The sequence below is a fragment of the Streptomyces sp. NPDC045956 genome (assembly GCF_056430705.1).
Genome location: NZ_JBWKKZ010000008.1, coordinates 322,026 through 427,431, shown reverse-complemented (window position 1 = coordinate 427,431; position 105,406 = coordinate 322,026). Strand labels below are relative to the sequence as shown.

The window sequence follows — 105,406 nt, the reverse complement described above, 5'->3', positions numbered from 1 at the left end:
CAACCTCATCGGAGATCCGATCAGGTCGGGGTATCAACATATCTGGCGTTGACTTTTGGCACGCTGTTGAGTTCTCAAGGAACGGACGCTTCCTTCGTACTCACCCGAAATGCTTCGTTCGGGTTTTCCTCCGGGCGCTTCCCTTTCGGTGTTCCCAACTCTACCAGCGTTTCCCGGTGCTTCTGACCACCGTCCTGCGAGCATGCAGAAGGCGATCCAGCGATAGGATCTGAAGAGTTGGGTACTGCCGGGGCGAGGACGCGCTTGCATCGCTCAACCTCAAGCAGGAGTAACGACTGTACACGGAGTCGCGGAACGGGTGCAAATCCGTGGGGACTGTGGTCTAGACCTCTAATCGGAACACTCATGCGGAACCGGTACTTCCTATGACATACCCTGCTGCACAGTGCGCCGTCCGGGACAGGTAGTGACGGCCCGTATACATCTCCGCCCCTGGGAGGCTTCCCATGACCACCGTCTCGTCCCCGCTCGCAGGACGTGCCATCGGACTGGCCGCAGTGCCGGACCCCGTCTTCTCCGGGGCCATGGTCGGCCCGGGTACCGCCATCGACCCCGTTCGGGAGCCCTCCGAGGCCGTCGCTCCCGTTGACGGGGTCATCGTCTCTCTGCACCCGCACGCCTTCGTAGTCGTCGACGACAGCGGACACGGTGTGCTCACCCACCTCGGCATCGACACGGTGCAGCTCAACGGCGAGGGTTTCGAGCTGCTGGTGAACAAGGGCGACACGGTCGTGCGCGGTCAGAGCGTGGTGCGCTGGGACCCGGCCGCCGTCGAGGCCGCGGGCAAGTCCCCGATCTGTCCGATCGTGGCCCTGGAGGCGACGGCCGAGGCTCTCACCGAGCTGCGTGAGGACGGGGAAGTGAAGGCCGGCGAGAGCCTCTTCCTCTGGAAGTGACGGCAGCGCCGTCGCAGACGGCCGCTGGGACAACCACCGCGGCGGCGGGACCCGCCGCACTATCGGGACGGGTGAGATGGAGACAACGCTGCGAGGCGTCGGCGTGAGCCACGGGGTGGCGATCGGCGAGGTTCGGCACATGGGAACGGCGGTGCTCGAACCGCCGGCCAAGCAGATTCCGGCCGAGGACGCGGAGCGCGAGCAGGGGCGCGCCCGCAAGGCGGTGGAGGCTGTGGCGGCCGACCTGATGGCGCGCGGCAACCTGGCGGGGGGCGAGGCCCAGGCGGTGCTCGAGGCCCAGGCCATGATGGCGCAGGACCCCGAGCTGATGGCCGACGTCGAGCGGCGGATCGCCGTCGGCAGCACGGCCGAGCGTGCCGTGTACGACGCCTTCGCCGCCTACCGCGCCCTGCTGGCCGGTGCCGGTGAGTACCTGGCCGGGCGGGTGGCCGATCTCGACGACGTGCGGAATCGTATCGTCGCCCGTCTGCTCGGGGTGCCGATGCCCGGTGTCCCCGACAGCGACGAGCCGTACGTCCTCATCGCGCGGGACCTGGCACCCGCGGACACGGCGCTGCTGGACCCCACTCTCGTCCTCGGCTTCGTCACCGAGGAGGGCGGGCCGACCAGCCACAGCGCGATCCTCGCTCGAGCGCTCGGTGTGCCGGCCGTGGTGGCCCTCCCCGGTGCCGGGGAGCTTCCCGAGGGCACGGTCGTCGCCGTGGACGGGAGCACCGGCGAGATCTTCGTGAACCCGAGCGAGGAGAACAGGGCGAGGCTGACGGCGGAGGCCGCCGAGCGCAAGGCCGCCCTGGCCGCGTCGACCGGGCCGGGGGCGACCTCGGACGGCCACAAGGTGCCGCTGCTCGCGAACATCGGCGGCCCCGCGGACGTGCCCGCGGCGGTCGAGGCGGGGGCCGAGGGTGTCGGCCTCTTCCGTACCGAGTTCCTCTTCCTCGACGACAGCAAGAACGCGCCGTCGGAGGAGAAGCAGGTCACCGCCTACCGGCAGGTGCTGGAGGCGTTCCCCGAGGGCCGGGTCGTGGTGCGGGTGCTGGACGCCGGGGCGGACAAGCCGCTGGACTTCCTGACCCCGGGCGACGAGCCGAACCCCGCGTTGGGCGTGCGCGGGTTGCGGACGCTGCTCGACCACCCGGACGTGCTGCGCACGCAGCTGACCGCGCTGGCGAAGGCGGCCGAGGGCCTGCCCGTGTACCTCGAGGTCATGGCCCCGATGGTGGCGGACCGTGCCGACGCCAAGGCGTTCGCGGACGCGTGCCGCGAGGCAGGGCTGCGGGCCAAGTTCGGCGCCATGGTGGAGATCCCGTCGGCCGCTCTGCGGGCACGCTCGGTGCTCCAGGAGGTCGAGTTCCTGTCGCTGGGCACGAACGACCTCGCTCAGTACACCTTCGCCGCCGACCGGCAGGTGGGCGCGGTGTCCCGGTTGCAGGACCCCTGGCAGCCGGCGCTGCTCGACCTGGTCGCGCTGTCCGCCGAGGCGGCGAAGGCCGAGGGCAAGAGCTGCGGTGTCTGCGGTGAGGCGGCGTCCGATCCGCTGCTGGCGTGTGTGCTGACCGGCCTGGGCGTCACCTCCCTCTCGATGGGCGCCGCGTCGCTTCCGTACGTGCGGGCGACGCTGGCGAAGTTCACGCTGGCGCAGTGCGAGCGTGCCGCGGCCGCCGCCCGGGCGGCGGACAGTGCCGAGGAGGCGCGCGGCGCCGCTCAGGCGGTGCTGTCCGGCGAGTAGCAGCCGGACGAGCCGCCGTCGTGGCCGGAGTGCGGGGCGTTCCACCTTCAGGTGGGGCGCCCCGCTGCCGTCAGTGGTGGTGTCCCGGTGGCAGGTCGTCGTCTCCGAGGTCGGGCGGCGCGCAGTAGTCGACGTTGGACTCCGGGGAGATGAGGTCGCCCGATTCGACGTCGGTGCAGTAGGCGTCGAAGACCTCGCCCGCGGTGAGCGGTTCGAGTCCGTATCCGCGCAGGCGCCAGCCGTGGATGCGGTCGGGTTTGCCGGCGGTGCTGACGCGCATGACCAGGCCGCCGGGGCTGTGCGTGGCGAGGCCCAGGGCGAGGACGCCGGTGAATTCGAGGGCCTCGGCCTCGTCGACGTGCGGAGTGCCGTCGAGGTCCTCGTCGGCGTGGAGGACCGAGGTCAGTGTCTCCGGGGCGCCGGAGACGCTGCAGACGAGATGCCGGTCGCCCGGTGGGGCCGTCTCGAGGACGCGGCGCAGGAGGCGTGAGGCCCGGGCGAAGGCGGCGCGGCCGAGGTATTCGCCGCAGGTGGCGCAGCTGCCGAGGCGGGCGAGGAGGGTGGACGCGTACTCCCAGGTGGCCTGGCGGACGGCTGCCTCGACGAGGGCCGGGAGGAGGTCCGCGAGGGGCTGGCCCTCGTACGCGACGGTGGGGCCGTCGGCGGCCAGCTCGGCGGTGAAGCGGGTGCGGCTGGCGGGTGCGTCGGGGTCCAGGTCGGACACCGCGCAGAAGTCGGCGTACTCCTCCGGGTCGAAGAGGGCGACCGTGGTGTGGGTGCCCTGTGCGGCGCGTGCCCTGAGCAGGGCTTCCACCTGCCGCAGGTAGGTCGGGTGGTCGTCGAAGGTGAAGCTGCGGTAGCGCCGCATGGCGCGGAAGTCGTGCTCGTCGGCGAGCAGGCCGATGGTGCCGGCGATCTCCCGCCGCAGGACGCGTCGTGTGGTCTGGTCGGTGTGCGCCATTTTCTCCCCCTGTGCGCAGCGATCAATGCTCACTCACAGTAATCGGAGGCACTGACAGTGACGTCGGGGCGGAGCGGTGAGCCGGCCGCCGTTCGGGGCGACCGGCTTGTCCGTGACGTGGTTTGGCCTGGTCAGGGGCGTTTGCGGGCGAGGTCCTCGTAGAAGTGGAGCAGGTCGAGGTTGTCGATCGAGCCGGGGTTGACGGCCTTGTCGAGCGGGGTGCCCTGGAGGAGGCGCTTGACGGGGACCTCGATGCGTTTGCCGGTCAGGGTGTGCGGGACGCCGGGCACCTCGATGACCTCGTCGGGCACGTGGCGCGGGGAGAGCTGTTCGCGGATGGTCCGCTTGATGCGGTCGAGCAGGGCCTCGTCGAGGACGGCGCCGGGGGCGAGGTGGACGAAGAGCGGCATCCAGTAGCCGCCGTCGGGCTGCTCGACGCCGATGACGAGGGATTCCCTGATCTCGGGCAGGCGCTCGACGGCCTCGTAGATGTCGGCCGAGCCCATGCGGACGCCCTGCCGGTTGAGGGTGGAGTCGGAGCGGCCGTGGATGACGACGGACCCGCGGCCGGTGAGGGTGATCCAGTCGCCGTGCCGCCAGACGCCGGGGTAGGTGTCGAAGTAGCTGTCGTGGTAGCGGCTGCCGTCGGGGTCGTTCCAGAAGCGGATCGGCATCGAGGGCATGGGGTTGGTGACGACGAGCTCGCCGACCTCGTCGGTCAGGGGGTTGCCGTCCGGGTCCCAGGACTGCAGGTCGGTGCCGAGGCCGGGGGCCTGGAGCTCGCCGATGTGCACCGGGAGGGTGGGGACGGCGCCCGCGAAGCAGGAGCACACGTCGGTGCCGCCGCTGACGGAGGCGATCCACAGGTCCGCCCCGCTCTCGGCGAACTCGTCGTGCAGCCAGCGGAAGCCGTCGGGCGGGAGCGGGGAGCCGGTGGTGGCGACGCACTGGATGCGGGAGAGGTCGTGGTCGCGGGCAGGGTGGACGCCGGCCTTGCGGCAGGCCATGACGTAGGCGGCGGAGGTGCCGAAGAGCGTGGCCCCGGTGCGTTCGGCGATGCGCCACTGGGCTCCCGTGTCGGGGTGGCCGGGGCTGCCGTCGTAGAGGACGATCGTGGTGCCGGTGAGCAGGCCGGAGACGAGGAAGTTCCACATCATCCAGCCGGTCGACGTGTACCAGAAGAACCGGTCCTCGGGGCCGAGGTCGCAGTGCAGGCCGAGCTGCTTGAGGTGCTCGACGAGGATGCCGCCCTGCGACTGGACGATGGCCTTGGGCAGACCGGTGGTGCCGGAGGAGTAGAGCACCCACAGGGGGTGGTCGAAGGGCACCTGCTCAAAGACGGGTTCCGTGTCCGCGGCCGTCAGGGTCTCCCAGTCGAGAGCGCCTTCCGGGGCCTTGCTGCCGAGGAGCGGGATGTGGACGACGGCGCGCAGGGTGGGCAGCTCGCGGCGGAGTTCGGCCACGGTGTCGCGGCGGTCGTGTTCCTTGCCGCCGTAGCGGTAGCCGTCCACGGTGAACAGGACGACGGGTTCGACCTGCTGGAAGCGGTCGAGGACGCTGCGGGCGCCGAAGTCGGGGGCGCAGGAGGTCCAGACTCCCCCGACCGCGGCGGTGGCGAGGAGGGCGACGACGGCCTGCGGGATGTTCGGGAGATAGCCGCTGACGCGGTCGCCCGGGCGTACGCCGAGGGTGCGCAGTTCGGCGGCGAGGGAGCCGACCTGGCGGCGCAGCTCGGTCCAGGAGACGGGACTGGGTTCCTGGGTCTCGTCGACGTGGAGGAGTGCCGGTTCGTCCGCTCGGGTGGCGGCCGCGCGCAGGGCGTGCTCGGCGTAGTTGAGCGTGGCGCCGGGGAACCACCGGGCGCCGGGCATGGAGCGGTCGTCCAGCACGCGCGCGTAGGGGCTCGTGAAGCGGACGTCGAACCACTCCGTGACGGCTTTCCAGAAGGTGTCCAGTTCCTCGACGGACCAGCGGTGCAGGGCGGTGTAGCCGCCTTCCGCGGGCCCGCCGTGGTGTTCGGCGGCCCAGGTCTGGAAGCGGGTGATCCGTGCCTGGGCGATGCGCTGGGGATCTGGCTGCCAGAGCGGCTGCGGGTTCACGGTCGACATGGGGCGGCTCCCGGACTCTGCGCGTCGTGTGCGTCCTTCCGCGCACGGGCTGGGGTGTGCGCGTGACGCGGCTGACACGGACGATGCCATGTGATCGACTTCCACACCAGGGCGTGCCCCACATAGTCGGCGTCATGAAGATGTGGTGCGGTCACGGGTGAACGGCAGTTGAACGACACCCGCGCGGGCGCTGATCGGTGGCAGGGTGAGCAGCATGGACGGTCGTGACCTGGTGCGTTCGATGAAAGCGGTCGGTTCTGCGGGGGCGGCGCAGGGGTTGCGTACCGTTCGGGCGGCCTGGCGCAGACGTCGTGCCGACGCGGTGGGGCTGCCGCCCCGGGGTGCGGAGCGTGCGCGGGTGCCCGGGCCGGTGCGCGAGGTGGAGCCGGGTCCCGGCGGCGGAGTCCTCTGGTTCGGTCGCTCGGAGCTGCAGGTCCGCGTCGCGGTGAACGGTGCCGTGTTCTGGGGCTGGGACGGCGCCGGGCCGGAGCCGTCGTACGCGTTGACGGGTCACTGTCCGGAGCCGGATCCGCGGGCGGTGCTGGAGCCGGACAAGGACGGCGGCTGGCGGGTGGTGGCCGAGCGGGCGACGGTGGTCGTGTCCCGGCACGGCGCGGTCGAGGTCCGTACGCCCGGAGGGGTCGTGCTCCGCCGTGAGCTGCCGCCTCGCTGGTGGGAGCCGGCCGGGGGCGGTCCGGCGCGTTGGGCGCAGCGGTCGGAGGTGGCGGCGGACGCCCGGTTCTTCGGGCTCGGCGGCCGGGCTGTGGGGCCGCGGCTGCGGGAGGGCACGTACCGGCTGTGGAACACCGCTCCCGGCCGGCCTCTCGCACCGTGCGACGGCCCGTCGTCCCTCACGATGCCGGTGCAGTTGGTGGTGGCCGACGCGGGCACGCATCTGGTGTTCCACGACAGTTCGTGGGACGGCACCGTGACGCTGCGGGAGGGGCAGGAGGGGGCCGGGTCGGGGCACGACCGGCCCGGGCGGAGCGTGCTGCGCATGGACGGGGGGCCGCTGCGGTGCTGGGTGGTGGTGGGGACCCCCGCGCGCGTGCTGCTGGCCTGGGCCTCGCTGACCGGGGCGCCGGCGCTGCCGCCGGCGTGGGCGCTCGGTCACCATCACGCGCGGTCGGGTGCCGGTGACGAGCAGGAGGTACGGCGTGCCGTCATCGATCACCAGGAGCGTGATCTGCCGCTCGACGCGGTGCATCTGGGCATCGGTCACCTCGCTGCCCACGAGCCGTTCACCGTGGACGAGGAGCGGTACCCGAAACTGCCCGTTCTCGCCGAGGAACTGCGCCGGGACGGCGTCCGGCTGGTGTCGGCCGTCGTTCCCTCGGTGCCGGTCGCGCCCGGCGGCGCGGTGTACGAGAGGGGGACGGCCGCGGACTTCTTCGTGCGGAGCGCCGCGGGGCCGGTGACACGGGGTGTGGCGCGCGAGGGTGACGTGGTCTTTCCGGACTTCACGCACGCGGGTGCGCGTGCCTGGTGGGGCGGACTCCACGAGGAGCGGCTCGGGCAGGGGTTCGGAGGGTTCTGGCACGACCTCGACGAGCCCACCTCGTCGGCCGATTGCGGCGGGTCGGCGCTGCCGCTTTCGGCGCTGCACGCGCTGGAGGGCCGGGGCGGCGACCACCGCGAGGGTCACAACGTGTACGCGCTGTGCATGGCTCGGGCCGCCTTCGAGGGGGTGCGGGCCCTGGCCCCCGAGGAGCGTCCGTTCGTCTTCTCGCGCTCCGGGTGGGCGGGCATGCAGCGTTACGGCGGAGCGTGGTCGGGGGCGGTGGCCACGGGGTGGCCGGGGTTGCGCGCCTCGCTGTCGCTGGTGATGGGGCTCGGGCTGTGCGGGGTGCCGTACGCGGGGACGGACGTGGGCGGGGTGGGCGGGAGGCCGTCGCCGGAGTTGTATCTGCGGTGGCTCCAGTTGGCGGCGTACCTGCCGCTGTTCCGGACCTACGGAGGGTCGCGGGCGGGGGGCGGGCAGGTGTGGGAGTTCGGTCCCGAGGTGCTGGAGCACGCGCGCGTGGCGCTCGTCGAGCGGCGGCGGCTGCTGCCGTACTTCGTGACCCTGGCGCATCTGGCCCGTCGGACGGGTGCGCCGTACGTACGACCGCTGTGGTGGTCGTCGCCGGAGGAGCGGGCGCTGCGGGACTGCGAGGACGCCTTCCTGCTGGGCGACTGTCTGCTGGTGGCCCCGGTGCTGGAGCCGGGGGCGGACCGGCGGGCGGTGCGGTTGCCGCGGGGGCGGTGGTACGACGTGGCGACGGAGCGGGCGTACGAGGGGCCCGGGCAGGTTGTCCTGGAGGCTCCGCCGGAGCGGATTCCGGTGCTGGCGCGCGCGGGAGCGGTGATTCCGGTGCGCGGTGAGGACGGCGGGCCGGCGTTGGAGGTGTGGGCGCCCGAGCGGGGGCGGACCGGAGGCGGGCTGGTGGTGCCGGACGCGGGCGACGGCTGGGTGGAACCGGAGATCGAGCGGTACGTCTCGCGTGGGGACGGGCCGCGGGTGGTCGTGGAGCGGGAGACGGGGGGCGGCGTGGCCGAGCCGTCCTGCCCGGTGCGGGTCCGCGGGCTCGCGCAGGGCGCGCCGGGCGCGGTTCAGGCGTAGCGGCCCTCGAACCAGGCCCGGACGGCGCGGGTGTGGAGGGGGAAGGCGAGGTCCTCCGCCCTGCGCAGCAGGTGCCATCCCTCGGTCTCGTTCGTGGCGGTGGACGTCGGGAGCCCGTGGGCGGGGCGCTCGGGGAGGAGTCCGAAGAGCAGCAGGTGGCCGTCGGGTGAGCTCATGGCGTCGGCGAGCCGTACCCCGCGGCTCGACGCGTCGATGCCCGTCTCCTCCTTGAGTTCGCGGACCACGGCCCGCCGCCAGTCCTCCCGGTCGTCGACGAAGCCGCCGGGCAGTGCGATGCCGCCCCGCGCGGGGGTGACGGTGCGGGTGATGACGACCAGGGCGGTGCCCTGGGTGTCGTACACGGGCTGGAGGGCGACCGCCACCGGCAGCGGGTTGCGGTAGGCCGTGGTGCCGCAGGCCGGGCAGGTGCGGGGCCAGCCGGAGACGCCGTCTCCGTAGCGTGTCCCGCAGCTCGAACAGTGCGAGCCGGGTGCGGGGGCGGGGACTCGGGTCTCGGACACGCGGCGGACTGTAGCCGATCGCCGCGGGGGCGTCTCCGGCGGGCGGCTCAGTGCCTGCCGGTGAGCGACCCGGCGGAGACCGGGAAGTCGAAGTAGGTGTCCGGGTAGGGCTCGGGCTTGTACGTGAAGTGCCACCACTCCTCGGGGAGGTTCACCAGGCCGGCGTCCTCCAGGGTGTTCTTGAGCAGCAGCCGGTTGGCGCGCTGGGCGCCCTGGACGCGGGGGTCGAGGGTGTGCGAGCGGGTGTCGAAGCAGTCGTAGCCGGTGCCCATGTCGACGGAGTTGTCGGGGAAGCGCTCGTCCCGGGGCGCGTAGCAGGGCACCAGGGGCTGTCCGGGGCGGTACGGCCGGGTCGGCCGCGCGGGGAGCTCGACGAGCGTGAGGTCCACGGTCGAGCCGCGGCTGTGCCCGGATTTCTCCGCGATGTAGCCGTCCGCGAACAGGCGGGTCTTGTCGACGTCCGGGTAGAACTCGGCCTTCATGTCCTGGTCGTCGAGGTCCTCGGCCCAGCGGACGAAGTGGTCGACGGCGCGCTGCGGCCGGTAGCAGTCGTACACCTTGAGGGAGTAGCCCTGGCGCAGCAGCCGGGTCTGGGCGCGGTGGAGGGCCTCGGCGGCGGGGCGGGTGAGGATGCACAGGGGTTGCCGGTAGCCGTCGACGCGCTCCCCGACGAAGTTGTGCCGGGTGGTGTAGCGCATCTCCTGGATGATCGTCGGATCGACGCTCCGGAGGGCCACGAAGTCCCGCGGGGCGCGCGGTTCGGGCTCGGCCCGGGCGGCGGCGGGGACGGCGGTCACGGTGAGCAGGGCGGCGAGGGTGGTGACGAGACCGCGGAGCGCGGCGGACAGTCGTGTCATGTTCCCTGCATCTATCAGGCGCGGCCGGGAGGAGGGAAGGCGTCAGGAGGGCCCCTCGCTCCGTACGCGCTGCGTGAGCGGGGCGGAACGCTGCGTGAACGTCTCGTGAACTGGGTCCGGGCGGCCGTCCGCGGCGCGATTCTGCTCCCGTGCGCTCCTGGACGGACACTCTCCGCTTCGCTTTCCAACCGGTGGTCAACCTGTTGACCGGCGGGGTGATGGCTCTGGAGATACTCGCCCGCCCGGAGACCGGCGACATCCTGGCCGAGGCGCGTCGCGACCCCGAACTCGACGGCCGGCTGGCGGTGTCGGCGTTCCGCGCGGCGGCGCGCAGGGAGACGCTGCTGCCGCTGCACGTCAACGTGTTCGCGGGCACGCTGGCGGACCTCGGTGGCCTCCGGTCCCTGCACGACGCCGTGCGTGAGGCGGGGCGGCTGCCCTGGGAGGTGACGCTGGACGTGTGTCCGCCGTACGCGCACGTGCCGCGGCGGGCGCTGCTGGAGGCGGTGGGCGTGCTGCGGGGCCAGGGTTTCCGGATCTGCGCGGACGGCGTCGGGGACGGGGACGCGCCGCTGCGGCTGCTCACGGATCTGGCGCCGGAGCTGGTCAAGCTCGACGCGTCGCTGCTCGCGCGGCCGGCGGCCGTGCGGGCGATGCGGGTGCTGTGCGACGAGTCGGGGGCCCTGCTGTCCGTCGAGGGGGTGGAGACGGAGCTGCAGTGTGCCGCCGCGCGGGCGGCCGGCGCGCAGTGGGCGCAGGGGGAGTTGTTCGCGCCGCCGACGCGGCTGCCCGCGGCAGACGTGTACGTTCCGCCCGGCTCGGACGCCGCCCTGCCGGCGTCGCGCTCGGGGCCGCCGGTACGGCAGTTCGTGCGGCCCGCCGCGCTGCTGCCGTCGACCGCGTCGGCGGGGCAGGTGCGGGCGCTGCTGACGGGGTCGCCCGACGTCTCCGGAGTCCTGCTCGTGGACCGGGACGGGGTTCCGGTGCGGTCGCTCCACCGCTCCCGCTTCCTGCTGTCGATGTCGGGGCGCTACGGGCACGCCCTGTACGCCGACCGGCCCGCCGCCAAGCTCGGCGACCCGCCGCGGACGGTGGGCGTCGAGGCGACGGCGTGGGAGGTGCTGGACGTGGTGGCGGTCGGGGGCCGGGACCGTACGTCGGACGACGTGGCGGTGGTCGACGCCTACGGGCGCTGCGTGGGCGTCGTACGGCTGGCGGATCTCGTACGGGCGCTGGCCGAGAGCCGGGTGGAGGAGGCCGCGCGGCTCAACCCGCTGACCCGGCTGCCCGGTTCGGAGACGATCACCGCGGAGGTGGACCGGTGGGTCGCGCAGGGGCGGGCGTTCGCGCTGAGCTGGCTCGACGTGGACGACTTCAAGCGGGTGAACGACGGGGCCGGGTTCGCGGCGGGCGACGACCTGATCCGGGCGGTCGGGCGGGCGCTGCTCCAGGCGGCCACGGGGTCCGCGTGCGTGGGGCACATCGGCGGGGACGACTTCCTGGTCCTCACCGACCCGGAAGGGCTCGACCCGCTCGCCTCCGCCGTGCTGGACGTGCCGTGGTCGGCCGGTGGGCGGTGCGTGACGCTGTCCCTGGCGACGGTCCTGTGCGCGCCGGGCGGTGTGCCGGGGCACCGGCAGGCCGCCGCGTGCCTGGCGCCGCTGAAGGAGGCGGCGAAGGCCCTGCGCGGGGCGAGTTGGGTGCTGGGCCGGGCGGGGGTGCCGGGGTACGAGGTCCGGCGCGGCTCGGACCGGGCGGCGGCGTCCGCCGGGTGAGCCCCGGGCGGTCGCGGCGGCGGCGGCCGTACGGGACCGGGAGTACCGCGACCGGCGCAAGGGCGGTGGAGAAGAGCCTCGGCCGGGCGGAGGACGGCGACGGCGACGGTCGGGCGCCGCCGTCCGGTGGGCTCGGGGCACGCGCGCGGGGATGTCGTTCCGCGGCCCCGAGCCGGTCAGGTCACGACGGCGGAGCGGCGGTCCGCGGCCTGGGCCATGGCGTGCTGGACCACACCGACGAGGACCTCCTTGACCGACTCCCGGTCACGGGCGTCGCACAGCACCAGGGGCACGTCGGTGTCGAGGTCGAGCGCCTGACGGACGGTGTCGGCCGGGTAGCGGGCCGAGCCCTCGAAGCAGTTGACGCCGACGAGGAAGGGGATGGAGCGCCGCTCGAAGTAGTCGACGGCGGCGAAGCAGTCCTCCAGGCGGCGGGTGTCGGCCAGTACGACGGCGCCGAGCGCGCCCTCGGACAGTTCGTCCCACATGAACCAGAACCGTTCCTGGCCCGGCGTGCCGAAGAGGTACAGCACCAGGTCCTCGCGGAGCGTGATCCGTCCGAAGTCCATGGCCACCGTGGTGGTGTGCTTGCCCTCGACACCGCTGACGTCGTCGACGGGACGCCCCGCCTCGGTGAGGAGTTCCTCGGTGCGCAGCGGCCTGATCTCGCTGACCGCGCCCACGAGGGTGGTCTTGCCGACGCCGAAGCCGCCGGCGACCAGGATCTTGAGCGTGACGGGCTCGACCGGCGGCTTGCCGCGTTGAGAACGCCCGAAGATCATCGATCTCTTCTCCTTAACGTGCCACGTGCCGTGCCGCTCACCGGGCGGCTTGTCGTACGCCCGCGGGTGCGCCACGGGGCGTGTCCTGGGGTGGGGCCCGGGGTGGTCCCCGGCGTGGGCCCTGGGGTGGGTCCCGTCCTGCCCGGGGGCGGGTTCACAGTGCCCTCAATCCGCTGATCACGTCGCGCAGGATGTTCTCGTCCGGCAGTTCGGCCGGGGGCACGGGCCGGTTGACGTGGACGAGTTCCACGTCCACGAGGTCGCCGACCAGGACCCGTACGACCCCGACGGGCAGGTCCAGTTCGGCGGCGAGTTCGGCGACCGACTGCGGGGCGTCCCGGCAGAGGCCGACGATGTCCACGTGCTCGGGGGCGAGCGTGACGTCCGCCTCCGGATCGTCCGCGTGGGGCTCCGCGACGACCACCGCGATCAGGTCGAGACGGTGCTGGGCCGTGCTGGACGTGCGGCCACGCGTCATGGCGTACGGACGGACGACGGGGCCGGCCTCGTCGTCGAACCAGTGGTTTCTTCCCTGACCGTCTGCGCTCATGTCATCCCACTTACCCGTCCGAGGGCAGATCGGTGCGCGGAGCGGTGCCCAGGTGCACGCCGACCCGCTTGACGAGGAGCGTCATCTCGTAGGCGACCTGGCCGACGTCCGAGTCGGCGTCCGAGAGCACGGCCAGGCAGCTGCCGTCGCCGGCCGCGGTGACGAACAGGAAGGCGTCGTCGAGTTCGACGACCGTCTGCCGGACGCTGCCCGCCTCGAAGTGGCGGCCCACGCCCTTGGCGAGGCTGTGGAAACCGGACGCCACGGCGGCCAGGTGCTCGCTGTCCTCCCTGGTCAGGTCCTTGGACGCCCCGGTCGCCAGGCCGTCGCCGGACAGGACGACGGCTTTGCGGATGCTCGCGACCCGGTCCACCAGGTCGTCGAGGAGCCAGTTCAGCTCTCCGGAGCTCGTCGCCGTTCGGTCGGTCGCCTTCGGTGCGGTCATCGACCGTCCCCCTTGTTCGTTCCTCGTGGTGCGTGCGGTGCTGCGCCGCCGGGGACGTCGTCACCCGTGGCGTTCTCCTCGCGGCCGCGCTGCCAGCCACGCTGGAGCGAGGCCATGCGGCTGCGTACCTCCTCGGCGTCCCGGTCGGCGGGGTCGGGCCGGTTCTCCGCGGGGCGCCCGGCGCTCTGCCTGAGCTGAGGGGCCAGGTTGGCCTGCCGTACGCGCCGCGGCAGCGCGCCGGAGTCGGGGGCGGCCGGGAGGCCGGGCGTGGGATCGGCGCGCCGCGCGGGGTCCTCCGTGGCGTCCGGTGACGCGTACGCGCGCGTGGGGGACGCGCCGCGTCGGCGGGCCGGGAGCGACGGCAACCCGTCGGGCTGCGTACGGTCGGCGTCACGGTTGCCGGTGCGCTCGTTCCCGGGTCCGTCGGTGCGGCCGTCGGCACGCTCGTTGCCGGTCGCGTCGGCGCGTCCGTCGGAGCCGACCTCGGAGCGGCTGCCGGTACGGTCCTCGACGCGGTTGCCGGTCCGGCGGCGGGTCGGCAGGGCGGGCGGCTCGTCCGGGCGTTCCTGCGGTGCCCCGGGCGCCCCGGCCCGGTCGGCGCCTGCCGGACGCTCCTCGTCCGCGCCGTCCCGGGAGGCCCGCTCGGGCACCGGACGACCGTGCGAACTGACCAGCTTGGGAGTCCGGCGGCGGGGCAGCGCGATCGGCGCGTCCGCCTCGGCCGGGCCCTGGGGCGGCTCACCGCCGTGGCCGGGTTCGCGGCGGCGCCGTCCGGCCGGACGGCCCACCGGGTCGTCGTCCGAGGCGGCGAGGGAGCGCCGGGGGCGGAACAGGCCGCCCTGCTCGCCGTCCTGGTCCCCGAGCACGTCCGGCAGGCCGTCGAGGGCGTCCAGGTCGACGGGCGCCTCCAGTTCGACGGGCCCGTCCAGCAGCGGGGCGGGCCGGCCGGGCAGCCGCGCGGGCACGTGGGAGAGCGCCGTACGGCGGCCCTCCTCCCGCTCCTTCCGCCTGCCGTGCTGGGGGCGGTCGAGACGGAAGCCGACCCCGTTGGTGTCCGGGGCGTCGTCGGTGAGCAGCGCGTCGGGGACGAAGACGACCGCGGTGGTGCCGCCGTACGGGGACGGCTGGAGGGACACCCGGACGTTCTGCCGCTGGGCGAGCCGGCTGACGACGAACAGTCCGAGCCGGTCGGTGTCGGAAAGCTCGAACTCCGGTGTCTCGGCGAGGCGCAGGTTGGCGTCGAGGAGGGCGTCGGCGGCCATGCCGAGGCCGCGGTCGTGGATCTCCAGGGTGAAGCCGTTGGCGACCCGGTCCCCCAGGACCTGCACGGCGGTGTGCGGGGGCGAGAACACCGTGGCGTTCTCCAGCAGTTCCGCCACGAGGTGGGTGAGGTCGGCGACGGCCGGCCCGGTGACCGCGATGCGGGGCAGCCTGCGGACCTCGATGCGTTCGTAGTCCTCGACCTCGGCGACGGCGGCGCGGACCACGTCCATCAGCTGGACGGGTTTGCGCCACTGCCTCGACGGGGCCGCGCCGGACAGGATGACCAGGCCCTCGGCGTGCCGTCGCATGCGGGTGGTCAGGTGGTCGAGGCGGAAGAGGTCGGCGAGTTCCTCGGTGTCCTCGGTGCGGCGCTCCATGGTGTCGAGCAGGGTCAGCTGCTTGTGGAGCAGCACCTGGCTGCGGCGGGCGAGGTTGACGAACACCTCGGAGACGCCGGCCTGGAGCGACGCCTGTTTGACGGCGGCCTCCACGGCGGCGCGCTGCAGGGTGTTGAGGGCCTGGCCGACCTCGCCGATCTCGTTCTTGTCGTACTCCAGGCGCGGCACCTCGGTCTCCACGTCCACCTGCTCGCCCGCCGCGAGGCGGCGCATCACGCTGGGCAGCCGTACACCGGACGCCTCGTGGGCCTCCAGGCGGAGCTGCTTGAGGTCGCGGATGAGGGAGCGTCCGACGCGCACGGACAGGAAGAGCGAGAACAGCAGCGCCGTCAGGCCGAGGGCTCCGGCGACGACCACCTTGGTGATGACGCCCATCGCCACCGGGTCGACCCGGTCCTGGTAGCGGTCGGCGGCGTTGTCGTCGAGGGCGCCGAGTTCGTCGAGCACGCTGCCCGCGGCGGTGTCCCAGCTCTTGGCGGTGACGCCGCGCGGCGAGCCGCCCTCGGACGAGACGGCCGCCTCCTCCGCGACCCGCAGGGGGGCCGAGGAGGCGTTCTTCCAGAAGCGCTGGTAGCGCCCGCGTTCCGCGGCGGGCAGCAGCGGGAGGTTGATGTCGTACATCACGGTGCGCTGGGCCACGAGGTCGGAGACGTCCCGTACCTCGCTCCGGGTGAGCCGGCCGGTGACCAGCGCGGAGCCGAGGAGGGCGTCCTCGCGGGAGAGCAGTTCGCGGGCGCGGGAGACGTTGACGAGTGCGCGGTACTGCTTGTCGAGGCCCACGTCGTCGACGACGTGGAGGTTGGCGAGCAGTTCGTGGCAGGGGTCGACCAGGCGGTTGTAGAGGCCGAGCGCCTGCGCGCGGTCGACGGTGCCGTCCTCGACGCTGCGGCGCAGCGAGCCGAGGCCGTCGAAGGCGTCCAGCACGGCGGTGATCCGCTCCTCCTCGGCCTGGCCCAGTGCTTCGCGCACGTCGGTGTCGGCGGCGTTGCGGCGGATCTCGGCGACGGCCTCGTCGGTGGCGGTGCGGCTGCGCTGCAAGGCCGCGAGGCTGTCGGAGGCGCGCGGGTCGGCGAGGTGGACGAGGGTCTGGCGGCGTTCCTGCTGCAACACGCGGACGGTGTCCTCGACCGGGTAGCCGATCTCCTCGACGACGGTCGAGACGCTGAACAGCCGACTCGCCTCGCGGCCGGTGAGCACCGTGGCGAAGGCCCAGATCACGGTCAGGGACACCAACGGCACGAGAAGCAGCGCCACGATCTTCCGGCGGATCGACTTCCCGCGAAAGCGCATGGCCTCCCCCAGCTCGACCCCCGTAGACCGGGGGTGCACATGTACGTCAACAAACGGCGCGAGCCTACTACTGACGCACAGGTAACTCGAAGGCCCGTCCGGAGGCCGAACCTCCGCCCAGGGCGCCGACGATGGTCAGTTGTCCGGTCATTGCGGGAGATTGCCTCCCCGATTCGGGGGTGGGTGCGCGGGAGAGGGCTTCGGGTGGCACGGGCGAAGTGGCCGAAAGTTTTCGATTGCACGGGATGCCGGGAATCTTGTGCGGCCCTCGCTCGTCTTTCACTACGGGAAATGGAGGCGGGATCGGCCACGGGAGCCGCGTTCCGCCCCCGGGCGGCGTAAAGCAGCGCAAGCCGGGCAGCCAGAGGGGAGCCGTGTCTTCGGACACGGACGAGCTGTCTCCTGGCGGTGGGGAGTGACATGTTGATGGGCACGGCGGAGCGGCACAGGGCGCCCGAGGACGGCGGTGCGGACGAGAGAGCGGCGGGTTCGCCCCCCGAAGCACCGGAGCGCGACGTCCGGGCAGCCGGGCGGGACGCGCGGGCACCGGAGCGCGACGTCCGGGCAGCCGGGCGGGACGCGCGGGTACCGGAGCGCGCCGAGCAGCCGCGGACGGAACGCGAGGCGGTCTACCGGCCGTTGTGGACGGAGGAGCCCGCGCGGCGGCGCCGACTGCCGGATCCGGTCCGTACGGCGGCCGTTCGCGCGGTCATCGTGGTCGCCGTGACGCTGATCCTCGCGATGGTGGCCTTCCTCTGCACGCTCGCGGGGTCGTGGCTGGCGTTCCCGATGGTGATCGGCAGCGTGGCGGGCACGGTGGTGGCGACCTGGGGCGTGCTGGACGTCTGGGTGACCCGGCAGGTCTGGAACCAGCGGCACGGCGTGGTCTCGGCACCGAGCAGCACCGCGCGGGCCATGCGCCGCGAGCGTCGCCGGGCGAGGCGGCAGGGCCGGTCCGCGGAGCGGGCCCGGGGGCGAATAGGCCGACGGGGCGGCGCGGGGCAGTTGTCGCACCCCTGAGGGCCCGGTCCGCGGAGCGGGCGGCGGACGGCGAGCGGCGCCACCGAGTGACCGCGCCGTCCGCCGTCCGCGCGCACTCCGCGGTGCGCGCGTCACCCAGGTGAGCCCGCGGGCGACTACGCGGGTGACTGCGCGGGCCGCTTGTACATCCGCGTCGCCGTGATCTCGCTGTGCACCGACTCCCCCTCGCCTTCGGCTGCCGGGGTGGGCTGGGGCAGACCCGGCCTCAGGTGCTCCTCCACGCTGATGTACTTGAGGCCGGCCCTGAGGTCGGCGTCGTTGCGCAGCCGGATGACCAGGGGGAACTCGGCGAGCGCCGTCGTGTCGAAGAGACCCGTCGTGTACAGGAGCTGGACGCCGAGCGCGTCGGACACGGCCCGCTGGAGCTCCAGCAGGTAGGTGGCGTTGGCGCGCCCGATGGGGTTGTCGAGGAACAGGGTGCCGGCGTGGCGGTGCCGGTCGCGGCCCCGGTCGTTGCTGCGCAGTGCGGCCATCGTGCAGTACAGGGCGATGGCCGCGGTGAGCAGCTGGCCGCCCGAGAAGACGTCGCCCATCTGACCGACGGGGACGCGCTCGGCGCGCAGCACGGCGTCGGGCTTGAGGATCTCGACGGCGACGCCCTTGGGCTGGAGGGCGGCGGCGACGCCGCGCAGCAGCAGGGACATGCCGTCGCGGCGCAGGTCGGAGTTCTTCTTCACGGCGGCGCGGGTGGCCTCGTCCACGACCTCGCCGAGCCGCTCCGTGAGGGTGGCCTGGTCGGGTTCCTCGAAGCGGATGCGCAGGAACTCCTGCCCGGACCACTCCCCGAGGCCCTCGGGCAGCCGGGAGAGCCGCTGGGCGGAGCGGAGGGTGGCGAGGGCCGACTCGACGAGGCCCCGCAGCCGGTCCACGATCGAGTCGCGGTTGCGCTCCAGCTGGGCCAGCTCGTCGGTCAGCACCCGCAGCCGCGGCGCGAAGGCGTCCGCCCACTTGGCGGCGTGCTCGGGGAGCGCGGAGGCGGGCAGCTCCCGGATCTGCTGGCGGGCGGGGGTGCGTACCTGCTCGTAGCGGGTGGAGTTGGCGTGCCGGACGAGGATGTCGCTCGCCTCGCGCACGGCGGCCTCGGCGGCGGACAGCTCGGCGGCGCAGCCGCGCAGTGAGCGGCGGGCCTCGGCGGCGGACTGCCGGGCCTCCTCCAGACCGCCCGGGTAGGGCTCGGTCTCCTCCTGCTCCTCCTCGGGCGGGTGCTCGCGCAGCAGGTCGCGGAGCAGGGCGGCGGTCTCGTCGAAGCCGCCCGCCGCGTCCTCGGCGGCGCGGTGCGCGTCGAGGAGTTCGGCGTGGGCCTCGCGGGCCTGCGTCAGGGCCTGCGCGCGGGAGGCGAGTTCGGACGTCGCCGTGCGCAGCAGGGCCTGGGCGTGCTCGGCGTCGCGCGGGACGAGTTCCTCGGGGAGGCCGGTGTGGGCGTCGCCGTCGTCGGGCGCGTGCCGCTCGGCCTCGCCGCGCAGGCGGCCCAGTTGTTCGCTGGCGCTCGACATCCTGGTCTCCAGGAGCTGGACCAGTTCCTCCGCGCGGGCGGCGGCGGCCTGCCGGGACGGCCCGTCGGATCCGTCGGGCGACTCCAGCAACTGCCCGGCCCGGGTGCGGACCTTGTTGCTGAGCCGGTCCAGCTCCGCGCGCGCCGTGCTCTCGTCGCTCTCCGAGCGGGCCTGCTCGGCGCGCAGGTCGGCGCCCACGCCGACCTGTTCGTAGAGCTGGGAGGCGGCGCGATAGGCCTCGCGCAGCGCGGGCAGGGAGGCGTTCGGCGCCGCCGAGCCGCTCCCGGGCGTGTCCTGAGCGACGTCGTCGGGGGCGCCGGCGATCTCGGAGCGCTCGGCGCGCAGCGCGCGGGCCGTGCGGCGCGCGTCGTCGGCAGCGCGCTGGGCGGCGCGACGGTCCTCGTCGGCGGCGCGGGCCCGTTCCACGCAGGCCTGCGCGCGGGCCTCGGCCTCGGCGCCCTCGTCGGCCAGTTCACGGAGCCTGGCCTGCCAGCCGGCGCGCTCGCGCAGCCGGAAGGCCAGCCCCGCGAGCGCGTCGGCGACGCGACGGGCCCGCTGGGCGGACTCCTGCCGCTCGTCCCGCACCCGCACGGCCTCGGCGGCGCTCTCCTCGGCCTCGGCGCGTACGGTGCGCGCCTCGGTCAGCTCGGCCTCGCACTCCTCGGCGAAGGCGCGCGCCTCCTCGGCGGTCCGCGCCAGCTCGGCGAGGCGTCCGGTCGGGCAGCCGGTGCGCCAGGAGGCGAGTCGGGCCGCCAGCTCCCGGTCCTTGCCGAGCCGGGCGGCCAGGGCCCGGATCTCCTCGTCCCGTTCCGTCGCACGCGCGCGCAGCGTCTGCCGCTCCTCGTCGGCGGCGTGCTCGTCGTGCATGGCGGGGTTGGGCGGTACGAGGAAGACCCCGGTGTCGGTGTCCGGCGCCGGGGTCGGCGCGAGCAGGGCGGCGGCCGTGCCGACGGCGACGGCGGAGCGCGGCAGCAGCGCCGCGTCGCCGAGGACGTCGCGGGCGCGGGTGTGCGAGTCGGGGTCGGTGATGATCACGCCGTCGACCAGCTCGGGCCGGGCGGCCAGCACGCGCGCGTGGTCGGCGGGGTCGACGGCCTGGGCGAGGTAGCGCCAGCCGGGCAGGGCGGGGATGCCGTGTTCGCCGAGGAACTCGACGGTGGCCAGGACGTCCGGGCCGGGGGGCAGCAGTCCGCCGTCGCCGAGGGCGCCGAGGATGCGGGAGTCGTCGGCGGCGGCGGTGCGCAGCTCGAACAGGTGGCGTTCGGCGGAGGAGACGGTGTCGTCGAGCAGTTCGCGCAGTTCGTCGGCGAAACGGTCGACCTCCTCCGGGGTGAGCGCCCCTTCCTCCGCCGCCCCGGGCGCGGTGGCACGGTCCCGGTCGGTCTCCTGGCGGGGCTGCGGGATGCCCGGGCGGGTCCCGGAGGCCAGGCCGAGCAGCTCGGCGAGGCGTTCTTCGGCCGCCAGGGCCTCGGCCGCGCGGCGCTCCGCCTCGTGGGCGCGCTCGGCCGCGGTGGCCGCGTCGGCGGCGCGGGCCGCCGTCAGTTCGGCGCGGCTCTCCGCGGCGGCCGCCTCACGCGCGTGCTCCAGAGCGCGGCGCGCCGCCTCACGGGCCGTGTCCCAGGCCGCCACGGTGGTCTTCTCGGCGTCGCTGGCGGCGAGTGCGGCGCGGGCGGGGTCGGCGTCGGGGGCGCTGTCGTCGAGCCAGCCCGCGCGGACGGCCTCGGCGGTCTCCTGCTCGACCTCGGTGAGGCGCTGGCGCAGATGTCCGGCCTCGCTGCGGGCGCGCTGCGCCTCGGTGGCGGCGGCGGTGGAGTCACGGTGGGCGGTGTCGCTGACGTCCTGGAGGACGGCGGACCGCTCCTCCTCCTCGTTGGCGTGGTGCTCGGCCTTCCCGGCCGCCGCCTGGAGGGCGCGGACCAGGTCGACGGCCGCCTCGGCGCGGGCGGCGAGCGCGGGGGCCGCGTCCCGCTCGGCCTCCTGGATGGCGGCGGACACGCGGGCGACGCGGTCGGCGGCGGCGCGGTGGCGCAGCACGGCTTCGGCGGCCTGCCAGGCGGCGTGCAGGGTGCGCGCGTCGGCGAGTTCCCGCTTCTGCGCGGCGGCCGACTTCTCGGCCGCGGTCAGCGCCAGCGAGGCGTGCCGGTAGGCGAGTTCGGCGGCGATGAGGGCGCTGCGGTCGCGGGCCGACTCGGCGTGCGTGACGGCGTAGGCGGCGGCGGTGACCCGCTGGGCGAGGTCCCCGGCCCGGGCCCGTTCCCGGGCACCGCGGGAGGAGAGCCGGCGGGCCAGTCCCCTGGTGCGGCGTTCGGCGGCGTGGTGCACCTCCCGGGCGTGTGTGCGGGCGCCGGTGGCCTCGACGATCCGGCCCAGGAGGTCGACGGACCCGGCGGTGAAGTCGCGTTCGGCGATCAGCTCGGCGCGCCTGCCCAGCTTGTTGCCGAATCCGCTGACCAGGTCGGCGAGTCCGTCGGTGTCGCGGGTGTCGGTGACGGCGCGCAGCAGCAGGTCGGTGAAGTCGGAGTCCTTCTTGACCGCGAAGAGGCCGGCGGCCTCACCCTCGTCGGCGTTCATCTCGCGCTGGTAGCGGAAGAGTTCGGGGTCGAGGCCCAGGTCGCCGAGGTGCTCGATCCAGCGGTCGTGGATCTCCTCCCAGTGCACCTCCAGGTGCGGGTACGCCTTCCCGGCCTCGGTGATCGCGTCCCGGAAGCCCTTCATCGTGCGCCGTCGGCCCTGGGCGCCGGAGACGCCCTCGACGGGCGGGCGGACGGTGGTGGCCTCGGCGACGGGCAGGTTGTCCAGGGTCAGTCCGGGTCCGGGCCGGAAGGAGTACCAGGCCTCGGCGAACTTCCGCGGGTCGTTGGAGACCTGCCGCCCTCGCCACTCGCTGACCTTGCCGACGACGACGCACTCGCCGGTCTGCACGTGCTGCCACTCCAGGGCCACGTGTCCGCAGTCGTCCGCGAGCAGGAACTTGCGCAGGACGCCGGAGCTGGCGCCTCCCAGGGTGTTGCGGTGGCCCGGCAGCATCACGGAGAAGATGAGCTTGAGCAGGACGGACTTGCCGCCGCCGTTCTCCAGGAACAGCACGCCGGCGGGTGCGGGCCGGCGCGGCGGGCCGACGGGCTCCTCCTCGAAGAACTCCGCCTGCGTGGGCGCGGGGTCGGGCACGGGCTCGCCCACGCCGCGCAGGTCAAGCACGGTGTCGGCGTAGCGCGCACCGGCGGGTCCGATGGAGTAGAGGCGGACCCGGGACAGCTCGTACATGGCGGACTCTCGTAAGTCTTCGGAAGGCGGGGGGAGGTGCGGCGGCGAGGGGGACGGGGTCAGGTGGAGTGGAAGGGCAGCCCGGCGTCGGCCACCAGGTCCAGGTCCTCCGTCTCCTCGGCGGGCAGCAGCGTCGCGGTGCCGTCGGTCACCGGGACGACGCCCAGGTCCAGCAGTTCGGCCAGGGCGGCGCTGCCCGCCATGTCACGCACCTGGAGCTGGTAGCGGGCCGTGGTGCGGTACGTGCCGCCGCTGTCGTCGCCGGTGCGCTGGAGGAAGCCGGACTCGGTGAGGAAGGCGGCCGCCTTGCCGACGATGCCGGTGGTGGAGCCGGGGAGTCTGCGCGCGTCCTTGGTGGCGCCGGTGGAGCTGCGTCTGGCCCAGATCCGCCAGGCGGCTTCCAGGCCCGGGGCGTCGGTGGCCGGGTCGGTGTTCTCGCCCTGCTCCTCGGCGCGCTCCTCCAGCCGTCGGCAGGCCTGGCGGACGAAGGCGTCCACGCCGTTGACCGTCACCCGGCCGATGTAGCCGTCGTCGGCGAGGTCCTCGGGCCGCGGGTAGGCCATGGCGGCCACGGCGAGGTGGGCGAGGCCGTGCAGGAAGCGGTCACCGGAGTCGGTGGCGGCACGACGCGCGTAGTCGCCCATGCGGACGGCGAAGACCGAGTCCTCGGCGGCGGTCACGGCCATTCCGGCGCGCGGCGACACCTCCAGGACGATCAGTCCGAGTCCGGCGGCCACGGCGTCGGCGAGCCGGGCGAAGGGCGGGTCCTCGCGGTACCGGCGCAGCAGGTCGGCGTACTCCTGGTCGCGGGCGGGCAGCAGCTTGGGCTGGAGGCCGAAGGCGACGAGCCGCGCCGCGTCGGCGGCGTCGGCGGGCGTGACGGCCGCGGTCGGCGCGGCACCCGCCTCCGGTTCGCTCCGGTCGACGTGCTCGGTCACGGTCGGTACTCCTTGCTGTGCTGGTCCTGGTGCGGGTGGGGGCACTGGTGTGGGCGCTGGGACAGGCTCAGGTCGTGGTGCTGGCGCTGGGGCAGGCCCACGCCTTGGCGCTGGGGCAGGCCGCGGTGCTGGGGCTGGGGCTGGGGGAAGCCCACGCCCTGGCGCTGGGGCAGGCCCAGGTGCTGGCTCTGGGGCTGGCTCTGGGGCTGGGGCTGGGGGAAGCCCACGCCCTGGCGCTGGCGCCGGCGCTGGGACAGGCCCAGGTCCTGGCACCGGCCCGCTTGCCGGCGCCCGGGATCGGGGTCGCGGGGGCCGGTCATGCCGCCTCCGCGCGGTCCGCGGCCATGCCGGCGGCGTCCAGCAGCGCGGTGCCGACGATGAGGTCGGCGCCGCCGAACTCGGGGTCGTCCAGCTCGGTGCCGTCGTCCACGGCGAACAGCAGCTTCGGCTCGCCCTGCCGGTAGGCCGTGCCGACCGGCGGGCTGGCCGCGTGCACGGCCAGCAGCGCCACGAGGTACGGCAGCTCGGGGTCCTGGGCGCGGGCGTCGGCCAGCAGTCCGGAGAGCCGGCGCGGGGCGTCGTGCGGCAGGTCGAGCAGGGTCATGGCGGCGGCGAGCTGCGCCTCGCTGAAGCGGCTGTCGTCCGGCGTGGCGATCAGGTCCGGCTCCGGCATCTCGGCGCCGAGGTGCTCCCGTTCCACGGGCGGGGTCAGGAGTATGTCGACGAGGTCGCCGACCCGGACCGAGACGGGCGTGCGCAGGCCGGTACCCCGTGCGAAGAAGGCGTCGGTGGCGCGCAGCGCCTGCTCCAGGGGCAACGGCAGGACGGGGGCGACGAGATGGCCGTACAGGTCGAGGCCCGAGGTCGTCAGGGGGGTGGCGAAGGCCTGCCGGTCCTGTTCCGCGCGGAAGAGCGGGCCCGCCTCCAGGAGCCTGGACTGGAGCTGGGTGTGGCGGCGGATGCAGTCCTTGACGATGTCGACGAGCTCGGCGGCACGGCGTTTCTGCTCGGCGTCCTCGGACTCGTCGCGGGCCTTGCGGATGTTGGTGAGGATCGCGTTCTCGTGGCGGTACCGGTCGGCGACGTGGTCCAGGGCCTCGGCGATCATGTCGGGGACGGCGCTCAGCCAGTCGACCGCGCGGACGTTGCGCCGGGTGGCGTCCAGGGCCTTGCGGAGGGTCTCCGAGTACTGGACGGTGCGGTACCGGGCCTGCTCGGCGGCGAGCTGGGCGTCGGCGAGGCGCCCGCGGCTGATCAGCACCTCCAGCTTGACCTCGGCGGCGATCTGCGCGCTGGTCACGTCGGTGTCCAGGGCGCCGACGAGGACGTTGACCGCTTCGTCGGTGGTGCGCAGGTAGACGGTGCCGCCGGGGCCGGGGACCTCTTCGAGGAGCTTGAAGTCGTAGTCGCGGCGCACGTAGGTGCCGTCCGGTCCGAAGGTGCCGTACACCGCCCGGAAGCCGCGGTCGACGCTGCCCACGTTGATCAGGTTCTCCAGGACCCAGCGGGCCACCCGCTCGTGCTCGGCGGCGGGCCGCGCCGGGGCCTGGGCGGCGACGCGCGGGACCAGCCGGGCCACTATCTGGTCGTGGTCGGCGCCGGTGTCGAAGTCCATGGTGAGCGTGACGAGGTCGATGGCGGAGAGGGCCACCTCCGCCATGCCGTAGACCGAGTACTCACCGGCGAGGTTGGCCTTGCGTGCGTCCAGGTCGTGCAGCGGCGCCGTGCAGGCGAGCGCGCGCAGCCGCCGCGCCAGTCCCTCGTCGGCGGCCGGGCCCGGTGCGGGGCGCGGCCCCGCGCTGAGCTGGGGCGGAGCACTGTCCGTCGATGCAGGCGAAGTCACGGTGCACAGACTAGGTCCTCGGTCCGACAACGGCCCAAACGACGCAGATGGGCCCCGACGCGACGGCCCCTGGGAGCGCCCGCCCGGACCCGCTCAGAACCTCCCGCGCCCCGGCACGACCCACGGGTGCTCTCGCTCCCCCGCCGCACGGTCCCGGAACCCCGGCGCACGATGCCCCGGCGCACGACGTCCCGGCGCCCCGTGCCTCACCCGTCGTCGCCGACCCGGCGCAGGTACACCTCGACGACCCGTTCGAGGGAGTTGTCGAGGTAGACCGCGAGCAGCCGCTCCGCCGTCTCCCGTTCGCCGCTCTCCAGGGCCGCGAGGATCTCCGCGTTCCGCGCGATGTAGGGCTCGTGCAGGCGTCGCGGGTCGTCCACGACGTGGAAGGCGAGGCGCAGTTCGGCGAAGACGCTGCGCATCAGCTCGTCCGTGCGCTCGCTGCCGGCGAGGGCGACCAGTTCCCGGTGGAAGTGGATGTTGGCCGTACCCACCCCTTTCCAGTCACCTTCGCGGGCCGAGCGCCGCCCCTCCTCGACGGCCTCGGCGAGCCCGCCGAGGGCGTACGGAGGGTCTGCGAGGCCCCGGACGACGGCGCACTCGACGAGGGAGCGGGTGCGGTAGATGTCCTCGACGTCCTCGACGGTCAGGACCCGGACGAAGACGCCCCGGTTCAGCTCGTGGACGAGGAGGCGTTCATGGGTGAGCAGCCGGAACGACTCGCGCAGCGTGTTGCGGGAGACGCCGAGCGCGCCGCCGATGCTGTCCTCCGACAGCCGGGTCCCGGGTGGGAAGTACCCCTCGGCGATCCGGCTCCTGAGGATGTCCGAGACCCGCTCGGCGGTGCTGGTCCGCCCGAGGAGCGCACGGTCGTCGGCCAGTCCCGTCAACTGCTCTGCCATGCCCGGAATTCAACCGCAGATGTCAGAACGAAACAACAGGGGTATTGAGGGATCGTTGAACGATCCCCTACCGTGCCTCCAAGTGCCCACTCGACCAGCACCCTCCGTCCCCCCTCTGCGAGGTGCATCATGAGCACACCCCCTCCGCCGCGCGCACCGTCCGCCACCACCCGTCCTCCCGGCACGGCCGAACAGCCCTCGGACGACGGCCCGTTCGGCTGGCTGCGCGCCCTCGGTCCGCGCGGCCGCCGGGCCTTCGGCGGCGCATTCGGAGGCTACGCCCTCGATTCGTACGACTACTTCACCCTGCCGCTGACCATGGTCGCGCTGGCCGCGTACTTCGGCCTGGACAGTGGGCAGACCGGATTGCTCACCACGGTCACCCTGGTCGTCTCCGCGGTCGGCGGCGCCCTCGCGGGCGTGCTGGCGGACCGCATCGGCAGGGTCAAGGCGCTGCTGCTCACCGTCGTCACCTACGCCGTGTTCACGGTGGCCTGCGGATTCGCGCCCAACTACGAGACGCTGCTGGTCTTCCGTGCGCTCCAGGGGCTCGGCTTCGGCGGCGAGTGGGCGGTCGGCGCGATCCTGATCGCCGAGTACGCGAGCGCCAAGCACCGCGGGCGCACGCTGGGCGCGATCCAGAGCTCCTGGGCGGTCGGCTGGGGCCTCGCCGTGGTCGTCTACACGCTGGTGTTCTCGCTGGTCGGCGACGACCTGGCCTGGCGTGTCATGTTCTGGACGGGTGCGTTGCCCGCGCTGCTCGTGGTGTGGGTGCGGCGCAGCGTCCACGACGCGCCCCGGGCGGTCGAGGTCCGCGAGAAGGGCGCCGGGAAGGGCTCGTTCGCGGCGATCTTCTCACCGGGTGCGGCCGGCACGCCGGGCCTGCTGCGTGTCACGCTCTTCGCGAGTCTGCTCTCCACCGGTGTGCAGGGGGGTTACTACACGCTCGCCACCTGGGTGCCGACGTACCTGAAGGACGAGCGCGGCCTGTCGGTCGTGGGCACGGGCGGCTACCTGACGTTCCTCATCTCGGGCGCCTTCATCGGCTACCTCACCGGCGGCTACCTCACCGATCTCCTCGGCCGCAAGCGCAACATCTGGCTCTTCGCGCTGCTGTCGGCGGTCTGCATCCTGGCGTACGCGAACATCCCCGGCGGCGCCGACACCCTGCTCCTGGTGCTCGGCTTCCCGCTCGGCTTCTGCATGTCGGCGATCTTCAGCGGCTTCGGTTCGTACCTGAGCGAGCTGTACCCGACGGCCGTCCGGGGCGCCGGGCAGGGCTTCACGTACAACACCGGACGCGCCGTGGGAGCCGTCTTCCCGACCACGGTCGGCTTCCTGGCCGACAGCTGGGGCGTGGGCGGCGCACTGGTCTTCGGCGCCATCGGTTACGGCATCGCGGCACTGGCGCTGCTGGGGCTGCCCGAGACGCGCGGAAGGGAACTGACGTGAAGCACGCGAACGACACGGCCGAAGGCCGGCCGAGCGGGCACCACCCTGCGGAGAGCCGACCCGCCGAGAACCGATGCCCGTCGGACGAGGCGTCCGCGCACCGCCCCATCGCCCTCCTCGACGAGCACGCGCACGCGTGGAGCCCGAAAGCGGCCCGCTCCCGCCTCCGCGAGGGGCTGTCCGGGCCCACGGCGGGCGTGGCGGCCGGGCACACCCAGGCCAACCTGATCTCGGTGCCCGCCGACTGGGCGTACGACATGCTGCTCTTCTGCACCCGCAACCCGAAGCCGTGCCCGGTGCTCGACGTCACGGACGCCGGGTCCTGGACCACCGCGCTGGCCGACGGCGCCGATCTGCGCACCGACCTGCCGCGCTACCGGGTGTGGCGGGACGGTGAGCTGGTGGACGAGCCGACGGACGTCCGCGCCCGGTGGCGGGACGACCTGGTGTCGTTCCTGATCGGGTGCAGCTTCACCTTCGAATGGGCGCTGGTCTCGGCCGGTGTCCCCGTCCGCCACGTCGAACAGGGCCGCAACGTCCCGATGTACGTCACCAGCGCGCAGTGCCGTCCGGCCGGGCGACTGCACGGGCCGATGGTCGTCTCCATGCGCCCCGTCCCTCCCGCGCACCTGTCCGCCGCGATCCGTGAGACCAGCCTGCTGCCCGCCGTGCACGGCGGCCCGGTGCACTGCGGGGACCCGTCGGCACTCGGCATCCGTGATCTGGCCCGCCCGGACTTCGGCGACCCGGTGGACGCCGAGCCGGACGACATCCCGGTCTTCTGGGCGTGCGGGGTGACCCCGCAGGCGGCCGTCATGGCCTCGCGGCCGCCCTTCGCGATCACCCACGCGCCGGGGCAGATGTTCCTGACCGACGCCCGGGACGAGCAGTACCGCGTGCTGTGACCCCCGCACCGCGCCGAGGCCACCACCCGGACCCCCGCGCCGCGCCCAGGCCCTCGCCCGCCCGGAGCCCCCACCCCGCGGCGCACCCGCGAACCCGGCGGGCACGGGAAGGGAGGCCGTGTCTCACTGCACGGGCCTCGGCGGTACGGGAGACGCGGGGGCCGTCGCCGCCGTCGCCTCGTGCGCGGCCAGGAACGCCTCGACCGCCGCGTCCCAGCCGAAGCACTCGGCACGCGCGCGTGCCGCCCGGCGACGGTCGGCCTCCCGGCGCCCGAGGAGCAGTTCCACGGCGTCCGCGAAGGCCTCCCCGCGGTCGGCGGCGACGGTGCCGGCGGAGCCGATCACCTCCGGCAGCGCCGACGACGCGCTGGCCACCACGGGGGTGCCGCACGCCATCGCCTCCAGCGCGGCCAGTCCGAAGGTCTCGGCCGGCCCGGGCGCCAGGCACACGTCGGCGGACGCCTGGAGCGCGCCGAGTTCCGCGCGGTCGGCGACATGTCCGAGGAAGGACACGGGCAGCCCCCGCTCCCGCGCCCGCTGTTCGAGACGGGGCCGCAGCGGTCCGTCCCCGGCGACCACCAGCACCGCCCGCGCCCCGCGCCGGCGCAGCGCGGCCAGCGCGTCGAGCGCCGTGCCGGGCCGCTTCTCCACGGACAGCCGGGAGCACATGACCAGCAGGGTCTCGTCCACGCGCGCGTGCCGGGCGCGCAGACCCGGATCGTGCAGCGCCGGGTGACGCCCGGCCAGATCGACGCCCAGGGGAGCCCGTACGACGTTGCGGGCTCCGATGCGGACGAACTCCCGCTCGGCGAACTCGGTGGTGCACACCACGCGCGCGTAGGTGTGCGCCGTGCGGGTGTTGAGGGCGTCCGCGGTGCGGCGGGCGGCGCGCTCGGGCAGGCCCCAGGTGCGCAGCACGCCGTCGGCGGTCTCGTGGGACACCATCACGGCGGGGACCCGGGCCCGCCGGGCCCACTTGCCGGTCCAGCGCAGGGTGGTGCGGTCGGACACCTCCAGGCGGTCGGGGGCCAGCTCCTCCAGGAGTGCGGCCACGCGCCGCCTGTCGGTCAGGACGCGGTAGCCGCCGGTGCCCGGCAGCAGAGGGCCGGGGAGGGTGATCACCCGGCCCTGCTCCGTCTCCCGGTCGTCGGCGTGTTCGCCGGGGACGATCAGGACGGGGTCGTGTCCGGCCGCCCGGAAGCCCTTGCCCAGCTCGCGCAGCGCGGTGCGCAGCCCTCCGGACGCGGGGGCGACGAAGTTGGCGAGACGGACGATCCGCAGGGCGCTCATGCCGCCAGCACCGCCTTCCGGGAGGCGAGCACGTCCGAGTAGTGCCCGATCAGCCGGTCGCCGACGGCCGCCCAGGTGCGCCCCTCGACGGCGGTCCGCCCCGCGGTCCCGTACGCGGCCCGCAGCACGGGGTCGGCGGACAGGGACCACACCGCGTCCCGTAGCGCGGCGGCGTCGCGCGGCGGCACGAGCAGGCCGGTCCGCCCGGGGACGACGAGGTCCAGCGGGCCGCCCGCGGCGGGCGCGACGACGGGCACGCCGCTGGCCATGGCCTCCTGCACGGTCTGGCAGAACGTCTCGAAGGGGCCGGTGTGCGCGAAGACGTCCAGCGAGGCAAAGATCCGGGCGAGGTCGTCGCCGGTACGGCGGCCGAGGAAGACCGCGCCCGGCAGCGCCTGCTCCAGGCCCGGCCGGCTGGGCCCGTCCCCGACGACCACGACGCGTACGCCGTCCAGGCCGCAGACGCCGGACAGCAGCTCGACCTGCTTCTCGGGGGCGAGCCGCCCGACGTAGCCGACGATCAGTTCGCCGTTCGGGGCGAGTTCGCGGCGCAGTGCCTCGTCACGCCGGTCGGGCCGGAAGCGGACGGTGTCCACCCCGCGGGGCCACAGCGCGACCCTGGGCACGCCGTGCGCCCTCAGGTCCCGCAGGGCCGCGCCGGAGGGGGCGAGGGTGAGGTCGGCGGCGGAGTGCACGGAGCGCAGGCGCCGCCAGGCCGCCGCCTCCCCCGCGCCCATGTACGTACGGGCGTATCCGGCGAGGTCGGTCTGGTAGACGGCCACGGCGGGGACGCCGAGCCGGGTGGCGGCGGCCATGCCCCGGACGCCGAGGACGAAGGGACCGGCCAGGTGGACCAGGTCGGCGCGGTGCTCGGCGATCGCGGCGGCCACGCGGCGGCTGGGGAGGGCGACGCGGACCTGGGGGTAGCCGGGGAGCGGGAGGGAGGGGACGCGGACGACGCGGCACGGGGCGGAGGCGTCCGCGGCGTCGCCGGGGGCGGCGGCCGGGGCGACGACGACGCAGTCGTGACCGCGGTCGACGAGGTGCCGGGCGGTCTGGAGCGCGCAGTGGGCCACGCCGTTCACATCGGGGGGAAAGGACTCGGTCACGATGACGACACGCATACCGGTGTTGTCGCCGGACCGGACGTGCTCGCGTCAACGTCGATCTTTCCGGGCGGGGAACGTCCCATGAGCGTTGCCCTGCCCACCCGAGCGGGTCGGACCGCGGCCATGCCCGTCGAACGCGCGGGCCATCCGCCGTTCACCCACGGGCGCCACCGCCCCGCTGACGAGGGCGGCGCCGGGAGGGCCCGCCGCTCGCACCGCCCCGCCCGGCGGGTCACCGGGCCCGTCCTTCACACGGCTGGCGCGTCGGGGCCGAAGCGGCTGCGTACGGCCGTCTGGACCTCGTCCTCCTCGGCCGGATCGGCGGCCAGCCTGCGCAGCCGCTCGACGACCCGGTTGTCACCGGTCTCGGCGTGGCGGGCGGCGAGTTCGCGGGTGGTCTCCTCGCAGTCCCACAGGCACTCGATGGCGAACCCCGCGGCGAAGGACGGGTCGGTGGCGGCCAGCGCCCGGGCGGCCCGGCCACGCAGATGGGAGGAGGCGGTCTCGCGGTAGACGTGGCGCAGTACGGGTGCGGCGCAGGCGATGCCGAGCCGTCCGGTGCCGTCGACGAGGGTCCACAGGGTCTGGGCGTCGGGGCCCTCGCCCCGCACCGCCTCCCGCAGGGCGGCGAGGACGAGGTCGCGGTCCTGCGCTCCGCCCCGGCAGGCGAGTACGCGCCCGGCGGCGGCCCCCAGCGGGTCCGGCCGGTGCACCCAGCGGCGTGCGGCGGCGACGGCGGAGAGACTGCGCATCCGCTCGAAGGCGGCGACGGCGGCCTCCACGACCGGGGCCGGGCCGGTGGTCACGGCGCCCTCGATCAGGTCGAGGGCGTCCGGGTCGTTGCCGTCGGCGAGATAGCGCAGGGCGGTGCAGCGGGCTCCCTCGTCGCCGGAGCGCGCGGCCTCGACGATCTCGGGCCGGTCCTCGGGGCCGGCGACGGCCGTGAGGCACCGGGCGGCCGGCACGTGGAGCGCGGCGCCCCGCTCGACGCCCTGGTCGGCCCACTCGAACACGGCGCGCACGCTCCAGCCCGGACGCGGTCCGGCGGGGCTCATCTGCCGCTGCCAGCGGTCGAAGCACCCCGTCTCCTGGGCGGCCCGCACGCGTGAGGCGATCGACTCGCGCGCATCGTCGGCCCACAGGCGCCAGGGGCGGGGCTCGAAGGCGTCGCGTACGGCGACGGCCAGCTCGGCGTCGCCCTCGGGATCGCGCGGGAAGCGGGCGAGGACGGGCGCGGCGAGGGCGCGCAGTCCGGCGTCGTCGTCGCGCAGCGCCAGTTCGTCCAGGGCCCACGCCCAGTTGACGCCGTGGGCGGCGTACCTGCGCAGCAGCTCGAGCGCGTCGAGCCTGCCGTAGGACGCGAGGTGGCCGAGGACGGCGAGGGCCAGCCCGGTGCGCGACTCGTCGGAGTCGAGGACGTCCTCGGGGTCGAAGAGGTGGGCCTCGATCGCGTCCAGCTCTCCGTCGAGGTCGAGGTAGAGCCGGGCGTAGTAGAGGGAGCGGTTCTCGACCTGCCAGTCGTGGCGGGGGTCGTGGAGCACACAGTGATTCAGTGCCGCGAGCGCCTCGGCCCGCGGGGCGGTGAGCGCGTGCAGCGTGCCGTCGCCGCGACCCCGCTGAAGCAGGCCGAGCAGCGTACCGCTGGGCGCTATGACCGGATCGAACATGGGAAACAGCCTCACATCAAGCGTCGACGCAACCGGGAACCACGCGTTACCTGGCCGTACGCCGACACGTCGGAGCGCCCACCGTCTCTTGCTTGCTGAAGACCATGTTCCTCTGCCTCTCGTCGATGGCCCGTGCGGGCCGTGTCACGGCCCGCGCGGTGCGGCAACACCTGCCCAGCCATCGCGTCCGTGAACCACGTCGTCATGATGACCCGGCGGTCACATCTGCCGCGACCGAAATTTCGGCGGCCCTGTACCGCCTCCCCCGTTGTTCGTGTTTTACCTGGTCAGGGTGGGCGCGGCCGATCCGCAGCGGTACCGGCCCGGCGCCCGGTCACTGGACGCCGAACAGCTCCAGCAGCTCCGTACGGGCGAACATCCGCGCCGTGTCCACGGCCGACGGGGTGCCCACCGCCGGATCGGCGCCGGCCTCCAGAAGCGCCCGGGTCACTTCCGTCTCGCCCTTGAAGGCGGCGCCTGCGAGCGGCGTCTGCCCGCGGTCGTTGATGCGATCCGCCTCGGCGCCGCGCGCCAGCAGGGCGCGCACCGCGTCGGCGTGGCCGTGGTAGGCGGCGAGCATGACGAGGGAGTCGCCGCGGTCGTTGGTGAGGTTGGCCGGCACACCGGCGTCGACGTACGCCACCAGTTCCTCGGTCCGCCCCTGCCGGGCCAGATCGAAGATCTTGGTCGCCAGCTCCACGACCTCGGGGTCGGGGGCTTCGCTCATCGGCCGGACCACCTCTCACTACGAACGCTTCACGTCGTGAACGTTGGGGACTGGGTACGCGTACGGCCGCGAGCGGCGCGGCCGTACGAGTGAATCGCCAGGGTAGCGGCTCGTGCCGCACCTCAGCCGACGTGCCCGAGGTAAAGATCAGCACGGACCCCGCAGGGCGCAACCGCCCTGCTCAACCGGCCGAGAGAAGCGCTACGCCACCCGGGGCAAATTCGCCGAATTTCCCCCATTTGCACCTTTAATCGTATGGATACATGCTGTGATCCTGGAAGTACTCATGGTGACTGTCCCCGCGAACCAGGAGAACTCACATGATCCTCTCGATCTCAGGCGTGGTCCTGCTCGGCATCGTCGTCTTCATCTTCTTCCGCAAGGACGGCCTCAAGGCCTCCCACGCGCTCGTCGCGGTCCTCTTCGGGTTCTATCTCGCGAGCACCGCCATCGCCCCGAGCATCAAGGCGGGCGGCGAGAGCCTGGCGGGCCTCCTCGGCGGAATCAAGTTCTGACGGCCCGCACCACCGCCCGACATCCGCACGAACGCACCTCCAGGAGGCAGCAGTGGCCCGGCGGCCCCTCCCCCGCATTCTGAGCAACGGCGGCGCACAGCTCGCCCGAAGCCGGGAGCTGGCCCGGACGGCGGCCGACAGCGCCACCGACGTCCTCCAGCCACTGATCACGATCGCCCGAGGTCTGCGCCGCCTGGCCGCGGCCGCGCGGCGCAGATGGACCGAGACCCCCAAGGACCGGCGTGGTGCGCTGCTGTTCCTGGTGGCCTCGGTGGTCCTGGTCGTGGCACTCGTGCCGTACGGCCCGCTGCTGGCCGCCATCAGCCTGATGGCGGCGGCTGCCTGGCAGGGCCGGGACCGCGCCCCGGCGGAGCCCGAGGGCCCCGACGACTCCCAGACCAAGCGTCTCCAGTCCCTCTACGAGGCCCTGGTCCCCTACTTCTCGCTCGCCGAGGACCCGGACCCCCTCTACGCCCACGGCGGCGAGTGGGAGAAGGCCTTCCCGGCGTACGAGTTCGACGACAACGGCCGCTTCGCCCACCTGGTGATCCGCTACCCCGCGTTCTTCACCGACGGGGAGGCCGAGTCCCGGGCGCGCATCGAGCACCTGCTCGCGGCGAAGTCCGGCCGGGGGCGCGAATACCACTTCGCGTGGAACGAGGAGGCCAACCACCTCTCGCTCGACGTGCTCACCGCGCTGCCCACCGACATCGCCGCCCAGCGGTTCGTGACGGCGCCCGGTGAGACCGTCCTCGGCTTCACCGACCCGACCCGGGTCCAGCGCACGCTCCCGCTCACCCACGGCGAGGAGCGACGGGACGTACCGCCGGTGGTCTGGCGCACCGGCATTCGCTCGACCGAACCCCACCTGCTCGTTCTGGGCCGGCCCGGAACAGGCACCTCCACCCTGCTCCGCTCGGTCGCACTCCAGGCGGTGCACCACGGCGACCTGCTCATCGTCGACGGCGGCGGCACCGGCGAGTACGCCTGCCTGGTCGGCCGGGACGGCGTACTCGCCGTCGAGTGCGGCCTCACCGGGGCGCTGACCAGCCTCGAATGGGCGGCGGCCGAGACCGAACGGCGGCTGATCGCCGTCAACCGGGCTCGTCAGGAGGGCCGGCCGGCACCGGACGACACCCGGCGGCCCCTGTGGATCTTCCTCGACCGGCCGAGCGCGTTCGCGCACCTGGCCTCCACGGACGGCCGCAGGGACCCGCAGACCCTGCTCCAGGTCCCGCTGCGCCACGGCCGCGCCGCCCACGTGACGGTGGTCGTCGCGGACCAGCTGGACGCCCTGGCCGGCCTGGGCGACGCCGTACGGCAGCACACCCGCGCGCGGGTCGTCCTCGGCCCGGCCACGGCGGACGAACTCGCGGCCGTGCTGGGCGCGCCCCCGCACACCACCCCCGTCGAACAGGTTCCGCCCGGTCGCGGCTACGCCCGCCTGGGCACCGGCCCGGTGCACCGGCTCCAGGTCCCGGCCACCCCGGACCCCTACGACGACGCCACCAGCGAGGCTCAGCGGCAGGCCGTCCTCGACCTGCTCCCGCCCCGCACGACGCCCGCGGACGGTGAACGGGCCCTGGGGCCGGCGGAGGGCGAGTCCCGGACTCCGGCCCGGCCGGAGACCGCCACCGAAAGAGGCGAGACCGCCCAACGAGACGACATCACCGGGACGGGCGACACGACCGGGAAGCACGGCCCGAACGGGGAGACCGTCGCCACCGACGAGGCCGCCTCCCCCGATACGGCCGTAGCCCCTGACAAGGCCGTCGCCTCCCCCGACAAGGTCATCGCCCTCGACAAGGCCGTCCTCACCGTCAGGACCGGGGTCACCGACAAGACCGCCGCCGCTACCACGAGGGAGACGGACACCCCGGCGGAGTCCCCGTCCGGGGCGGAGGAGCCCGGCGAGCCGGGCGAGCCCGGGAGGCCCCCGGCGGACGCCCCGCCGGCGCCGGTCGCGCGGGAAGCGGCGACCGAGGCGCGGACCCCCTCGGAGACGGCGGCGGCCATCGGCCCGGTCCGCACGGAGAAGGTCCCGGCCGAGGCGGTAGCGGCGGAGACCTCCTGACCCACGCTGCACACCGTGGCCCCGGTTCGCCGGGGTCCGGGCCGCCCGCCGGAGGGCTCGCCCGGATCCCGTCGCCGGGGCCTCGGCCCTCCCGCTACGCCACGAACGTCCGCGGCCCCTCGCCACCGCCGCCGACGCCGCCGTTCTCCACCAGCCGGGCCGCCGCGGCGAGCCGCGCCGCGGCCTCCTCGGCCACCGCGCCGCCCACCGTGAACGGCAGCCGGACATAGCCCTCGAAGGCCCCGTCGACCCCGAACCGCGGCCCGGAGGGCACCCGCACCCCCACCCGCTCCCCCGCCTCGGCGAGCCGGGAGCCCGAGAGCCCCCCGGTCCGCACCCACAGCGTGAGCCCACCACGCGGCACCTCGAACTCCCAGTCGGGCAGCTCCCGACGCACCGCGGCCACCAGCTCGTCCCGGTTCTGCCGGGCCTGTGCGCGGCGCACCGCGACGGCCTGCTCCCAGCCCCCGGTGCTGAACAGCCAGTTCACCGCCAGTTGCTCCAGCACCGGCGTGCCCAGGTCCGCGTACGCACGCGCGGCGACCAGGCTGCGGATCACGTCGGGCGCGGCGCGGACCCAGCCGATGCGCATCCCGGCCCAGAACGCCTTGCTGGCGGAGCCGACGGTGACGACCGTGGAACCGGCCGGGTCGAAGGCGCACACCGGGCGCGGCATCTCGACCTCGTCGTCCAGCCACAGCTCGCTCATCGTCTCGTCGGCCACGAGCACCGTCCCCGCCGAGCGGGCGGCGTCCACCAGCCGCCGCCGCTGGTCGTCGTCGGCGAGCGCGCCGGTGGGGTTGTGGAAGTCGGCGACCACGTAGGCGATGCGGGGCGCGGCGTCGCGCAGCACCTGGCGCCAGCGGTCCACGTCCCAGCCGGTGAGCCCCTCGGCCATCGCGACGGGGACCAGCCGGGCCCCGGCCTCACGCATCAGCTGGAGGATGTTGGCGTACGACGGCGACTCCACGGCGATGCGCTCGCCGCGTCCCCCGAACAGGTGGCAGATGGCGTCGATCGCGCCCATGGCCCCCGTGGTCACCATGATCTGCTCGGGCATGGTCGGGATGCCGCGCGCGCTGTAGCGCTCGGCGATCATCGAGCGCAGCGCGGGCAGTCCGGCCGGGTAGTCGCCGTGGGTGTGCGCGTAAGGGGGGAGTTCCTCCAGCGCGCCCTGCACCGCCCGGGTCAGCCAGGGTTCTGGCGCGGGCAGCGCCGCGCAGCCGAGGTCGATCATCGACCCGAGGGCCTCCGGGGGCAGGGGCTCCAGGCCGCGCGCGGGCAAGGGGTTGCCGGCCGGGACCGCGGTCCAGCTCCCCGCGCCGCGCCGGGACTCCAGGAAGCCCTCGGCGCGCAGGGCCTCGTAGGCGGCGGCGACGGTGGTGCGGCTGACGGTCAGGGCGAGGGCCAGCTCGCGTTCGGCGGGCAGCCGGGCGGCGACGGGGACGCGTCCTTCCAGGACGAGCAGGCGGATGCCGTCGGCGAGCGCGCGGTAGGCCGGCGGACGGCGGGCGCCGGGCCCGGCCGGGCGGTCCTGCTGGGAGCCGAGCAGCCGCGCGAGCTGTCCCGCCCCCACGGCAGAAGTCCACTGCGCCATGGAAATCAGTCCACCTTCCCCGAATTGGCCCTGGTTGGCTCTCCTTCTCAAGCCACAGGGTGTCATGCAGCAGGCCACTACCACCACCCAGGGGGCATTCCATGTCCAGGCGATCCGGACCGCGGCAGCTCACGCGGCGACTGACACAGCTCTACGGCGGCCTTGTCCTTTACGGCGCCAGCTCGGCACTGCTGGTCGCGTCCGGGCTCGGTCTGGAGCCGTGGAACGTGCTGCACCAGGGCCTCGCTGAGCGCACGGGCCTGTCGATGGGCCTGGTGCTGACCGTGGTCGGTGCGGCCGTGCTGCTGCTGTGGATCCCGCTGCGCCAGCGCCCGGGCCTCGGCACGGTCTCCAACGTGCTGGTGATCGGCGCCGCGATGGACGCGACGCTGGCCGTCGTGCCCGACGCCCACGGCTGGACGGCGCGGATCACCATGATGGTGGCGGGGATCGTCCTGAACGGCGCGGCGACCGGCCTGTACATCGCCGCTCGGTTCGGTCCGGGCCCGCGGGACGGCCTGATGACCGGGCTGAACCGGCGCACGGGCCTCTCGGTGCGTCTGGTGCGGACCGCCGTCGAGATCACCGTGGTGGCGACGGGCTTCGCCCTCGGCGGCACGGTCGGTGTCGGCACCCTGCTGTACGCCGTGACGATCGGCCCGCTGGCCCAGGTGTTCCTGCGCCTGTTCGCCGTCCCGCCGGCATCGGGCGGCAGCACGGTGGTTGCCGCCGCTCAACCCCAGCGCGCGATACTGCGTCGGTGACCACCCCGATACGCCACCCCCGCCACCCCTATCTGGACCACCCCGGTCCGATCGCCTTCGCCCACCGCGGTGGGGCGGCGGACGGCCTGGAGAACACCCTCCGGCAGTTCCGGCGCGCGGTCGAGGCGGGCTACCGGTACATCGAGACCGATGTCCACGCGACCCGGGACGGGAAGCTCGTCGCCTTCCACGACACGACCCTGGACCGGGTGACGGACGGGGCCGGGCGGATCGCCGACCTCCCGTGGGAGAGGGTGCGCCGGGCGCGCGTGGCGGGCGAGGAGCCGGTGCCGCTCTTCGAGGCGTTGCTGGCGGCCTTCCCCGAGGTGCGCTGGAACATCGACGTCAAGGCGGAGTCGGCGCTGCTGCCGTTGCTGGAGCTGGTCGAGCGGACGGACAGCTGGGACCGGATCTGCGTCGGCTCCTTCTCCGAGGCACGCGTGGTCCGCGCCCAGCGCCTGGCCGGCCCGCGCCTGGCCACCTCGTACGGCACCCGGGGCGTCCTGAACCTGCGACTGCGCTCGTGGGGCGTGCCGGCCGCGCTGCGCCGTTCGGCGGTGGCGGCACAGGTGCCCGAGGCCCAGTCGGGCATCCAGGTGGTCGACCGCCGCTTCGTGCGCGCCGCCCATGCCCGCGGGCTCCAGGTGCACGTGTGGACGGTGAACGATCGGGACCGGATGCACCGGCTCCTGGACCTGGGAGTGGATGGCATCATGACCGATCACATCGACACACTGCGCGAGGTCATGGAGGACCGCGGCGTCTGGGTCTGAGACCGTCGGGGACCGCCTGGACCCGCGACCGGATCCCGGGCGTCGCGCGCTTCCGGGGAGGCGAGGGCACGGGTGGGTACCGACACCCTGAGGACGGACGCGGCCGACGACGCGGACGGCCGACGGCGCGAGCAGCGCGGCTGGTACGTCTACGACTGGGCGTGCTCGGTCTACTCCACCAGCGTGCTCACGGTGTTCCTGGGCCCCTATCTGACATCGGTCGCCGAGTCGGCGGCGGGCCCGGACGGCTACGTCCACCCGCTCGGCATCCCGGTGCGCGCCGGGTCCTTCTTCGCGTACTCGGTCTCGCTGTCGGTGATCGTCGCGGTGCTCGTGATGCCCCTGGTGGGCGCCGCGGCCGACCGCTCCGGCCGCAAGAAGCCGCTGCTGGCCGCCGCCGCGTACACGGGCGCGGGGGCGACGACCGCCATGTTCTTCCTCGACGGCGACCGCTACCTGCTGGGCGGACTGCTCCTGGTCGTCGCCAACGCGGCGCAGTCCGTGGCGATGATGCTCTACAACTCCTACCTCCCCCAGATCGCCCGGCCCGAGGAACGCGACGCGGTCTCCTCCCGGGGCTGGGCCTTCGGCTACGCGGCCGGGGCGCTGGTCCTGGTCGCGAACCTGATCCTCTACACCGCCCACGACTCCTTCGGGCTGAGCGAGAGCGCGGCGGTCCGCGTCTGCCTGGCGTCGGCCGGTCTCTGGTGGGGCGCCTTCGCGCTGATCCCGCTGCGACGGCTGCGCGACCGCCGCGCCTCCGCGCGCGAGGCGACGCTGCCGGGCTTCCGGCAGCTGGCGGCGACCGTCCGCGACATGCGCCGCCGCCCGCTGACCCTGGCCTTCCTGCTGGCGTACCTCGTCTACAACGACGGCATCCAGACGGTGATCTCCCAGGCCTCGGTCTACGGCTCCGAGGAACTCGGCCTCGGGCAGTCCACGCTCATCGTGGCCGTGCTGCTGGTGCAGCTCCTGGCGGTGGCGGGCGCGCTGGCGCTCGGCCGCCTGGCCCGCGCGTACGGGGCGAAGCGCACGATCCTCGGGTCGCTGGTGGCCTGGACGGTGACCCTCGCGGCCGGGTACTTCCTGCCGGCCGGGGAACCGGTGTGGTTCTTCGTGCTGGCCGCCGGGATCGGACTCGTCCTCGGCGGCAGCCAGGCGCTGTCCCGCTCCCTCTTCTCCCACCTGGTGCCGCCGGGCAAGGAGGCCGAGTACTTCTCGGCGTACGAGTTGAGCGACCGCGGGATGAGCTGGCTGGGGCCCCTGCTGTTCGGTCTCACCTACCAGCTGACCGGGAGCTACCGGGACGCGATCATCTCCCTGGTGGCGTTCTTCGTCATCGGCTTCGCGCTGCTCGCGCGGGTCCCGGTGCGGCGGGCGATCGGCGACGCGGGCAATCCCGTACCGGCGAGGATTTAGCACTCGGCACGAAAGCGCTGTAGTGTACGCGTTTGGCCTGCCAGGCGTACCGTTACTGCGCGTCAATGGCGCCGAAACGCTATGTCACATCTGTTAGCAGAGGTGACGAACCGGGCGTCGGCGGGTACTGCACTGGAGCAAGGCTGCGGCTGCGACGGCGACGCAGACGCCCGGAACGGGAGTCGGGACGGGAATCTTTACCGCCGCCCGGACGTTGACCGGATGACGACGACAGCGACACCTGTCCTGTGGGCGACAAGCCCGGGAGGCACGATTCATGAGTGAGCGAGCTCTTCGCGGCACGCGCCTCGTGGTGACCAGCTACGAGACGGACCGCGGCATCGACCTGGCCCCGCGCCAGGCCGTGGAGTACGCATGCGAGAAGGGGCATCGTTTCGAGATGCCCTTCTCGGTGGAGGCGGAGATCCCGCCGGAGTGGGAGTGCAAGGTCTGCGGGGCCCAGGCACTCCTCGTGGACGGCGACGGCCCTGAGGAAAAGAAGGCCAAGCCCGCGCGTACGCACTGGGACATGCTGATGGAGCGCCGCACCCGCGAGGAACTCGAAGAGGTCCTCGAGGAGCGGCTGGCCGTTCTGCGCTCCGGCGCGATGAACATCGCGGTGCATCCGCGTGACAGCCGCAAGAGTGCGTAGCGGGAAACCGTAGGCAACGAACACCGCGGGTGCCGTACGTGAACATCACGTACGGCACCCGCGGTTTTTGCTGCCGCGTGCCGTCCGAGGACCGCTCCCCGGACGGCACGCCTGCGCTCAGCGTGCCAGCGGCGGGCGGGGGCCCTGCGGGGCGTCGTCCGGGTCGTCGCGCACGACCTCGCCCTGCACGACCTTGCCGTCCGGCTGGTGCATGCGGGCCTGGCGGAAGGCGTCGCCCAGGGTGCCCGGGCGGGCCTCACGGAGCTTGCGCTCCACCGTCCGCTCCGCGTACCGGCTCACCGCCTTCTGGACCGGGGGCAGCAGCATGAGCAGCCCCAGCGCGTCCGAGATCAGGCCGGGGAGGATCAGGAGCAGCCCGCCCAGCATCATCAGGCCGTTGCCCTCGCTGTTCGGCCGGGCCTCGGGGGGCATGCCGGACTGCTGCTGCTGCACCGTCCTGGTCAGGTTCCGGAAGGCGCGGCGGCCCGCAGCCTTGATGACGACGGAGCCGAGGACGATGCCCGCGACCAGCAGCAGGAAGACCACGAAGCCGCTGGAGGCGCCCGCGACCACGGTCAGCAGCCAGATCTCCAGCACGAGCCAGGCGGCGACGCCCAGCGGCAGGAACGTGCGCAGGCGGGAGCGTGGGGGCCGGGCGGGGGACCTGGGGGTCTGAGCGCCAGTCGTCATACCCCCAGTGTGCCTGCCCCCGGCTCAGCGCGGCGTAAGGGGGCGTCAGGCGCTCTCGTCGGGCGCCGGGGTCGACTTGTCGCTCTTCCCGGCGGGCCCCTGGGCGGCCTCCCCGGACGGAGCCGACGTCGGCTCCGCAGGTTCGGCGGCCCTCTCCTGGGATGCTCCCGCGGGCGGCTCGCCCGCTGTCCTGTCGGGCTGCCTGTCGCGCCCCAGGACCTTGCCGACCCGCTCCCCCACACCCCACGTGGTGACCCGCCAGAGGGCCTCCACGAGGATGTCGCGGCTCATCTTGGAGTCGCCGTGCTCGCGCTCGACGAAGGTGATCGGCACCTCGACGACGTGGTAGCCGGCCTTGATCGCCCGGCGGGCGAGGTCGACCTGGAAGCAGTAGCCCTGCGAGGAGACCTCGTCCAGGCCGAGGCCCTCAAGGGTCTCGCGGCGGAAGGCGCGGTACCCGCCGGTGATGTCGCGCAGCGGCAGGTCGAGCGCGAGGCGCGAGTACATGCTGCCGCCCCGGGAGATGAACTCGCGCGACTTGGGCCAGTTCACCACCCGGCCCCCGGGCACCCAGCGGGAACCGAGCACCAGGTCGGCCCCCTTGAGGGCGGTGAGCAGGCGGGGCAGTTCCTCGGGCTGGTGGGAGCCGTCGGCGTCCATCTCGATCAGCACGCCGTAGCCGTGCTCCAGGCCCCAGCGGAAACCCGCGAGGTAGGCGGCGCCCAGGCCCTCCTTGCCCCTGCGGTGCAGGACCTGGACGTGCTCGTCCCCGGCGGCCAGTTCGTCGGCGAGCTTGCCCGTGCCGTCCGGGCTGTTGTCGTCGGCCACGAGGACGTGCGCCTCGGGGACCGCCTCGCGCACGCGCGTGACGATCGCCTTGATGTTCTCCGCCTCGTTGTAGGTCGGGATGATCACCAAGGCCGTGCCCAGGGGATCGAACCGCCTCCCCCGCCCCGCTGCCGCGGGCGTCCCGTCGCCGTCGTTCACCGCTGCCCCTTCATGTCCGTACGCAGAGCACCACCTTAATGGCCGCGGCCTGCGCCGACGTGACAGGACGTGCGTACGGCGGTGTCGTATCCCGTGGACCGGGGCAGGGATGCACGCTTGCGGAGCGTCACCGCTGCGGATGGGGGCCCGGCGCCCTTCGGGCCGACCTGGGACCCGCTGGCTGCGGATCGACCGAAAGCCGTTGTCTACTGAGCGCCCGGGCCCCACCCGGGTCACACCTCCCGACCGGCGGGAACGTTCCCTCGTCGCGGCGTGAGCGCTGGGCCTGGCTCCCAGCGACGGTGCCCCGGTGCGGCACACCGTCCCTGACCCAGCGGCGCCGCGACGCGTGCGCGGAGGATTCCCCGGTCGGACGTCCGGTGGTGGACTCGGCCGAACCTACCGGCCCCCCGCCGTCGCCTGTCAACAGCCGTTCGACCTGCGGCTTCCGCACCAATGCCCAGGTCAGCGGGGAGGAGCCGCAGGTCGTACGCGGCGGAAGATCATCGCCCCGTCGGCGGCGGAGATCACTCGCCCGGCCGTACGAAGACGGTCCGGCCCCCGACGACGGTGCGCAGGCAGACGGGCAGTTCCCGGCCCGGGGTGAGGTCGGGCAGGCCGGGGGTGCCGGAACGCGGGTCGGTCGACCAGCGTGCGACCCGGTCGTCGGGGGCCTGGACGACCAGGGCGCCGGTACGCCAGACCGCGTAGTCGGCGGGAGCGCCCGGCACCAGGACGCCCGCGTCGTCACGGCCGATCGCCCGCCAGCCGCCGCGCGTGTGCGCGGTGAACGCCGCTCGTACGGAGACGCGGTGTTCCGCCGTGCGGTGGAAGGCGGCGGCCCGGACGGTGCCCCACGGATCGAGGGGTGTGACGGGGCTGTCGGAGCCGAAGGCGAGCGGGACACCGGCCCGCAGCAGGGCGGCGTAGGGGTTGAGGGTGCGGGCCCGTTCGGCGCCCAGGCGGCGGGCGTACATGCCGTCCTCGCCGCCCCACAGGGCGTCGAAGGCGGGCTGGACGGAGGCGGTCAGGCCCAGTTCGGCGAAGGCCGCGACGGTCTCGGGGGTGAGCATCTCGGCGTGCTCGACGCGGTGGCGGGCGGCGCGGACGCGGGCGAGGCCGAGCTTGTCGGCGGCGGCGCGCACCCCCTCCACGACGGCGGTCACGGCGGCGTCGCCGATGGCGTGGAAGCCCGCCTGGAGACCGGCCTCGGTGCAGGCGACGACGTGCGTGGCGACGTCGGCGGAGTCCAGGTAGGCGATGCCGGTGTGACCGGCGTCGGCGTACGGCTGGTGCAGGCAGGCGGTGTGGGAGCCGAGGGCGCCGTCGACGAAGAGGTCGCCGGCGGCACCGACCGCGCCCAGTTCCCTCGCCTTGTCGGCATCCCGTTCGGCCCAGTAGCCGATGACCCGGGGTCCGGCCTCGGTGGCCGACAGCCGCAGCAGGCCGGTGAGGTCGTCCTCGGAGGAGATCTCCGGCCCTGCGCATTCGTGAACGGTGCCGATGCCGAGGGAGGCGGCGTGTGCGAGGGCGGCGCGCTGGGCCTCGGTGCGCTGTGCGGGGGACACGGCGGAGAGGGCGGCCGCGCGTACGGCGTGGTGCGCGTCGGCGGTGAGCGGACCGTCCGCGCGGTCGCCGGCCCCGGGGGCCAGGTCGAGCAGGGCGGTGGTGACGACGGCCGAGTGGACGTCGATACGGCTGAGGTAGAGGGGGCGGCCGCCGGTGGCCTCGTCCAGCTCCGCGCGCGTCGGGGGCAGGCCGTCGGGCCAGCGGGAGGCGTCCCAGCCGTGCCCGAGGAGGACGCGGTCGCCCGGGCGGGCCGCCGCGAAGTCCCGCACCAGGGCCAGGGCGGCCTCCCGGGTGGGAGCGCCGGAGAGGTCGAGGCCGGTGAGGGCGAAGCCGGTGCTCGTGGTGTGCACGTGTGCGTCGGTGAACGCCGGGGTGACCAGGGCGCCGTCCAGGTCGATCACCTCGTCCACGCCGTCCGCGAAGGCGTCGGCGGCACCCTCGGAGCCGACCCAGGCGACCTGGCCGCGTTCGACGACCATCGCCGTCGCGAAGGGGTCGGCGGGACTGTGGACCTCGCCGCGGCGCAGCAGGACGGTCGTGGACGGGGTGGTGGGCTCGCTCATGGACACCAGTCTCGCCCCTCGCGCGGGCCGGCCGGCACGCAGGTCGGCGCCGCGCGGAGGAAGCCCCGCTCCCGGCCGGCGTCCGGCTGCGGGCGGCCGCTCCCCGCCGGGTCGGTGCCGTGGCCCGCGGCGACGGTCAGACGCGGGGCGGCCGGGCCTCGTAGGGCGTGGACAGCACCACGGTGGTCCGGGTCGAGACGCCCGCGAGGGAGCGGACCCGGGCGAGCAGCTCCTCCAGCTCGTGCGGGGTGGCCACGCGCACCTTGAGGATGTAGTTCTCGTCGCCGGCGACGCTGTGGCAGGCCTCGATCTCGGGAACCCCGGCCAGCCGGTCAGCGATGTCGTCGGGAGCGCTGGGATCGAACGGTTTCACGGAGATGAAGGCGGTCATCGGCAGCCCGACGGCCTCCGGGTCGACGACCGCGGCGTACCCGCGGATGACGCCACGCTGCTCCAGCCGCCGCACCCGCTGGTGCACGGCGGACGTGGACAGGCCCGTGGCCTTGCCCAGGTCCGTGTAGCTCATCCGCCCGTCCCTGACGAGCAGCTGCACGATCTGTCGGTCCAGCTCCTCCATGGCGCAAGAACCTACAGTGCGCTTGATCTCCGCGGATACCTGAGCGGCCCAGGTCATGCCCTGTTCGTGATGTGACGGCCGGTCGGCCGACGGACCGGCGGGGTACAAATCCGCCACAGGGGGCGGTTGCGCGGGACATGTGACGAAGACCACACCCCCCGGCCGTTCTCCGTGATGTTCTCGTGATTACCCCGTAGGAGGGACGGGAAGTGCTTGCTGTGGTCGAGGCCGCAGTGCCGTCACGGCCCAGCCCGAGGGGGAGAATCCCATGCAGAGTCTTAAGCGCCCTGGACGTGTCACGTCCAAGCGGCAGCAGCCGGTCGTCGAGCCCCTTCCGGAGGGCGTCGAACCCGACGCCCTCGACGAGGAGGAACTCGACACCTACGACACGTTCGAGATGTACCGGGTGATCTGCCCGGACTGCGCGCAGCCCATCGCGCTGCTGGCGGACGAGGAGGTGCTGCCGCAGCACGCACTGTGCGCCTCCCCGTGGAACCCGTTCGGTCTCACGGCGTGTGCGGGCACCGGCCGCAGGGCCACCGACGCCCGTCCGGCGGACGAGTCGTTCCAGCCCCACGAGCAGGACACCGCCCTGCTGTTGACGCTCCCCCAGGGCCTCGACTGGCGGACCCAGCCCTTCTCCCACGTCGGCGGCCCGGGCTCGCGCCCGATGCGCGTGCCGACGATGCGGCGCGAGGCGGCCTGAGTCCACGTGTGCCACCCGGACGGGCTCCGTCCGGGGCCCGTTCGCCCCATGCGCCCTCCCAACCGCTCCACGGCCCCCGCACGGCCGCGGAGCGGGTGCAGCGCGCTCCGCGGGAGGTCGCGGGGAGGGCCGCCGGGAGCGACGGCGCGTCAGACGCCGTGCGACGCCGCCGACTCGGCGGCGGACAGCCGCGAACTCACTCTCGATTCCGGGCGCCGGTGACCTGTCCGCACTCCGCCGCGTTGCCCGGGTATGACCCCCACGTACTCGGCGACCGGGCCTCGGCGCCGCGCGTTCGTCCCGGTGCCCGCGGGACCGGTTCCGCCGGCCCCGCAGCCCCCGGACCCGCCGATCTACCGTGAGCTGATGCGGACCTGGGCCGACCGCGGCCGCACCCTGCCGGGACGCGACGACCCGGAGTGGGTGCGCCTGGCGGCGCCCCCGCGCGGGCTCGGGGACTTCTTCACCACCGGCGACCTCCGCGTCACCGGCGGGTTCGGCGTGGCCGGCGACTTCGCCGTCACCGGTGACTGGAGCGTCACCGGTGACTTCAGCGTCCCTCGGGACCCACGAGGTGACGGGCGATGACCATGCGCTGGATCTGGTTGGTGCCCTCGACGATCTGCAGCACCTTCGCCTCGCGCAGGTAGCGCTCGGCGGGGAAGTCGGCGGTGTAGCCGTACCCTCCGAGGACCTGCACGGCGTCGATGGTGACCCGCATCGCCGTGTCGGTGCAGTGCAGCTTGGCCATGGCCGCCTGCTTGGCGAAGGGCAGTCCGGCGTCCCGCAGCCGTGCCGCGGCCAGGTACAGCGCGCGGCCGGCCTCGATCTGGGTGGCCATGTCCGCGAGCATGAAGCGCAGTCCCTGGAAGTCGGCGATCGGCTTGCCGAACTGCCGGCGCTCCGCCGCGTAGGACACCGCCTCGTCCAGCGCCGCCTGGGCCACACCGATCGCGCAGGCGGCGATGCCCAGCCGCCCCGAGTCGAGCGCGGACAGGGCGATCGCGAAGCCCTGGCCCTCGTCGCCGAGGCGTCGGGCGTCGGACACCCGCACGCCGTCGAGGTGGACCTGTGCGGTGGGCGAGCCCTTGAGCCCCATCTTCTTCTCCGGCACCGCGGCACTCAGCCCCTCGGCGTCGGCGGGGACCAGGAAGGCGGTGATGCCCCGCGGTCCCTCCTCGCCCGTGCGCGCCATGACGGTGTAGAAGTCGGCGACGCCGCCGTGCGTGATCCACGCCTTGGTGCCGGTGATCACCCAGTCGCCGCCCTCGCGCACGGCCTTGGTGCGCAGTGAGGCGGCGTCGGACCCGGAGGCGGGCTCGGAGAGGCAGTAGGCGCCGAGCAGGCCGCCGCCGAGCATCGCGGGCAGGTGCTCGACCTGCTGTTCCTTGGTGCCGTAGGCGGCGAGTGCGTAGGAGGCGAGGGTGTGCACACTCACGCCGAGGCCCACCGTGAGGCGGGCCGCGGCCAGCTCCTCGAGGACCTGGAGGTAGACCTCGTAGGGCTGCTCGCCGCCGCCGTACTCGGCGTCGTACGGCAGGCCGAGCAGGCCGGAGTCGGAGAGCAGGGCGAAGACCTGGCGCGGGAAGCGTCCGGCGTCCTCCTCCTCGGCCGCGTTCGGGGCGATCTCACGCTGCGCGATGTCGCGGACGAGCGAGATCAGATCCCGTGCCTCGTCCGTGGGCAGTTGCCGGTCCACCGGCTGCGGGGCGCGGTCGGGCATGGCGACGCTCTCCTCCCTGTCGGGCGCAACGGCGGACGTGCGCCTTGGGTGGAGGCGGTTCCGCCGGGTCGTTCGGGCCAGGCCGATGCTCGCACTCCCGGGTCGCGGAAGCGGCTGACCAGCGGCTGTGCGCTGTGAGTATGCCCGATCGGAGGCATGGAGTCACCAGTTAACGACCGCTTACTTCAGGAAATGCTCCGGCCGGTCCGCGAGCCCTCGGTGGCGGCGCTCCGACCCGAACATGGTCCGAACCATTGACCCCACTGGTCTAGTCCTCCTACGGTGACGCACCGAACGCATTACCGCGTTCATGCCAATCGGCGCGCGTTTCCCTCTTCCCCCCACGAGGAGACACCCGATGCACGTCCCGCACCTCCCCCGCGTCCTCCCCCACACCCGGCCCCGCCCACGCCGGAAGGCCCCCGTCCGGGCCCTCCTCGCCGCCCTGTGCTCCGCGGCCCTCGGCGCGGGGCTGCTGGCCGGGGCGGCCACGACCACCGCCGCGGCCGCCCCGGCGGCACCCGCGCCGCGGGCCGCCGCCGGCTCCAAGGTCGTCGGCTACTTCACCGAATGGGGCACCTACGACCGCAAGTACCACGTCAAGAACATCGAGACGTCCGGCTCCGGCGCCGAACTGACCCACATCAACTACGCGTTCGGCAACGTCACCGGTGGCAGGTGCGCCATGGGCGACGCCTACGCGGCGACCGACCGGGCGTACACGGCGGCCGATTCCGTCGACGGCGTCGCCGACACCTGGGACCAGCCGCTGCGGGGCAACTTCAACCAGCTGCTCAAGCTGAAGAAGAAGCACCCGGGCCTCAAGGTCCTGTGGTCCTTCGGCGGGTGGACGTGGTCCGGCGGCTTCGCGGAGGCCGCGAAGGACCCCGCCGCGTTCGCCAGGTCCTGTCACGACCTGGTCGAGGACTCCCGGTGGGCCGAGGTCTTCGACGGGATCGACATCGACTGGGAGTACCCCAACTCCTGCGGGCTGAGCTGCGACACCAGCGGCCGGGACGCGTTCCCGAAGCTGATGAGCGCCCTGCGCGCCGAGTTCGGCTCCGGCAACCTGCTCACCGCGGCGATCACGGCCGACGCGACGTCCGGCGGCAAGATCGACGCGGCCGACTACGCGGGAGCGGCCCGGTACGTCGACTGGTACAACCCGATGACGTACGACTTCTTCGGCGCCTGGGACGCCACCGGCCCGACCGCTCCGCACTCGCCGCTGACCTCGTACTCCGGTATCCCGAAGCCCGGTTACCACTCCTCGGCGACCATCGACAAGCTCAAGGGCCTCGGTATCCCGCCCTCGAAGCTGCTGCTCGGGATCGGGTTCTACGGCCGCGGCTGGACCGGCGTCGGCCAGGCGGCACCGGGCGGCACCGCCACCGGCCCCGCCAAGGGGACGTACGAGAACGGCATCGAGGACTACAAGGTGCTGAGGACCAGCTGCCCGGCGACCGGCACCGTGGCCGGCACGGCGTACGCCAAGTGCGGGAACGACTGGTGGAGTTACGACACGCCGCAGACCATCGCGACCAAGATGGCGTACAAGGACCAGCAGGGGCTGGGCGGCACCTTCTTCTGGGAGCTGAGCGGCGACACCGCGAACGGCGAGCTGATCAGGGCGATCGGCTGACGCGAGACCCACGGGGGGGCGGAGGGGCGGGGGCCGGCTCGGGTCTCCGTCCCTCCGCCGTGCGCGTCAGGCGTCCCGGCGGGCGGCGGCCGGGGCCGGGCAGGCGGGGTCCAGCTCCTCGATGGCGCGCAGGGTGCCGCCGAGCGACCTCACCATCAGGTCGCGCATGGTCTCGCGGGGCAGTCCGGGGCGACCGATCCAGTCCAGGGTGGCGCCCTCGACGCCGCACACCCAGGAGAGCAGGCCCATGCGCGCCAGCGGGCCGACGTCGGAGCGGCCGTACGCCCCCTCGGCGATGGTGGCGACGATCGCCTCGCGCACCCCGTCCCGGACGGCGTGCACCTCGGCGTCGAAGCCGACTCCGCCGCTGACGATGGTGCGGTAGGCGGCCTGGTGGTGCTCGGCGTAGCGCAGATAGCCGTCGATGGTGCGGTGGACGCGGTCCACCTGCGGCAGTTCGGTACCGCCCGCCGCGGTGGTGACCAGCTCGGCGACGGAGTCCTGGATGATCGCCAGGTAGTAGCCCCGCTTGGACTGGAAGTAGTAGTAGATCAGCCCCTTGGCGACATGCGCCTGGCGGGCGATGTCGTCCATCGAGAGCGCGTCGTAGGACGTGTCGGCGAACAACCTGCGCCCGATGGCGATGAGTTCGGCCCGGCGTGCCAGCGAACGCTCGGTGCCGCGCGCCCGGGGTCGGGCGTCGGCACGCTGTTGACTGATATTCAATTTCGACCCTGGTTTCCTACGGGCAGCGGGACTTCCGCAGTATGGCAGGTCGGATCGTGGGGCAGGTCACACCCGGTCACTTCACAGCAGACCCAGCTGGACCACGAGCATCGCGACGACCACGACGAGGGTCCAGCCCATGACGTGTTCGAGGACCTTCGGGCCGGCGTCCTTGGGGCCGCCGGTACGGACACGGGCGGCTGTGGCGGTGTGTGCGGTCATGGCTACTCGCTGATCTCGGAGTTCGGTGGACTCCCCCCGCCTCCCGTCGGGGCGACCCCCGCGGTGACCCTGTCCACCTTGCCACCGACGGTGGCATATGTGGCGGAGACCTTGCTCACAGCGGACGGCCCCCGGCGCCGATTCCGCGGTACCGGGGGCCGTCGTCGCGGTGCGGTCAGAGCACGCCCACCGCCGCGAGCGCCTTGCGCTGGCGCGGGCTCGGGTGCGCCGGGAAGTACAGGTAGCAGACGCCGCCGGTGCCGGAGGCGACCTTGCCGCTCGCGTTGTAGCGCTTGGTGCGCAGCCAGATGTTCTCCCACTCGCGCCGCCGGTAGACGCGGCGCACGGCCTCGTTGTCGTCCGAGGCGGGGTCGTTGGCGATCACGTCGCCGTCGGCGGTGAAGCCGATCACCGTCATCAGGTGGCCCGACGTGCCGTAGCCGGCCCCGGTCAGCTCCTCCTCCAGGAAGGACTGGGACGTTATGGCCGGGATGCCGGCCGCGATCAGCGTCTCCAGGTCGGTGAGGGAACCCAGGCGGGTGACCACGCCCTGGAGGCCCTTGAAGGTGGCCGCGTAGGCGGCGTTGAAGGGCCAGTTGCCGCAGCCGGCGTACTGGTGGTCGTACGTGTACCGGGCCGCGTGGCAGACCTGCGGGTCGGCGTAGGACGGGTCGACCCAGGCGAGCTGCTCGGCGGTGAGCCGGCCGCCCCAGTACTCGATGATCATCTGCGAGGAGGTGGGGCTGCACCAGGCCTCGCCGCCGTTGTCGTACTCGGGGTACTGACCCTTGTGGATCTCCTGCGAGTAGCGCGGGACGCTCAGCTCCTGGGCGAGTCCTGGAGCGGAGGCCGGGACGGTGAAGCGGTCGGGGACGTCCGAGCCCATCGCGCCGAGCCGCCAGACGGTGGGCGTGGTCCTCGTGCCGGGGCGGCGGTAGAGGGTGAGCCTGAGCCGGTAGGAGACCAGGCGCAGCCCCGTGGAGGCGTCGTCGACGGCGAAGGTGTCCGTCCAGACGCTGCTCTTGCCGTCGCCCTGGTCGTCGACCGAGGTCCGCTTGATGTCCTGGTCGCCGGCCGCCCAGCGGCCCATCACGTACCAGGGGGTGTCCGTGCCGTCGGAGTAGCTCCCCTTCAGCTCGACCTGGAGCCAGGTGCCGCTCGGGGTGTGCGCGTTCCAGGAGGCGATGACCTCCGTCGAGGGCACGGCGAGCCGGTGGAGGGGCGAGGTCCAGGTCGCGTACTCCCAGGCCGCGGTGGTGCCGGTGTGCGGGTCGGTGTAGTCGGCGGTGCCGACCGGGGCGCCGATCACCACACCGGGCCGGGCGCCCGCGACCGCGCGGGCTCCTGCCGCGGACCCGCGCCGCCAGTCGCGGAACGTGGTCCAGGCCCGGTAGTCGACCTGCCGGGCGGGAGTGCGCTCGCGATCCGCCGGGCCCTCGTCCGCGGCGGGCGGGGCTGCGGCGGTGGCCGGAACCGCACTGCCCGCCACGGCGGCAACCACGGCTGCGGCCAGGACGGTTCTGCGGGACGGCTGTTCGGCTCTGCTCATGGGTGGAAGACCCCCAGGTGTCCGAGTCGGGCGGGTCCGTTGCACGGTTGTGCGCCAACTATGGCCGCAGGAACCCGGTCCTGCCAGCACTTCTCCGCACGCCGCGCCACGAATATTGGTGTCGACCAGTGGCGCGGCCCGGGGGCGTGCGTTTCGCGGGGCGCGGGCGCGGGGTCCCCGTGCCGGGCCGGCCCCCGGCCGGGCGCACGCCCCGGACCGGCGCGGCTAGAGTGCGGGGACGTCGTCCGCTCCCTCGCGCAGCCCAGGATCCGCCATCCACGCCCTCGCAGCCCTGCTCCGCCGGCTCCCCCCGTCCTGCGGACCCGTGCGTCTGGTCGGCGTCGACGGGCACGCCGGATCCGGGAAGTCCACGTTCGCCGGACGGCTGGCCGCCGAGCTGGGCGGCGCCCCGGTGCTGCACCTCGACGACATCGCCGCCCACGACGAACTGTTCGACTGGACCGGCCGGCTGCTGAGCCAGGTGATCGAACCCCTGGAGCGCGGCGACACCGCGCACTACGCCCCCTACGACTGGCGGACCCGGCGCTTCGGAGCGCCCCGCCCGCTGCCGCCCGCCCCGGTGGTCCTCGTGGAGGGCGTCGGCGCGGGCCGCGAGGCACTCCGCCCCCACCTGGCCCGGCTGATCTGGATGGAGCTGCCGCGCGAGGAGGCGTGGGCACGCGGCAGGGCGCGCGACGGTGCGGAGCAGCGGACGTTCTGGGACGGGTGGATCCCCGCGGAGCGCCGGCACTTCGCCGATGACCCCTCGCGCCCCTTCGCGCACCTTTTGGTACGCCAGAGGGAGAAGGGGTACGAGATGCTGCCGGGGCCCGCGGGGACCGCCTTCGAGGCCCACTTTTTCACGCAGGGTGACGGACCCTCCGCAATGTGCTGAACTCGTGAAGATCGCCCCGTGGCAACCTGCCGGAGTGCCTCAACTTCGCTTGACCCGGGGGTCGTACAGGTCTTACGTTCTGGATGTGCGGCCGTTCGGTGCCGCCGAAAGACGCGAAGCCCCCGATTGTTCCCCCGTGATCGGGGGCTTCGTTCTGCCCCGCGCACCTTTTCCGGCTGCTGCGAGCGGCTGTCCGCTCACCCTCCGTCACCGCCCGACGGGCGCCCCGGCCGCCCCCGCCTCGCGCAACGGCCTGCCCCGGCACCCTTCGGAGGACAGACCCCCGCGGGTACGATGCCCACGGTGCGACCTACGGGCGGTTGCCGCGCGCACCTTGCAACTCCGGTCCGCGGTACACCCGTTGACCGAGGCGGTCGGCGGGCGACGGCGCGTCGGCATACCGACGGGGGCACGGTACGTGGGGGACGGGACGGACTTCGGCACGCGGGGCCCCCAGGCCCCGGCCGACCTCGCCTGGCTGCGCGGCGTGGACGCCTACACCATGGGGGCCTATCCCCAGGCCGAGGAGGAGTTCCGGACCGCGGTGCGCATCGACCCCGCGATGTCCGACGGCTGGCTGGGACTGCACGCGCTGCGCGTCGACACCACGAACGCCCTGCTCAGGATGTTCCGGCACCGGGAGCGCTTCGGCGAGCAGCGTGCCCGCCATCGCCGCACGCTCAACTCCTGGTACTGGCTCGGCTGGTGGGTGCAGCCCGTGCTGGAGAGCCCCCGCGACCTGCTGCTGGCGCACGCCTCCCACTGGCTGGACGGCCGCCACGTCCCGGAGCTGGACCGGGCCCTGGCCGGGCTGCCGCCCGTGGACGCCGACCCCCAGGTCCGCTTCCTGCACGCCTGCCGTGCCTACCTGGTCAAGGACTGGGAGCAACTCGTACGGCACACCGACCCGCTGCTCGGCGATCCCCTGCTGGGGATCGAGGCCGGCCTGTTCAGCGGCATGGCCCGGGTGCGCCTGGAGATGTACGGACAGGCCGAGCCGCTGCTGTCGACGGCTCTGATGCGCTGCCGCAGCGAGCAGCCGCAGCGCAAGGAACTGCGGTACTGGCTGGCCCGGGCCCACGAGGGGACGGGCCGCAGTGCCGCGGCGCTCCCGCTGTACCGGGCCGTGCACCGCGTCGACCCGGCCTTCATGGACACCTCGGCCCGGCTGGCGGCGATCGCCGAGGGGGACGGTTACGACGACACCGGCGACCTCACCGGACTCGCCCCGGCCGGCACCGGAGCGGACGGGCTGGACTGCGCCGACGGGCTCGACCCCCTCTTCGGCACCGAGGAACGCGACCTCAAGCTCTCCGTCCCCGAGGTCCCGGAGCCTGTGCCGGGCGCCCCGCTGCCCTCGCTGAGCGGCCCCGCCGTGCGCGAGCGGACCGACGGGCCGCATTCCTCCCTGCCCACCGGGCCCACCGATCCGGCCCTGCTGGAGGAGGCGCTCGCGGAGCTGGAGCGCATGGTGGGTCTGGAGCCGGTGAAACGGCAGGTCAAGGCCTTGTCCGCGCAGCTCAACATGGCCCGGCTGCGGGCCGGGCAGGGGCTGCCGGTCCAGCCGCCCAAACGCCACTTCGTCTTCTCCGGCCCCTCCGGCACCGGCAAGACCACCGTGGCCCGCATCCTGGGCCGGGTCTTCTACGCCCTCGGCCTGCTCGGCGGCGACCACCTCGTGGAGGCGCAGCGGGCCGACCTGGTCGGCGAGTACCTCGGCCAGACCGCCGTGAAGGCCAACGAGCTGATCGACTCCGCGCTCGGCGGCGTCCTCTTCGTCGACGAGGCCTACTCCCTGTCGAACTCCGGGTACGGCAAGGGCGACGCCTACGGCGACGAAGCGCTCCAGGTGCTGCTGAAGCGGGCCGAGGACAACCGCGACCACCTGGTCGTCATCCTCGCCGGCTACCCGGAGGGCATGGACCGCCTGTTGTCCGCCAACCCCGGGCTGTCCTCCCGGTTCACGACCCGCGTGGACTTCCCCTCGTACCGGCCGCTGGAGCTGACCTCGATCGGCGAGGTGCTCGCGGCCGAGAACGGGGACGTCTGGGACGAGGAGGCGCTCGACGAACTGCGCTCCATCGCGGGGCACGTGGTGGACCAGGGCTGGATCGACGAGCTGGGCAACGGACGCTTCCTGCGGACGCTGTACGAGAAGAGCTGCGCCTACCGCGACCTGCGCCTGTCGGTGTATCCCGGGTCGCTGACCCGGGACGACCTGGCCACGCTGCGGCTGCCGGACCTGATGCAGGCCTACGGGGAGGTCCTCTCCGGGCGGGGGCCGCAGGACCCGGCGGGCCCCTGAGACCCGGGCCCCTGAGACCCGGGCCCCTGGGGCCTGGGCCCCTGAGGCCCGGGCCCGCTAGGTGGCCAGCGTCACCTCCCGGTGGGCCGGGTCGCGCACCTCCCCGACCAGGAGTTCCAGGACGTCCTCCAGGGCGACCAGGCCGAGCACCCGTCCCGACGCGTCCGTCACCTGGGCCAGGTGCGTTGCCGCGCGGCGCATCACGGTGAGGGCGTCGTCCAGGGGCAGTTCGGGGCGGAGGGTGGTCATGGGACGCCAGAGGTGCTGGGGGACGGCACGCTCGGAGTCCTCGAGGTCCAGGACGTCCTTGACGTGCAGGTACCCCATGAAGGCGCCCTTCTCCACGGCGACCGGGAAGCGCGAGTACCCGGTGCGGGCGGTGAGGGCGACGATCTCGCCGGGGGTGACCGACGGGCTGACCGTCACCAGCGACTCCCGGGCGAGGAGCACGTCGGTCACCGGGCGGGAGCCCAGCTCCAGGGCGTCCTCCAGGCGTTCCTGCTCCTCCGGGTCGAGCAGTCCGGCCTGGCCCGCGTCCCCCACCAGCCGGTTGAGCTGCTCGCTGGTGAAGACGGCCTCGACCTCGTCCTTGGGCTCCACGCGGAACAGCCGCAGGATGCCCTGGGCGCAGGCGCCGAGCGCCGCGGTGATCGGCCGGCACACGCGGGCGAAGGCGACCAGGCCGGGGCTCAGCCACAGCGCCGCCTTCTCGGGGGCGGCCATCGCGAGGTTCTTCGGGACCATCTCGCCGATGACGAGATGGCAGAAGACGACGGCGGCCAGCGCGATCACGTAGCCGAGGGGGTGGATCACCCCGTGCGGCAGGTGCATCCACGCGAAGACCGGCTCCAGCAGGTGCGCCACCGTGGGTTCGGCGACCGCGCCGAGCGTCAGCGAGCAGACGGTGATGCCGAACTGGGCGGCGGCCATCATCTGCGGAAGCCGCTCCAGGCCGTACAGCACCTGGCGGGCGCGGGCGGTGCGAAGGGGCTCGATCTGGCTGCGGCGCACGGAGACCAGCGCGAACTCGGCGCCGACGAAGAAGCCGTTGGCGAGCACGAGCAGCGCGGCGAAGAGCAGTTGCAGGACGCTCATCGGGCGGCCTCCAGCACGGACACCGGAGCCGTGCGCACCAGGCGTATCCGCTCGGCGCGATAGTGGCCGACCTGCCGGACGGAGAGCCGCCAGCCGGGCAGCTCCGCCCGGTCGCCGACGGCGGGGATACGGCCGAGCAGGTCGGCGACGAGCCCGGCCGCGGTCTCGTACGGGCCCTCGGGCGCCTCCAGGCCCACGCGTCGCAGGGCGTCGACGCGGCAGCTTCCGGCCACGTCCCAGGCGGGCCGGCCGTCCTCCGGCGCGGCGGCGGCGAGTTCGGGGACGTCGTGGCCGTCGTGCTCGTCGCGGACCTCGCCGACGATCTCCTCGACGATGTCCTCCAGGGTGACGACGCCGGCCGTGCCTCCGTACTCGTCGACGACGACCGCGATGGGCTGCTCGCTGCGCAGGCGGGTCAGCAGCGGCCGGACGGGCAGGGTCTCGGGGACCAGCAGCGCCGGGCGGGCGATCCGGCCGGCGGGGGTCCGCAGCCGGTCGGACGCGGGGACGGCGAGGGCGTCCTTGAGGTGGACCATGCCGACGATCTCGTCGATCTTCTCCCGGTAGACGGGGAAGCGGGACAGGCCGGTGGCACGGGTCAGGTTGACCACGTCCTCGGCGGTGGCCGAGGAGTGCAGGGCGCTGACCTTCACGCGTGGGGTCATGACGTGCTGAGCGGTCAGTTCGCCCAGCGAGAGGGTCCGTACGAAGAGGTCCGCGGTGTCCTGCTCCAGGGTGCCGGCCCGCGCGGAGTGCCGGGCCAGGGAGACGAGTTCGCCGGGGGTGCGGGCGGAGGCCAGCTCTTCGGTGGGCTCGATGCCGAGCGCGCGGACCAGACGGTTGGCGACGGCGTTCAGCGCGGCGATCACCGGGTGGAACACGCGGGCGAAGGCGTGCTGCGGGCCCGCGACGAAGCGCGCCACCTGAAGCGGCTTGGACACCGCCCAGTTCTTGGGCACCAGTTCGCCGATCACCATCTGCACCGCCGAGGCCAGCAGCATGCCGACGACGACCGCGACGCCGGGTACGGCGCCGTCGGGGACGCCGATCGCCGTGAACGGGCCGTCCAGCAGCCGGGCGAGCGCCGGTTCGGCGAGCATGCCGACGACGAGGGAGGTGATCGTGATGCCGAGCTGGGTGCCGGAGAGCTGGAAGGACAGCTCCTTGAGGGACTCGACGACCCGGTGCGCGCGACGGTCGCCGCCGGCGGCCGCCTGCTCGGCGTCCGGCCGCTCTACGGTCACCAGGCCGAACTCGGCGGCGACGAAGAAGCCGTTGGCGAGGATCAGCAGGAACGCGGCTGCCAGGAGCAGCAGGGGGGTGGTCATGATGCCGCCGCCTGTGAGAGGTCACAGCAGGGGGCGGCGCAGGTACTGCAGGACGGTCCGTCCATCGCCGGAGGGGGTCACTCCTCGGGTAGCGGGAACCCCCGCGCACCGGGCGGAGCGACGGGGGTGAGGACGCGACGACCGCGTCCTCGTTCCCAGATTAATCACGAAAAGGGCGCCCGCGGCAGGGGCGCCGCGTCCGCTTCAGCCTCGCGGCGTCCCGGACGCGCCGCGGGACCGGGACTCGACGAGGGCGCGCAGCGCACGGGCGTCGTGCAGGGCGCGCTCCCGGGCGATGCCCGGCTGGATGCCGAGCGCGGGCAGGCTGGTGCCGTCGCTGAGGTCCAGGAACGCCCAGGGGTCGCCCTGCCTGAGGTTGACCCGCACGATCTCGGCCCAGGCGAGGCGCCGCTTGGTGGTGAGGTTGACGACGGTGACCCCGGCGTCGTCGGCGACGACCCGGGGGCGGGCCAGCAGCAGCACGACGCCGGCCAGGAGGAGGCCGGTCAGCGCGAAGCTGAGCCTCTCCCCCGGGCCGAGGCCGTTCAGCAGCAGTCCGACCGCCGTGATCGCCGCGAAGGTGATGACGGCGAGGACGGTCAGGACCGCGCGGGTGCGCCCCGGGCGGAAGGTCACCGGCAGGGCGGGCAGGTCCGGCGTGGTGTCGGGCATGGTGTCGCTCCGGGTCGTGCTCAGAGACGGCAGGCGTGGATGGCCGTGGTCAGGATGGCCCGGGCACCGATCTCGTACAGGTCGTCCATGATCCGCTGGGCCTCCTTGGCGGGGACCATCGCGCGGACGGCGACCCAGCCCTCGTTGTGCAGCGGGGAGACGGTCGGGGACTCCAGGCCGGGGGTGAGGGCGACGGCCTTCTCCAGCTGCTCCACCCGGCAGTCGTAGTCCATCATCACGTACGTCCGGGCCACCAGGACGCCCTGGAGGCGGCGCAGGAACTGCTGGACCTTGGGCTCGGTGGTCGCGTCGGGCTCCGCGCCGGAGCGGCGGATGACGACGGCCTCGGACTTCATGATGGGCTCGCCGAAGACCTCCAGGCCCGCGTTGCGCAGCGAGGTCCCGGTCTCGACGACGTCCGCGATGACCTCGGCGACACCCAGCTCGATGGCGGTCTCGACGGCGCCGTCGAGGTGGACGACGGAGGCGTCGACGCCCCGGTCGGCCAGGTAGGCGGCGACGATGCCCTCGTAGGAGGTGGCGACGGTGCGGCCCTTGAGGTCCTCGACGCCGGTCGCGGTGCCGGGCTTGCCGGCGAAGCGGAAGGTGGAGCGGGCGAAGCCGAGCGGGAGGATCTCCTCGGACTCGGCGCCGGAGTCGACGAGCAGGTCCCGGCCGGTGATGCCGATGTCGAGCCGGCCGGACGAGACGTAGATCGCGATGTCGCGGGGGCGCAGGTAGAAGAACTCGACCTCGTTGACCGGGTCGACGATGCGCAGTTCCTTGGACTCGCGGCGCTGCTGGTAGCCGGCCTCATGCAGCATCTCCCCCGCGGGGCCTGACAGGGAACCCTTGTTGGGGACGGCGATGCGCAGCATGAGGTCGGCTTCCTTCGCGTGGTGGGGTGGGGAGAGGGGGTGCGGCTTCACAGGTGGGCGTAGACGTCGTCCAGGGAGATGCCGCGGGCGACCATCATCACCTGGACGTGGTACAGCAGCTGGGAGATCTCCTCGGCCGCCGCCTCCTTGCCCTCGTACTCGGCGGCCATCCAGACCTCGGCGGCCTCCTCGACGACCTTCTTGCCGATGGCATGGACCCCCTTGTCCACCAGCTCGGCGGTGCGGGAGGTGGCGGGGTCGCCGCTTGCGGCCTTGTGCTGGAGCTCGGTGAAGAGCTCCTCGAAAGTCTTCTTGGACATGGTGGCGCCCACTTTACGCGTAGTGCCGGGCGGCCTAGCGCCACGGTTCGGATACCGAGCGGAGCGTGGCCGCCGTGGCGACGGCCGCGGTCACCGCCTCGTGGCCCTTGTCCTCGCGGGAGCCCTCGATGCCGGCCCGGTCCAGCGCCTGCTCCTCGGTGTCGCAGGTGAGGACGCCGAAGCCGATGGGGACGCCGGTCTCCACGGAGACCTGGACCAGGCCCTGGGTGACGCCCTGGCACACGTAGTCGAAGTGCGGGGTGCCACCGCGGATGACGACGCCGAGGGCGACGATCGCGTCGTAGCCGCGGCCCGCGAGGACCTTGGCCACCACCGGGAGCTCGAAGCTGCCGGGGACCCTGAGCAGGGTCGGCTCGTCGATGCCCAGCTCGTGCAGGGCGCGCAGGGCGCCGTCGACGAGTCCGTCCATCACCTGGTCGTGCCACTGCGCCGCGACGACGGCGACCCGCAGGTCCCCCACGTTGCGTACGGTCAGTTCCGGTGCGCCCTTGCCGCTCATGTCTCTCCTGGAGTCCTTGCTTACTGGTTGCCGCAGGTGGACACGGGGGTCGTGTCCAGCCAGGGCAGGTCGTGTCCCATCCGGTCCCGCTTGGTGCGCAGGTAGCGGAGGTTGTGCTCGCCGGCCTGGACTGGCATCGGCTCGCGGCCGCTGACCTCGATGCCGTGCCGGAGCAGGGCGTCGCTCTTGTCCGGGTTGTTGGTCATCAGACGGACGGAGCGCACGCCGAGGTCGGTCAGGATCTGGGCGCCGGCGCCGTAGTCGCGGGCGTCGGCGGGCAGGCCGAGTTCCAGGTTGGCGTCGAGGGTGTCCCGGCCGCGTTCCTGGAGTTCGTAGGCGCGCAGCTTGGACATCAGGCCGATGCCGCGTCCCTCGTGGCCGCGGAGGTAGACGACCACGCCCCGGCCCTCGGCCTGGATGCGGTCCAGGGAGGCGTCGAGCTGGGGGCCGCAGTCGCAGCGCTGGGAGCCGAAGACGTCGCCGGTGAGGCATTCGGAGTGGATGCGGACCAGGACGTCCTCGCCGTCGCCGATCCCGCCGTGGACGAGGGCGACGTGCTCGACGCCGTCGACGGTGGAGCGGTAGCCGTACGCCGTGAACTCGCCGTGGCGGGTGGGGAGGTGGACCTCGGCCTCGCGGCGGACGGTGGGTTCCTCGCTGCGGCGGTAGGCGATCAGGTCCTCGATGGAGATGATCGTCAGGCCGTGCTTGCGGGCGAAGGGGATCAGCTCGGGCAGCCGGAGCATCCGCCCGTCCTCGCCGGCGATCTCGACGATGGCGCCGGCCGGGCGCAGACCCGCCAGGCGGGCGAGGTCGACGGCGGCCTCGGTGTGGCCGTTGCGGACGAGCACGCCGCCGGAGCGGGCGCGCAGCGGGAAGATGTGGCCGGGGCGGACCAGGTCGGCCGGCTCGGCGGTACCGCTCGCCAGGAGCTGGAGGGTGGTGGCGCGGTCCGAGGCCGAGATGCCGGTGCTCACGCCGTGGGCGGCGGTCGCGTCCACGGAGACCGTGAAGGCGGTCTTCATCGACTCGGTGTTGTCGTCGACCATCTGGGGCAGGCGGAGCCGGTCCAGTTCGTCGCCCTCCATGGGCGCGCAGATCAGGCCGCGGCACTCGCTCATCATGAAGGCGACGATCTCCTCGGTCGCCTTCTCGGCGGCGACGACGAGGTCGCCCTCGTTCTCGCGGTCCTCGTCGTCGACGACGACGACCGGCCGTCCGGCGGCGATGTCGGCGATGGCCTGCTGGACGGGGTCGAGGAGCAGGTCCTCGGGTCCGTCGGGGCTGTAGAGGATGGGTGCCGTGTTCATGCGGGCGCTCCTTCCGGGACGGGCCGCGCCGCGGTGCGGGAGCGCAGCCACCAGTCGCGCAGGCCCCACAGGACGAGCGCGCCGTAGATGACGTAGACGAAGCCGGAGAAGGCGAAGCCGTTGGCGAAGTTCAGCGGGACGCCGACCAGGTCGACCAGCAGCCAGGCGAACCAGAACTCGACCATGCCCCGGGCCTGCGCGTACATGGCGACGACGGTGCCGACGAAGATGTACGCGTCCGGCCAGGGGTCCCAGGAGAGGGTCGGGAAGGCGGTGAACAGGCCGCCGACCGCGAGGGTGCCGACGGCGGCGGCGCCGGCCAGGGCGCCGCGCTCGCGCCAGGTGGCGAACCGGACGGCGATGGAGCCGTCCTGGCTCTGCCGCCGGCCGCGGTTCCACTGCCAGAAGCCCCAGGCGGCGACGACCATGACGACGATCTGCTTGCCCGCGCTGCCGGAGAGGTGGGCGGTGGCGAAGGCCGTGAAGAGGACGAGCCCGGAGACGAACTGCACGGGCCAGGTCCAGATCGAGCGCCGCCAGCCGAGCGCGAGACCGAGCAGTCCGATCACGTTGCCGATCATGTCCGACCACTTGATGTGCTGGCCGAAGAGCGTGAACGCCTCGGAGTTGAGCCAGTTCACCGGGCGTCCCCCTGTCCGGTGCGGTCGCCGAGCAGGCGCTCGACGTACTTGGCGATGACGTCCACCTCGAGGTTGACCGGGTCGCCGGGCTGCTTGTGGCCCAGCGTGGTCAGGGCGAGGGTGGTCGGGATGAGGCTGACGGTGAAGAAGTCGGGGCCGGCGTCGACGACGGTGAGGCTGATGCCGTCGACGGTGATGGAGCCCTTCTCCACGACGTAGCGCGCGAGGTCCGCGGGCAGGGAGACCTTGACGATCTCCCAGTGCTCGGAGGGCTTGCGCTCGACGATCTCACCGGTGCCGTCGACGTGTCCCTGCACGATGTGCCCGCCCAGGCGGGCGCCGACGGCGGTGGGGCGCTCCAGGTTGACGCGGGAGCCGGTGGCGAGGACGCCGAGGCTGGAGCGGTGCAGGGTCTCCGCCATCACGTCGGCGGTGAACTCGTCGCCCTCGTGGTCGACGACCGTGAGGCAGACGCCGTTGACGGCGATGGAGTCGCCGTGTCGTGCCCCTTGGGTCACGACGGGGCCGCGCACGCGGAAGCGACAGGCGTCGTCGAGGGTCTCGACGGCGGTGATCTCGCCCAGCTCTTCGACGATTCCGGTGAACACTTCCCGGGTCCTCCTGCCTCTTCGGGCACGGACTCCGGGGCTGTCGAGGAACGACAGAGATCGCGAGCGAGAACACCGGGGGCGACGCCGGACGGGACCCGTCCGCGAAGGGCGAGCCCAGAGGTCGGCGGCGCGCACGCATGCTCGCCCGCCGCGCACTGCCTCCCATCCGGACTTTAACCGTCGGTCCAGGAATTTCACCTGGTCAACCGGTCGCTGGAGGCGACCGGGTCGCGGACTGTAACCGCCGGTTCGGACTTTCACCGACCCCGGAGTGCGCTGCTTCTGGTACAGGGCCAGTCTGCCACGCCCGCTCACGGTCCATGCGGACGGAGTGTGTGGAGTGGCTCACAGGAGGCCGCACGCGAGCGCCGCTCGAGCCGGCAACACCCCATCGACCTCCCCTCCTCACCCGCACCTTCCAATTGGTCCATACCTATTGACTCACTGGTCTAGTCCTCTTACTGTCTGCGCAACTTCCGTGGAGAGGAACCGACTGTGCCTTCCCCCTCACGCTCCAGAACGCGCCGCGGAGCGAGACCGGCCCTGTTCGCCGCGGCCGCCGCCGTCGCCGGTCTGGTCCTCGCCGGCCTTCCCGCGACCGCCTCGCACGCCGCGGACCAGGAAAACTGCCGGCCCGACGGGCTCTACCGCACCCCCGGCGTCGACGTCCCCTACTGCTCGGTCTACGACTCCGCCGGCCGGGAGAAGATGGGCACCGACCACCCGCGCCGGGTGATCGGCTACTTCACCGGCTGGCGCACCGGCAAGGACGGCAAGCCGGCGTACCTGGCCTCCGACATCCCGTGGGACAAGATCACCCACATCAACTACGCCTTCGCGCACGTCGACGGGGCCAACCGGCTCTCCGTGGGCCCGGACGGCGAGAAGAACACCGCGACCGGCATGACCTGGCCCGGGGTGGCGGGCGCGGAGATGGACCCGGGCCTCCCCTACAAGGGCCACTTCAACCAGCTCACCAAGTTCAAGAAGCAGCACCCGGACGTCAAGACGATGATCTCGGTGGGCGGCTGGGCCGAGACCGGCGGCTACTTCGCGGCCGACGGCTCGCGCGTGGACTCCGGCGGCTTCTACTCCATGGCGACCAACGCCGACGGCTCCGTCAACCAGGCGGGCATCGACACCTTCGCGGCCTCGGCGGTCGACTTCGTCCGGAAGTACGGCTTCAACGGCGTCGACATCGACTACGAGTACCCGACGACGATGAAGGACGCGGGCAACCCGCTCGACTGGTCCTTCGCCAACGGCCGCCGGGCCGGGCTGGTCAAGGGGTACGCGGCGCTGATGAAGACGCTGCGCGAGAAGCTCGACCGCGCGGGCGCCGCGGACGGCAGGCACTACCTGCTCTCCGTCGCCGCGCCGTCCTCCGGGTACCTGCTGCGCGGCATGGAGACCTTCCAGGTCCAGAAGTACCTGGACTACGTCAACATCATGTCGTACGACCTGCACGGCGCCTGGAACGAGCACGTCGGCCCGAACGCCTCCCTCTTCGACGACGGCAAGGACTCCGAACTCGCCGCCGCGGGCGTGTACACCACCTCCCAGTACGGCGGCATCGGCTACCTCAACACCGACTGGGCCTACCACTACTTCCGCGGCTCGATGCCGGCCGGCCGCATCAACATCGGCCTGCCGTACTACACGCGCGGCTTCAAGAACGTCACCGGCGGCACCGACGGGCTCTGGGGGAAGGCGCCCGCCACGTCGTGCCCGGCCGGTGCCGGGCTGACCAAGTGCGGTGACGGCGCGGTCGGCATCGACAACCTGTGGCACGACCTGGACACCGCGGGCAAGGAGTCCCCGGCGGGCTCCAACCCGATGTGGCACGCCAAGAACCTGGAGAAGGGGGTCGTCGGCGACTACGTCACGGACTACGGCTTCCCGGCCACGACGAAGCTGACCGGGACGTACGCCCGCAAGTACGACGCCACCCTGGTCGCGCCCTGGCTGTGGAACGCCGAGAAGAAGGTGTTCCTGTCCACCGAGGACGAGCAGTCGGTGCGGGCCAAGGCGGACTACGTGGTCGACCGCGGCATCGGCGGCACCATGGTCTGGGAGCTGGCCGGCGACTACGCCTGGGACGCGGGCAAGGGACAGTACGTGCCGGGCTCGACGCTGACGGACACGATGTACGACACGTTCAAGTCGGCCTCCCCCTACGGCGCCGAGCGCGCCACGATCGACATGCCCGCCGAGGCGGTCGACATCGACGTGGAGTTCGGGCAGTTCCCGCTCGGTGACTCCAACTACCCGATCAGCCCCAAGCTGAAGATCACCAACAACACGGGGACCGCGCTCCCGGGCGGTACGGAGTTCCGGTTCGACTACGGGACCTCCGCGCCCGGCAACGCCAAGGACCAGTCCGGCTGGGGCACGTCGGTGATCCGCAGCGATCACACGGGCGGCAACGTCGGCGGCCTGAAGGGCGACTACCACCGCGCCTCGCTGAAGCTGCCGGCCTGGCAGTCGCTGGCGCCGGGCGCGTCCACCGAACTGGACCTCGTGTACTACCTGCCGGTGTCGACGCCGTCGAACTGGACGGTGACGTTCGGCGGGAAGACGTACGCCCTCGAGGGTGACCTGGCACGGGGGACGACCCTGGTGGAGCCCGGTACCTCGACGCCGACGCCGACTCCCACGCCGACTCCCACGGGCACCGGTTCCCCGAGCCCGAGTCCGAGCCCCACCGGGGGCACCGGTTCGTGCGCGGCGCCGGCCTGGGACGCGGCCACGCCTTACGGCGGTGGCATCACGGTGTCCCACGCGGGGCACTCGTGGAAGTCCAAGTGGTGGACGAAGGGCGAGCGGCCCGGCACCACGGGTGAGTGGGGCGTCTGGCAGGACCTCGGCGCCTGCTGACCCCGGCGAGACCGGCCCGGCGGCGGTGACGAAGGCCCTTGCCCGCCGCCGGGTCTCCTCAGCTCCCCCGCCGTGCCTCTGGCAGGGTGAGCCGCATGACGACCGCGATCGCCGAGGAGTTCGAACGCCACCGGCCGCGCCTGTTCGGTCTGGCCTACCGCATGCTGGGTTCCTCGCACGAGGCCGAGGACGCGGTCCAGGACGCCTACCTGCGCTTCGGCGGAGCCGACCGGGCGGGCATCCAGCAGCCCTCGGCCTGGCTCGCCAAGGTCGTCACCCGCCTCTGCCTCGACCGTCTCACCTCCGCCCGCGCCCGGCGGGAGACCTACATCGGCACCTGGCTGCCGGAGCCGGTGCTGACCTCCGACGGCACGCTGGGCCCACTGGAGACGGCCGTGCGGCGGGACGCCGTGTCGACGGCGATGCTCTTCCTGCTGGAGCGGCTGACGCCGACCGAGCGGGCGGTGTACGTGCTGCGTGAGGCGTTCGCCTACGGACACCGCGAGACGGCGGAGGCGCTGGACCTGACCGAGGCGAACTGCCGGCAGCTCTACCGCCGGGCCGACGTTCGAGGAGTACCTCGCGGTGCGGTACGGCGGCGGGGCGGACGGACGGCGTTGACGGGACGTGGGTCCGGGGTGGCCGCGGGCGGGGCGGCCGGGGCGCGGCACGGCGACCACGCGGGGGCGGCGCGGCGGGCCGGGGGGGGCCGAGGCCGGTGCGGACTGAGCCGTGTACCGGCAGAGGTCGGCCGTCGCCGCCCGAGCCCCGGGTCGGACCCACCGCCGGCCTGCGTGCGCGCGCCGCCGCGGGCTAGCGCTCCCGGGGTGCGAACAGGTCGTCCTGGGCGCGGTCGCGGGCGGTCAGCAGGGCCCCGCGCAGCACGGCGCCGCCGCCCAGCGTGCCGGCCCGCACCTCGGTGGCGAGCGGCGACATCCGGGTGAGGCGGTGCTGGACGCGGGAGGCCAGCGCGTCGGCGCCGGCCCGGCCGACCTCGCCGGCCAGCACCACGCAGCCGGGGTCGAGCACGGAGACGACGGCGGCGGCGCCGAGGGCGACCCGGTCGGCGAGCGCGTCGAGGAAGCGCGCGGCGGCCGGGTCCGTGCCGGACCGGCGCACCGCGTCCCGTACCAGGGCGGCGGCGTGCCGCTCGGGTTCGGGTTCCTCCCCGGGTGCCGTCAGCCCGTGGTCCGCCGCGAGGGCGGCGACGGCCGCTGCCCCGGCCAGGGAGTGGAAGCCGCCGTCGCAGTCGGTGGCCGACGGCAGGCCCGAGGTGCCCGGCACCGGCAGGAAGCCGATCTCGCCGGCGCCGCCGGACACGCCCCGGCGCAGGGTGCCGTCGAGGACGATCGCGGCACCGATGCCGAGGCCGAGCCAGAGGAGGACGAAGGTCTCCCGGTCCCGGGCCGCCCCGTCGCGCTGTTCGGCCAGGGCGGCCAGGTTGGTCTCGTTCTCGACGTCGACGCGCGCCCCGGGGAACGTCTCCCGCAGCGCGGCCATGAGCCGTCGGTGCCACTCCGGCAGCCCGGTGGAGTCCCGCAGTTCGCCGACCGCCGGATCGATCAGCCCGGGCGCGCCGATGCCGACGGTGTGCAGCCGGACGGCGCCGGCCTCCTTCGCCGCACGCTCGACCAGACCCACCGCCCGCTCCACCGCGGGACCGGTCCCGGTGTCGTCGCCGATCGGCACGGACCCCTCGGCCAGCACCCTGCCGAGCAGGTCGGAGACCAGTACGGCGACGCTGTCCGTGCGGACGTCGAGGGCGGCCAGGTGGGCGCGGTCGGCGACGATGCCGTAGAGCCTGGCGTTCGGCCCGCGGCGCTGCTCGCCGGACTCCCCGGCCACCTCGATCAGACCGGAGACGGTGAGGCGTTCGACGAGGTCGGCCACGGTGGGCCGGGACAGACCGGTCAGCTGCTTCAGCTGCCCCGCCGTCAACGGGCCCTCCTGCTGGAGCAGGCGCAGGGCGAGCCGGTCGTTGATGGCCCGGGCGGTGCTCGGGGATGCGGGCATGCCGGGATCCTTCCAGATCGGCGGCGCGGAGGCTCGCACCGGTGTCCCCTATCTATCAGGCAGGGTTCCTGATAGTTTACGCGGCGCAGCGACGCCAGGGGGCCGAGTCTGCCGAGTGGAGCCGACGAAGGGGGCAGGAGAATGAGCACAGGGGTCTACGCGCCGCGCGAGGTGAGGCGCGCCCGGTACGCCGTGGCGGCCGTGTTCGCCGTGCACGGCGCCGTCACCGGTTCGTTCGCGACACGCGTGCCGTGGATCCAGGACCATGCCGGGGTCAGCGCGGGCCAGTTGGGCCTGGCGCTCGCCTTCCCGGCGCTCGGCGCCTCCGTCGCCATGCCGCTGGCCGGCAGCATCAGTCATCGCTTCGGCGCCCGTACCGCCCTGCGCGGACTGCTGGCCCTGTGGACGCTGGCGCTGGTCCTGCCCTCCCTCGCCCCGAACCTGCTCACCCTGTGCCTCGCCCTGTTCGTCTACGGCGCCACCGCGGGCATGTCGGACGTGGCGATGAACGCGCTGGGTGTCGAGATCGAGAACCGGCTCGACAAGTCGATCATGTCGGGGCTGCACGGCATGTGGAGCGCGGGTGCCCTGATCGGCTCGGCGGCCGGCACCCTCGCCGCGCACCTGGGCTCGGACGCCCGGCTGCACCACGTGCTGGCCGCCGGGGTGCTGACCGTGGCGGGCCTGGTCGCGTGCGCCTGGGTGCTGGACCTCCAGCCCGCCGAGGACGAGGACCCGCCGCCGCGGTTCGCGCTGCCCCCGAGGTCGGCGGTGCTGATCGGCGCCGTCGGCTTCTGCGCGGTGTTCGCCGAGGGCGCGAGCCTGGACTGGTCCGCGGTCTACCTGCGGGACGAGCTCGGGACCTCGGCCGGTCTGGCGGCGGCGTGCACGACGGGCTTCACCCTCACCATGGCGCTGGCCCGGTTCGCCGGCGACAGGGTGGTGGACCGCTTCGGCGCGGTGCGCACGGTCCGGGTGAGCGGTGTGCTGGCCGCGCTCGGCGGTCTGCTCATCGTCCTCGGGGGGCATCCGGCGGTGGCGATGGCCGGCTTCGCGCTGATGGGCCTCGGCATCGCCGTGGTCGTGCCGTTGTGCTTCGCCGCGGCGGGGCGCGCCGGCTCCAACCCCAGCCTGGCCATCGCGGGCGTCGCCACCATCACGTACACCTCGGGCCTGGTCGCGCCGAGCGCGATCGGCGGCCTGGCCGAGCTGACCAGCCTGGTGGTCTCCTTCGGCCTGGTGACCGCACTGACCTGCTGCCTGGTGCTGTTCGCCAAGGTGCTGCGCGCCGGGGACCGGGACCGGCCGAAGGTCAGTCCGCCGAGCGCAGCAGTGCCCGGCCGGCAGCCCTGAAGGTGTCGCTCCACGGCGCCGGGCGCAGCGTCGCCGAGTCCAGCCTGACCAGCACCCGGGTGCCGCGGGCGTAGGTGGTGGCACCGTCCGGGGAGCAGAACCGGAAGCCGTACGTCAGCCCGGTCGTGCCGAGGCGCTCCAGCCAGAGGTGGACGGCGTACGCGCCCGGCCGGGTCACCGGCGCCTCGTAGGTGACGGTCAGTTCCCTGACGGCGTTGCAGGCGTCGCCGGCCGCCGCCCAGTCACCCTCGAAGCGGAAGCCGTACTCGGTCCACAGCTCGGTCCAGGCCCGCTCGACCAGCACGGGGTAGCGGGCGTTGTGCAGCAGCCCGAGGGCGTCCAGGTCGTCGAAGTGGACGGTGACGGGGACGAGCCGGCCGTACCGCGGGGCGGACGGGGCGGGGGCGGTGGGGACTTGGGCGGACACGGCGGGCTCCAGGTGGCGCGGGTGGTACGACGAACGGACGATCCCCTCCATCCTAAGCGGACGCTCAGTACGCCCTTTCGGGAAGGTGCAGGTCAGCCGCACGGTCGGGCACCCCTGACAATGGTCCGGACAGACCTCGGTACAGAGAAAGCGAAACCTCACCATGGACCTCGGCGTGCGCTGGAAGCTGCACGGTGACGGGCGCACGCCCGCACCCGGAGCGGTGGTCCGCCCCGACGAACGGCTCTCGTGGCCCCGCACGGTCGGGCTCGGCGCCCAGCACGTGGTGGCCATGTTCGGGGCGTCCTTCGTGGCTCCGGTCCTGATGGGCCTGGATCCCAACCTCGCGATCATGATGTCGGGCGTGGCGACCGCGATCTTCCTGCTCGCCACCCGCGGCCGGGTGCCCAGCTACCTCGGCTGCTCCCTCTCCTTCGTCGGCGTCGCCGCGGTGATCCGGGCCCAGGGCGGCACCAGCGCCACGGTCACCGGCGCGGTCCTGGTCGTGGGCGCCGCGCTGTTCCTGGTGGGCCTCGCCGTGCAGCGCTTCGGGGCGCGGATCATCCACGCCGCGATGCCGCCCATCGTCACCGGCGCGGTGGTGATGCTGATCGGCTTCAACCTGGCCCCGGTCACCGCCTCCACCTACTGGCCGCAGGACCAGTGGACGGCCCTGCTGGTGATGCTGTTCACCGGTCTGGCCGTGGTCTGCCTGCGCGGTTTCTGGTCCCGGATCGCGATCTTCCTCGGGCTGGTCTTCGGCTACCTGCTGTCCTGGGTGCTCGACCTGGTCTTCGGCAAGATCCACTCCGTGGACGGCAGTGGCAAGCTCACCGACCACTGGCGCCTCGACCTCTCGGCCGTGGGTCAGGCCGACTGGATCGGTCTGCCCTCCTTCCACGGACCGAGCTTCGAGTGGTCGGCGATCCTGGTCGCCCTGCCGGTCGTCATCGCCCTCGTCGCGGAGAACGCCGGGCATGTCAAGGCGGTCGGCGAGATGACCGGCGACCAGCTCGACGACAAGCTGGGCACGGCGATCTCCGCGGACGGCGTCGGCTCGATGCTGTCCACCGCGGTCGGCGGCCCGCCCAACACCACCTACTCCGAGAACATCGGCGTGATGGCCGCGACCCGGGTCTACTCGACGGCCGCCTACTGGGCCGCCGCCGGATTCGCCCTGCTGTTCGGCGTCTGCCCGAAGTTCGGCGCGGTCGTGGCCGCGATCCCGGGCGGCGTCCTCGGCGGCATCACCGTCATCCTCTACGGCATGATCGGCCTGCTCGGCGCGCAGATCTGGATCAACGCGAAGGTGGACCTGCGCAACCCGCTGAACCTGGTGCCGGCCGCCGCGGGCATCATCATCGGCGTCGGCAACGTCAGCATGGAGTTCACCGACACCTTCTCGCTCAGCGGCATCGCGCTCGGCACCGTGGTCGTCATCACCGGCTACCACGCACTGCGGGCCTTCGCCCCGGCCCACCTGAAGACGCAGCAGCCGCTGCTCGACGAGGGCACCTCCTCGTACGACGCGAGGACCGGGGAGGCGCAGGACCAGGGGCCGGACGGCGACGGCGGCCCTCAGCGCGCCAAGTCGTAGGCGTAGGACGGCGTGAAGGTGCCCGGCTCCCCCTTGCAGCCGTCCGACTCGCCCGGCAGCTTGACCCACAGGTAGGCGTCGACGCGTCCCAGGCCCGTGCTCAGGGTCGGTGCGCGGCCCAGGGTGCGGCCGGCCGGGTCGCACCACTGGCCGTCGGGCGGGGCGCCGTTGCCGTTGCGGCTGGTGTCGATGACCGCGCCGAGGCTCGCGGGGCCGCCCAGGGCGTCGAGCACCGCGCGGTCGTAGGCGACCTCGTCGGCCGTGGCGTGGAAGTTGGAGACGTTGCTGAAGATGCCGTCGGAGGAGGCGGCCGAGGCGGCGCCGGCCTGCTTGAGCCAGCCCGCCTGCCGGGCGGGCGCGTGCCAGCCCGAGTGGCCCGCGTCGTAGTAGACCCGGGTCCTGGGGTTGGCTTCCTTCATGACCCGCCCGGCCCGGGCCAGCGAGGCGAAGCGGTCGGCGCGCTCCCCGGCCGACAGGCACTCCGCCTGGGCCACCGAGTCGGGCTCCAGGACGACGATGACGTCGCCGGAGCCGAGCCCGGCGGCGAAGCGGTCGATCCACGCGTCGTAGGCGTCGAGGTCGGGTGCACCGCCCTCGGAGTGGCCGCCGCAGTCCCGGCCCGGTACGACGTACGGCACGACGACCGGGACCCGGCCCGCATCGGCGCCGCCCGAGGTGACGGCGCGGACCCGTGCGGTGATGTTCGCGGGCGTGTGGTCGGCGAACCAGACGGCTGCCGGGTGGGCGGCTATCCGGGAGCCGATGACGTCCCGGCGCGGGTCGTCGGGGTGGGCCCGGACCCAGTCGAGGACCTGGGACTCGGGGTGCCGGTAGAGCCGGGTGGAGGCCTCGGCGGCCGGGGGCGTCTTCCTCTCGGGCCTCTTCCCGGGCTTCTTCTCGGGCGAGGCGCTGGGGCTGCTCGCCTTCCTCGACGCAGAGGGCGAGGCCGTGGCCGTCGCTGTCGCTGTCGCTGTCACCGACGGGGACGGCACCCCGGGCAGGGAGTGCAGCCGTGGCGAGCGCGTCGCCTCCGGGCGTGCCGCGTCCGCGGCGCCGCCGTCGTCCCCGAGCACGGACAGCATGCCGGTCGCCGCGCCCACCGCGACCACGACGGACGCCACCGCGACCATCGCGCTGCGGCGGGCGGCACGCCTGCGCTCGGCCCTGCGAGCGGCCAGGCGCCGGGCACGAAGGCCTGACACGTACGGTTCCCCCTCCCCCGCACGGCGGGCGCGTTCCCCCGTTCTGGGGAAGCGTCGGGCCCGCCGGCACTCCGGCCAGCCTAGAGCTGGGACCCTGCCGCCATGGCGCACTGCGAACAACTCCCGGCGGCCGTCCGGACGGTGGACACGGTCCTCGCCCGGATGCGCGCCCTCGACGCGACGCTGCCCGCACGGGACGGGGTGGCCGTCTTCAACCGCGTCTACCTGACCGTCACCGAGACCGTCGACCGGCACATCGACGGCGGCCGGTTCCCGGACGCCCGGGCCGCGACCGCGCTGGACGTGCGGTTCGCGGAGCGCTATCTGGCGGCGGTCGACGCCGTGGAGAGGGGGGACCGGCCGCCCGCGTGCTGGCGGCCTTTGTTCCAGTTCCGCCGCCATCCCGGTGTACGCCCGACGCAGTTCGCGCTGGCGGGCATCAACGCGCACATCGGCCACGATCTCGCGCTGGCCGTGGTGGACACCTGTCGTACGCTCGGCTGCGATCCCCTGGAGCTGGAGGACGAGTTCGACCGGGTGGGCGAGGTCCTCGTCTCGCTGGAGGAGCGTATCCGCGACGAGCTGATGCCGGGTCCCGACCTCTTGCAGATCGCCGACCCGCTGACCCATCTGCTCGGCTCCTGGAGCCTGGAGCGCGCCCGCGACGCCACCTGGTCCGCGGCCCGCGCGCTGTGGGCGCTGCGCCGGCTCCCGGAACTGGCCGGGGAGTTCACGGAGCGCCTGGACGCGGCCGTCGGCTTCGCGGGCCGCATGCTGCTCACCCCGCTGCCGGGCTGAACGGCCGCTTCCCCGGCGGGCGGAATTCCCGCGCTAAAGCCGCACGTTGCCCCTCTCGGCAGCCTCGCACCCGACCGCGAAGGAGCACCCGGACATGACGACCCGGCTCGGACTCGGCCTCCCCCAGATGCGGCAGTACGACCTCGGCAGGGACGTCCCCGACGTGGCCCGCGCGGCGGAGCGGACGGGGTACGACAGCCTGTGGGTCTTCGAGCGGGCCCTGGTCCCCGAGCCGGCGACCCAGGGGCTGTACGGCGTCGAGGGCCTGCCCTGGCCGGACGAGTACCGGAACGTGGCGGAGCCGCTGGTCACCCTGACCCTCGCGGCCGCGGCCACCGAACGGGCGGAGCTGGGCACCAGTGTCCTCGTCGCCCCGCTGCACAACCCGTTCCAGCTGGCCAGGGCGCTGGCCTCGCTGGACGCCGCGAGCGGCGGCCGGGTGGTCGCCGGCTTCGGCACGGGCTGGTCCCACGACGAGTACGCGGCGGCGTCCTTCCGGCCCTTCGCGGAGCGCGGGCGGGCTCTGGACGAGGTGATCGCCGTGTGCCGCGCGGTCTGGAGCCCGGACCCGGTGGTGTACGAGGGCGACCTCACGAGGATCGCGTCCGCCGTGGTCGGTCCCAAGCCCGCCCGGCGCGTCCCGGTGCTGCTGGCGGCGGGCAGCGGGCAGGCCCGGCGCCGGCTCGTCGACCACGCCGACGGCTGGCTGCCGGGCGGCGTGGGGGTCGAGGCCGTGGCCGCGCAGTGGCGCCGGCTGCGGGAGCTGGCGGAGGAGCGGGGGCGTACGGAGCCGATCCGCACGGTGCTGCGGGCCAACGCCCGCCACAGCCCGTCGGCCCGGGCGGGCGCCGGGCGCCGGCCCTTCCACGGCAGCGTCGACCGGATCGTCGAGGACCTCGCCGCCCACGCCGCCCTCGGACTCGACGAGATCCTCGTCGACCTCCAGGGCTCCGCGCGGGACGCCGAGGAGCTGAAGGACCTCGCCGCCGAGGTGTACGAGAAGGCCAGGGCGGCCGGGGTGTAGGGCCTGCCTTCTCCCCCTGGGGGCGGCCGCGGGGACCGGGCTAGTCCTCCGGCAGCTCGACCGGCGCGATCTCGTCGTAGACGTCGCCCGGGCCGGGGTTGGTCGCGTCGGTCGTCCCACCGAAGTGGTGCATGACGCCCCAGACGGCGTTCAGCGCGGTCTGGACGGCTCCCTCGGCCCAGCCCGCGGTCCAGGAGATGTCGTCGCCGGCGAGGAAGATCCCCCGCTTGTCCTCGGGCAGGTCCTTCTGCATGAAGTGCGTGAACAGGCGCCGCTGGTACCGGTAGTGGCCGGGCAGGTTGGCCTTGAACGCGCCCATGAAGTAGGGCTCGTTCTCCCAGGAGACCGTCACCGGGTTGCCGATGATGTGCTTCCGGATGTCGACCTTCGGGTAGATCTCGCCGAGCGACTTGAGCATGACCTCCATCCGCTCGTTCGCGGACAGCGGCAGCCACTTCAGGCTGTCGTCGCACCAGGTGTAGGAGAGGCAGATGACGGCGGGCTTGTCCGGGCCGTCGTCCAGCAGGTAGGTGCCGCGGGTCATGCGGTCGGTGAGCGTCATCGACATGACGTCCCGCCCCGTCGGCTCCCCGTTGTCGTCGACGGACTTGTCCAGCCAGAACGGGCGGTCCACGGGGACGAAGAGCTTGGAGCTCTCCATGTAGTGGGTCCGCTCGATGGCGGTCCAGTGGTCGATCGGGAAGAGCGAGTCGTCGCAGTCGATCTTGGAGAGCAGCATCCAGGACTGGGCGGTGAAGATCGCCGCCCGGTAGGTGCGGATGTCGCCGTCGGCGTCGGTCACGGTGATCCGGTTGCCGGCGGTGCGGTTCAGCCGGGTCACGGCCGGGCGGGGCTCGCCGCCCACGTGCAGGGACCGCAGCGAGGTGCCGTACGGCCAGTGGACGATCTTCTCCGGCTCGCGCTCCCAGAGCCTGAGCGGCAGCTGCTGGGAGCCGCCGACGATGCCGCGGTGGTGGTCGTCGGCCTCGGTGTAGACGACGCGGAGGATCTCCAGGATGGAGTTGGGGAAGTCGGTGTCCCAGCCGCCGGTGCCGAAGCCGACCTGGCCGAAGATCTCGCGGTGGCGGAAGGACTTGAAGGCCTCGGAGTCGCAGAGGAAGCCGTAGAAGGTCTGGTTGTCGAGCTTCTCGACCAGCTTCGCCCAGATCTCGCGGATGCGCGGGACGTCGCGCTCGCGCAGGGCGCGGTTCATGTCGGAGAAGTCGGCGCCCTCCTCCAGGCACCTGCCCCAGGCGTCGGCCACGTCGCGGTAGACCTGCGGCAGGTCGGCGAGGGTCTCGGCGTAGTGCGACTCGCCCTTGAGGTCGACGACGGTGGAGGGCGTCGCCTCGGCGAGGGGGTTGGGGAAGGCGCGGGTCTCCAGTCCCACCAGGTCGATGTAGTGCTGGAGCGCGGTGGACGAGGGCGGGAAGCGCATCGCGCCCATCTCGGCGGTCAGCGACGGGTCGCACCCCTCGAAGCCGACGGTGCGCAGACGTCCCCCGATGCGGTCGGCCTCGTACACCACGGGCTTGAGGCCCATCTTCATCAGTTCGTAGGCGGCCACGATGCCGGACATGCCGCCGCCGATGACCGCGACCTCGCTGCCGTGCTCGGTCGCGGGGACCTGCCCGAGACCGGCCGGGTGGGCGAGGAAGTCGTCGTACGCGTACGGGAAGTCCGGACCGAACATGGTGATCGGCGGCTGCTGCTCGTCTGCGTGCTCGATGGCGTTGGGCACGGTGGACGTCATGGGGTACGGACTCCTTGCACAGGTGGAACAGGGGGGAGGGCTCGGCGCGCGGGACTCAGACCAGGGAGCCGTAGAGGCCGGGGCGGCGGTCCCTCAGGTAGGGGTTGGCCTCGCGGGAGGCGGCGAGGAGGACCGGATCGACGTCGGCGAGGACCAGTTCCTCGGCGCGTCCGGCCCGGCCGCGGACGGTCCCGTCGGGTCCGGCGAGCGCGGACAGGCCGACGAACTCGAACTCGCCCTCCTGACCGACGCGGTTGACGTACGCCACGTACATCTGGTTCTCGAAGGCCCGCACCGGCACGACGGACTCGGCGACGAACTGGAACGGGTGCATCTGCGCGGTCGGCACGAGCAGCAGGTCGGTGCCGGCCAGGGCGTGGGCGCGGACGTTCTCCGGGAACTCCACGTCGTAGCAGATCATCAGGCCGACGGTGACCCCGTCCAGCCGGGCCTGGACGACGGACTCCCCGCCGGGCGTGAAGTGCTCGCGCTCGAAGCAGCCGAAGAGGTGGGTCTTGCGGTAGTTGGCCAGGCGGGTGCCGTCGGCGGAGATCAGCTGGACGGAGTTGAACACGTCCGCACCGGCCCGCTCCGGGTAGCCGTAGGCGACGGCGAGGCCGTGGCGCCCGGCGATCTCGGCGACGGCGTCGGCCGCGTCGCCGTCCGCGGGCTCGGCGAGGGCGGCGATCGCGTCGCCGATCGCGTACCCGGTGAGGAACAGCTCGGCGGTGACCAGCAGCCCGGAGCCCGCGGCGGCGGCACGGCGCGCGGCCTCGTCGAGGACCTCGAGGTTCTCGGCGGTGGAGCCGGGCCGGCCGGAGCTCTGGAGCAGGGCGGTGCGCATGCGTGATCCTCACCGGTGGGAGGGGGTCGGGGGGCCAGATAGACGGTACGGTCGGCGGTCTCGACGGGACAAGCGGGAGCCGTTGCGCGCTGGTGAGCGGTTCGTTGCGTCCACTCGACGCCGGACGGCGATTCGTTGCGCGCCCCGCCCGCCGGGCCCCCGACCGCGCCGCCCCGCACCGGAAACCGACGCTCCCGACGCCGGCCCCCGGCACGGGAGCACCCGGCCGAGAAGGTCAGGACGGGGACCGGCGGCTTCGGGGCCGTGCCCTGGCGGCCGTGGCGCGGGCGGCCGAGCTGCGGGCGGCCGTCACGAGCACCAGCGCCGTCAGCAGGTACGGCAGCGCGGACCAGGCGAAGGCGGCGCCGTGCCCGGTCGCCGTGGCCGTCGCCGCGTAGACGGCGTACGTGGTCAGGGTGCCCAGCTCCGTGCCGAGACCCGCGACCGACGTCAGCGTGGCCCGCCCGGTGTCCTCGATGCGTCGCTGGAGGCGGGCGTCGGCCAGCACGGTCGCCAGCTGGAAGCCGCCGAACGCGAACGCGACCAGGACCAGGGCGGCCGGGGTGCCGGCGGCGGCGCCCACCGCCAGGGCGAGCGCGGAGCCGGTGAGCAGCGCGGCGAACCCGGCCGGGTCCAGGCGTTCGGCGGGCCCGGCCAGCAGGCTGCCGGCCGTGGCGCCGGCCCAGATCACCAGCAGCAGCCAGGGGACGGCCTCCTGCGCCACACCGGTGTCCCGCACCAGCAGCGGCGTGTACTCGTCGAGTGCGCCCCACACCGAGGTCACCGCCGGGACGAGCAGCAGCGCGCCGCGCACCGAGCGGTCGGTGCGGGCCTCGGCGAGGCCGGCGCGCAGGGTGGCGGCCCAGTGACCGCCACCGGCGCACGGGGTGCGGCGCTCGGGGAAGCGGCTCGCCACCGCCGCTCCGGCCAGGCAGACCAGGACGCTCGCCGCGCCCACCGCCTGGTAGCCGCCCCAGGTGAACACCGGGCCGGCCAGGCCCATCGCCGCCATGGTCGCCGCGATGCCGACCGCGCGGGCCCGGCCCATCACGCGCGCGTACCGGTCGGCGGCGCCGTCCCGGTCCAGTTCGTCGTAGACCAGCGCCTCCAGCGCTCCGGAGCCGAGTGCTCCACCCGCGCCCCACAGGACGAAGCCGAGCGCGAAGGCGCCGTAGGAGGGCACGAGCACCCACAGGGCGAAGCCGGCCGCGGTGAGCAGCGGGCCGAGGACCAGCAGCCGCCGCCGCGAGGTGGCGTCGGCCCAGGCGCCGGAGGGCACCTCCAGGACGACTCCGGTGAGCGACCACAGGGCGAACAGGGAGGAGATCTGCCAGACGGACAGACCGGTGTCGCTGAACAGCAGCGCGTACACCGGGTAGAGCAGGACGAAGTCGTCGCAGAACGCGGAGGCGTACAGCGTGCGCGACAGCCGCCGGGTACCGGCGGTGGCGGGGGCACGCTCGGGTGAGAGAGTCATGAGGCCTTCCCGAGAGGGCGGTTCGGACACCGGGGGTACGGCGTCCGAGGCGGCCCTCGGGGGCAGGCGCGGCGGGTGGATCAATGTCGCCAGGTCATGACACCGATGCTAGTCGGGTTCCCCGCCCCGGTCAGGCGGACGGGCGATCAGGTCGGCGCGCGGGCCCGCGATCAGGCCGGCGACCCGGACGAGAAGCGCCGGAGCAGCGGCGAGAGCACCAGCACGGACTTGGTCCGCTCCACGAACGGCTCCCCGGCGATCCGCTCCAGCACCCGTTCGAAGTGCCGCATGTCGGAGGCGAAGACCTGGGCCACCGCGTCCGCGTCCCCGGTGACGGTGGAGGCGGCCACGACCTCCTGGTAGCGCTCCAGGCCCCGCTGGATGGTCTCCGGCGAGGTGTTGCGGCGGCAGAAGATCTCGACGAACCCCTCGGTCTCCCAGCCGAGCGCGGCGGGGTCCACCCGTACGGTGAATCCGGTGATGGCTCCGGTGGCGCGCAGCCGGTCCACGCGCCGTTTGACGGCGGGCGCGGACAGGCCGACCGACTGCCCGATGTCCGCGTAGGAGCGGCGGGCGTCCTCGGCGAGGGCGTGCACGATGCGTTCGTCGAGATCGTTCAGCACTGCGGGTGGTTCACTTCGCTTCTGATGTCACGGTGTCCGGTGCGGCCAGCCGGGAACGGCGTCGGCCGTACACGAAGTAGAACACGAGCCCCACGGCCATCCAGACACCGAAGACCACCCAGGTGACGGTGGACAGGCTGCCCATCATCCAGACGCAGAGGCCGAAGCCCAGCGCCGGCAGGACCGGGGACAGCGGCACCCGGAAGGTACGGCGCATGTCGGGGCGGGTCCGGCGCAGCACCACGACGGCCACGTTGACCAGGGCGAAGGCGAAGAGGGTGCCGATGCTGGTGGCGTCGGCGAGCTGCCCGAGCGGGATCGCGGCGGCCAGGACACCGCAGAACAGGGAGACGATGAGCGTGTTGGCGCGGGGTGCGCCGGTCTTCGGGTGGACCCGGGAGAACACCTTCGGCACCAGACCGTCGCGGGACATGGCGAACAGGACGCGGGTCTGCCCGTAGAGCACGGTCAGGACGACGCTGGCGATGGCGACGACGGCGCAGAACGCCAGCAGGGTGCCCCAGAAGTCGTGGCCGGTGACGTCGGTCATGATCTGGGCCAGGGAGGCCTCGGAGTCGGTGAAGTTCCGCCAGGGCTTGGCGCCGACGGCGACGGCGGCGACGAGGACGTAGAGCACCGTGACGATGACCAGGGACAGCATGATCGCGCGGGGCAGGTCGCGCTGGGCGTTCTTCGCCTCCTCGCCGGCCGTGGAGGCGGCGTCGAAGCCGATGTACGAGAAGAAGAGCGTGGCGCCGGCCGCGCTGACCCCGGCCATGCCGAGCGGCATGAAGTGCTCGTAGTTGCCGGAGCGGAAGCCCTGCACGCCGATCGCGCAGAACAGCACGAGCGCCGCGATCTTGACGAGCACCATGATCGTGTTGGCGCGGGCGGACTCGCGGGCACCGCCCAGCAGGAACGCCATGGCGAGGAGCACCACGATCAGCGCGGGCAGGTTGAAGACGCCGCCGTCGCCCGGCGGGGCCGACAGCGCGGCCGGGATGGTGACGCCGATGGTGCCGTCGAGCAGCTCGTTGAGGTACTCGCCCCAGCCGACGGCGACGGCGGCGACCGACACGCCGTACTCCAGGACCAGGCACCAGCCGCAGACCCAGGCGACCAGCTCACCCATCGTCGCGTAGGCGTACGAGTACGAGGACCCGGCGACGGGGATGGTGCCCGCCAGTTCGGCGTAGGACAGGGCGGAGAAGAGCGCCGTGAGGCCGGCGATGACGAAGGAGAGCGTGACGGCGGGCCCGGCCTTGGGCACGGCCTCGCCGAGGACGACGAAGATGCCGGTGCCCAGGGTGGCGCCGATGCTGATCATCGTGAGCTGCCACAGGCCGAGGGAGCGCCGGAGCGTTCCGCCCTCGCCCTGGCCGCCCTCGGCGACCAGCCGCTCCACGGGTTTGCGGCGCATGAGGCGCGCGAGGGGGCCCGGGGACGTGGGGCCGGCCGATGCGCCGTGGTGCGGGGGTGCGCCTTGGTCGAGCACGCGTTGACTCCTTTGTCGCTGCCGGTCGCCCGCCGGTGACGAGCGGACGGGCTCCCGGCGGGTCTCTGGAGCGGCGGGGAACGGCGGGCACCCCGTGAAGGAGCGGGAACCCACCGAGCGGGGTTCCCGCCACGCCACGTACAGCGCAGAACACTACGAGCGGTGCGGTGCCCGGGTAATGCAGCAACCTTGCGCGTCGCCGCACGATCGTTGCGTTCGCCGGGGCGTGGCGCGTGTTCGTTGCACGGAGGTCGTTGAAACGTTCCGAAGAGGGCGCCGACCCGGTCGTCGTCGCTGGTCAGCGGCGTCACCGGGGTCGCGCCGCAGCGCCCGGGCGACGGGCTGCGCGATCGCGCGCGCCGGAACGCCGTGCGGCCCCGGACCGTCCCCGTGAGGGGAGGGCCCGGGACCGCGGAAACGATACGGCGCTCAGCTCCAGCTGGCGTGCAGCGGCTTGCCCTCGGCGTATCCGGCGGCGCTCTGTACGCCGACGATGGCCTTGTCGGCGAACTCCTCCAGGGAGCCGGCACCGGCGTAGGTGCAGGAGGAGCGGACACCGGCGATGATCGAGTCGATCAGGTCCTCGACGCCCGGGCGGGTCGGGTCGAGGAACATCCGGGAGGTGGAGATGCCCTCCTCGAACAGCGCCTTGCGGGCCCGGTCGTAGGCCGACTCCTCCGAGGTGCGGTTGCGCACCGCGCGGGCGGAGGCCATGCCGAACGACTCCTTGTAGGGGCGGCCGTCGGCATCGTGCTGGAGGTCGCCCGGGGACTCGTAGGTGCCCGCGAACCAGGAGCCGACCATCACGTTGGACGCGCCGGCCGCGAGGGCCATGGCCACGTCGCGCGGGTGGCGGATGCCGCCGTCGGCCCACACGTGCTTGCCGTACTTCTTCGCCTCGGCGGCGCACTCCAGGACGGCGGAGAACTGCGGCCGGCCGACGCCGGTCATCATGCGGGTGGTGCACATGGCGCCGGGGCCCACACCGACCTTGACGATGTCGGCGCCCGCCTCGATCAGGTCGCGCACGCCCTCGGCGGAGACGATGTTGCCCGCGACGATCGGGACCCGCGGGTCGAGGTCGCGCACCAGCTTGACCGCGCTGATCATCGACTCCTGGTGGCCGTGCGCGGTGTCGATGACGAGGGTGTCCACACCCGCGTCCAGCAGCTGCTTCGCCTTGCCGGCCACGTCGCCGTTGATGCCGACGGCGGCGGCGACGCGCAGCCTGCCGTTCGCGTCCACGGCCGGGGTGTACAGGGTGGCGCGCAGGGCGCCCTTGCGGGTGAGGATGCCGGCGAGGCGGCCGTCCTGGTCCACGGCGGGCGCGTAGCGGCGGTTGGCGGCGTCGAGGGTGTTGAAGGCCTCGCGCGGGTCCGTGTCCGCGTCGATGAGGATCAGGTCCTTGGACATGACCTCCTCGAGCTGCGTGAAGCGGTCCACACCGGTCAGGTCGGCGTCGGTGACGACGCCGACCGGCCGGTTGTCCTCGTCGACGACGACACCGGCGTTGTGAGCCCGCTTGGGCAGCAGGGACAGCGCGTCGGCGACGGTCTGGTGCGGGGCCAGCACGATCGGGGTGTCGAGGACGTGGTGGCGGCTCTTCACCCAGCCGACGACCTCGGTGACGACCTCGATCGGGATGTCCTGCGGGATGACCACCAGGCCGCCGCGCCGGGCCACCGTCTCGGCCATCCGGCGGCCGGCGATGGCGGTCATGTTGGCGACGACCAGCGGGATGGTGGTGCCCGTGCCGTCCGGGGAACCGAGGTCCACGCCCTGCCGGGAGCCGACGGCGGAGCGGCTCGGCACCATGAACACGTCGTCGTACGTCAGGTCGTACGAGGGCTGGATGTCATTCAGGAAACGCACGTGCTGCACATCCCAGTCGATCAGAGGTGGCCCCCGGTCAGGTCAGCCAGGGGGAAAGAGCACGTACCTCATTCTCCCACGACCGGGGGCCGACGACCCCCGGGCAGATCATCCAGGCTGGTCGGCGACCCCCTTGGAGGATCATCCAGGGCCGAGGGTCACGAAGAGCCCCGGACCGCGGTCGGTCGCCTCCGCGAAGACCTCCTCGGCGACGGCCCACTCGTCCGGCCGCGCCTCGGCGTACGCCCGCCAGCCCCGTACGACGAGGACCAGACCCCGGTCCGCGGCCTCCCCGGGCCAGACCGAGGGGTCGGCCAGGGTGTCGGCGAGCGCGTCCCAGTTCCGGCCGAACCAGTCGGGCAGGGCCAGGTCACGGGCGCAGCGGTCCATCAGGCCCGCCTTGTCCGTGACCCCGTCGAGGTCCAGCGTGACCACGAGCCGCCCCGCGGGGTCCTCGGTCATCTCGCGCCCTTCCTCCCGTCCTGACCTGCCGTCAGACGCCGTCCGGGTCCGTCCGGTTGAGCGTCGACTTCGGCGCGGAGCCCGCCGTCATCAGGTAGTCCGCGGCCGACGTGTCCGTCACCAGGCTGGTGACCAGCCCGGAGCGCAGCACCGCGTCGATCGCCGCCGCCTTGCGCTGGCCGCCGGCGATCGCCACGACCTCGGGGATGCGGCGGAGCTGGTCGGCCTTGACCGTGATGCACCGCTCCCCCAGGTCCCGCCCGACCCGGCGCCCCTCGGCGTCGAAGAGGTGCGCGGACATCTCGGCGGCGACACCGAGCGAGGCGTAGTGCGCGCGCTCCTCGTCGCTGAGCATGTCGTGCACCGTCGAGATGCCCGGCTCCCAGGAGCCGATGGAGACGCAGGCGACCGTGACCTTGTCGAAGTACTCGAAGGCCCGGGCGATCCCGGTCTGGTGGCGCAGCGCCTCGGCGGTGGCCGCGTCCGGCAGCAGCATCGGCGCGTAGATGGGGTGGGCGTCGCCACCCGACACCTGGGCCGCGCGCCGCACCGCCTCGACGGAGCCGCGCTCGGCGGTCCCGGCGTCGTACACGCCCGTCAGCTGCACCACCGTGCACGGCGGCAGCCGGTCCAGGGCCGCCGCCATGTGGATGGTGGAACGGCCCCAGGCAAGGCCCAGCACATCGCCCTCGTTGACCAGCTCGCCGAGCAGGTCGGCGGCCACCTCGCCCAGGTTCTCCGGGTCGGGGGTCTCCTCGGCGTCGGCCGGGGACTCCACCACGACGGCGTGCCTGAGGCCGTAGCGGGCCCGCAGGGCGTCGGAGCGCTCCGCGTCCAGCTCGGCCGGCACCCGGATCTCGATTCGTACAAGGTCCCGCTCGAGGGCGGTCTCCAGGACCCGGGCCACCTTGAAGCGGCTGACGCCGAACTCCTCGGCGATCTGGATCTTGGATTTGCCCTCGAGGTAGAAGCGGCGGGCCATGGCCGCCGCCTGGACCAGCTCAGCGGGTCCCATCCGCATGGCTGAACGGCCCGCCGACATACCCGACACGGCGATCTCCTCACTGCTGTTCACACTCTGGATACGCCGTTCATCCTTGCAGATTCGGCGCACTTGATCAGCCCTGATGGGAGCCGTTCACGTTCTGTTCCTCAGTGGTCGCACGCCCAGGACGCCTTGGCGGTCGCCGCCTCGGCCTGCGTGCGCAGTGCACGTACCGCCTCGGCCGGGTCGGATGCCCCGTACACGGCGGAACCCGCGACGAAGACGTCCGCGCCGGCTTCGGCGCACCGCTCGATCGTCGACGCCGACACCCCGCCGTCGACCTGGAGCCAGAGCTCCAGTCCATGCTTCCTGATCAGCTCACGCGTGCGCCGGATCTTCGGGAGCATGATGTCGAGGAACGCCTGCCCCCCGAAGCCCGGCTCAACCGTCATGACCAGGAGCATGTCCAGCTCGGGCAGCAGATCCTCGTACGGCTCGATCGGCGTCGCGGGCTTCAGGGCCATGGACGCGCGGGCGCCCTTGGCCCGGATCTCCCGGGCGAGCCGCACCGGCGCGGCGGCCGCCTCGACGTGGAAGGTGACCGACCCCGCGCCCGCCTCCACGTACTGCGGCGCCCACCGGTCCGGGGCCTCGATCATCAGGTGGCAGTCCAGCGGGGTGTCCGTCGCGCGGGCCAGCGACTCCACGACCGGCACGCCGAGCGTGAGGTTGGGGACGAAATGGTTGTCCATGACGTCGACGTGGAGCCAGTCGGCTCCCTCCACCGCCTTGGCCTCGTCGGCGAGGCGGGCGAAGTCGGCGGACAGGATGCTGGGGTTGATCTGCGCGGCCATGCCCCAAGACTGCCATGCCCGGTGGGGGTGGGGGGCATCGGTCCCGGGCGAGGCGGTCGCCCCCGGCCTGCCCCGCGTCCCCTCCGGTCCCTTCGGGCTCGGTCCCTTCGGGCTCGGACCCTTCGGGGTCGGTCCCTTCGGGCTCGGTCCCTTCAGGCGGTCCGGCGGATCAGGGCCAGGTACATCGCGTCGGTGCCGTGCAGGTGCGGCCAGAGCTGGATGTCGGGGCCGTCGCCCAGGTCCGGCACGCCGGGCAGCAGCGGGCGGGCGTCGAGCAGCTCGGTGTCCGGGTGCCGCTTGAGGGCGTCGGCGACCACCGCACGGGTCTCGGCCAGGTGGGGTGAGCAGGTCGCGTAGCCCACCACGCCGCCCACCCGTACCGCCTCCAGGGCGCTGCTCAGCAGCCCGCGCTGGAGCGGGGCGAAGCCGTCCAGGTCCTCGGGGCGGCGCCGCCAGCGCGCTTCGGGGCGGCGGCGCAGGGCGCCGAGCCCGGTGCACGGCACGTCGACCAGGACGCGGTCGAAGCTGCCGGGCCGCCACGCCGGACGGGTGCCGTCGGCGGTGATCACCTGGTACGGCCCCGGGTTGCCGTCCAGGGCTTTGGCCACGAGCCCGGCCCGGTGCGGCTGCTTCTCCGAGGCGAGCAGGAAGGCGCCCCGCTCGGCGGCCAGGGCCCCGAGGAGCGCCGCCTTGCCGCCCGGTCCGGCGCACCCGTCCAGCCAGCGGCGGTCCGGTCCGTCCAGGGGCGCGTTCGCCAGGGCGAGCGCGACGAGCTGGCTGCCCTCGTCCTGGACGCCGGCCCGGTTCTCCCGTACGGCCTCGACGGCCCCGGGCTCGCCGCCCTCGCTCAGTCGCACCGCGTACGGCGACCAGCGGCCGGGTACCGCGGCCTCCTCGCCGAGCAGTTCGTCGGCCGTGGCGCGTCCCGGCCGGGCGACCAGCGTCACCTCGGGCCGCTCGTTGTCCGCGGCCAGCAGCTCCTCGATGCCTGCCCGGCCGCCGCCGAGCGAGTCCCACAGGGCGGAGACGACCCAGCGCGGATGCGCGTGCACGACGGCGAGGTGGTCCTCGGGGTCCTCCTCGTAGGGCGGGGCGACCCGCTCCAGCCAGCCGTCGAGGTCGTCGCGCGCGACCTTGCGCAGCACGGCGTTGACGAACTTGGCCCGCCCGTCACCGAGCACGACCCGCGCCAGCTCCACGGCGGACGACACGGCGGCGTGGCTCGGGATGCGGGTGCCGAGCAGCTGGTGGGCGCCGAGACTGAGCACGTCCAGCACGGGCGGGTCCACCTCCCGCAGCGGCCGGTCGACGCAGGCGGCGATGATCGCGTCGTAGGTCCCCTGGCGGCGCAGCGTCCCGTAGACCAGCTCGGTGGCGAGCGCCGCGTCCCGGGCGTCGAACCCGTCGTCCTTCTCCCGCGCCTTGCGCAGCAGCGGCGGCAGGACCAGGTTGGCGTACGCGTCCCGCTCGTCCACGGCCCGCAGCGCCTCGAAGGCGAGGAGGCGGACGGGGTCCTTCTGGGGCCTGCGGTACGGCTTGCCGGGCTTGCGGGGACGGCGGGGCTGCTCGCTCACGAAAAGGTGCTCCGGGTGTGGGATGAATAGCGTCCACCAGCGTACGTCGGGCCGGTGGACGGTGGCGCGGAGGCCGAGGTCAGCCGTCGAGCGACTCGCCCTCGGCGATGCGCACCCCGCGCGCCCAGTCGGCGGCCCGCATCGGCTTCTTGCCCTGGGGCTGCACCCACAGCAGCTCGACGGCGTACGAGCCGGTGCCGACGTACACGTTGTTCTTGCCCGCGGCGAGCTGCCCGGGGGCCAGGTCGGTCCGGTCGGCCACGGGCACGGCCTGCACGAGCTTGAGCCGCTCGCCCCGGAAGGTGGTCCAGGCGCCGGGGGCAGGGGTGCAGCCGCGCACCACCCGGTCCACGCGCAGCGCCGGGGCCGCCCAGTCGATCCGGGCGTCCTCGACGGTGATCTTCGGGGCCAGGGTGACGCCGTCGGCCGGCTGCGGAACGGCCTCCAGGCTGCCGTCCTCGATGCCGTCCATGGTGGCCGCGAGCAGCCCGGCGCCGGCGAAGGCGAGCCGGGTCAGCAGGTCGCCGCTGGTGTCGGTGGGGCGGACGGTCTCGGTGACCGTGCCGTAGACGGGGCCGGAGTCGAGGCCCTCCTCGATCAGGAAGGTCGACGCGCCGGTGATCTCGTCGCCCGCCATCAGGGAGTGCTGCACGGGGGCGGCGCCGCGCCATGCGGGCAGCAGGGAGAAGTGCAGGTTGACCCAGCCGCGGGCGGGCACGTCCAGGGCGACGCGGGGCAGCAGGGCTCCGTAGGCGACGACCGGGCAGCAGTCGGGCGCGATCTCGCGCAGCCGCTCCAGGAAGTCGGGGTCGCGGGGCTTCGCGGGCTTGAGCACCTCGATCCCGGCCTCCTCGGCCCGCTCGGCCACGGGAGAGGCGACCAGCCGGCGCCCGCGTCCGGCCGGAGCGTCGGGCCGCGTGACGACGGCGGCCACCTCGTGGCGCCCGGAGGCGATCAGGGCGTCCAGGGCGGGAACGGCGACCTCGGGGGTACCGGCGAAGACGAGCTTCATGGGTGGGACGGGCCTCTCGGGCGGGGACGGATGCGGGCGACGCACCAGTCTACGAGGCCGGGGACGACCAGCACCGCGGACGGCGGCGCACCCCGAGGCCGGGCCCGGTCTCCCGGCCGACCGGGGAGCGGCGGGGCGGGGCAGGTGGACTGGGTGGGGTGGGCAGGGTGGGGTGGGGTGGGCGGGCCAGGAGGACATCGGCGGCCGGCCGGAGGCCGAGGCGCACGACCCGTCCGACCAGGCGCACGCATATGCCGCCACGCCCCCACCCCGTGACCAGCGGAGCCTCCACGCGTTGGTCAAGGAAGAGTTGACCACACCGGACCGCCCGCGCGGCCCGATCCCTTTCAACGCCGGTTCGAGAGGCTTGTTCATGGCCGACCACGCAACCCACGACGCCCAGGCTCGGGCCAGCCTGCACTTGCTGGTGCGGGACATCGAGCGGGTCCGCCGGCAGGTGGACGCACTGCGCACCCTCACCGCCCAGCTGGGCAACGTCTACCGTCCGCGCCGCTCCGGCCCCTCCACGGGCTTCGTGGTGTACGGACGCGCCCCCGCGCCGACCGTCCGTCTCGCCCAGGAGCTGCGGGACAGTGTCGAGACGCTGGTCACGGCAGCCGTGGACTTCGACCGCTCGCTCGGCTTCTCGTGGGACGCGGTGGGCTCCGCGCTCGGCGTCACCAAGCAGGCGGTGCACCGCCGCTACGGGTCCCGTCGCGCCGCGGCCCAGAACGCGCCCGCCGCCGAGACCCCCGAGCACGCACCGGAGTCGGCGGGCGCCCGCACGGTCAACGTGGGCTCCGCCCTGCCCTCCGTGCCCACGGTCCCGGCCGCCCGGTCCATGCCGACCCAGCCGACCGCGGGCAGTCCGGCCCTGCGCGACGACGTCCGGCCGACCACCTTCCCCGGCCCGCGCAACGGCTGACCACACACACCCACCGGCCCACCGCCCGCACCGCACTCCGGGGGCGGTGGGCCTCTTTCTGCCTGCGCGGAGGGCGGGCCTCCGCCCGTACTCCGCAGCGGGTCTGCCGTCCGCACCCCCCGGACGGCAGACCTCCACCCGCACGCCGGGGGCAGCGAGCCTCCACCCGCACGCCCGGACGGCAGCCCTCCCCGCCCGCCCTTCCCGGGCAGCGGGCCTCCGTATGCCCTCCCCGGGCGGCAGACCTTCGCCCGCCCCCGGACGGTGAGCCGCCACCGGCCCTCCGCCGCACGCCCTCCGCCGCACGCCCGCCGCGCACGCGACGGCATGCCCATGCTCACGTCCAACCTGGCGCGGCTCACCCGATGTCGGGTGGATCGATCCGCACCCACACCGCCGTCTCGCTCCCCCGCGCCATCCGGGCCGCCTGAGCGGCCTTCAGCGCACCCGCCAGCGCCGCGCCGCGCCCCGGTGGCACCCGGACCAGCGCCCGCTCCCAGTGCTCCCCCGGCGGCGGATCACCCACCCGTCGGGGGCGCCCCGCGGACGTGACCGGCAGCGGCACCGGACCCAGCACCTCGGCCTCGGCCGGCAGCTCCACGGCCCGCAGGAAACCGGCCACCGCGTCCGGCGGGCCCGCCACCGACGCCATCCGGGACACCGGCGGGAAGCCCAGCTCGGCCCGCTCGGCCAGCTCCCGCACCGCATGGCCGACGGGGTCCCAGCGCACCAGGGCCTGCACCGGCCGCAGGGTCGGCTCGGCGACCGCGACGACGGTGCCCCCGGCGCCCTGCGACCGCACCAGCGCGGCGGCGGCCAGCCAGCGCCGCAGCGCGTCCTCACCGGCACGCAGATCGGCCCGTCCGAGCATCGCCCAGCCGTCGAGCAGCAGGGCCGCCGCGTAACCGCCCTCCGCGACGGGCTCGGCCCCCGGTGTACTCACGACCAGAGCGGGAGCGTCGGACACGGTGTCCAGCACGTGCTCGCGCCCCGAGGTGCGCACGGGCACCGCCGGGAACGCCCGTCCCAGCTCCTCGGCCGTGCGCCGGGCCCCCACGACCTGGGCGCGCAGCCGGAACGCCCCGCACTCCGGACAGTGCCAGCCGCCCTCCTCGCGCCCGCACCACCCGCAGCGCAGCGCGGCGCCGGACTCCTGGCCCTCCAGGGGACCGGAGCAGTGCCGGCACCGCGCGGGCGTACGGCAGGCGGCGCACGCCATCCTCGGCACGTAGCCCCGCCGGGGCACCTGCACGAGCACCGGCCCCTGCCGCAGTCCGTCCCGGACGACCTGCCAGGCGAGGGTCGGCAACCGCGCGGCCCGGGCCGCCTCGTCGCGTGCCAGGTCTCCGTCGCCCACGGTCCGCACCAGCGGGGCGGCGGACCGCACCTGCTCCCGCGTGGCGACCAGGGGCCGGGCCCAGCCGGTCTCCACGAGCTGGGCGGCCTCCACGGTGCAGCTCCAGGCCCCCAGCAGGAAGGCGCACCGGTCCTGGGCGGCGCGCAGCAGCAGGACGTCACGCGCGTGCGGCTGCGGGGCGTGGGGCTCGGCGTGGCTGTCGTCGCCGTCGTCCCAGAGGGCGACCAGACCCAGGTCGCGCACCGGTGCGAACATGGCGGCGCGCGTCCCGATGACGGCCCGGACCGCGCCCCGGCGCACCGCCAGCCACTGCGCGTACCGCTTCTCGGGCCCGGCGTCGGCGGTGAGCACCGCGTGCCGTCCCTCGCCGAGCAGGGCGGTCAGGGCGGCGTCGGCGCGGGCGACGGCCCGTCCGTCCGGCAGGACGACGAGCGCGCCGCGCCCGGAGGCCAGCGTCGCCGCGACGGCACGGGCCAGCTCCTCGCTCCACCGCGGGCCGGGCAAGGCGTTCCACACCGCGCGCGGCGCGCCGCCGGAGGCGAGGGCCGCGACGAAGGCCGCTCCCTGCTCGTAGCGCGTCCAGGGGCCCGGGGCGGGCACCGGCGGCGGGGGCAGCGGGTCCGGTGAGGCCCGTTTCTCGGCCCGCGCGTTGCGCGGGGGCACGGCGAGTTGCAGCACGTCGGCCAGGCTGCCCGCGTACCGGTCGGCGACCGCCCGCGCGAGTCCCAGCAGCTCCTCGTCGAGCACCCGCTCGGGCGACACCACCTGGGCCAGGGCGGCGAGGGGCCCCGCGTAGTCGGACTCGGCGAGCCGCTCGACCAGGAAGCCGTCGATGAGCCCCCCGCCCTCGCGCCGGCCGTCCCGCACCCGGTGGCGTCCGGCCCCGAACCGCACCCGCACCCGCACACCGGGCTGGGCGTCGGCGTCCAGCTCCTCGGGAACGGCGTAGTCGAAGTACCGGTCGAGGTGGAGTACGCCCTTGTCGACGAGGACCCTGGCCACGGGCAGCTCCTTGGCGAGCGCCGCTCCGCGCCAGGTCCGCGGCTTGGCACGGGGCGTCTTCGCCTGGCGCACGCTCTCCCGGATGAGCGCGAGCTGCTCCGGCGGCGCGTCCTCCGCGCCGCCGCCCCCCGGTTCGATCTCGCTGCTCACGCCTGCATTCCTACCAAAGTCCACTGACAACGCGGTCGGACCCGAGTCTCCGCCCGTGCACCGGCCGCGGCCCGCCCCGCCGCAATGCGCTCCTCCCGGTCCGGGCCCGCGACCCGCACGCACCGAGGCCCGGTGCCCCCGCCTTGGGGGGGGCACCGGGCCTCGCCGCGTAGCCGTCGGGCGGGAGCCTTACAGCCCGGCCGCCTTCCGCAGCGCGTCCACGCGGTCCGTGCGCTCCCACGTGAAGTCGGGAAGCTCACGGCCGAAGTGACCGTACGCGGCGGTCTGGGCGTAGATCGGGCGGAGCAGATCGAGGTCGCGGATGATGGCGGCCGGACGGAGGTCGAAGACCTCGTCGATCGCCTTCTCGATCTTCTCCGCGTCGACCTTGGCGGTGCCGAAGGTCTCCACGAACAGACCGACCGGCTCGGCCTTGCCGATGGCGTAGGCGACCTGGACCTCGCAGCGGGCGGCGAGGCCCGCGGCGACCACGTTCTTGGCGACCCAGCGCATCGCGTACGCGGCGGAGCGGTCGACCTTGGACGGGTCCTTGCCCGAGAAGGCGCCGCCGCCGTGGCGGGCCATGCCGCCGTACGTGTCGATGATGATCTTGCGGCCGGTCAGACCGGCGTCGCCCATCGGGCCGCCGATCTCGAAACGGCCGGTCGGGTTGACCAGGAGGCGGTAGTTCTCCGTGTCGAGCTTGATGCCGTCGTCCAGCAGCGCCTTCAGCTCCGGCTCGACGACGAACTCCTTGATGTCGGGCGCGAGGAGCGATTCCAGGTCGATGTCGCTCGCGTGCTGCGACGAGACGACGACTGTGTCAAGTCGGACGGCCTTGTCGCCGTCGTACTCGATGGTGACCTGTGTCTTGCCGTCGGGACGCAGGTACGGGATCGTCCCGTTCTTGCGGACCTCGGACAGGCGCTTGGAGAGGCGGTGCGCCAGGAAGACCGGCAGCGGCATCAGCGTCGGCGTCTCGTCGGACGCGTAGCCGAACATCAGGCCCTGGTCGCCGGCGCCCTGCCGGTCCAGCTCGTCCTCGTCGCCCTCGACCCGGTTCTCGTAGGCCGTGTCGACGCCCTGCGCGATGTCCGGGGACTGGGCGCCGATCGAGACCGAGACACCGCAGGAAGCGCCGTCGAAGCCCTTCTTCGAGGAGTCGTAGCCGATCTCCAGGATCTTGCCGCGGACCAGCGTGGCGATGTCCGCGTAGGCCTTGGTGGTGACCTCACCGGCCACGTGCACCAGACCGGTGGTGATCAGGGTTTCGACGGCGACCCGGGAGGTCGGGTCCTCACGCAGAAGCGCGTCGAGAATGGTGTCGCTGATCTGATCAGCGATCTTGTCGGGGTGACCTTCGGTCACGGACTCCGAGGTGAAAAGGCGACGGGACACAACGCTCCCTGGGGTTGCAGCGGCTGCTGGCTGATCATTGGTGGACGGCACGGGGAGCTGCACCCGGCGACGTCCGAGAACAGTTTATCGGTCGCACTCGGCCGCAGACCCACCCGTCTCAGCTCTCGGGAGGGCTGTGACCTGCGGCACGGGCATTCTGCCCAGAACGAAGCGCCGATGGCCAGGGGCGCCACGCTCGAAAGCCCGGGGTTCGCGAGGACCGCCGAACGAATGAGTCATTCAGCCGAGCCGTTCGGCCACGAGGTCCCACACGGTTTCGGCCAGCTCTTCCTTCGGACCGTGGGCCACCGGGGTCTCGCTGCCGTCGGCGCCGAGGACCACGGCCTCGTTCTCCTCGGAGCCGAAGGTCTTGCGCTCCCCCACCTCGTTCACCACGAGCAGGTCGCAGCCCTTGCGCTTCAGCTTGGCCCGTCCGTTGGCGAGGACGTCGTCGGTCTCGGCGGCGAAGCCGACGATCACCTGCCCCGGCCGGGCCCGGTCCGCGGCGATCTCCGCGAGGACGTCCGGATTGCGCACGAGGGTGATCGGCGCGGGTTCCCGGTCGTCCTTCTTCTTGATCTTGCCGGTGGCGTACGTCGCCGGGCGGAAGTCGGCGACCGCCGCCGCCATGACCACGGCGTCGGCGTCCGCCGCGGCGGCGAGCACCGCCTCGCGCAGCTCGACGGCGGTGCCCACCGGGACCACGTCCACGCCGGCCGGGTCCGGCAGCGAGGCGTTGGCCGCGACCAGCGTGACGCGGGCGCCCCGGGCGGCGGCGGTGCGGGCCAGCGCGTAGCCCTGCTTGCCCGAGGAGCGGTTGCCGAGGAAGCGGACCGGGTCGAGGGGCTCCCGGGTGCCGCCGGCGCTCACGACCACGTGGCGGCCGGCGAGGTCGGGCTCGGCCGCACCGCGGGCGAGGACCCGGCGGCACACCTCGAAGATCTCGCCCGGGTCCGGCAGCCGCCCCTTGCCGGTGTCGACGCCGGTGAGGCGGCCGACGGCGGGTTCGACGACGAGGGCCCCGCGGCGGCGCAGCGTCGCCACGTTCTCCTGGGTGGCCGGGTGCTCCCACATCTCGGTGTGCATGGCGGGGGCGAAGACGACCGGGCAGCGGGCGGTGAGCAGCGTGTTGGTGAGGAGGTCGTCGGCGAGTCCGTGGGCGGCCTTGGCGAGCATGTCCGCGGTGGCCGGGGCGACGACGACCAGGTCGGCGTGCTGGCCGATGCGCACGTGCGGGACCTGGTGGACGTCGTCCCACACCTCGGTCGACACGGGGTTGCCCGAGAGGGCGGACCAGGTGGCGGCGCCGACGAAGTGCAGCGCGGAGGCGGTGGGGACGACCCGGACCTCGTGTCCCGACTCGGTGAACCTGCGCAGCAGCTCACAGGCCTTGTAGGCGGCGATACCGCCGCTGACCCCCAGAACGACCTTGGGCTTGTCCACCGTCTCTCCCCGGTTCGGATAACGCGCTCGGACCACGCGCGCGGACCACGCGTACGACCCATCACACACCACAGGCCCGACAGTCGGACTGCCGGGCCTGTGGAAAAGTCAGCGCGAGGCTGAAAATAGTACCGCCGGTGTTACTGCGCCGGGCCTTCGATGGCCTCGGAGGTCAGCAGCCCCGCGTTGATCTCGCGCAGCGCGATCGAGAGCGGCTTCTCGTGGACGTGGGTGTCCACCAGCGGACCGACGTACTCGAGGAGGCCCTCGCCGAGCTGCGAGTAGTACGCGTTGATCTGGCGGGCCCGCTTGGCCGCGTAGATCACGAGGCTGTACTTCGAGTCCGTGGCCTCGAGGAGCTCGTCGATCGGCGGGTTGATGATGCCCTCGGGCGCGGAGATGGAAGAGGACACGCTCTACCTTCCGATGGATGGGAAAGATGAAGTCGGGGTGATCACAGGGTGCCCGTACGGACTGCGTACAGACTGACCAGTGACGATCACACGACGTTCGTCAAGGCTAGCAGCTCGCGGGCCACGTCCCCGACGGAGGTGTTGACCAGGGTCTCGTCGAACTCCGACTCGGCCGCCAGCTCGACCTTGGCCGCGGCGAGCCGGCGCTCGATGACCTCGGGCGGCTCGGTCCCCCGGCCGGTGAGCCTGCGCACCAGCTCCTCCCAGGAGGGCGGGGCCAGGAAGACCAGCTGAGCGTCCGGCATGGACTCGCGGACCTGCCGCGCGCCCTGGAGGTCGATCTCCAGGAGCACCGGCTCACCGGCCTCCAGGCGCTCCAGCACGGCCGTACGCGGTGTGCCGTAGCGGTTGCCGGCGAACTCGGCCCACTCCAGCAGCTCACCGTTGGCGATCAGCTTGTCCATCTCCTCGTCGGTGACGAAGAAGTAGTGGACGCCGTGCTGCTCGCCGGGGCGGGGCCGGCGGGTCGTCGCCGAGACCGACAGCCATACCTCGGGGTGTTCCTTGCGCATATGGGCGACGACCGTGCTCTTGCCGACCCCCGAGGGGCCGGAGAGCACGGTCAGCCGCGGACGTGCGTCCGGGGGTACGGGGGACGTCCCCCGGGGTGTTGCAGCCATGCAGCGATTATTCCAGCAATCCCGGAGTGGTCCGGACTCAGCTGCCGGTGCTGCCGAACTCGCGCTCCAGGGAGGCGATCTGGTTGGAACCGAGCCCGCGCACACGGCGGCTCTCGGAGATGCCCAGTCGCTCCATGATCTGCTTGGCACGGACCTTGCCCACGCCCGGCAGGGACTCGAGGAGGGCGGAGACCTTCATCTTGCCGATGACGTCGTTCTCCTGGCCCTGCTTGATGACCTCGTGGAGGGAGGCGCCGGAGTGCTTGAGTCGATTCTTGACCTCGGCCCGCTCCCGGCGAGCCGCGGCGGCCTTTTCGAGCGCGGCTGCGCGCTGTTCAGGGGTAAGGGGCGGAAGAGCCACGCCTACGTCACCTCGGATGTCGAACTGTCGGATACGGACCGGTGAGGAACCTAGTCGCCCCACACCTGGGGAGCCACGAGCAACACGCTCGCCCGTTGACTCTTCCCGGAGACTAGCGTCCAAGTCCTTCAGAGTCAGCGAGAACAGCGGAAAAGTCCTGGTCAGCCTCCGTCAGGACGGACATTCCTGACATACTGCCTCGGATTTGAGGATGTATCCAGGCTCAGGCGGTCGTGACCGCGCCGCGGATCTCCTCCGCGAAGCGGTCCGCGGCCGTCCGCAACGCGTCCACATCGGGCCCGTGACGGAGAACACCCCGGCTGACGTTGGGTACGACGTTGCGCGACGCGGCGCCGAAGACCCGGGGCAGGTCCGCGGGGGTGGCTCCCTGGGCGCCGATGCCCGGCGCCAGGAGCGGGCCGTTGATGTCCAGGTCGTACGACGACAGGTCGCCGAGGGTGGCGCCCACCACGGCACCGAAGGAGCCGAGCGGCTCCTCGCCCGCGTTCTCGGCCGCCAGGTGCGCCAGCATCGTCGCCCCGACGCCCCGCCCGTCCGCGCGCACCGCGTGCTGGACCTCGCCGCCCTCCGGGTTCGAGGTCAGCGCCAGGACGAACAGGCCCGCGCCGTTCTCGCGCGCCATGTCGACGGCCGGCTTCAGGGAGCCGTACCCGAGGTAGGGCGAGACGGTCAGCGCGTCGGAGAACAGCGGGGCGTCCCGGTGCAGGAACGACTCGGCGTACGCGGCCATGGTCGAGCCGATGTCGCCGCGCTTGGCGTCCATGACGACCAGGGCGCCGGCCGCCCGGGCCTCCTCGACCGCCTTCTCCAGGACGGCGACGCCGCGTGAGCCGAAGCGCTCGAAGAAGGCGCTCTGCGGCTTGAGGACGGCCACCCGGTCGGCCACCGCCTCCACGACGGTGCGGCTGAAGCGCTCCAGGCCCGCGACGTCGTCGTCGAGACCCCACTCGGCGAGCAGGGAGGCGTGCGGGTCGATGCCGACGCACAGCGGGCCGCGCTCGTCCATCGCGCGGCGCAGCCGGGCGCCGAAGGGTTCGGGTACCGCCGTGCCGCTCATCGGGACTTCCTCACGTCGGCGCCGACCGCGTCGGCGAGGGTGGCGTAAGGGCTCTGCCGCAGGCGCGCGGCGAGGCCCTTGTGGACGGCGCGGCTCCAGAAGGGGCCCTCGTAGATGAAGGCGCTGTAGCCCTGGACCAGGGTGGCGCCCGCCAGGATGCGCTGCCAGGCGTCTTCGGCGCTCTCGACGCCGCCGACGCCCACCAGGGTGATCCTGTCGCCCACGCGCGCGTAGAGGCGGCGCAGGACCTCCAGAGACCGCTCCTTGAGGGGGGCGCCGGAGAGTCCGCCGGTCTCCCGGACGAGGACGGGCGAGGAGGTGAGGTCCAGCCCCTCGCGCGCGATGGTGGTGTTGGTGGCGATGATGCCGTCGAGGCCCAGCTCCACGGCCAGGTCGGCGACCGCGTCGACGTCCTCGTCGGCGAGGTCCGGCGCGATCTTGACCAGGAGGGGGACGCGCCGTGCGGTGACCGCGCGGTCGGCGGCCTCGCGGACGGCGCTCAGCAGCGGACGCAGGTGGTCGACCGCCTGGAGGTTGCGCAGGCCCGGCGTGTTCGGCGACGACACGTTGACGACCAGGTAGTCGGCGTGGGGTGCCAGCCGCTCGGCCGACTTCACGTAGTCGCCGGCCGCCTCCTCCTCGGGCACGACCTTGGTCTTGCCGATGTTGACGCCGACGACCGTCCGGAAGACGGGCGTCCGGGAGGCCAGGCGGGCGGCCACGGCGAGCGAGCCGTCGTTGTTGAAGCCCATGCGGTTGATCAGGGCCCGGTCGCCGACCAGGCGGAACAGCCGCTTCTTGGGGTTGCCGGGCTGCGGCTCCCCCGTGACGGTGCCGATCTCGACGTGGTCGAAGCCGAGCATCGCCATCCCGTCGATGGCGACCGCGTTCTTGTCGAAGCCGGCGGCCAGCCCGAAGGGGCCGTGCATCCGCAGGCCGAAGGCCTCGGTGCGCAGCTCCTTGTGGCGGGGAGCGAGCACGGCCGCGACGAAGGTGCGCAGGACGGGGACGCGGACGGCGCGGCGGATCCAGCGGAAGGCCAGGTGGTGGGCGGTCTCCGCGTCCATGCGTCGGAAGACCAGGCGGAAGAAGAGTTCGTACATCTCTCAGGCTCTCGGTGTCCTCATGAGGGACTGCCCTCATGAAGAGGGGGACACCGTTTCCGGTGTCCCCCTCGGGGCTGTCAGTCGCGGGCCGCGGTCAGGAACTCGGCGTGTTCCTGGAGGGAGCGCACTCCCACGTCGCCGTGGGTGAGGGCGTCGATGCCCTGGACCGCCGCGGCGAGCGCCTGGACCGTCGTCAGGCACGGCACGGAGCGGGCCACGGCCGCCGTGCGGATGTCGTAGCCGTCGAGGCGGCCGCCGGTGCCGTACGGGGTGTTGACGATGAGGTCGACCTGGCCGTCGTGGATCAGCTGGACGATGGTCTTCTCGCCGTTCGGGCCGGTGCCCTCGGACTGCTTGCGCACGACGGTGGCGTTGATGCCGTTGCGCCGCAGGACCTCGGCGGTGCCGGAGGTGGCCATCAGCTCGAAGCCGTGGGCGACCAGCTCACGCGCCGGGAAGATCATCGAGCGCTTGTCGCGGTTGGCGACCGAGATGAAGGCACGCCCCTTGGTCGGCAGCGGGCCGTACGCGCCCGCCTGCGACTTGGCGTAGGCCGTGCCGAAGACGGAGTCGATGCCCATGACCTCTCCGGTGGAGCGCATCTCCGGGCCGAGCACCGTGTCGACGCCGCGGCCGTGGATGTCCCGGAAGCGGGACCACGGCATCACGGCCTCCTTGACGGAGATCGGCGCGTCCAGCGGCAGCTCGCCGCCGTCGCCGCTTGCCGGGAGCAGTCCCTCGGCGCGCAGCTCGGCGATGGTGGCGCCGAGCGAGATGCGGGCGGCGGCCTTGGCCAGCGGCACCGCGGTCGCCTTCGAGGTGAAGGGGACGGTGCGCGAGGCGCGCGGGTTGGCCTCCAGGACGTAGAGGATGTCGCCGGCCAGCGCGAACTGGATGTTGATCAGGCCGCGCACGCCGACGCCCTTGGCGATGCCCTCGGTGGAGGCGCGCAGCCGCTTGATGTCGAAGCCGCCCAGCGTGATGGGGGGCAGGGCGCACGCCGAGTCGCCGGAGTGGATGCCGGCCTCCTCGATGTGCTCCATGACGCCGCCGAGGTACAGCTCCTCGCCGTCGTACAGGGCGTCGACGTCGATCTCGATGGCGTCGTCCAGGAACCGGTCGACCAGGACCGGGCGGGACGGGCTGATCTCGGTCGACTCTGCGATGTACGACTCCAGGCGGGTCTCGTCGTAGACGATCTCCATGCCGCGTCCGCCGAGGACGTAGGAGGGCCGCACGAGGACCGGGTAGCCGATCTCGTCGGCGATGGCCTTGGCCTCGGTGAAGGTGGTGGCGGTGCCGTGCTTGGGGGCGGGCAGGCCCGCCTCCTTCAGGACCCGGCCGAAGGCGCCGCGGTCCTCGGCGGCGTGGATGGCCTCGGGCGAGGTGCCGACGACCGGCACGCCGTTGTCCTTGAGCGCCTGGGACAGGCCCAGCGGGGTCTGGCCGCCGAGCTGGACGATGACGCCCGCGACCGGACCGGCCTGCTGCTCCGCGTGGACGATCTCCAGGACGTCCTCCAGGGTGAGCGGCTCGAAGTACAGCCGGTCGGAGGTGTCGTAGTCGGTGGAGACGGTCTCCGGGTTGCAGTTGACCATCACGGTCTCGTAGCCGGCGTCGCTGAGCGCGAAGGAGGCGTGGACGCAGGAGTAGTCGAACTCGATGCCCTGGCCGATGCGGTTCGGGCCGGAGCCCAGGATGATCACGGCCGGCTTCTCGCGGCGCGCGACCTCGTTCTCCTCGTCGTAGGAGGAGTAGAAGTACGGCGTCCGCGCGGCGAACTCGGCGGCGCAGGTGTCGACCGTCTTGTAGACCGGGCGGATGCCGAGCGCGTGCCGGACCTCGCGGACGACGTCCTCGCGCAGGCCGCGGATCTCGCCGATCTGCTGGTCGGAGAAGCCGTGCCGCTTGGCCTCGGCGAGCAGGTCGGTGGTCAGCTCGGGCGACTCTGCCAGCTCGTCGGCGATCTCCTTGATCAGGAAGAGCTGGTCGACGAACCAGGGGTCGATCTTCGTGTACGCGAAGACCTCCTCGGGCGTGGCGCCGGCGCGGATGGCCTGCATGACGGCGTTGATCCGGCCGTCGGTGGGCCGGAAGGCCTCTTCGAGGAGCGCGGTCTTGTCGCCGGGCTCGCCGACGAAGGTGAACTGGCTGCCCTTCTTCTCCAGCGAGCGCAGCGCCTTCTGGAAGGCCTCGGTGAAGTTGCGGCCGATGGCCATGGCCTCGCCGACCGACTTCATGGTGGTCGTCAGCGTGGAGTCCGCCGAGGGGAACTTCTCGAAGGCGAAGCGCGGAGCCTTGACCACCACGTAGTCGAGGGTGGGCTCGAAGGAGGCCGGGGTCTCCTCCGTGATGTCGTTGGGGATCTCGTCCAGCGTGTAGCCCACGGCGAGCTTGGCCGCGATCTTCGCGATCGGGAAGCCGGTCGCCTTGGAGGCGAGCGCCGAGGAACGCGACACGCGCGGGTTCATCTCGATGACGATGACGCGGCCGTCCACCGGGTCGACGGCGAACTGGATGTTGCAGCCGCCCGTGTCGACGCCGACCTCGCGGATGATCGCGATGCCGACGTCGCGCAGCACCTGGTACTCGCGGTCGGTCAGCGTCATCGCGGGGGCGACGGTGATCGAGTCGCCGGTGTGGACGCCCATGGGGTCGAAGTTCTCGATGGAGCAGACGACCACGACGTTGTCGTTCTTGTCGCGCATCAGCTCCAGCTCGTACTCCTTCCAGCCGAGGATGGACTCCTCCAGGAGCACCTCGGTGGTCGGCGAGAGGGTGAGGCCCTGCCCGGCGATGCGGCGCAGCTCCTCCTCGTCGTGGGCGAAGCCGGAGCCGGCGCCGCCCATCGTGAAGGAGGGGCGGACGACGACCGGGTAGCCGCCGAGCTCCTCGACGCCCTTGAGGACGTCGTCCATGGAGTGGCAGATGTAGGAGCGGGCCGACTCGCCGTGGCCGATCTTCTTGCGGACCTCCTCGACGACCTCCTTGAACAGGTCGCGGTCCTCGCCCTTGTTGATGGCCTCGACGTTGGCGCCGATCAGTTCGACGCCGTACTTCTCCAGGACGCCGTTGCCGTGCAGCGAGATGGCGGTGTTGAGCGCCGTCTGGCCGCCCAGGGTGGGCAGCAGCGCGTCGGGGCGCTCCTTTGCGATGATCTTCTCGACGAACTCGGGGGTGATCGGCTCGACGTAGGTGGCGTCGGCGATCTCCGGGTCGGTCATGATCGTCGCCGGGTTGGAGTTCACCAGGATGACGCGCAGGCCCTCGGCCTTGAGCACGCGGCAGGCCTGGGTGCCGGAGTAGTCGAACTCGGCGGCCTGGCCGATGACGATCGGGCCGGAGCCGATGACCAGGACGGACTGGATATCGGAGCGCTTAGGCACGCTGGCCCTCCATCGAAGCGGTGCTCATCAAAGACGTGAAGCGGTCGAACAGGTAGGCGGCGTCGTGCGGGCCGGCCGCCGCCTCGGGGTGGTACTGGACGCTGAAGGCCGGCCGGTCCAGGAGCTGGAGGCCTTCCACCACGTTGTCGTTGAGGCACACGTGGGAGACCTCGGCGCGCCCGTAGGGGGTCTCGGAGACCTTGTCGAGCGGGGCGTCGACGGCGAAGCCGTGGTTGTGCGCGGTGACCTCGACCTTGCCGGTCGTCCGGTCCTGCACCGGCTGGTTGATGCCGCGGTGGCCGTACTTCAGCTTGAAGGTGCCGAAGCCGAGGGCGCGGCCCAGGATCTGGTTGCCGAAGCAGATGCCGAAGAGCGGGGTGCCGCGCTCCAGGACGCCCCGCATCACGGAGACCGGGTGGTCGGCGGTGGCGGGGTCGCCGGGACCGTTGGAGAAGAACACGCCGTCAGGGTTGACGGCGTAGACGTCCTCGACGGTGGCCGTGGCGGGCAGGACGTGCACCTCGATGCCGCGCTCGGCCATGCGGTGCGGGGTCATGCCCTTGATGCCGAGGTCGATCGCGGCGACGGTGAACTTCTTCTCGCCGATCGCCGGGACGACGTACGCCTCGGTGGTGGCGACCTCCGCGGAGAGGTCGGCGCCGGTCATCTCGGGGGCTTCCTGGACGCGGGCCAGCAGCGCGGCGTCGTCCTGGATCGCCTCGCCGCTGAAGATGCCGACGCGCATGGCGCCGCGCTCGCGCAGGTGGCGGGTGAGGGCGCGGGTGTCGATGCCGGAGATGCCGACGACGCCCTGGGCGGCCAGTTCCTCGTCCAGGGTGCGCGTGGAGCGCCAGCTGGAGGGCACGCGCGCGGGGTCGCGCACGACGTAGCCGGAGACCCAGATCTTCTTGGACTCCATGTCCTCGTCGTTGACGCCGGTGTTGCCCACGTGCGGGGCGGTCATCACGACGACCTGGCGGTGGTACGACGGGTCGGTGAGGGTCTCCTGGTAGCCGGTCATGCCGGTGGAGAACACGGCTTCGCCGAACGTGGCCCCCACGGCCCCGTAGGCACGGCCGCGGAAGATCCGGCCGTCCTCCAGGACGAGTACGGCGGGAGTCCTGGTCACTCCCCTGGTGGAGGTCGTCATCGTGCGCCTTCCGTTTCCGTCTTGTTGATCATGTCGTTCAGGGTCTCGACCCACTCGTTGTGCTCGGCCGCGTGGTCGGAGCGGAAGCCGGAGTCGATCAGCTTGTCGCCGTGTTCCCAGGTGACGACCAGCAGGCCGCCCTCGGTGAGCACCTTGCCGGCGATGCCCTTGTCGAGCCGGGCCTCGCGCAGCGCGGTGACGGGGACGAAGAAGTCGGTCGCGCCGGGACGTACCACGTCCAGTCCCGCGTCCGTCAGGGTGAGCTCGACCCGGCTGCGGGTGCCCAGGCCGTGCGCCACGATGCGGTCCAGCCACTGACCGGCGGTGGTGGAGCCGTGGTAGCGGCCGCTCATGCCCAGTCTCGCCGGGCCGGGGGCGTCCGGCGCGTCGAGCAGCTCCGGCAGGTCCGACTGGAGGGTGCTGCGCCACTTCCAGCCCTCGCGCATCAGCCAGTAGACGAGCGCGACGAACAGGCCGAGGCCGACGACCCAGCCGATACGGGCTGCCCAGTCGGTCACTTCCGCCGATTCCTTCTCGGCGGCCAGCAGGATTACAGGTGTCACGTGAGCTTCCCGTCGACGAGCGTGGCCTTGCCCCGCAGCCACGTGTGTGTCACACGGCCCGGCAGCTCACGCCCCTGGTAGGGGGTGTTGCGGCTGCGCGAGGCGAAGCCCGCGGGGTCCACCTGGCCACGGTATGCCGTGTCGACGAGGGTGAGGTTGGCGGGCTCACCAGCCGAGACGGGACGGCCGTGCCCGGTGGCCTGTCCGATCTGCGCGGGCTTGAAGGACATCCGGTCGGCGACGCCGGCCCAGTCCAGCAGGCCCGTGTCCACCATGGTCTCCTGGACCACCGACAGCGCGGTCTCCAGGCCCACCATGCCCATGGCGGCGGCGGCCCACTCGCAGTCCTTGTCCTCGTGCGGGTGCGGGGCGTGGTCGGTGGCGACGATGTCGATGGTGCCGTCGGCGAGCGCCTCGCGCAGGGCGAGCACGTCCCGCTCGGTTCGCAGCGGCGGGTTGACCTTGTAGACCGGGTTGTACGACCGGACCAGCTCGTCGGTGAGGAGCAGGTGGTGCGGGGTGACCTCGGCGGTGACGTCGATGCCGCGGGACTTGGCCCAGCGGACGATCTCGACGCTGCCGGCCGTCGAGAGGTGGCAGATGTGGACGCGGGAGCCGACGTGCTCGGCGAGCAGCACGTCCCGCGCGATGATCGACTCCTCGGCGACCGCGGGCCAGCCGCCGAGTCCCAGCTCCGCGGAGACGACGCCCTCGTTCATCTGGGCGCCCTCGGTGAGCCGGGGCTCCTGGGCGTGCTGGGCGACGACGCCGCCGAAGGCCTTCACGTACTCCAGGGCACGGCGCATGATCACCGCGTCGTGGACGCACTTGCCGTCGTCGGAGAAGACGGTGACGCCGGCCGCGGACTCGTGCATGGCGCCCAGCTCGGCGAGCTTGCTGCCCTCCAGGCCGACGGTGACGGCGCCGATGGGCTGCACGTCGCAGTAGCCGGACTCCTGGCCGAGCCGCCAGACCTGCTCGACGACGCCGGCCGTGTCGGCGACCGGGAAGGTGTTGGCCATGGCGAAGACGTTGGTGTAGCCGCCGCTCGCCGCCGCGCGGGTGCCGGTCAGGACCGTCTCGGAGTCCTCGCGGCCGGGCTCGCGCAGGTGGGTGTGGAGGTCGACCAGGCCCGGCAGCAGCACCTTGCCGGCGGCCTCTACGACCTCGGCGCCCTCGGCGGAGAGGCCGGTGCCGACCTCGGCGACGGTGCCGCCGTCGATCAGCACGTCCTGCGGCTCGCCGCCGAGCACCTTCGCACCGCGGATCAGGGTCTTGCTCATCGTCTTACTTCTCCTCGGTGGTGCGGAGTTCGGAGGCGGGCGCGGAGCGCCCCGTTGAAAGGGTGGTGGCGGGCGACGGGTGGGCGACGGCGGGCTCGGCGCCGCCGAGCAGCAGGTACAGGACGGCCATCCGGACGGAGACGCCGTTGGTGACCTGCTCGACGACGGTGCAGCGGTCGGAGTCGGCGACCTCGGCGGTGATCTCCATGCCCCGCACCATCGGGCCGGGGTGCATGACGATGGCGTGGTCGGGCATCTTCGCCATGCGCTCGCCGTCTAGGCCGTAGCGGCGGGAGTACTCGCGTTCGGTGGGGAAGAACGCGGCGTTCATGCGCTCGCGCTGCACGCGCAGCAGCATCACCGCGTCGGACTTGGTCAGCGTGGAGTCGAGGTCGTAGGAGACCTCGCAGGGCCAGGTCTCGACGCCGACGGGCAGCAGGGTGGGCGGGGCGACGAGGGTGACCTCGGCGCCGAGGGTGTGCAGCAGGTCGACGTTGGAGCGGGCGACGCGGCTGTGCAGGATGTCGCCGACCAGGGTGACGCGGCGGCCGTCGAGGTCCCTGCCGAGGCCGGCGTCGCGGCCGACCAGCCGGCGGCGCATGGTGAAGGCGTCCAGCAGGGCCTGCGTGGGGTGCTGGTGGGTGCCGTCACCGGCGTTGATGACGTGGGCGTCGATCCAGCCCGAGGTGGCCAGGCGGTAGGGGGCGCCCGAGGCGCCGTGCCGGATGACGACGGCGTCGACGCCCATCGCCTCCAGGGTCTGCGCGGTGTCCTTGAGCGACTCGCCCTTGGAGACGCTCGATCCCTTGGCGGTGAAGTTGATGACGTCCGCGGACAGGCGCTTCTCGGCCGCCTCGAAGGAGATCCGGGTCCGGGTCGAGTCCTCGAAGAAGAGGTTGACGACGGTACGGCCGCGCAGGGTCGGCAGTTTCTTGATCGGCCGGTCCGCGACCCGGGCCATCTCCTCGGCGGTGTCGAGGATCAGGACGGCGTCGTCGCGGGTGAGGTCGGCGGCCGAGATGAGATGACGCTGCATCTGTCAGGCTCCGTAGGGCGATTCTTGCGGAAGAGCGGGATAATTCGGGCGGCCGGGCGTGCGCGTGGGCACACCGAGCGGGCGTACGGCCCGAGGGCGCGCGTACGCGGGGTGCTAGGGGTGGGCGCCCGGGGCGGCCGGCTTGGCACCGAGCAGCACGGTGTCGCGACCGTCCTCCTCGGCGAGCTGGACCTTGACCGTCTCCCGCAGCGACGTCGGGAGGTTCTTGCCGACGTAGTCGGCGCGGATGGGCAGTTCGCGGTGGCCGCGGTCGACGAGGACGGCGAGCTGCACCGCGCGCGGGCGGCCGATGTCGCCCAGCGCGTCGAGGGCGGCCCGGATGGTGCGGCCGGAGAAGAGCACGTCGTCGACGAGGACGACCAGGCGGCCGTCGATGCCGTCACCGGGGATCTCGGTGCGGGCCAGGGCGCGCGGCGGGTGCATGCGCAGGTCGTCGCGGTACATGGTGATGTCGAGCGAGCCGACCGGCATCTTCCGCTCGGTGATCTGCTCCAGCTTGTCGGCGAGCCGCCGGGCGAGGAAGACGCCGCGGGTCGGGATGCCGAGGAGCACCACGTCGTCGGCGCCCTTGGCGCGTTCGACGATCTCGTGGGCGATACGGGTCAGGACCCGTGCGATGTCGGGGCCTTCGAGAACGGGCCTGGCGTCCGCCTGGGCGTCGGTCCGCGTGCCCGGCTCGTCGCGCTCGCCCTGCCTGCTGTGCTTGTCCATACGAAACGGACCTCCTTCTCCGCCTCACGGGACGGACCTTAAAGGACGTCGGGATGTGCGTCACCCACGGTATCAGGCTCACAGAGCGGCCCCGGTGACCCCCCGGACACTCCCCCGTCACCCTTCTGCCACCCTCACGTCACCCGCTTGGAGCAATGGAGAGCGGATACCACGGAAGAGTCGGTGCGGACCATTCGGCTTGACGCAGGAGAGTAACGCTGCGTAACCTCACAGTGAGTTACCAGCCGCGCGGCACGCACCAGCAGTCCGCGTCGACACCTTGTCCGGGGAGCCATATGTCCAGCGAATACGCCAAACAGCTCGGGGCCAAGCTCCGGGCCATCCGCACCCAGCAGGGCCTTTCCCTCCACGGTGTCGAGGAGAAGTCACAGGGCCGCTGGAAGGCCGTCGTGGTCGGTTCGTACGAGCGCGGCGACCGTGCCGTGACCGTGCAGCGCCTCGCCGAGCTGGCGGATTTCTACGGCGTTCCCGTGCAGGAGCTGCTCCCGGGCACCACCCCCGGCGGCGCCGCCGAGCCGCCGCCGAAGCTGGTCCTGGACCTGGAGCGGCTGGCCACGGTGCCGGCCGAGAAGGCGGGCCCGCTCCAGCGGTACGCGGCCACGATCCAGTCGCAGCGCGGTGACTACAACGGCAAGGTGCTGTCGATCCGCCAGGACGACCTGCGCACGCTCGCCGTCATCTACGACCAGTCCCCCTCGGTTCTCACCGAGCAGCTGATCAGCTGGGGCGTCCTGGACGCGGACGCGCGCCGCGCGGTGGCGTCGCACGAGGAGCTCTAGGCCGCGGCCGGCCCAGCAGAAACGTGGCGGGGGGGGGGGGGGGGGGGGGAGGGAGGAAAGAACACCCAGAGCGTGTTATGGGCCGCGCGCCCTTTGTTTGGCGAGTCGAGAAAAGAAAAGGCCCCAACCCC

General features: G+C 73.2%; 88 protein-coding genes, 1 pseudogene and 1 riboswitch. Of the genes and pseudogenes, 26 read left to right on the top strand and 63 right to left on the bottom strand.

Translation table 11 applies throughout. The features are described from left to right. Positions 1-467: 467 nt before the first annotated feature. Positions 468-917, top strand: coding sequence for a PTS sugar transporter subunit IIA (locus tag AC07FV_RS23405; protein ID WP_479089243.1), 450 nt, complete (start codon positions 468-470; stop codon positions 915-917). Between the two features lie 76 nt (positions 918-993). Further along, complete coding sequence (gene ptsP, locus AC07FV_RS23400) at positions 994-2,664, top strand: phosphoenolpyruvate--protein phosphotransferase (protein WP_479089242.1); 1,671 nt, start codon at positions 994-996, stop codon at positions 2,662-2,664. 70 nt (positions 2,665-2,734) lie between these two features. Here ptsP and AC07FV_RS23395 read toward each other — a convergent pair whose 3' ends face one another. Beyond that, positions 2,735-3,625, bottom strand: coding sequence for a hypothetical protein (locus AC07FV_RS23395; protein ID WP_479089241.1), 891 nt, complete (start codon positions 3,623-3,625; stop codon positions 2,735-2,737). A 131-nt stretch (positions 3,626-3,756) separates the two neighbouring features. After that, on the bottom strand, positions 3,757-5,733 hold the full coding sequence (locus tag AC07FV_RS23390; protein ID WP_479089240.1) for an acetoacetate--CoA ligase: 1,977 nt from the start codon (positions 5,731-5,733) through the stop codon (positions 3,757-3,759). Between the two features lie 214 nt (positions 5,734-5,947). Here AC07FV_RS23390 and AC07FV_RS23385 point away from each other — a divergent pair, with 214 nt between their 5' ends. Then, positions 5,948-8,335: a glycoside hydrolase family 31 protein gene (locus AC07FV_RS23385; protein ID WP_479089239.1), complete on the top strand. Its 2,388-nt coding sequence runs from the start codon at positions 5,948-5,950 to the stop codon at positions 8,333-8,335. Here AC07FV_RS23385 and AC07FV_RS23380 read toward each other — a convergent pair. Then, positions 8,326-8,856 carry an NUDIX domain-containing protein gene (locus AC07FV_RS23380; protein ID WP_479089238.1) on the bottom strand — a complete coding sequence of 177 codons (531 nt, stop codon included), beginning with the start codon at positions 8,854-8,856 and terminating at the stop codon, positions 8,326-8,328. The two genes, AC07FV_RS23385 and AC07FV_RS23380, sit on opposite strands and share 10 nt — an antisense overlap. A gap of 47 nt (positions 8,857-8,903) precedes the next feature. Next, positions 8,904-9,713, bottom strand: a complete 810-nt coding sequence (locus tag AC07FV_RS23375) for a M15 family metallopeptidase (RefSeq protein ID WP_479089237.1) — start codon at positions 9,711-9,713, stop codon at positions 8,904-8,906. Between the two features lie 149 nt (positions 9,714-9,862). Here AC07FV_RS23375 and AC07FV_RS23370 point away from each other — a divergent pair, with 149 nt between their 5' ends. Further along, complete coding sequence (locus AC07FV_RS23370; protein ID WP_479089236.1) at positions 9,863-11,488, top strand: EAL domain-containing protein; 1,626 nt, start codon at positions 9,863-9,865, stop codon at positions 11,486-11,488. A gap of 176 nt (positions 11,489-11,664) precedes the next feature. Here AC07FV_RS23370 and AC07FV_RS23365 read toward each other — a convergent pair whose 3' ends face one another. The 4 genes from AC07FV_RS23365 to AC07FV_RS23350 form a co-directional block, all read right to left on the bottom strand. After that, the gene (locus AC07FV_RS23365; protein WP_479089235.1) at positions 11,665-12,270 is read right to left on the bottom strand and encodes a GTP-binding protein; all 606 of its coding nucleotides are present in this window, start codon (positions 12,268-12,270) and stop codon (positions 11,665-11,667) included. 154 nt (positions 12,271-12,424) lie between these two features. Then, entirely contained in the window at positions 12,425-12,820 is a 396-nt protein-coding gene (locus tag AC07FV_RS23360; RefSeq protein WP_479089234.1) for a DUF742 domain-containing protein, read from the bottom strand. 10 nt (positions 12,821-12,830) lie between these two features. Further along, complete coding sequence (locus AC07FV_RS23355) at positions 12,831-13,265, bottom strand: roadblock/LC7 domain-containing protein (RefSeq protein ID WP_479089233.1); 435 nt, start codon at positions 13,263-13,265, stop codon at positions 12,831-12,833. Then, positions 13,262-16,216, bottom strand: coding sequence for a sensor histidine kinase (locus tag AC07FV_RS23350; protein WP_479089232.1), 2,955 nt, complete (start codon positions 16,214-16,216; stop codon positions 13,262-13,264). Before AC07FV_RS23350 ends, AC07FV_RS23355 begins: the two co-directional genes overlap by 4 nt. Before the next feature lie 420 nt (positions 16,217-16,636). Here AC07FV_RS23350 and AC07FV_RS23345 point away from each other — a divergent pair, with 420 nt between their 5' ends. Next, on the top strand, positions 16,637-17,236 hold the full coding sequence (locus tag AC07FV_RS23345) for a hypothetical protein (RefSeq protein WP_479089231.1): 600 nt from the start codon (positions 16,637-16,639) through the stop codon (positions 17,234-17,236). A 116-nt stretch (positions 17,237-17,352) separates the two neighbouring features. Here the strand turns inward: AC07FV_RS23345 and AC07FV_RS23340 are convergent, their stop codons facing one another. From AC07FV_RS23340 to AC07FV_RS23320, 5 genes are all read right to left on the bottom strand, one after another. Then, positions 17,353-22,014 carry a hypothetical protein gene (locus AC07FV_RS23340; RefSeq protein WP_479089230.1) on the bottom strand — a complete coding sequence of 1,554 codons (4,662 nt, stop codon included), beginning with the start codon at positions 22,012-22,014 and terminating at the stop codon, positions 17,353-17,355. Positions 22,015-22,073: 59 nt separating this feature from the next. Beyond that, a complete protein-coding gene (locus AC07FV_RS23335; RefSeq protein WP_366768066.1) occupies positions 22,074-22,952 on the bottom strand; it encodes a hypothetical protein in 879 nt (292 codons plus the stop codon). Beyond that, entirely contained in the window at positions 22,949-23,272 is a 324-nt protein-coding gene (locus AC07FV_RS23330; RefSeq protein WP_479089229.1) for a hypothetical protein, read from the bottom strand. The genes AC07FV_RS23335 and AC07FV_RS23330 overlap by 4 nt, the downstream gene beginning before the upstream one ends. After that, positions 23,269-24,795, bottom strand: a complete 1,527-nt coding sequence (locus tag AC07FV_RS23325) for a hypothetical protein (RefSeq protein ID WP_479089228.1) — start codon at positions 24,793-24,795, stop codon at positions 23,269-23,271. Before AC07FV_RS23325 ends, AC07FV_RS23330 begins: the two co-directional genes overlap by 4 nt. Positions 24,796-25,001: 206 nt before the next feature. Then, the gene (locus AC07FV_RS23320) at positions 25,002-25,697 is read right to left on the bottom strand and encodes a GntR family transcriptional regulator (protein WP_383649389.1); all 696 of its coding nucleotides are present in this window, start codon (positions 25,695-25,697) and stop codon (positions 25,002-25,004) included. A gap of 129 nt (positions 25,698-25,826) precedes the next feature. Here AC07FV_RS23320 and AC07FV_RS23315 point away from each other — a divergent pair, with 129 nt between their 5' ends. Beyond that, positions 25,827-27,149, top strand: a complete 1,323-nt coding sequence (locus tag AC07FV_RS23315) for an MFS transporter (protein ID WP_479089227.1) — start codon at positions 25,827-25,829, stop codon at positions 27,147-27,149. Positions 27,150-27,256: 107 nt separating this feature from the next. Beyond that, positions 27,257-28,054 (top strand): putative hydro-lyase, encoded by a 798-nt coding sequence (locus AC07FV_RS23310; RefSeq protein WP_479089261.1) that lies wholly within the window; start codon positions 27,257-27,259, stop codon positions 28,052-28,054. Positions 28,055-28,177: 123 nt separating this feature from the next. Here the strand turns inward: AC07FV_RS23310 and AC07FV_RS23305 are convergent, their stop codons facing one another. The 4 genes from AC07FV_RS23305 to AC07FV_RS23290 form a co-directional block, all read right to left on the bottom strand. Then, positions 28,178-29,344 carry a glycosyltransferase gene (locus AC07FV_RS23305; RefSeq protein WP_479089226.1) on the bottom strand — a complete coding sequence of 389 codons (1,167 nt, stop codon included), beginning with the start codon at positions 29,342-29,344 and terminating at the stop codon, positions 28,178-28,180. Continuing rightward, entirely contained in the window at positions 29,341-30,468 is a 1,128-nt protein-coding gene (locus AC07FV_RS23300; RefSeq protein ID WP_479089225.1) for a glycosyltransferase family 4 protein, read from the bottom strand. Before AC07FV_RS23300 ends, AC07FV_RS23305 begins: the two co-directional genes overlap by 4 nt. Positions 30,469-30,701: 233 nt before the next feature. After that, positions 30,702-32,120, bottom strand: a complete 1,419-nt coding sequence (locus tag AC07FV_RS23295) for a HEAT repeat domain-containing protein (protein WP_479089224.1) — start codon at positions 32,118-32,120, stop codon at positions 30,702-30,704. Positions 32,121-32,454: 334 nt separating this feature from the next. After that, complete coding sequence (locus AC07FV_RS23290) at positions 32,455-32,847, bottom strand: ankyrin repeat domain-containing protein (RefSeq protein ID WP_383649397.1); 393 nt, start codon at positions 32,845-32,847, stop codon at positions 32,455-32,457. A 320-nt stretch (positions 32,848-33,167) separates the two neighbouring features. On the opposite strand from AC07FV_RS23290, the gene AC07FV_RS23285 reads away from it, so the two are divergent. Both AC07FV_RS23285 and AC07FV_RS23280 read left to right on the top strand, forming a co-directional pair. Continuing rightward, positions 33,168-33,362 (top strand): hypothetical protein, encoded by a 195-nt coding sequence (locus AC07FV_RS23285; protein ID WP_003977410.1) that lies wholly within the window; start codon positions 33,168-33,170, stop codon positions 33,360-33,362. A gap of 52 nt (positions 33,363-33,414) precedes the next feature. Beyond that, positions 33,415-35,436, top strand: coding sequence for a hypothetical protein (locus AC07FV_RS23280; protein ID WP_479089223.1), 2,022 nt, complete (start codon positions 33,415-33,417; stop codon positions 35,434-35,436). Positions 35,437-35,530: 94 nt separating this feature from the next. Here AC07FV_RS23280 and AC07FV_RS23275 read toward each other — a convergent pair whose 3' ends face one another. Next, the gene (locus tag AC07FV_RS23275; protein ID WP_479089222.1) at positions 35,531-37,033 is read right to left on the bottom strand and encodes an SCO1417 family PLP biosynthesis transcription factor; all 1,503 of its coding nucleotides are present in this window, start codon (positions 37,031-37,033) and stop codon (positions 35,531-35,533) included. 101 nt (positions 37,034-37,134) lie between these two features. On the opposite strand from AC07FV_RS23275, the gene yczE reads away from it, so the two are divergent. The 4 genes from yczE (at position 37,135) to AC07FV_RS23255 (ending at position 40,641) form a co-directional block, all read left to right on the top strand. Continuing rightward, a complete protein-coding gene (yczE, locus tag AC07FV_RS23270) occupies positions 37,135-37,797 on the top strand; it encodes a membrane protein YczE (RefSeq protein WP_479089221.1) in 663 nt (220 codons plus the stop codon). Beyond that, complete coding sequence (locus tag AC07FV_RS23265; protein ID WP_479089220.1) at positions 37,794-38,570, top strand: glycerophosphodiester phosphodiesterase family protein; 777 nt, start codon at positions 37,794-37,796, stop codon at positions 38,568-38,570. The genes yczE and AC07FV_RS23265 overlap by 4 nt, the downstream gene beginning before the upstream one ends. 72 nt (positions 38,571-38,642) lie before the next feature. Further along, the gene (locus AC07FV_RS23260) at positions 38,643-39,989 is read left to right on the top strand and encodes an MFS transporter (RefSeq protein WP_479089219.1); all 1,347 of its coding nucleotides are present in this window, start codon (positions 38,643-38,645) and stop codon (positions 39,987-39,989) included. 277 nt (positions 39,990-40,266) lie between these two features. Continuing rightward, positions 40,267-40,641 carry an RNA polymerase-binding protein RbpA gene (locus AC07FV_RS23255; protein ID WP_003977404.1) on the top strand — a complete coding sequence of 125 codons (375 nt, stop codon included), beginning with the start codon at positions 40,267-40,269 and terminating at the stop codon, positions 40,639-40,641. Between the two features lie 117 nt (positions 40,642-40,758). Here AC07FV_RS23255 and fxsA read toward each other — a convergent pair whose 3' ends face one another. The 4 genes from fxsA to AC07FV_RS23235 all read right to left on the bottom strand — a co-directional run bounded on the left by fxsA (position 40,759) and on the right by AC07FV_RS23235 (position 45,027). Next, the gene (gene fxsA, locus AC07FV_RS23250; protein WP_479089218.1) at positions 40,759-41,331 is read right to left on the bottom strand and encodes an FxsA family membrane protein; all 573 of its coding nucleotides are present in this window, start codon (positions 41,329-41,331) and stop codon (positions 40,759-40,761) included. Positions 41,332-41,376: 45 nt separating this feature from the next. Further along, on the bottom strand, positions 41,377-42,318 hold the full coding sequence (locus tag AC07FV_RS23245) for a polyprenol monophosphomannose synthase (protein WP_479089217.1): 942 nt from the start codon (positions 42,316-42,318) through the stop codon (positions 41,377-41,379). A gap of 527 nt (positions 42,319-42,845) precedes the next feature. Then, positions 42,846-44,450: an amidohydrolase gene (locus tag AC07FV_RS23240; RefSeq protein WP_479089216.1), complete on the bottom strand. Its 1,605-nt coding sequence runs from the start codon at positions 44,448-44,450 to the stop codon at positions 42,846-42,848. Positions 44,451-44,586: 136 nt separating this feature from the next. After that, positions 44,587-45,027, bottom strand: a complete 441-nt coding sequence (locus AC07FV_RS23235) for an Lrp/AsnC family transcriptional regulator (protein ID WP_332886433.1) — start codon at positions 45,025-45,027, stop codon at positions 44,587-44,589. Between the two features lie 268 nt (positions 45,028-45,295). Here AC07FV_RS23235 and AC07FV_RS23230 point away from each other — a divergent pair, with 268 nt between their 5' ends. Together AC07FV_RS23230 and AC07FV_RS23225 are read left to right on the top strand one after the other, a co-directional pair. Beyond that, positions 45,296-45,733, top strand: a complete 438-nt coding sequence (locus tag AC07FV_RS23230) for a hypothetical protein (protein WP_479089215.1) — start codon at positions 45,296-45,298, stop codon at positions 45,731-45,733. 366 nt (positions 45,734-46,099) lie between these two features. Then, positions 46,100-46,321 (top strand): hypothetical protein, encoded by a 222-nt coding sequence (locus AC07FV_RS23225; protein ID WP_384701615.1) that lies wholly within the window; start codon positions 46,100-46,102, stop codon positions 46,319-46,321. Here the strand turns inward: AC07FV_RS23225 and AC07FV_RS23220 are convergent. Further along, positions 46,284-47,456, bottom strand: coding sequence for an acyl-CoA dehydrogenase family protein (locus AC07FV_RS23220; RefSeq protein ID WP_479089214.1), 1,173 nt, complete (start codon positions 47,454-47,456; stop codon positions 46,284-46,286). The genes AC07FV_RS23225 and AC07FV_RS23220 overlap by 38 nt on opposite strands. A 358-nt stretch (positions 47,457-47,814) precedes the next feature. Here AC07FV_RS23220 and AC07FV_RS23215 point away from each other — a divergent pair, with 358 nt between their 5' ends. Next, the gene (locus AC07FV_RS23215) at positions 47,815-49,098 is read left to right on the top strand and encodes a glycoside hydrolase family 18 protein (protein WP_479089213.1); all 1,284 of its coding nucleotides are present in this window, start codon (positions 47,815-47,817) and stop codon (positions 49,096-49,098) included. Between the two features lie 66 nt (positions 49,099-49,164). Here the strand turns inward: AC07FV_RS23215 and AC07FV_RS23210 are convergent, their stop codons facing one another. The 3 genes from AC07FV_RS23210 to AC07FV_RS23200 form a co-directional block, all read right to left on the bottom strand. Next, entirely contained in the window at positions 49,165-49,824 is a 660-nt protein-coding gene (locus AC07FV_RS23210) for a TetR/AcrR family transcriptional regulator (RefSeq protein WP_479089212.1), read from the bottom strand. A gap of 81 nt (positions 49,825-49,905) precedes the next feature. Further along, positions 49,906-50,046 carry an SCO1431 family membrane protein gene (locus tag AC07FV_RS23205; RefSeq protein WP_383649420.1) on the bottom strand — a complete coding sequence of 47 codons (141 nt, stop codon included), beginning with the start codon at positions 50,044-50,046 and terminating at the stop codon, positions 49,906-49,908. 175 nt (positions 50,047-50,221) lie between these two features. Then, the gene (locus AC07FV_RS23200; RefSeq protein WP_479089211.1) at positions 50,222-51,595 is read right to left on the bottom strand and encodes a peptidase C39 family protein; all 1,374 of its coding nucleotides are present in this window, start codon (positions 51,593-51,595) and stop codon (positions 50,222-50,224) included. Between the two features lie 274 nt (positions 51,596-51,869). On the opposite strand from AC07FV_RS23200, the gene AC07FV_RS23195 reads away from it, so the two are divergent. Next, a complete protein-coding gene (locus AC07FV_RS23195; protein WP_479089260.1) occupies positions 51,870-52,490 on the top strand; it encodes a uridine kinase family protein in 621 nt (206 codons plus the stop codon). A gap of 418 nt (positions 52,491-52,908) precedes the next feature. Next, positions 52,909-54,795: an AAA family ATPase gene (locus AC07FV_RS23190; protein WP_479089210.1), complete on the top strand. Its 1,887-nt coding sequence runs from the start codon at positions 52,909-52,911 to the stop codon at positions 54,793-54,795. Positions 54,796-54,852: 57 nt separating this feature from the next. On the opposite strand, the gene AC07FV_RS23185 is transcribed toward AC07FV_RS23190, so the two are convergent. The 9 genes from AC07FV_RS23185 to AC07FV_RS23145 all read right to left on the bottom strand — a co-directional run bounded on the left by AC07FV_RS23185 (position 54,853) and on the right by AC07FV_RS23145 (position 62,167). Next, positions 54,853-55,890, bottom strand: a complete 1,038-nt coding sequence (locus AC07FV_RS23185) for a hemolysin family protein (RefSeq protein ID WP_479089209.1) — start codon at positions 55,888-55,890, stop codon at positions 54,853-54,855. Beyond that, complete coding sequence (locus AC07FV_RS23180; protein ID WP_479089208.1) at positions 55,887-57,218, bottom strand: hemolysin family protein; 1,332 nt, start codon at positions 57,216-57,218, stop codon at positions 55,887-55,889. Before AC07FV_RS23180 ends, AC07FV_RS23185 begins: the two co-directional genes overlap by 4 nt. 204 nt (positions 57,219-57,422) lie before the next feature. Continuing rightward, complete coding sequence (locus tag AC07FV_RS23175) at positions 57,423-57,890, bottom strand: PH domain-containing protein (RefSeq protein ID WP_479089207.1); 468 nt, start codon at positions 57,888-57,890, stop codon at positions 57,423-57,425. Positions 57,891-57,910: 20 nt separating this feature from the next. After that, positions 57,911-58,768, bottom strand: coding sequence for an ATP phosphoribosyltransferase (gene hisG / locus AC07FV_RS23170; protein ID WP_356605604.1), 858 nt, complete (start codon positions 58,766-58,768; stop codon positions 57,911-57,913). Between the two features lie 47 nt (positions 58,769-58,815). Further along, positions 58,816-59,088: a phosphoribosyl-ATP diphosphatase gene (locus tag AC07FV_RS23165; protein ID WP_356605606.1), complete on the bottom strand. Its 273-nt coding sequence runs from the start codon at positions 59,086-59,088 to the stop codon at positions 58,816-58,818. 34 nt (positions 59,089-59,122) lie between these two features. Next, positions 59,123-59,608 (bottom strand): 6,7-dimethyl-8-ribityllumazine synthase, encoded by a 486-nt coding sequence (gene ribH, locus AC07FV_RS23160; RefSeq protein WP_479089206.1) that lies wholly within the window; start codon positions 59,606-59,608, stop codon positions 59,123-59,125. A 20-nt stretch (positions 59,609-59,628) separates the two neighbouring features. Next, on the bottom strand, positions 59,629-60,918 hold the full coding sequence (locus AC07FV_RS23155) for a bifunctional 3,4-dihydroxy-2-butanone-4-phosphate synthase/GTP cyclohydrolase II (RefSeq protein WP_479089205.1): 1,290 nt from the start codon (positions 60,916-60,918) through the stop codon (positions 59,629-59,631). Beyond that, a complete protein-coding gene (locus tag AC07FV_RS23150) occupies positions 60,915-61,559 on the bottom strand; it encodes a nicotinamide mononucleotide transporter family protein (protein WP_479089204.1) in 645 nt (214 codons plus the stop codon). The genes AC07FV_RS23155 and AC07FV_RS23150 overlap by 4 nt, the downstream gene beginning before the upstream one ends. Continuing rightward, complete coding sequence (locus AC07FV_RS23145) at positions 61,556-62,167, bottom strand: riboflavin synthase (protein WP_479089203.1); 612 nt, start codon at positions 62,165-62,167, stop codon at positions 61,556-61,558. Before AC07FV_RS23145 ends, AC07FV_RS23150 begins: the two co-directional genes overlap by 4 nt. 151 nt (positions 62,168-62,318) lie before the next feature. Then, positions 62,319-62,449: riboswitch (FMN riboswitch) on the bottom strand. 216 nt (positions 62,450-62,665) lie between these two features. On the opposite strand from AC07FV_RS23145, the gene AC07FV_RS23140 reads away from it, so the two are divergent. After that, positions 62,666-65,047 carry a chitinase C-terminal domain-containing protein gene (locus AC07FV_RS23140; RefSeq protein ID WP_479089202.1) on the top strand — a complete coding sequence of 794 codons (2,382 nt, stop codon included), beginning with the start codon at positions 62,666-62,668 and terminating at the stop codon, positions 65,045-65,047. Between the two features lie 95 nt (positions 65,048-65,142). Then, positions 65,143-65,550: pseudogene (locus AC07FV_RS23135) on the top strand (sigma factor); the annotation flags it as partial. Between the two features lie 310 nt (positions 65,551-65,860). Here AC07FV_RS23135 and AC07FV_RS23130 read toward each other — a convergent pair. After that, positions 65,861-67,060: an ROK family transcriptional regulator gene (locus AC07FV_RS23130; protein ID WP_479089201.1), complete on the bottom strand. Its 1,200-nt coding sequence runs from the start codon at positions 67,058-67,060 to the stop codon at positions 65,861-65,863. A gap of 141 nt (positions 67,061-67,201) precedes the next feature. On the opposite strand from AC07FV_RS23130, the gene AC07FV_RS23125 reads away from it, so the two are divergent. Beyond that, on the top strand, positions 67,202-68,413 hold the full coding sequence (locus tag AC07FV_RS23125) for an MFS transporter (protein WP_479089200.1): 1,212 nt from the start codon (positions 67,202-67,204) through the stop codon (positions 68,411-68,413). Here AC07FV_RS23125 and AC07FV_RS23120 read toward each other — a convergent pair. After that, positions 68,373-68,840: an acyl-CoA thioesterase gene (locus AC07FV_RS23120; RefSeq protein WP_479089199.1), complete on the bottom strand. Its 468-nt coding sequence runs from the start codon at positions 68,838-68,840 to the stop codon at positions 68,373-68,375. The genes AC07FV_RS23125 and AC07FV_RS23120 overlap by 41 nt on opposite strands. A 163-nt stretch (positions 68,841-69,003) precedes the next feature. Between AC07FV_RS23120 and AC07FV_RS23115 the strand changes: the two genes are divergently transcribed. Next, complete coding sequence (locus AC07FV_RS23115) at positions 69,004-70,437, top strand: uracil-xanthine permease family protein (protein ID WP_479089198.1); 1,434 nt, start codon at positions 69,004-69,006, stop codon at positions 70,435-70,437. Here AC07FV_RS23115 and AC07FV_RS23110 read toward each other — a convergent pair. Beyond that, the gene (locus tag AC07FV_RS23110; protein ID WP_479089259.1) at positions 70,419-71,567 is read right to left on the bottom strand and encodes a glycoside hydrolase family 6 protein; all 1,149 of its coding nucleotides are present in this window, start codon (positions 71,565-71,567) and stop codon (positions 70,419-70,421) included. The two genes, AC07FV_RS23115 and AC07FV_RS23110, sit on opposite strands and share 19 nt — an antisense overlap. A gap of 174 nt (positions 71,568-71,741) precedes the next feature. Between AC07FV_RS23110 and AC07FV_RS23105 the strand changes: the two genes are divergently transcribed. Together AC07FV_RS23105 and AC07FV_RS23100 are read left to right on the top strand one after the other, a co-directional pair. Then, positions 71,742-72,437: a DUF5995 family protein gene (locus tag AC07FV_RS23105; RefSeq protein WP_479089197.1), complete on the top strand. Its 696-nt coding sequence runs from the start codon at positions 71,742-71,744 to the stop codon at positions 72,435-72,437. 94 nt (positions 72,438-72,531) lie between these two features. Further along, positions 72,532-73,461 (top strand): LLM class F420-dependent oxidoreductase, encoded by a 930-nt coding sequence (locus AC07FV_RS23100; protein WP_479089196.1) that lies wholly within the window; start codon positions 72,532-72,534, stop codon positions 73,459-73,461. Positions 73,462-73,501: 40 nt separating this feature from the next. On the opposite strand, the gene AC07FV_RS23095 is transcribed toward AC07FV_RS23100, so the two are convergent. The 11 genes from AC07FV_RS23095 to fmt form a co-directional block, all read right to left on the bottom strand. Further along, positions 73,502-75,214, bottom strand: coding sequence for a flavin monoamine oxidase family protein (locus AC07FV_RS23095; RefSeq protein ID WP_479089195.1), 1,713 nt, complete (start codon positions 75,212-75,214; stop codon positions 73,502-73,504). A gap of 55 nt (positions 75,215-75,269) precedes the next feature. Continuing rightward, positions 75,270-76,058 (bottom strand): carbon-nitrogen hydrolase family protein, encoded by a 789-nt coding sequence (locus tag AC07FV_RS23090; protein WP_479089194.1) that lies wholly within the window; start codon positions 76,056-76,058, stop codon positions 75,270-75,272. A gap of 235 nt (positions 76,059-76,293) precedes the next feature. Continuing rightward, entirely contained in the window at positions 76,294-77,535 is a 1,242-nt protein-coding gene (locus tag AC07FV_RS23085; protein ID WP_479089193.1) for an MFS transporter, read from the bottom strand. A 170-nt stretch (positions 77,536-77,705) separates the two neighbouring features. Beyond that, positions 77,706-78,158 carry an Lrp/AsnC family transcriptional regulator gene (locus AC07FV_RS23080; protein ID WP_133888152.1) on the bottom strand — a complete coding sequence of 151 codons (453 nt, stop codon included), beginning with the start codon at positions 78,156-78,158 and terminating at the stop codon, positions 77,706-77,708. A 10-nt stretch (positions 78,159-78,168) separates the two neighbouring features. Further along, positions 78,169-79,653: an amino acid permease gene (locus AC07FV_RS23075; protein WP_479089192.1), complete on the bottom strand. Its 1,485-nt coding sequence runs from the start codon at positions 79,651-79,653 to the stop codon at positions 78,169-78,171. A gap of 429 nt (positions 79,654-80,082) precedes the next feature. Beyond that, positions 80,083-81,525, bottom strand: a complete 1,443-nt coding sequence (locus tag AC07FV_RS23070; RefSeq protein ID WP_479089191.1) for a GuaB1 family IMP dehydrogenase-related protein — start codon at positions 81,523-81,525, stop codon at positions 80,083-80,085. Positions 81,526-81,666: 141 nt separating this feature from the next. Next, positions 81,667-81,987 (bottom strand): barstar family protein, encoded by a 321-nt coding sequence (locus AC07FV_RS23065; RefSeq protein ID WP_479089190.1) that lies wholly within the window; start codon positions 81,985-81,987, stop codon positions 81,667-81,669. A gap of 31 nt (positions 81,988-82,018) precedes the next feature. Next, a complete protein-coding gene (locus tag AC07FV_RS23060) occupies positions 82,019-83,062 on the bottom strand; it encodes a sugar-binding transcriptional regulator (protein WP_356605640.1) in 1,044 nt (347 codons plus the stop codon). 77 nt (positions 83,063-83,139) lie between these two features. After that, positions 83,140-83,826 (bottom strand): ribulose-phosphate 3-epimerase, encoded by a 687-nt coding sequence (gene rpe / locus AC07FV_RS23055; protein ID WP_479089189.1) that lies wholly within the window; start codon positions 83,824-83,826, stop codon positions 83,140-83,142. 152 nt (positions 83,827-83,978) lie between these two features. Further along, positions 83,979-85,400: an RsmB/NOP family class I SAM-dependent RNA methyltransferase gene (locus AC07FV_RS23050; RefSeq protein WP_479089188.1), complete on the bottom strand. Its 1,422-nt coding sequence runs from the start codon at positions 85,398-85,400 to the stop codon at positions 83,979-83,981. A gap of 79 nt (positions 85,401-85,479) precedes the next feature. Further along, positions 85,480-86,412 carry a methionyl-tRNA formyltransferase gene (gene fmt, locus AC07FV_RS23045; RefSeq protein ID WP_479089187.1) on the bottom strand — a complete coding sequence of 311 codons (933 nt, stop codon included), beginning with the start codon at positions 86,410-86,412 and terminating at the stop codon, positions 85,480-85,482. A 373-nt stretch (positions 86,413-86,785) separates the two neighbouring features. On the opposite strand from fmt, the gene AC07FV_RS23040 reads away from it, so the two are divergent. Continuing rightward, a complete protein-coding gene (locus AC07FV_RS23040) occupies positions 86,786-87,337 on the top strand; it encodes a hypothetical protein (RefSeq protein WP_479089186.1) in 552 nt (183 codons plus the stop codon). 358 nt (positions 87,338-87,695) lie between these two features. On the opposite strand, the gene AC07FV_RS23035 is transcribed toward AC07FV_RS23040, so the two are convergent. The 14 genes from AC07FV_RS23035 to pyrR form a co-directional block, all read right to left on the bottom strand. Next, on the bottom strand, positions 87,696-89,846 hold the full coding sequence (locus tag AC07FV_RS23035) for a primosomal protein N' (RefSeq protein ID WP_479089185.1): 2,151 nt from the start codon (positions 89,844-89,846) through the stop codon (positions 87,696-87,698). 189 nt (positions 89,847-90,035) lie between these two features. Further along, entirely contained in the window at positions 90,036-91,244 is a 1,209-nt protein-coding gene (gene metK / locus AC07FV_RS23030) for a methionine adenosyltransferase (protein ID WP_383649474.1), read from the bottom strand. Between the two features lie 240 nt (positions 91,245-91,484). After that, the gene (gene coaBC / locus AC07FV_RS23025) at positions 91,485-92,687 is read right to left on the bottom strand and encodes a bifunctional phosphopantothenoylcysteine decarboxylase/phosphopantothenate--cysteine ligase CoaBC (RefSeq protein ID WP_479089184.1); all 1,203 of its coding nucleotides are present in this window, start codon (positions 92,685-92,687) and stop codon (positions 91,485-91,487) included. Between the two features lie 140 nt (positions 92,688-92,827). Continuing rightward, positions 92,828-93,100 carry a DNA-directed RNA polymerase subunit omega gene (rpoZ, locus tag AC07FV_RS23020; RefSeq protein WP_003977348.1) on the bottom strand — a complete coding sequence of 91 codons (273 nt, stop codon included), beginning with the start codon at positions 93,098-93,100 and terminating at the stop codon, positions 92,828-92,830. An 86-nt stretch (positions 93,101-93,186) separates the two neighbouring features. After that, a complete protein-coding gene (gmk, locus tag AC07FV_RS23015) occupies positions 93,187-93,780 on the bottom strand; it encodes a guanylate kinase (protein ID WP_479089183.1) in 594 nt (197 codons plus the stop codon). Between the two features lie 37 nt (positions 93,781-93,817). After that, positions 93,818-94,141, bottom strand: coding sequence for an integration host factor (locus AC07FV_RS23010; RefSeq protein ID WP_003977346.1), 324 nt, complete (start codon positions 94,139-94,141; stop codon positions 93,818-93,820). 223 nt (positions 94,142-94,364) lie between these two features. After that, entirely contained in the window at positions 94,365-95,219 is an 855-nt protein-coding gene (gene pyrF / locus AC07FV_RS23005) for an orotidine-5'-phosphate decarboxylase (RefSeq protein ID WP_479089182.1), read from the bottom strand. Beyond that, entirely contained in the window at positions 95,216-96,322 is a 1,107-nt protein-coding gene (locus AC07FV_RS23000) for a quinone-dependent dihydroorotate dehydrogenase (RefSeq protein ID WP_479089181.1), read from the bottom strand. The genes pyrF and AC07FV_RS23000 overlap by 4 nt, the downstream gene beginning before the upstream one ends. Positions 96,323-96,402: 80 nt before the next feature. Then, on the bottom strand, positions 96,403-99,711 hold the full coding sequence (gene carB, locus AC07FV_RS22995; RefSeq protein WP_479089180.1) for a carbamoyl-phosphate synthase large subunit: 3,309 nt from the start codon (positions 99,709-99,711) through the stop codon (positions 96,403-96,405). Continuing rightward, complete coding sequence (carA, locus tag AC07FV_RS22990) at positions 99,704-100,861, bottom strand: glutamine-hydrolyzing carbamoyl-phosphate synthase small subunit (RefSeq protein ID WP_479089179.1); 1,158 nt, start codon at positions 100,859-100,861, stop codon at positions 99,704-99,706. The genes carB and carA overlap by 8 nt, the downstream gene beginning before the upstream one ends. Then, positions 100,858-101,424 carry a PH-like domain-containing protein gene (locus AC07FV_RS22985; RefSeq protein ID WP_479089178.1) on the bottom strand — a complete coding sequence of 189 codons (567 nt, stop codon included), beginning with the start codon at positions 101,422-101,424 and terminating at the stop codon, positions 100,858-100,860. The genes carA and AC07FV_RS22985 overlap by 4 nt, the downstream gene beginning before the upstream one ends. Beyond that, positions 101,421-102,707 (bottom strand): dihydroorotase, encoded by a 1,287-nt coding sequence (locus tag AC07FV_RS22980; protein WP_384701497.1) that lies wholly within the window; start codon positions 102,705-102,707, stop codon positions 101,421-101,423. Before AC07FV_RS22980 ends, AC07FV_RS22985 begins: the two co-directional genes overlap by 4 nt. A gap of 4 nt (positions 102,708-102,711) precedes the next feature. Further along, positions 102,712-103,743, bottom strand: coding sequence for an aspartate carbamoyltransferase catalytic subunit (locus tag AC07FV_RS22975; protein ID WP_479089177.1), 1,032 nt, complete (start codon positions 103,741-103,743; stop codon positions 102,712-102,714). 114 nt (positions 103,744-103,857) lie between these two features. After that, complete coding sequence (gene pyrR / locus AC07FV_RS22970; protein WP_479089176.1) at positions 103,858-104,475, bottom strand: bifunctional pyr operon transcriptional regulator/uracil phosphoribosyltransferase PyrR; 618 nt, start codon at positions 104,473-104,475, stop codon at positions 103,858-103,860. Positions 104,476-104,771: 296 nt separating this feature from the next. Here pyrR and bldD point away from each other — a divergent pair, with 296 nt between their 5' ends. Next, positions 104,772-105,275, top strand: coding sequence for a transcriptional regulator BldD (gene bldD, locus AC07FV_RS22965; protein WP_007447547.1), 504 nt, complete (start codon positions 104,772-104,774; stop codon positions 105,273-105,275). Positions 105,276-105,406 lie beyond the last annotated feature (131 nt).

Excerpts from the sequence above, each read along its gene's own strand:
- AC07FV_RS23405 (WP_479089243.1), top strand. The coding sequence starts at position 468 with ATGACCACCGTCTCGTCCCCGCTCGCAGGACGTGCCATCGGACTGGCC.
- ptsP (WP_479089242.1), top strand. The coding sequence starts at position 994 with ATGGAGACAACGCTGCGAGGCGTCGGCGTGAGCCACGGGGTGGCGATC.
- AC07FV_RS23395 (WP_479089241.1), bottom strand. The coding sequence starts at position 3,625 with ATGGCGCACACCGACCAGACCACACGACGCGTCCTGCGGCGGGAGATC.
- AC07FV_RS23390 (WP_479089240.1), bottom strand. The coding sequence starts at position 5,733 with ATGTCGACCGTGAACCCGCAGCCGCTCTGGCAGCCAGATCCCCAGCGC.
- AC07FV_RS23385 (WP_479089239.1), top strand. The coding sequence starts at position 5,948 with ATGGACGGTCGTGACCTGGTGCGTTCGATGAAAGCGGTCGGTTCTGCG.
- AC07FV_RS23375 (WP_479089237.1), bottom strand. The coding sequence starts at position 9,713 with ATGACACGACTGTCCGCCGCGCTCCGCGGTCTCGTCACCACCCTCGCC.
- AC07FV_RS23365 (WP_479089235.1), bottom strand. The coding sequence starts at position 12,270 with ATGATCTTCGGGCGTTCTCAACGCGGCAAGCCGCCGGTCGAGCCCGTC.
- AC07FV_RS23360 (WP_479089234.1), bottom strand. The coding sequence starts at position 12,820 with ATGAGCGCAGACGGTCAGGGAAGAAACCACTGGTTCGACGACGAGGCC.
- AC07FV_RS23355 (WP_479089233.1), bottom strand. The coding sequence starts at position 13,265 with ATGACCGCACCGAAGGCGACCGACCGAACGGCGACGAGCTCCGGAGAG.
- AC07FV_RS23350 (WP_479089232.1), bottom strand. The coding sequence starts at position 16,216 with ATGCGCTTTCGCGGGAAGTCGATCCGCCGGAAGATCGTGGCGCTGCTT.
- AC07FV_RS23345 (WP_479089231.1), top strand. The coding sequence starts at position 16,637 with ATGTTGATGGGCACGGCGGAGCGGCACAGGGCGCCCGAGGACGGCGGT.
- AC07FV_RS23340 (WP_479089230.1), bottom strand. The coding sequence starts at position 22,014 with ATGTACGAGCTGTCCCGGGTCCGCCTCTACTCCATCGGACCCGCCGGT.
- AC07FV_RS23330 (WP_479089229.1), bottom strand. The coding sequence starts at position 23,272 with ATGACCGGCCCCCGCGACCCCGATCCCGGGCGCCGGCAAGCGGGCCGG.
- AC07FV_RS23320 (WP_383649389.1), bottom strand. The coding sequence starts at position 25,697 with ATGGCAGAGCAGTTGACGGGACTGGCCGACGACCGTGCGCTCCTCGGG.
- AC07FV_RS23315 (WP_479089227.1), top strand. The coding sequence starts at position 25,827 with ATGAGCACACCCCCTCCGCCGCGCGCACCGTCCGCCACCACCCGTCCT.
- AC07FV_RS23305 (WP_479089226.1), bottom strand. The coding sequence starts at position 29,344 with ATGAGCGCCCTGCGGATCGTCCGTCTCGCCAACTTCGTCGCCCCCGCG.
- AC07FV_RS23300 (WP_479089225.1), bottom strand. The coding sequence starts at position 30,468 with ATGCGTGTCGTCATCGTGACCGAGTCCTTTCCCCCCGATGTGAACGGC.
- AC07FV_RS23295 (WP_479089224.1), bottom strand. The coding sequence starts at position 32,120 with ATGTTCGATCCGGTCATAGCGCCCAGCGGTACGCTGCTCGGCCTGCTT.
- AC07FV_RS23290 (WP_383649397.1), bottom strand. The coding sequence starts at position 32,847 with ATGAGCGAAGCCCCCGACCCCGAGGTCGTGGAGCTGGCGACCAAGATC.
- AC07FV_RS23285 (WP_003977410.1), top strand. The coding sequence starts at position 33,168 with ATGATCCTCTCGATCTCAGGCGTGGTCCTGCTCGGCATCGTCGTCTTC.
- AC07FV_RS23275 (WP_479089222.1), bottom strand. The coding sequence starts at position 37,033 with ATGGCGCAGTGGACTTCTGCCGTGGGGGCGGGACAGCTCGCGCGGCTG.
- yczE (WP_479089221.1), top strand. The coding sequence starts at position 37,135 with ATGTCCAGGCGATCCGGACCGCGGCAGCTCACGCGGCGACTGACACAG.
- AC07FV_RS23255 (WP_003977404.1), top strand. The coding sequence starts at position 40,267 with ATGAGTGAGCGAGCTCTTCGCGGCACGCGCCTCGTGGTGACCAGCTAC.
- fxsA (WP_479089218.1), bottom strand. The coding sequence starts at position 41,331 with ATGACGACTGGCGCTCAGACCCCCAGGTCCCCCGCCCGGCCCCCACGC.
- AC07FV_RS23240 (WP_479089216.1), bottom strand. The coding sequence starts at position 44,450 with ATGAGCGAGCCCACCACCCCGTCCACGACCGTCCTGCTGCGCCGCGGC.
- AC07FV_RS23235 (WP_332886433.1), bottom strand. The coding sequence starts at position 45,027 with ATGGAGGAGCTGGACCGACAGATCGTGCAGCTGCTCGTCAGGGACGGG.
- AC07FV_RS23230 (WP_479089215.1), top strand. The coding sequence starts at position 45,296 with ATGCAGAGTCTTAAGCGCCCTGGACGTGTCACGTCCAAGCGGCAGCAG.
- AC07FV_RS23225 (WP_384701615.1), top strand. The coding sequence starts at position 46,100 with ATGCGGACCTGGGCCGACCGCGGCCGCACCCTGCCGGGACGCGACGAC.
- AC07FV_RS23220 (WP_479089214.1), bottom strand. The coding sequence starts at position 47,456 with ATGCCCGACCGCGCCCCGCAGCCGGTGGACCGGCAACTGCCCACGGAC.
- AC07FV_RS23215 (WP_479089213.1), top strand. The coding sequence starts at position 47,815 with ATGCACGTCCCGCACCTCCCCCGCGTCCTCCCCCACACCCGGCCCCGC.
- AC07FV_RS23205 (WP_383649420.1), bottom strand. The coding sequence starts at position 50,046 with ATGACCGCACACACCGCCACAGCCGCCCGTGTCCGTACCGGCGGCCCC.
- AC07FV_RS23200 (WP_479089211.1), bottom strand. The coding sequence starts at position 51,595 with ATGAGCAGAGCCGAACAGCCGTCCCGCAGAACCGTCCTGGCCGCAGCC.
- AC07FV_RS23185 (WP_479089209.1), bottom strand. The coding sequence starts at position 55,890 with ATGAGCGTCCTGCAACTGCTCTTCGCCGCGCTGCTCGTGCTCGCCAAC.
- AC07FV_RS23180 (WP_479089208.1), bottom strand. The coding sequence starts at position 57,218 with ATGACCACCCCCCTGCTGCTCCTGGCAGCCGCGTTCCTGCTGATCCTC.
- AC07FV_RS23175 (WP_479089207.1), bottom strand. The coding sequence starts at position 57,890 with ATGCCCGACACCACGCCGGACCTGCCCGCCCTGCCGGTGACCTTCCGC.
- hisG (WP_356605604.1), bottom strand. The coding sequence starts at position 58,768 with ATGCTGCGCATCGCCGTCCCCAACAAGGGTTCCCTGTCAGGCCCCGCG.
- AC07FV_RS23165 (WP_356605606.1), bottom strand. The coding sequence starts at position 59,088 with ATGTCCAAGAAGACTTTCGAGGAGCTCTTCACCGAGCTCCAGCACAAG.
- ribH (WP_479089206.1), bottom strand. The coding sequence starts at position 59,608 with ATGAGCGGCAAGGGCGCACCGGAACTGACCGTACGCAACGTGGGGGAC.
- AC07FV_RS23155 (WP_479089205.1), bottom strand. The coding sequence starts at position 60,918 with ATGAACACGGCACCCATCCTCTACAGCCCCGACGGACCCGAGGACCTG.
- AC07FV_RS23130 (WP_479089201.1), bottom strand. The coding sequence starts at position 67,060 with ATGCCCGCATCCCCGAGCACCGCCCGGGCCATCAACGACCGGCTCGCC.
- AC07FV_RS23125 (WP_479089200.1), top strand. The coding sequence starts at position 67,202 with ATGAGCACAGGGGTCTACGCGCCGCGCGAGGTGAGGCGCGCCCGGTAC.
- AC07FV_RS23115 (WP_479089198.1), top strand. The coding sequence starts at position 69,004 with ATGGACCTCGGCGTGCGCTGGAAGCTGCACGGTGACGGGCGCACGCCC.
- AC07FV_RS23110 (WP_479089259.1), bottom strand. The coding sequence starts at position 71,567 with ATGGTCGCGGTGGCGTCCGTCGTGGTCGCGGTGGGCGCGGCGACCGGC.
- AC07FV_RS23105 (WP_479089197.1), top strand. The coding sequence starts at position 71,742 with ATGGCGCACTGCGAACAACTCCCGGCGGCCGTCCGGACGGTGGACACG.
- AC07FV_RS23100 (WP_479089196.1), top strand. The coding sequence starts at position 72,532 with ATGACGACCCGGCTCGGACTCGGCCTCCCCCAGATGCGGCAGTACGAC.
- AC07FV_RS23095 (WP_479089195.1), bottom strand. The coding sequence starts at position 75,214 with ATGACGTCCACCGTGCCCAACGCCATCGAGCACGCAGACGAGCAGCAG.
- AC07FV_RS23090 (WP_479089194.1), bottom strand. The coding sequence starts at position 76,058 with ATGCGCACCGCCCTGCTCCAGAGCTCCGGCCGGCCCGGCTCCACCGCC.
- AC07FV_RS23085 (WP_479089193.1), bottom strand. The coding sequence starts at position 77,535 with ATGACTCTCTCACCCGAGCGTGCCCCCGCCACCGCCGGTACCCGGCGG.
- AC07FV_RS23065 (WP_479089190.1), bottom strand. The coding sequence starts at position 81,987 with ATGACCGAGGACCCCGCGGGGCGGCTCGTGGTCACGCTGGACCTCGAC.
- rpe (WP_479089189.1), bottom strand. The coding sequence starts at position 83,826 with ATGGCCGCGCAGATCAACCCCAGCATCCTGTCCGCCGACTTCGCCCGC.
- fmt (WP_479089187.1), bottom strand. The coding sequence starts at position 86,412 with ATGAAGCTCGTCTTCGCCGGTACCCCCGAGGTCGCCGTTCCCGCCCTG.
- AC07FV_RS23040 (WP_479089186.1), top strand. The coding sequence starts at position 86,786 with ATGGCCGACCACGCAACCCACGACGCCCAGGCTCGGGCCAGCCTGCAC.
- gmk (WP_479089183.1), bottom strand. The coding sequence starts at position 93,780 with ATGGCTGCAACACCCCGGGGGACGTCCCCCGTACCCCCGGACGCACGT.
- pyrF (WP_479089182.1), bottom strand. The coding sequence starts at position 95,219 with ATGAGCGGCACGGCGGTACCCGAACCCTTCGGCGCCCGGCTGCGCCGC.
- AC07FV_RS23000 (WP_479089181.1), bottom strand. The coding sequence starts at position 96,322 with ATGTACGAACTCTTCTTCCGCCTGGTCTTCCGACGCATGGACGCGGAG.
- carA (WP_479089179.1), bottom strand. The coding sequence starts at position 100,861 with ATGACGACCTCCACCAGGGGAGTGACCAGGACTCCCGCCGTACTCGTC.
- AC07FV_RS22980 (WP_384701497.1), bottom strand. The coding sequence starts at position 102,707 with ATGAGCAAGACCCTGATCCGCGGTGCGAAGGTGCTCGGCGGCGAGCCG.
- AC07FV_RS22975 (WP_479089177.1), bottom strand. The coding sequence starts at position 103,743 with ATGCAGCGTCATCTCATCTCGGCCGCCGACCTCACCCGCGACGACGCC.
- pyrR (WP_479089176.1), bottom strand. The coding sequence starts at position 104,475 with ATGGACAAGCACAGCAGGCAGGGCGAGCGCGACGAGCCGGGCACGCGG.
- bldD (WP_007447547.1), top strand. The coding sequence starts at position 104,772 with ATGTCCAGCGAATACGCCAAACAGCTCGGGGCCAAGCTCCGGGCCATC.